81 protein-coding genes and 1 pseudogene (1 of these 82 running past the window's edge) are annotated in these 115,343 nt (G+C 61.1%); 42 read left to right on the top strand and 40 right to left on the bottom strand.

Going from position 1 to position 115,343, the window contains the following annotated elements:
• The 4 genes in view from BFP92_RS14440 to BFP92_RS14425 are tightly spaced (each overlapping or abutting the next) and all read right to left on the bottom strand, a layout consistent with a single transcriptional unit that may run on beyond the window.
• Window positions 1–1,022: the 5' portion of a hybrid sensor histidine kinase/response regulator gene (locus tag BFP92_RS14440; RefSeq protein WP_065930006.1), read on the bottom strand. The gene continues 172 nt to the left of window position 1, outside the view; only the first 1,022 of its 1,194 coding nucleotides appear in the window; the start codon lies at window positions 1,020–1,022; its stop codon lies beyond the left edge, outside the window.
• A complete protein-coding gene (locus BFP92_RS14435) occupies window positions 1,016–1,615 on the bottom strand; it encodes a chemotaxis protein CheB (RefSeq protein WP_065930005.1) in 600 nt (199 codons plus the stop codon). Before BFP92_RS14435 ends, BFP92_RS14440 begins: the two co-directional genes overlap by 7 nt.
• Window positions 1,612–2,442: a CheR family methyltransferase gene (locus BFP92_RS14430; RefSeq protein ID WP_065930004.1), complete on the bottom strand. Its 831-nt coding sequence runs from the start codon at window positions 2,440–2,442 to the stop codon at window positions 1,612–1,614. The genes BFP92_RS14435 and BFP92_RS14430 overlap by 4 nt, the downstream gene beginning before the upstream one ends.
• The gene (locus BFP92_RS14425) at window positions 2,443–5,940 is read right to left on the bottom strand and encodes a response regulator (protein WP_065930003.1); all 3,498 of its coding nucleotides are present in this window, start codon (window positions 5,938–5,940) and stop codon (window positions 2,443–2,445) included.
• Between the two features lie 266 nt (window positions 5,941–6,206).
• On the opposite strand from BFP92_RS14425, the gene BFP92_RS14420 reads away from it, so the two are divergent.
• The 3 genes from BFP92_RS14420 to BFP92_RS14410 all read left to right on the top strand — a co-directional run bounded on the left by BFP92_RS14420 (window position 6,207) and on the right by BFP92_RS14410 (window position 12,082).
• The gene (locus BFP92_RS14420) at window positions 6,207–9,791 is read left to right on the top strand and encodes a hypothetical protein (protein WP_139114067.1); all 3,585 of its coding nucleotides are present in this window, start codon (window positions 6,207–6,209) and stop codon (window positions 9,789–9,791) included.
• 207 nt (window positions 9,792–9,998) lie between these two features.
• A complete protein-coding gene (locus BFP92_RS14415) occupies window positions 9,999–10,364 on the top strand; it encodes a response regulator (RefSeq protein WP_065930001.1) in 366 nt (121 codons plus the stop codon).
• A 317-nt stretch (window positions 10,365–10,681) separates the two neighbouring features.
• Window positions 10,682–12,082, top strand: coding sequence for a DUF1254 domain-containing protein (locus BFP92_RS14410; protein ID WP_065930000.1), 1,401 nt, complete (start codon window positions 10,682–10,684; stop codon window positions 12,080–12,082).
• Window positions 12,083–12,183: 101 nt separating this feature from the next.
• Here the strand turns inward: BFP92_RS14410 and BFP92_RS14405 are convergent, their stop codons facing one another.
• Both BFP92_RS14405 and BFP92_RS14400 read right to left on the bottom strand, forming a co-directional pair.
• Window positions 12,184–12,852: a DUF3313 domain-containing protein gene (locus BFP92_RS14405; RefSeq protein WP_065929999.1), complete on the bottom strand. Its 669-nt coding sequence runs from the start codon at window positions 12,850–12,852 to the stop codon at window positions 12,184–12,186.
• A 75-nt stretch (window positions 12,853–12,927) separates the two neighbouring features.
• Window positions 12,928–13,458: a hypothetical protein gene (locus tag BFP92_RS14400; RefSeq protein ID WP_065929998.1), complete on the bottom strand. Its 531-nt coding sequence runs from the start codon at window positions 13,456–13,458 to the stop codon at window positions 12,928–12,930.
• Window positions 13,459–13,629: 171 nt separating this feature from the next.
• Between BFP92_RS14400 and BFP92_RS14395 the strand changes: the two genes are divergently transcribed.
• Complete coding sequence (locus BFP92_RS14395; RefSeq protein WP_065929997.1) at window positions 13,630–14,322, top strand: aspartate/glutamate racemase family protein; 693 nt, start codon at window positions 13,630–13,632, stop codon at window positions 14,320–14,322.
• Here BFP92_RS14395 and BFP92_RS14390 read toward each other — a convergent pair.
• The 3 genes from BFP92_RS14390 to BFP92_RS14380 form a co-directional block, all read right to left on the bottom strand.
• Complete coding sequence (locus tag BFP92_RS14390) at window positions 14,319–14,831, bottom strand: GNAT family N-acetyltransferase (protein ID WP_065929996.1); 513 nt, start codon at window positions 14,829–14,831, stop codon at window positions 14,319–14,321. The two genes, BFP92_RS14395 and BFP92_RS14390, sit on opposite strands and share 4 nt — an antisense overlap.
• 98 nt (window positions 14,832–14,929) lie before the next feature.
• The gene (locus tag BFP92_RS14385) at window positions 14,930–16,075 is read right to left on the bottom strand and encodes a glycerate kinase (protein WP_065929995.1); all 1,146 of its coding nucleotides are present in this window, start codon (window positions 16,073–16,075) and stop codon (window positions 14,930–14,932) included.
• A gap of 91 nt (window positions 16,076–16,166) precedes the next feature.
• Window positions 16,167–17,273 carry a sugar diacid recognition domain-containing protein gene (locus BFP92_RS14380; RefSeq protein WP_065929994.1) on the bottom strand — a complete coding sequence of 369 codons (1,107 nt, stop codon included), beginning with the start codon at window positions 17,271–17,273 and terminating at the stop codon, window positions 16,167–16,169.
• Window positions 17,274–17,434: 161 nt separating this feature from the next.
• Between BFP92_RS14380 and BFP92_RS14375 the strand changes: the two genes are divergently transcribed.
• Entirely contained in the window at window positions 17,435–18,745 is a 1,311-nt protein-coding gene (locus BFP92_RS14375; protein ID WP_065929993.1) for an MFS transporter, read from the top strand.
• A gap of 125 nt (window positions 18,746–18,870) precedes the next feature.
• Here the strand turns inward: BFP92_RS14375 and BFP92_RS14370 are convergent, their stop codons facing one another.
• Window positions 18,871–19,575: an SDR family oxidoreductase gene (locus BFP92_RS14370; protein WP_065929992.1), complete on the bottom strand. Its 705-nt coding sequence runs from the start codon at window positions 19,573–19,575 to the stop codon at window positions 18,871–18,873.
• A 101-nt stretch (window positions 19,576–19,676) separates the two neighbouring features.
• Between BFP92_RS14370 and BFP92_RS14365 the strand changes: the two genes are divergently transcribed.
• The 3 genes from BFP92_RS14365 to rarD all read left to right on the top strand — a co-directional run bounded on the left by BFP92_RS14365 (window position 19,677) and on the right by rarD (window position 22,747).
• Entirely contained in the window at window positions 19,677–20,579 is a 903-nt protein-coding gene (locus tag BFP92_RS14365) for a LysR family transcriptional regulator (protein WP_056860058.1), read from the top strand.
• 81 nt (window positions 20,580–20,660) lie between these two features.
• Window positions 20,661–21,671: an aldo/keto reductase gene (locus BFP92_RS14360; protein ID WP_065929991.1), complete on the top strand. Its 1,011-nt coding sequence runs from the start codon at window positions 20,661–20,663 to the stop codon at window positions 21,669–21,671.
• A gap of 194 nt (window positions 21,672–21,865) precedes the next feature.
• Complete coding sequence (gene rarD / locus BFP92_RS14355; protein ID WP_065929990.1) at window positions 21,866–22,747, top strand: EamA family transporter RarD; 882 nt, start codon at window positions 21,866–21,868, stop codon at window positions 22,745–22,747.
• 63 nt (window positions 22,748–22,810) lie between these two features.
• On the opposite strand, the gene hppD is transcribed toward rarD, so the two are convergent.
• Both hppD and BFP92_RS14345 read right to left on the bottom strand, forming a co-directional pair.
• Window positions 22,811–23,887 (bottom strand): 4-hydroxyphenylpyruvate dioxygenase, encoded by a 1,077-nt coding sequence (gene hppD, locus BFP92_RS14350; RefSeq protein ID WP_017135508.1) that lies wholly within the window; start codon window positions 23,885–23,887, stop codon window positions 22,811–22,813.
• Window positions 23,888–24,132: 245 nt separating this feature from the next.
• A complete protein-coding gene (locus BFP92_RS14345; RefSeq protein ID WP_065930197.1) occupies window positions 24,133–25,056 on the bottom strand; it encodes a DMT family transporter in 924 nt (307 codons plus the stop codon).
• A gap of 77 nt (window positions 25,057–25,133) precedes the next feature.
• Between BFP92_RS14345 and BFP92_RS14340 the strand changes: the two genes are divergently transcribed.
• Window positions 25,134–26,030 carry a LysR family transcriptional regulator gene (locus BFP92_RS14340; RefSeq protein ID WP_065929989.1) on the top strand — a complete coding sequence of 299 codons (897 nt, stop codon included), beginning with the start codon at window positions 25,134–25,136 and terminating at the stop codon, window positions 26,028–26,030.
• Here BFP92_RS14340 and BFP92_RS14335 read toward each other — a convergent pair.
• From BFP92_RS14335 to BFP92_RS14320, 4 genes are all read right to left on the bottom strand, one after another.
• Complete coding sequence (locus BFP92_RS14335; RefSeq protein WP_065929988.1) at window positions 26,011–27,048, bottom strand: fimbrial protein; 1,038 nt, start codon at window positions 27,046–27,048, stop codon at window positions 26,011–26,013. The genes BFP92_RS14340 and BFP92_RS14335 overlap by 20 nt on opposite strands.
• Entirely contained in the window at window positions 27,048–29,549 is a 2,502-nt protein-coding gene (locus tag BFP92_RS14330) for a fimbria/pilus outer membrane usher protein (protein ID WP_239694266.1), read from the bottom strand. The genes BFP92_RS14335 and BFP92_RS14330 overlap by 1 nt, the downstream gene beginning before the upstream one ends.
• Before the next feature lie 122 nt (window positions 29,550–29,671).
• Window positions 29,672–30,445 carry a fimbrial biogenesis chaperone gene (locus BFP92_RS14325; protein ID WP_065929986.1) on the bottom strand — a complete coding sequence of 258 codons (774 nt, stop codon included), beginning with the start codon at window positions 30,443–30,445 and terminating at the stop codon, window positions 29,672–29,674.
• 59 nt (window positions 30,446–30,504) lie between these two features.
• The gene (locus BFP92_RS14320; protein WP_065929985.1) at window positions 30,505–31,065 is read right to left on the bottom strand and encodes a fimbrial protein; all 561 of its coding nucleotides are present in this window, start codon (window positions 31,063–31,065) and stop codon (window positions 30,505–30,507) included.
• A 297-nt stretch (window positions 31,066–31,362) separates the two neighbouring features.
• Here BFP92_RS14320 and BFP92_RS14315 point away from each other — a divergent pair, with 297 nt between their 5' ends.
• Window positions 31,363–32,904 (top strand): EAL domain-containing protein, encoded by a 1,542-nt coding sequence (locus BFP92_RS14315; protein WP_065929984.1) that lies wholly within the window; start codon window positions 31,363–31,365, stop codon window positions 32,902–32,904.
• Window positions 32,905–33,103: 199 nt separating this feature from the next.
• Complete coding sequence (locus tag BFP92_RS14310; RefSeq protein ID WP_065929983.1) at window positions 33,104–33,466, top strand: histone-like nucleoid-structuring protein, MvaT/MvaU family; 363 nt, start codon at window positions 33,104–33,106, stop codon at window positions 33,464–33,466.
• Window positions 33,467–33,571: 105 nt separating this feature from the next.
• Here BFP92_RS14310 and BFP92_RS14305 read toward each other — a convergent pair whose 3' ends face one another.
• Complete coding sequence (locus BFP92_RS14305) at window positions 33,572–34,108, bottom strand: DUF4946 domain-containing protein (protein WP_065930196.1); 537 nt, start codon at window positions 34,106–34,108, stop codon at window positions 33,572–33,574.
• Window positions 34,109–34,302: 194 nt separating this feature from the next.
• On the opposite strand from BFP92_RS14305, the gene gloA reads away from it, so the two are divergent.
• Complete coding sequence (gene gloA, locus BFP92_RS14300) at window positions 34,303–34,824, top strand: lactoylglutathione lyase (RefSeq protein ID WP_065929982.1); 522 nt, start codon at window positions 34,303–34,305, stop codon at window positions 34,822–34,824.
• A 106-nt stretch (window positions 34,825–34,930) separates the two neighbouring features.
• On the opposite strand, the gene ahpF is transcribed toward gloA, so the two are convergent.
• The 3 genes from ahpF to BFP92_RS14285 form a co-directional block, all read right to left on the bottom strand.
• Window positions 34,931–36,496, bottom strand: coding sequence for an alkyl hydroperoxide reductase subunit F (ahpF, locus tag BFP92_RS14295; RefSeq protein WP_058420342.1), 1,566 nt, complete (start codon window positions 36,494–36,496; stop codon window positions 34,931–34,933).
• 127 nt (window positions 36,497–36,623) lie between these two features.
• Window positions 36,624–37,187, bottom strand: coding sequence for an alkyl hydroperoxide reductase subunit C (gene ahpC, locus BFP92_RS14290; protein WP_003173835.1), 564 nt, complete (start codon window positions 37,185–37,187; stop codon window positions 36,624–36,626).
• Between the two features lie 133 nt (window positions 37,188–37,320).
• Entirely contained in the window at window positions 37,321–38,253 is a 933-nt protein-coding gene (locus tag BFP92_RS14285) for a site-specific integrase (RefSeq protein ID WP_065929981.1), read from the bottom strand.
• Window positions 38,254–38,423: 170 nt separating this feature from the next.
• Between BFP92_RS14285 and BFP92_RS14280 the strand changes: the two genes are divergently transcribed.
• On the top strand, window positions 38,424–39,431 hold the full coding sequence (locus tag BFP92_RS14280; protein ID WP_065929980.1) for a DNA-binding protein: 1,008 nt from the start codon (window positions 38,424–38,426) through the stop codon (window positions 39,429–39,431).
• On the opposite strand, the gene gorA is transcribed toward BFP92_RS14280, so the two are convergent.
• The gene (gorA, locus tag BFP92_RS14275; RefSeq protein ID WP_065929979.1) at window positions 39,432–40,790 is read right to left on the bottom strand and encodes a glutathione-disulfide reductase; all 1,359 of its coding nucleotides are present in this window, start codon (window positions 40,788–40,790) and stop codon (window positions 39,432–39,434) included. It abuts the gene before it with no gap.
• Window positions 40,791–40,886: 96 nt separating this feature from the next.
• On the bottom strand, window positions 40,887–41,726 hold the full coding sequence (gene galU / locus BFP92_RS14270; protein WP_003212579.1) for a UTP--glucose-1-phosphate uridylyltransferase GalU: 840 nt from the start codon (window positions 41,724–41,726) through the stop codon (window positions 40,887–40,889).
• Window positions 41,727–42,034: 308 nt separating this feature from the next.
• Between galU and BFP92_RS14265 the strand changes: the two genes are divergently transcribed.
• Together BFP92_RS14265 and BFP92_RS14260 are read left to right on the top strand one after the other, a co-directional pair.
• Window positions 42,035–42,223, top strand: a complete 189-nt coding sequence (locus tag BFP92_RS14265; RefSeq protein WP_017135493.1) for a hypothetical protein — start codon at window positions 42,035–42,037, stop codon at window positions 42,221–42,223.
• Between the two features lie 144 nt (window positions 42,224–42,367).
• Window positions 42,368–42,652 (top strand): hypothetical protein, encoded by a 285-nt coding sequence (locus BFP92_RS14260; protein WP_017135492.1) that lies wholly within the window; start codon window positions 42,368–42,370, stop codon window positions 42,650–42,652.
• Between the two features lie 9 nt (window positions 42,653–42,661).
• Here BFP92_RS14260 and BFP92_RS14255 read toward each other — a convergent pair whose 3' ends face one another.
• The 3 genes and pseudogenes from BFP92_RS14255 to BFP92_RS14245 all read right to left on the bottom strand — a co-directional run bounded on the left by BFP92_RS14255 (window position 42,662) and on the right by BFP92_RS14245 (window position 43,843).
• Window positions 42,662–42,892, bottom strand: a complete 231-nt coding sequence (locus BFP92_RS14255) for a hypothetical protein (protein WP_065929978.1) — start codon at window positions 42,890–42,892, stop codon at window positions 42,662–42,664.
• 89 nt (window positions 42,893–42,981) lie between these two features.
• Window positions 42,982–43,176: pseudogene (locus BFP92_RS31895) on the bottom strand (cytochrome C); the annotation flags it as partial.
• Window positions 43,177–43,492: 316 nt separating this feature from the next.
• Entirely contained in the window at window positions 43,493–43,843 is a 351-nt protein-coding gene (locus BFP92_RS14245; protein WP_065929976.1) for a hypothetical protein, read from the bottom strand.
• 213 nt (window positions 43,844–44,056) lie between these two features.
• Here BFP92_RS14245 and BFP92_RS14240 point away from each other — a divergent pair, with 213 nt between their 5' ends.
• From BFP92_RS14240 to ada, 4 genes are all read left to right on the top strand, one after another.
• Window positions 44,057–44,359 carry a DUF1883 domain-containing protein gene (locus tag BFP92_RS14240; RefSeq protein ID WP_003173824.1) on the top strand — a complete coding sequence of 101 codons (303 nt, stop codon included), beginning with the start codon at window positions 44,057–44,059 and terminating at the stop codon, window positions 44,357–44,359.
• A 26-nt stretch (window positions 44,360–44,385) separates the two neighbouring features.
• Complete coding sequence (locus tag BFP92_RS31715) at window positions 44,386–44,544, top strand: hypothetical protein (RefSeq protein ID WP_017135489.1); 159 nt, start codon at window positions 44,386–44,388, stop codon at window positions 44,542–44,544.
• 3 nt (window positions 44,545–44,547) lie between these two features.
• Window positions 44,548–45,213, top strand: a complete 666-nt coding sequence (gene alkB, locus BFP92_RS14235; protein ID WP_065929975.1) for a DNA oxidative demethylase AlkB — start codon at window positions 44,548–44,550, stop codon at window positions 45,211–45,213.
• A gap of 75 nt (window positions 45,214–45,288) precedes the next feature.
• Window positions 45,289–46,341, top strand: a complete 1,053-nt coding sequence (gene ada / locus BFP92_RS14230; RefSeq protein WP_065929974.1) for a bifunctional DNA-binding transcriptional regulator/O6-methylguanine-DNA methyltransferase Ada — start codon at window positions 45,289–45,291, stop codon at window positions 46,339–46,341.
• 54 nt (window positions 46,342–46,395) lie between these two features.
• Here ada and BFP92_RS14225 read toward each other — a convergent pair whose 3' ends face one another.
• Window positions 46,396–46,989, bottom strand: coding sequence for a CGNR zinc finger domain-containing protein (locus BFP92_RS14225; RefSeq protein ID WP_065929973.1), 594 nt, complete (start codon window positions 46,987–46,989; stop codon window positions 46,396–46,398).
• 175 nt (window positions 46,990–47,164) lie between these two features.
• Here BFP92_RS14225 and BFP92_RS14220 point away from each other — a divergent pair, with 175 nt between their 5' ends.
• The 8 genes from BFP92_RS14220 (at window position 47,165) to BFP92_RS14185 (ending at window position 55,513) form a co-directional block, all read left to right on the top strand.
• Window positions 47,165–48,043, top strand: coding sequence for an alpha/beta fold hydrolase (locus BFP92_RS14220; protein ID WP_065929972.1), 879 nt, complete (start codon window positions 47,165–47,167; stop codon window positions 48,041–48,043).
• Between the two features lie 109 nt (window positions 48,044–48,152).
• Window positions 48,153–49,217, top strand: a complete 1,065-nt coding sequence (locus BFP92_RS14215; protein WP_065929971.1) for an NAD(P)H-dependent flavin oxidoreductase — start codon at window positions 48,153–48,155, stop codon at window positions 49,215–49,217.
• A gap of 115 nt (window positions 49,218–49,332) precedes the next feature.
• Window positions 49,333–50,088, top strand: coding sequence for a molybdate ABC transporter substrate-binding protein (modA, locus tag BFP92_RS14210; protein ID WP_239694273.1), 756 nt, complete (start codon window positions 49,333–49,335; stop codon window positions 50,086–50,088).
• Window positions 50,085–50,771: a molybdate ABC transporter permease subunit gene (gene modB / locus BFP92_RS14205; protein ID WP_170875842.1), complete on the top strand. Its 687-nt coding sequence runs from the start codon at window positions 50,085–50,087 to the stop codon at window positions 50,769–50,771. The genes modA and modB overlap by 4 nt, the downstream gene beginning before the upstream one ends.
• A gap of 5 nt (window positions 50,772–50,776) precedes the next feature.
• Entirely contained in the window at window positions 50,777–51,856 is a 1,080-nt protein-coding gene (modC, locus tag BFP92_RS14200; RefSeq protein WP_065929968.1) for a molybdenum ABC transporter ATP-binding protein, read from the top strand.
• A gap of 74 nt (window positions 51,857–51,930) precedes the next feature.
• Window positions 51,931–52,980, top strand: a complete 1,050-nt coding sequence (locus tag BFP92_RS14195) for a DNA topoisomerase IB (protein ID WP_065929967.1) — start codon at window positions 51,931–51,933, stop codon at window positions 52,978–52,980.
• A gap of 124 nt (window positions 52,981–53,104) precedes the next feature.
• A complete protein-coding gene (locus tag BFP92_RS14190) occupies window positions 53,105–54,739 on the top strand; it encodes an ABC-F family ATP-binding cassette domain-containing protein (protein WP_065929966.1) in 1,635 nt (544 codons plus the stop codon).
• A gap of 69 nt (window positions 54,740–54,808) precedes the next feature.
• The gene (locus BFP92_RS14185; RefSeq protein ID WP_058420356.1) at window positions 54,809–55,513 is read left to right on the top strand and encodes a YoaK family protein; all 705 of its coding nucleotides are present in this window, start codon (window positions 54,809–54,811) and stop codon (window positions 55,511–55,513) included.
• A 145-nt stretch (window positions 55,514–55,658) separates the two neighbouring features.
• Here the strand turns inward: BFP92_RS14185 and BFP92_RS14180 are convergent, their stop codons facing one another.
• From BFP92_RS14180 to BFP92_RS14165, 4 genes are all read right to left on the bottom strand, one after another.
• Window positions 55,659–56,012: a lipoprotein gene (locus BFP92_RS14180; RefSeq protein ID WP_065929965.1), complete on the bottom strand. Its 354-nt coding sequence runs from the start codon at window positions 56,010–56,012 to the stop codon at window positions 55,659–55,661.
• Between the two features lie 244 nt (window positions 56,013–56,256).
• Window positions 56,257–56,568 carry an AzlD domain-containing protein gene (locus BFP92_RS14175; protein ID WP_065929964.1) on the bottom strand — a complete coding sequence of 104 codons (312 nt, stop codon included), beginning with the start codon at window positions 56,566–56,568 and terminating at the stop codon, window positions 56,257–56,259.
• Complete coding sequence (locus BFP92_RS14170) at window positions 56,565–57,260, bottom strand: AzlC family ABC transporter permease (RefSeq protein WP_058420359.1); 696 nt, start codon at window positions 57,258–57,260, stop codon at window positions 56,565–56,567. The genes BFP92_RS14175 and BFP92_RS14170 overlap by 4 nt, the downstream gene beginning before the upstream one ends.
• Before the next feature lie 75 nt (window positions 57,261–57,335).
• The gene (locus tag BFP92_RS14165; RefSeq protein ID WP_065929963.1) at window positions 57,336–57,551 is read right to left on the bottom strand and encodes a hypothetical protein; all 216 of its coding nucleotides are present in this window, start codon (window positions 57,549–57,551) and stop codon (window positions 57,336–57,338) included.
• 177 nt (window positions 57,552–57,728) lie between these two features.
• On the opposite strand from BFP92_RS14165, the gene BFP92_RS14160 reads away from it, so the two are divergent.
• From BFP92_RS14160 to BFP92_RS14120, 9 genes are all read left to right on the top strand, one after another.
• Window positions 57,729–58,085, top strand: a complete 357-nt coding sequence (locus tag BFP92_RS14160; RefSeq protein ID WP_065929962.1) for a metalloregulator ArsR/SmtB family transcription factor — start codon at window positions 57,729–57,731, stop codon at window positions 58,083–58,085.
• A 19-nt stretch (window positions 58,086–58,104) separates the two neighbouring features.
• Window positions 58,105–59,388 (top strand): arsenic transporter, encoded by a 1,284-nt coding sequence (locus tag BFP92_RS14155; RefSeq protein ID WP_065929961.1) that lies wholly within the window; start codon window positions 58,105–58,107, stop codon window positions 59,386–59,388.
• Window positions 59,389–59,401: 13 nt separating this feature from the next.
• Window positions 59,402–59,872 carry an arsenate reductase ArsC gene (locus tag BFP92_RS14150; protein WP_065929960.1) on the top strand — a complete coding sequence of 157 codons (471 nt, stop codon included), beginning with the start codon at window positions 59,402–59,404 and terminating at the stop codon, window positions 59,870–59,872.
• A 123-nt stretch (window positions 59,873–59,995) separates the two neighbouring features.
• Window positions 59,996–60,790, top strand: coding sequence for an AraC family transcriptional regulator (locus BFP92_RS14145; RefSeq protein WP_065929959.1), 795 nt, complete (start codon window positions 59,996–59,998; stop codon window positions 60,788–60,790).
• A gap of 72 nt (window positions 60,791–60,862) precedes the next feature.
• A complete protein-coding gene (locus BFP92_RS14140; RefSeq protein ID WP_065929958.1) occupies window positions 60,863–61,474 on the top strand; it encodes a LysE family transporter in 612 nt (203 codons plus the stop codon).
• Window positions 61,475–61,792: 318 nt separating this feature from the next.
• Window positions 61,793–62,086, top strand: coding sequence for a hypothetical protein (locus BFP92_RS14135; RefSeq protein WP_065929957.1), 294 nt, complete (start codon window positions 61,793–61,795; stop codon window positions 62,084–62,086).
• A 235-nt stretch (window positions 62,087–62,321) separates the two neighbouring features.
• Window positions 62,322–65,036: a magnesium-translocating P-type ATPase gene (gene mgtA / locus BFP92_RS14130; RefSeq protein ID WP_065929956.1), complete on the top strand. Its 2,715-nt coding sequence runs from the start codon at window positions 62,322–62,324 to the stop codon at window positions 65,034–65,036.
• 65 nt (window positions 65,037–65,101) lie between these two features.
• Complete coding sequence (locus BFP92_RS14125) at window positions 65,102–65,449, top strand: DUF2493 domain-containing protein (protein ID WP_065929955.1); 348 nt, start codon at window positions 65,102–65,104, stop codon at window positions 65,447–65,449.
• An 18-nt stretch (window positions 65,450–65,467) separates the two neighbouring features.
• A complete protein-coding gene (locus BFP92_RS14120) occupies window positions 65,468–66,289 on the top strand; it encodes a hypothetical protein (RefSeq protein WP_065929954.1) in 822 nt (273 codons plus the stop codon).
• Here the strand turns inward: BFP92_RS14120 and BFP92_RS14115 are convergent.
• A complete protein-coding gene (locus BFP92_RS14115; RefSeq protein ID WP_065929953.1) occupies window positions 66,286–66,978 on the bottom strand; it encodes a tellurite resistance TerB family protein in 693 nt (230 codons plus the stop codon). The two genes, BFP92_RS14120 and BFP92_RS14115, sit on opposite strands and share 4 nt — an antisense overlap.
• A gap of 122 nt (window positions 66,979–67,100) precedes the next feature.
• On the opposite strand from BFP92_RS14115, the gene BFP92_RS14110 reads away from it, so the two are divergent.
• Window positions 67,101–67,628 (top strand): DinB family protein, encoded by a 528-nt coding sequence (locus BFP92_RS14110; RefSeq protein ID WP_065929952.1) that lies wholly within the window; start codon window positions 67,101–67,103, stop codon window positions 67,626–67,628.
• A 2-nt stretch (window positions 67,629–67,630) separates the two neighbouring features.
• Here the strand turns inward: BFP92_RS14110 and BFP92_RS14105 are convergent, their stop codons facing one another.
• Entirely contained in the window at window positions 67,631–68,089 is a 459-nt protein-coding gene (locus BFP92_RS14105; RefSeq protein WP_065929951.1) for a GFA family protein, read from the bottom strand.
• Between the two features lie 184 nt (window positions 68,090–68,273).
• Between BFP92_RS14105 and BFP92_RS14100 the strand changes: the two genes are divergently transcribed.
• Window positions 68,274–68,555 (top strand): hypothetical protein, encoded by a 282-nt coding sequence (locus tag BFP92_RS14100; RefSeq protein WP_065929950.1) that lies wholly within the window; start codon window positions 68,274–68,276, stop codon window positions 68,553–68,555.
• Window positions 68,556–68,620: 65 nt separating this feature from the next.
• On the opposite strand, the gene BFP92_RS14095 is transcribed toward BFP92_RS14100, so the two are convergent.
• The 4 genes from BFP92_RS14095 to BFP92_RS14080 form a co-directional block, all read right to left on the bottom strand.
• On the bottom strand, window positions 68,621–69,856 hold the full coding sequence (locus BFP92_RS14095; RefSeq protein ID WP_065929949.1) for a c-type cytochrome: 1,236 nt from the start codon (window positions 69,854–69,856) through the stop codon (window positions 68,621–68,623).
• 2 nt (window positions 69,857–69,858) lie between these two features.
• Window positions 69,859–70,398 carry a (2Fe-2S)-binding protein gene (locus BFP92_RS14090; RefSeq protein WP_065929948.1) on the bottom strand — a complete coding sequence of 180 codons (540 nt, stop codon included), beginning with the start codon at window positions 70,396–70,398 and terminating at the stop codon, window positions 69,859–69,861.
• The gene (locus BFP92_RS14085; RefSeq protein WP_065929947.1) at window positions 70,391–73,222 is read right to left on the bottom strand and encodes a xanthine dehydrogenase family protein molybdopterin-binding subunit; all 2,832 of its coding nucleotides are present in this window, start codon (window positions 73,220–73,222) and stop codon (window positions 70,391–70,393) included. The genes BFP92_RS14090 and BFP92_RS14085 overlap by 8 nt, the downstream gene beginning before the upstream one ends.
• Window positions 73,223–73,742: 520 nt before the next feature.
• Window positions 73,743–74,693, bottom strand: a complete 951-nt coding sequence (locus BFP92_RS14080; protein ID WP_083221741.1) for a LysR substrate-binding domain-containing protein — start codon at window positions 74,691–74,693, stop codon at window positions 73,743–73,745.
• A 189-nt stretch (window positions 74,694–74,882) separates the two neighbouring features.
• Here BFP92_RS14080 and BFP92_RS14075 point away from each other — a divergent pair, with 189 nt between their 5' ends.
• The 4 genes from BFP92_RS14075 to BFP92_RS14060 all read left to right on the top strand — a co-directional run bounded on the left by BFP92_RS14075 (window position 74,883) and on the right by BFP92_RS14060 (window position 79,205).
• The gene (locus tag BFP92_RS14075) at window positions 74,883–75,773 is read left to right on the top strand and encodes a TauD/TfdA family dioxygenase (protein WP_065929946.1); all 891 of its coding nucleotides are present in this window, start codon (window positions 74,883–74,885) and stop codon (window positions 75,771–75,773) included.
• Window positions 75,770–76,375, top strand: coding sequence for a LysE family translocator (locus BFP92_RS14070; protein ID WP_065929945.1), 606 nt, complete (start codon window positions 75,770–75,772; stop codon window positions 76,373–76,375). Before BFP92_RS14075 ends, BFP92_RS14070 begins: the two co-directional genes overlap by 4 nt.
• A gap of 224 nt (window positions 76,376–76,599) precedes the next feature.
• Window positions 76,600–77,436, top strand: coding sequence for a helix-turn-helix transcriptional regulator (locus BFP92_RS14065; protein ID WP_065929944.1), 837 nt, complete (start codon window positions 76,600–76,602; stop codon window positions 77,434–77,436).
• A 428-nt stretch (window positions 77,437–77,864) separates the two neighbouring features.
• A complete protein-coding gene (locus BFP92_RS14060; RefSeq protein WP_065929943.1) occupies window positions 77,865–79,205 on the top strand; it encodes a diaminobutyrate--2-oxoglutarate transaminase family protein in 1,341 nt (446 codons plus the stop codon).
• Window positions 79,206–79,280: 75 nt separating this feature from the next.
• Here BFP92_RS14060 and BFP92_RS14055 read toward each other — a convergent pair whose 3' ends face one another.
• From BFP92_RS14055 to BFP92_RS14040, 4 genes are all read right to left on the bottom strand, one after another.
• Window positions 79,281–81,239: a MacB family efflux pump subunit gene (locus tag BFP92_RS14055; RefSeq protein WP_065929942.1), complete on the bottom strand. Its 1,959-nt coding sequence runs from the start codon at window positions 81,237–81,239 to the stop codon at window positions 79,281–79,283.
• 2 nt (window positions 81,240–81,241) lie between these two features.
• Window positions 81,242–82,393 (bottom strand): macrolide transporter subunit MacA, encoded by a 1,152-nt coding sequence (macA, locus tag BFP92_RS14050; protein ID WP_065929941.1) that lies wholly within the window; start codon window positions 82,391–82,393, stop codon window positions 81,242–81,244.
• 121 nt (window positions 82,394–82,514) lie between these two features.
• Window positions 82,515–103,658: a non-ribosomal peptide synthetase gene (locus tag BFP92_RS32285; protein ID WP_065929940.1), complete on the bottom strand. Its 21,144-nt coding sequence runs from the start codon at window positions 103,656–103,658 to the stop codon at window positions 82,515–82,517.
• A 335-nt stretch (window positions 103,659–103,993) separates the two neighbouring features.
• Window positions 103,994–115,336, bottom strand: coding sequence for a non-ribosomal peptide synthetase (locus tag BFP92_RS14040; protein ID WP_083221747.1), 11,343 nt, complete (start codon window positions 115,334–115,336; stop codon window positions 103,994–103,996).
• Window positions 115,337–115,343: the final 7 nt, after the last annotated feature.

The raw sequence follows: 115,343 nt of genomic DNA, 5'->3' as shown, positions 1-115,343 counted from the left end.
ATACGCTTCTGGTTGTCTGCGCTGATGCCGATGCCACGGTCACGCACCTCGACGCGCGCCTCACCGTGTTCGGTGTACACACGCACATCCACCGGGCTTTTGGCACCGTAACGCAGGGCGTTGGTCAACAGGTTGGTGACCACTTGTTCAATACGGAACTCATCCCAATTGCCCTCCACCGGTTCATCGGCCACCAAGTGCATCGAAGAACCGGCGGATGCCACTTGCGGCTCGAAGTTTTTCACCAGGTTGCGCACCAGTTGCGCCAGGTCGAAGCGCGCCGGACGAATCGACAGTTTGCCGGTGCGGATGCGCGACACGTCGAGCATGTCTTCGATCAGGCGGATAAGGCTCTGGATCTGGCGCTCGTCGCGGTCGACCATGGCGTGCATCTTGTCCAGGGTGAACGCGGCGGCGTTATCCCGCGCCAGGTGCATCTTGCGCAACTGGGTCTCGAGGATCAGCCCGTTAAGCGGCGTGCGCACTTCGTGGGCAACGATCGACATGAAGTCGTCACGCATGCGCACGGCCTGCTCAAGCTCGGCCTGGGTGGCCTGCAGGCGCGTCAGCAGCAGCTCCTGCTCCCGGCGGCTGCGCTCCAGGGCTTCGACTTGCTGTTTCATCGCCTTGCTCTGGCGGTACAGGTCGACGAACACATTGACCTTGCTCTTCACCGCGTGGATGTCCAGCGGCTTGTGCAAAAAATCCACTGCGCCGCTTTCATAGCCTTTGAAGGCATAGTTGAGTTCGCGGCCGGCGGCGCTGACGAACACAATCGGGATGTTCTTGGTCTTTTCGGTGCCGCGCATCAGTTCGGCCAGCTCGAAACCGTTCATGCCGGGCATCTGCACATCGAGAATCGCCATGGCGAACTCATGCTCGAGCAACAGTGACAAGGCCTCGTCAGCGCTCAATGCCTTGAAGACCTGGCGATCTTCGCGCTTGATCAGCGCTTCAAGGGCCAGCAGGTTTTCCGGCAGATCGTCGACGATCAGCAGTTTGGCCTGGACAGTACTTAACATGGGGAAGATTCCAGGGAAGCCAGCAGTGAACCAATCTGGCTCAAGGTGAGAATATGATCAGGTGTGTGCAAGGCCAGCGCCGCCAGGGGCATCACGGCGATACGCGCTTCTGTGGGCTCTTGGACGATGGTGGTGCCACCCGAGTCTTTGACGTGGGCAAGGCCACGCGCGCCATCCTGGTTGGCGCCGGTCAGCAGAATCGCCAGCAGGCTGTTGCCGTAGGTGTCGGCAGCCGAAGCAAACAGGTAATCGATGGCCGGCCGCGAATGATGCACGCGGTCTTCCTGGCTCATCGACAGGCTGCGGTCGCTTTCTACCGACAGGTGATAGCCGGGGCCGGCGAAATACAGGGTGCCTGGCGCGATCGTTTCCTTGTCGCGTGCTTCTTGCACCGGAATGCTCAGGCGCCGCGCAAAAACTTCGGCCAATTGGCTGCGACGCTCATCCGGCAGGTGCAGCACGGCGATGATCGGTAAGCCGAAGGTGTCAGGCAACGTACCAAAAATCGTCAGCAACGCCTCAACACCGCCGGCGGAGGCGCCGACGACGATGGCTTCAATCCCGCGTGGCGGGTTAGTTGCGGCGTCGCTCATGATTTTCGGTAGATCCGTTCCTGTTTGACCAAGGGTTCGAATTGCTTGCTGTAGGCGGAGAAATCCAGGGTTTCCTTACTGCCCAGCACCAGAAAGCCGCGATGGCAGAGCGACTCATGAAACAACCCGAACGCTCGATCCTGCAACTTTTTATTGAAATAAATCAATACGTTGCGACATGAAATTAATTGAGTTTCTGAAAAGACGCTGTCGGTTGCCAGGCTGTGATCGGCAAAAGTCACGTTCTCGCGCAGCGTCTTGTCGAAGATCGCGTAATCGTAAGCCGCTGTGTAGTAGTCGGCAAATGAACGTTGGCCGCCCGCCTGCTGATAGTTGGCGGTGTAGGCACGCACGTTCTCCAGGGAAAAAATCCCTTGCTTGGCTTTGTCCAGGGACGCCGGATTAATGTCGGTGGCATAAATGATGGTGCGGTCGAGCAAGCCCTCTTCGCGCAGCAGGATTGCCATGGAGTACACCTCCTCGCCCGTGCTGCACCCGGCGATCCAGATTTTGATCGAGGGGTAGGTCTTGAGCAGCGGCACTACTTCCCGGCGAATCGCCAAAAAGTGCGACGGGTCGCGAAACATCTCGCTTACCGGAATCGTCAGAAACTGCAGCAACTGCATAAAGGCCGTCGGATCATGCAACACCCGCTCCTGCAGCGCAGAAATGGTCGCGCAATCGAACTGGCGCAGTGCGTGGGCCACGCGGCGCTTGACGGACGCGCCGGAATAATCGCGAAAGTCGTAGCTGTACTTGAGGTAAATCGCCTCAATCAGCAGGCGCAGCTCAATGTCGCTGCTTTTTTCCAAGAAAACGTGCTCCACTTAAATGCGTTCCATCTTCGGCAGCCATACGCGAATCAGCGAGAACAGCCGGTCCAGGTCGATCGGCTTGGCCAGGTAATCGTTGGAGCCTGCCGCCAGGCAGCGTTCCTGATCGTCCTTCATGGCCTTGGCCGTCACCGCAATAATCGGCAGTTTCTTCCAGCGCGGGTCCTGGCGGATCAAGGCAGTTGCCTCGTAACCGTCCATCTCCGGCATCATCACGTCCATCAGCACCAGGTCGATGTCCTCGACTTCATTGAGTTTGTCGATGGCTTCATGGCCATTACGCCCGATCACCACCACCGCGCCTTTGTGCTCCAGGGCACTGGTCAGGGCGAAGATGTTACGCACATCGTCGTCGACCAACAGGATCTTGCGCCCCTCGAAGACCTTGTCGCGGCTGCGGGCGGTCTTGAGCATCTTCTGGCGGTCATGGGACAGCTGGGATTCGACTTTGTGCAGAAACAGCGTCACTTCGTCCAGCAAGCGTTCAGGTGAGCGTGCGCCTTTGATGATGATCGAGCGCGAATACTTGCGCAGCTCGGCTTCTTCGTCACGGGTCAGGTTACGCCCGGTGTACACGATCACCGGCGGGAACGAGCAGATATCTTCGGTGGCCATGCGCTTGAGCAGCTCATTGCCGAGCATGTCCGGCAGCTTCAAGTCGATGATCATACAGTCGTAGATGTTGGTGCGCAGCAGGTCCAGGGCCGCTTGGGCGTAGCCGACGTCGGTGATTTCGATGTCATCGTCGCCGATCAGGCGGGCAATGCTGTCGCGCTGCAGGTCATCGTCCTCCACCAGCAGCACGCGCTTGACCTTCTGGGTCAGCTTGGCTTCCAGGCGCGCAAACACGTCCTTGAGCTCTTCGCGGGTGGTCGGCTTCACCGCATAACCGATGGCGCCCATGTGCATGGCGGCTTCGACGCGGTCTTCGACGGAGATCACGTGCACGGGAATGTGGCGGGTATTGGCGTGTTCCTTGAGGCGTTGCAACACGGTCAGGCCGGAATGGTCAGGCAGGCGCATGTCCAGCAGGATCGCATCCGGGATGTACTCCTCGGCCAGGCTGTAGCCTTCGTCTGCGCCGTGGGCGACCAGGCAGTGGTAGCCCAGTTCGTGGGCCAGGTCGAAAAGGATGCGGGCAAAGTTGGGTTCGTCTTCCACCACCAGGATGCAGCGCGTGGCGAACGGTGCCTTGTCGCGGTCGTCGGCAAAGCGCGGAATCTGTTTGGCATCGGCCACCGGCAGCGGTGAAATCGCCATGGGCTTGGGCGCCGGCGCCGCCACCACCTGGCGTGGCGCCTCGATCGGCGCGGCACCCTCCTCACGCTCTACATAATGTTCCGGCAGTACCAGGGTGAACACGCTGCCCTTGCCCGGCTCGCTGGTCACGCTGATATAGCCGCCGAGCAAACTCGCCAGGTCACGGGAGATCGACAGGCCCAGGCCAGTGCCGCCGTAACGGCGGTTGGTGGTGCCATCGGCCTGGCGGAAGGCTTCGAAGATGCTTTCCTGCTGGTCCAGCGCGATGCCGATGCCCGAGTCGCGCACGGTAAAGGCAACGCCCTCCCCTGGCGCACCGGACACCGACAGGCTGACATCGCCCTGCTCGGTAAACTTGACCGCGTTGGACAGCAGATTTTTGAGGATCTGCTCCAGGCGCTGGCGGTCGGTGAACAGCATCGGCGGCGCGTCCGCTTGAATGTCCACCTGAAAACCCAGCTTGCGATCGGCGGCCAAGGGCTCGAACATCCCGCGCAGGCCATCGACCAGGCGGGCCACGCTGGAGTTTTCCGGGCGCATTTCCAGCTTGCCGGCTTCGACCTTGGAAATATCCAGAATATCGTTGATCAGGTTCAGCAGGTCGTTGCCCGCCGAATAGATCGACTCGGCAAACTTGACCTGCTCGGCGCTGAGGTTTTCCTGCGGGTTCTCGGCCAGCAATTTGGCCAGAATCAACGAGCTGTTGAGCGGCGTGCGCAGCTCATGGGACATGTTGGCAAGGAACTCGGACTTGTACTTGCTGGAGCGCTGCAGCTCGTCGGCACGGTCTTCGAGCTCCAGTTGGGCCTGGTTCAGCTCGACGTTCTTGCGGTCCATGGCATCGCGCTGATCGGACAGGATTTGCGTCTGTTCAGCGAGTTGCTCGTTGGTCTGCTCAAGCTCCGCCTGTTGGGTTTCCAGGTGGGCCTGGGACTCCTTGAGGATGCGCGACTGTTCTTCGAGTTCTTCGTTGGCGGTCTTGAGCTCTTCCTGCTGCACTTGCAGCTCTTCATTGAGCTGCTGGGTCTCGGCCAGCACTTCCTGCAGGCGCTGGCGATAGCGCGCGGCTTCGATGGAGGTGCCGATATTGCCGGCAATCAGTTCCAGCAACTCAACGTCACGTTCATCCAGTGGGCGCAGGAACCCCAGCTCGATCACGCCATTGACGCGGTCATCATCACTGGTGGGCACCACCAATACACTGCGGGTCGAACCTTCGCCCAGGCCGGAGCTGACCTTGAAGTAATCCACCGGCACATCGTCCAGACGGATCAGGCGATCAAGCTGGGCCGCCTGGCCGACAATGCCCTCATCGCTGTAGATCGCCTGTTCTTTTTGCTCTTGCTCGCGGGAAAACCCGTAGGTGGCCACGCGCTTGAGGCCGCCGTGTTCTTCGCGCACGTAGAGTGCTGCAACCGCCGACCCCATGTATTGGGCAAAAAACTGCAGGATATTGCGCCCCAGCATGTTCAGGGTCAGTTGGCCGAGTACCTGTTCGGCCAGTTCGGTCTGGCCGTTACGCAGCCAGGCCTGTTGCTCCAGGCGCCGGGCAATCTTCTGTTGCGACGCGAGGTTTGCGCTGTAACTGTCTGAAAGTGCTACTAAATTTCTTCTTCCGATATAAGCCAGGAACCCGCTCAACCCGAGTACAAAAACCAGGTACAAGGTCACGCTGATAATCGTGGTGCGGGTCACATCGGCATTGCGGCTGACGCGAAATGCCTGCTCCATCGCGACTGCATCCACGTATTCATTGCGGATCGCGTCGGTCAGGCTCTTGCCGCGTCCGGCCTTCACCGCCCCGCGGTAATCGCCGCCGTTGCGCTGCAAGTCGATCATCGACTGGGCGTACTTGTTCCACTCGTATTGCATCGACTCCAGGCGCTTGAGGCGATCGACCTGCTGCGGGTTGTCCGCCACCAGCTCCTGCAGGTTGTGCAGGTCACCAATGATGCGCGGCTTGGCCACTTCGTAAGGGTCGAGGAAATGCTCGTCGCCGGTGATCAGGAAACCGCGCAGGCCGGTTTCCAGGTCCACTGTGAGCTTGGACGACTCATTGAGGTTATTGATAACCCGGTCGGTGTGCTCCACCCACTGGATCACCGACAGCAAATAAGTGATCAGGCAAACGAAAAACACCGCGCTGAGCACGCCGACGCCCAAAGGTAACGCGACATTTCGGCTCAGCAGGGTACGGAAGCTCTTTTCATCGACGGACGACGCGGGAGTCATGGGCATGCCTTGGCCAAGTGCGGAAAAAGGGGGAGTTTGCCCGAATAGCAGTGGCCAAGGCTATGTTTGTGCGTTGTTTTGAAGCGTTTGCCTACAGGTCGCGACTGAATTTCGCGCCAATCCTGTCCGGTTTCGTCAGGCCACATACACACGTGCACACAGATGCGGCGGAACGTAGGTGAAGGGGGGCGGCACTCAGGATAGCGCCTCAGGAACACGGAAGATCTTTTGGAAGGCGTCTTTTTTGACCCACCAAGGTAACTCCAATGAGTATAACCGCCCCTACCCGCACAATTGCAGACAACCCCAGTCCTTTTGTCCTCGAAACTCCCGCACCTGCCCCAGCCCCCATTAACACCTTGCCGGCAAACACCCATCCAACCACTCAAACACGGCCCGCATCAACCCAAGCTCACGCGCCTGCATCCCACCCGCCGTCAGGCGACCTTAAAACGGAACTTGGACGCAAACAGAATTTGCAGTCTTTAGGGCAAAAGCTGCGTGACATCGCCACACGTCTGGGCATCGACGCCACTGTGCCTGCAATCCTGACGGCATTGCGAACCACACCGATGGATATTCATGCCGATTCAGGCTACCCGTCAGAGGCTGGCAGTACCGTTACCCTGGAGACCTACATCCAATCGATGGGTTTGTCTGCGCCAAGCACCCATACTGGCCTGGTCGGCCTTGCCCATGCGGTCCTTAACCGGGCTCAGGAACACCCTTTAGGCAACTTTGGCGGTGGCCTGTCGTGGCCGCAGCCCCTGAGTGGCACTGAGCAACGCGCGCTGCAGAACGCCGCTGTTCAGTACGCCAACCGCCATCCAAACCCACCTCATTTGGGCGCAAGCCAGGGTGTGCTGGAATATTTGAACAGCAACCAGCCGCTCACGGGTCAGGCGTCAGACGATCCCGCCAAAGCCCTGGAAGCCATCGTCAGTTCGCCTCGCGCACAGGCGTTCGGGCTGGCATTGCAGACCCGATTGAACGGAATCGCCACACAGACCAGTGTGAATGACTACACATTGGCCGCGATCAATGCGCTGCTGGACCCGGAATCCGTCACTGCACCGCATCGAAACAAGGTGGCCGGCTTTGATCTGGCGCAGCGAGCGCATTGGGGGCAACCACTCTCGGTTGTAAAAGAGGGGTTGACCCAACACTTGATTGAAAGCGGCAAAACCACCCCCGAGATGGCCAAAGCGGGTGCCTACTTGCTATTGGCAAGAAAGGCACCCGCGCTGCTGGTCAAGGACATCCCCGCCAATGTCACCTACGGCAGCGTGGCATGGGTCAACTTGTCGATCGCAGTGGCGGCTATTGAAGCCCAGACGCCGGGAAAAGTATCGAGCATGACGTTTGCCCAGGTCATGCTCGCAGCTGAAAACGCCACGTTGCAGGATCCTTCCGTCACCGCGCAGGCCCAGCAAGCGGCGTTGCTCGATTGGGGCGTTGTCAATAATGTGATCAGCCTTAAAACAGAGGGTGATTACAGCCATGACGACGTTGAGACGGTCAGAACCGAGTTCAACCGACAATTAACCCAGCGGGTAGCAGGTTCCAACGAGGTAGGCGCCGAATTTCCCAGTCGCGAACAAATGGCCCGAGCCTTGATAAAGGAGCGGTTTGGCGACACGGTGCCTCTTGAAGAAAAGCTCTTGAAGGTCAAGGACTCCAATCAAACGCTCTCGCAGCCGCTTTACGATCCGAATCGAGCGCCAGCGGGTATGTTCTCGCTGTTGGATATCGTGATGAGCGGGCTGCACGCCTATAAATGGGAAACTGAAGACCCGCGCATTCTCCAAGCGACTAAAGGCAAATCCCTCACCTTCGACGTGAATAAGACATTCAACGCACAATTAACCCAGACGATCGACACACGCAAGCAAGGCGTGGATAAGTTGATCAAATCCCTGGTGGCCGACCTTCCGCTCGCTGACAGGCAGAATTTCGAATATGGAAAGCTCGAGTTTTATCAAGATAAAACCTACCAGATACCCATCACGCCAACTAAAAATAAACTGATACACACCAGTAAAACATTGTGGGTAAAAGTCACAGGCGGGACGGACGATAAAGTCTATGAGATCGACCTGAGTAAAGGCGCCATCACCGTGGTGCCCGCTAGCGTATTGACCGAACAGCGTGAGCGCCATGCCAACAACATCTTCAGGAAAGAGCCGTTCACGCCGACCAGGGATCCTAAGCCAGACTTCAGCCAGGACAAGTCCGCCGGCATTCCATTACCCGTTCCTTCGAGTTTCTCAAGCGTTCGGACGCAGGCCCTCGCCGATGCCTTTGTCGAACATCTCGATCTTGATAATCAGGATGTGATCAAGCGGGCCAGAGGTTTCACCAGCTTCGACCAGCAGAGAGAAAACGATTGGAAGGTGACCGACTTTTTCCTGAATTTCATCCCGCTCAGGTCAGCGATCGTTAACGCCAGGAATGGTGACTACCTGGAAGCCGGGTTAGACCTGGCAATGGATGCTTTCGGTTTCGTGACGCTGGGCGCGTCGACGGCAGCGCGCGTGGCTACCACCAGCATCAAGACCGTGACGGCCGTTTCGAAGGGTTTGCGGGCAGCACGCATCATCGGTGCAGCGGCCATCAGTGCGTTCAACCCACTGAGCGGAATGGACGACTTGGTGAGAGGCATAGGCACAGGGGTCAAGTTTCTGGCCTCTAAAAGCGCTCGGGGCATCACTATGCTCAAGGGAGCTGCCGGCAGTTATGACCTGCTCAAGGCGGCCAGCAAACAGCATGGCGTTGTGGCAACAGGCACCTACAAGATCGCCGGGCAGACCATTGAAAGCGGTGCCGCCTTTCAAAACGGAAAATGGTATGCCTTTGATCCGATCAGGCAGCAGCCCTACGGTACAGGACTACTAGACTTCAAACCTGCAACCGTCGCCGCCAACGGTGAAATAAACAACAACTTCATAGATTGGCTGGCCACTTATATCGCTCCCGTACCAAAGGCAACCGGAGAACAGTTCAGGCAAGCCTTACAGGCAGCGCGACAAAGCGATCCAGCCGCTTACGCTCGAGGTCTTTCCGGGGTTATCGACGATATTCCGGGCTATCACTCGAGCATGAGGGTCTCGGAGATAAAAAGCCTGGCCGTCAGCAAGGTCGGGAATCCCGAAGCCATCGGCACATTGGCCAAAGAGATAGAAAGGCGCATGGCCATTCAAAGTCTTGAGAGCTTCAAGACTTTTGAAGCGGAAGTACTGGCCGAAGGTGGCAAGGCCACCATGATGCCGCAGAACTTTTACCTCAGCCAAACAGACCTGGCGTCCAATGGTGAGTGTGCAGCCCTGGTGAATATGATGGCGCTGGCCATTCTGAACAACCAGCGGGACACCTTCATCAATAACTTTTTCAAAGCCGCCAGGAATGCTAACGACACCAAGGTTCAGGCCTTTCGTAAAGAGCTGAACCAAATGCATCAGGTGCTCCGTGAGCAGTTTCACGGTACTCAACGCGTCAGCCAAGTGCCGTATACCGACATTGCTGAGCGGTTAAGCACCGCAACCCCTCCCATGTCCCTGAAGATCAGCACCCAGAATCATGGGCTTATCGCGGGCGTCACGCTCGATAAAAACAACCAGAAGGAATGGTTTTTCTTTAATCCGAACTTCGGTATTGCAACCTTTCCTGATGAAGCGTCAATGCGAAAAGGGTTAGAAGTCTCCTTGAACAGCGGGAAGACGGCGGGCACGCTTGATCCGGTGGCCATTACCAAAGGCGTGCCGGAGTACAACATCAGCGAATTCAGCGAAGGAAACTTTATTATGACGGTGCCCTACAACAAACCGTATGCCCTGTTCAACACCACACTTTGACTTGACGCCCGTGGCGTCAATGGCCCGCTTGTAGCCTGTCATTGACGCTTTGCGCGCTCGGCGCGCCGCCGTGCATGCCACGCGACATTTGCATCCATTCCCTTCACAATGCCCCGCCAATGGAACTTGCCGAGAGGGCCGTGACTCAGTAGAGAACGGCCTTTCACCGCCAGACACCTGCCTTTCCATTTTTCAGGAATTCCCCTTATGTGCGCTGCCCCCTCCACCATCCTTGTAGTCGAAGACGACGCCATCGTGCGCATGCTGATCGTCGATGTACTTGAAGAGTTGGAGTTCTCGGTGGTTGAAGCTGCCGACGCCGAAGAGGCCCTCAAAATTGTTAAAAACACCGACCAGCCCATCGACCTGATGATGACCGATGTGGGCCTGCCGGACATGGACGGCAAGCAACTGGCCACTAACGTGCGCGAGCTTCGCCCCGCCCTGCCGATTCTGTTCGCCAGCGGTTATGCCGATAACATCGATGTGCCCGCAGGCATGCAAGTGATCGCCAAGCCGTTCTCCATTGACCAACTGCGTGACAAGGTCAAATCGATGTTGCCCGCTGCTTGAGCCCGAAACCAGCGGCGCTTTCGCCACGCGCAAAACCGTGAACATCCCCACACCCACAAACTGATGCGTTTGGTCAGCCGGCAAGTCTGAATGCCTGCTACCTTCCCATCGGCGTGGGCGCAGGCAAGGCCTGGAAAGCCGGCAGCACTATCGTCAATGCCTTTGTCGAGCCGCAATGGACGGTGGCACGCAAAGGCGATGGATTAGCTCGGTTCACGTTGTTTGCAGGGATTAACGTGACGTTCGGCCAATAAAACAGGAAACTCGGCGCTTTGATCCCACGCCCTCTATAAAGCACTCAGGAAGGACGCAACAACATGATTGGAAAACCGACGCGCCTGCTGTTGGCGAGCCTCTCGATACTCATGAGCACCGGCGCCTGGGCCGACTTCACGGCGACCCCGACTGAAGCCCGGGCCATTGCCAAGGAAGCCTACCTGTACGGCTACCCGGTAGTGGAGATGTACAAGACGCTCTACACCCAAGCCGTCGACAAAGGCGGTGCCAACTACAAGGCGCCGTTCAACCATATCGGCAATACCGCCCAGGTGTTCACGCCCAGGGACACTGCCTTCGTCACCCCGAACGCGGACACGCCCTACTCTTTCGTATGGATGGACCTGCGCAAAGAGCCGCTGGTACTGACCCTGCCCAAAATCGACGACAACCGTTACTACTCGGTGCAGTTGATCGACCTCTACACGCAGAATATCGCCTACCTGGGCACTCGCAGCACCGGCAACAATGGTGGCCACTACATGATCGCCGGGCCCGACTGGAAAGGTCAGCAGCCTGTCGACGTCGACCGCGTGATCTACAGCGAAAGCAACATCGCCTATGCGCTGTACCGCACGCAGCTGTTTGATGAAAAGGACCTGAACAAGGTCAAGCAGATCCAGAATGGCTACAAAGTGCAGCCGCTGAGTGCCTACGTGAAGCAGCCTGCGCCGGCCAAAGTGGCGAAGATCGAATGGCCCAAACCCATGGCAACCATGACCGAAGGCCCGCAGCTGTTTCGCTACCTGAACTTCATGCTGGCCTTTGCCGCGCCCCAGGACAGTGAAAAAGACCTGATGGCGCGCTTTGCCAAGATTGGTATCGCCCCCGGCGCGCCCTTCAAGGTCAAGGACCTGACCACTGAACAGCGTAAAGCCCTGGAAGACGGGATCGCCGATGGCCGCGCCGAATTTGCTGCGTTCAAGAAAGACAAGGTCGATACCCACCAAGTCACCAGCAGCGACCTGTTCGGCAGCCGTGACCGCCTGAAAAACAACTACCTGTACCGCTACGCCGGCGCCAACCTGGGGATTTTCGGCAACTCCACCGACGAAGCCATCTACATGACCTACTTCGTCGACAGCGAAGGCAAACCGGCCAACGGCGCACGTCACAGCTACACCGTACATTTTGCCAAGGACCAACTGCCACCGGCCGATGCGTTCTGGTCGCTGACCATGTACGACGCCAAGACCAAGCTGTTGGCGCCCAACCTCAAGAAGCGCTACCTGATCAACTCAGCGATGCTGCCCAACCTCAAGCGGGACGCCGACGGCGGCCTGACCCTGGCCCTGCAGCACCACGAGCCGCCAAAAGCCGAACAGAGCAACTGGTTGCCGGCCCCACCCGGTCCGTTTTACGCCGTGCTGCGGATTTACCTGCCCAAGCCTGAGGTGGGCAATGGTCAATGGAAGTTGCCGCCACTGACACCGCTTAAGTGATGCTGCGGCACGCGCCTCAAAATATCAGGCCGACAAGGGAGCATCACGTGCACGACTAAAACCTGTGGCGAGGGAGCTTGCGCCCTTGCCACAGCCAGTAGTCAGGGCTTTTTGAGCTTCACAAAGGACTGATGCAAGTCCGACGCCCAGCCGTCGATCACGCTTTTCACGTCATCGGCCTTCATCACCTGCGAGTCGTTGGACAACGGCTTGCCGGTGCCTTTGCGCACCACTTGGGCAATCACTTTGCCGCTGCCACCGTCGAGGAACTGCGCCTCGGTGCCCAGGGTGGTTTCCTGGTCACGAATGCCGGTGCCGGTGCTCACTGCAGCTGCCACCAGCGCCACGGGCACGTACTCGTAGGGCTTGAGGCTTTCAGTCTTGCTGCTGACGGCGGTAATGGCCGCGCGCACCACGATCACACCTGGGCCCGGCGCGCTGGCCAGCGGCAGCGACTTGGCCAGCTCACGCTTGAGCGCCTGGTTGTAATAGGTGTTGATGCCGTTGAGGGTGCTGTCGGGAATTTTCGCGGTGGCTTGGGGTTTGGGGTAGAACTGCGTCGGTTCAATGAACACTGCCGTGTAGTTACTCAGGTTCAGGTCGGGGTCAACCCAGCGCATCACCGCAGCCCCTGAAGGCGACTTCGCCTCTTTGAGGTGGCTGTAGTCCGAGAGAAAGCCTGAATACTCGTCCGGTTGCGTTACCTTGCCGGCACAGCCGACCATTGCGATTGCAACGCACAGCGTGCTGATTATTAGCCTTGATTCCATCATTGAACTCCCTGGCAGTCATCGTCGAGACACTGAGCTGTAGGTATAGCCAACTCTGGGAAAATCGCTGTTATTTCAAGCGAGCTGTTTGACAGCGTTGCAACCTGCGTCAAAGCCGCGATCGCGCGGGATCAGGCTCTGCAGCTGCGCAGCCAGGAAGTTGGCATCGAAGGCAAAGGTGTCCGGGTCTTTCAAACCGTTGGTTTTCTTCCACAGCCAATCGTTTTTGTCCGCCGGCAGCACCAGTGACACACTGCCGTGTCGCGCGGCTGTCAGGCCCATTACCGACACGGCTATCGAGCCGCCTGCCCCCATCACTTCCGGCACAAATTCCACGGCCTTGCCAGTGATATGCACGGTGAGCTTCTCGGTCTTGAAGGTCGAACTCTCGGCCGGCAGGCCAGGGCCGCTGGCGACATAAGCTTCACGTTGGACTTCAAGCAAACCGACGCTCTTGACCGGCTCCAGCCACTGCTCAATGTGCCCGAACAGCTCACCCAGCTTTTGTGCCCAGCGCGCCGATTGCAGATCAAATTGCTGTTTTTTATGCGCTTCGCTGTCGGCGTAATGACGAAGCATCTCGCCCAGTTGCTGTATATCGTCCATTGCCAATTTCCTTGGGTGAGCCAGGTTGCGAGGCATGATCATGGCAGATGCGGCGGCCGGCCGTATGATTACCGCCCGCGAAACTGCACCGGTGATTTGGCCGGCAACTGCGTATGACTAATGCGTGGCCGATGGGTAAGGTGAAGCAACATTCCTTGTCCGGAGTATCGCATGCGCACTATCGGCCTTATCGGCGGCATGAGCTGGGAGTCCAGCGCCGAGTATTACCGCATCATCAACCAGCGCGTGCGTGACCAACTCGGGCCGCTGCGCTCGGCGCAACTGTTGATGTACAGCGTTGACTTCGGCCCGGTGGAGCAGGCTCAGCATGCCGGGCGTTGGGACGACACCGCGCTGATCCTTGAAGACGCCGCGCGCCGCCTGCAGGCCGGCGGCGCGGACTGTGTGGTGCTGTGTACCAACACCATGCATCTGGTGGCGCCGCGTATCGAAGCGGCGGTGTCGATTCCATTCCTGCATATTGCCGACGCCGCAGGTACGGCGGCGGTCGACGCCGGTACGTTGACCGTGGGTTTGCTCGGCACTGCGTTCACCATGGAACAGGACTTTCTCAAATCCCGCCTGGCCGCGCAGGGCTTGACCGTGCTGGTACCGGAAACACACGAGCGCCAGGCCGTACACCGCATCATCTATGAGGAATTATGTGTCGGGGTGATCAGCGAGGCTTCACGCCGGGTCTACCAACGTGTGATCGAATCACTGGCGGCGCGAGGTGCCCAGGCGATCATCCTGGGCTGTACGGAAATCGGCCTGCTGATCAAGCCGCAGCACAGCCACCTGCCGCTGCTGGACACCACCGAGCTGCATGCGCAGGCTGCGGTGGCGTTTGCACTGCAGGATTAAGCCGACTGGCGCAGGCGCGCCATGCTCACGGTGTCGACAAACCGGCCGTCACGCAGGGCGTAATCGCGCAGCAGGCCTTCAACCTCGAAGCCAAACTTTTTGTACAGGCCTTGCGCGGCTTGGTTGTCGGCATACACCCTGAGTTCCACACGGTGCAGGTTCATCCAGTTGTCGGCCACCTCCAGTGCGGCGCTCAAAAGCCGCGAACCCACGCCTTTGCCCTGCCAGGCCGTCGCCACGCCCATGCCGAATGAGCCGACGTGGCTGCGCCGCACGCGCAGGGTCTGTTCCAGGCCAAGCTGGCCAATCACCTCGCCGCCATGCACCGCCACCAGCTGTAGCCGCCGCTCATTATCGAGAGCCAGCTTGTTGCGCCAGGACTCCACCGACTGATAAGGCATTTGCAGCACCTGACGGCATACGGCCGGGTCGTTATAGAGCGCAGCGACGCCTTCCAGGTGGGCTTCGGTAAAGCGCTGGATCACGATATGGGGTTCAGGTGCGTGCATTGTGTTTCATCCTTTGAAAGACAAGTGGCCGGCCAGTGTAGGGGCCGAGGCGGCATGCTGGCTAGGGGCTGACGGTTGTGGAAGCCAGCTCCCACATGTCAACCACGCTGGCCGAGCGCCGTGCGCCATGCCCGCGCAATGTCCACCGCGCGCTCACGCAGCAAACGCGGCGCCTCGCTGCACGCCTGCTCCAGGCTCATGGGGCCGCACGGCAAGGCGAACGCGGCGTCCACACCATGGGCGTACATGTGTTCATAGCCTTCGCCCAGGGTGCCGGCGATCACGATGACCGGCACCCCATGACGCTGAGCAATCCGTGCCACGCCAAAAGGTGTTTTGCCACGCAGGGTTTGGGCATCAAAGCGGCCCTCGCCGGTGAGCACCAGGTCCGCGCCACGCACGGCCGCGTCCAGGCCCACCAACTCGGCGACCACCTCCACGCCCGCACGGAACTGCGCCCCGAGAAAGGCCTTGGCGGCAAACCCCAGACCGCCGGCCGCACCGCTGCCCGGCTCATCGCGTACGTCTTTGGGCAGAACCTGGGCACAGTGATCGGCAAAGTGCCCGAGCGCCGCGTCAAGTTGTTCGACTTGCTGTGGGTCAGCGCCTTTTTGCGGGCCAAAAATGGCCGACGCGCCGTGCGGCCCGCACAGCGGGTTATTCACGTCGGCGGCGATTTCAAACCGCACCTGGGCCAAACGTGGGTCCAGGTGCTCCAGGCTGATACGCGTCAGCCCGGCCAAGGCCAGGCCGCCCGGTGCAAGGGCCTGATCCTGGGCGTTGAACAACTGCACGCCGAGCGCCTGCATCGCGCCTGCCCCACCGTCGTTGGTGGCGCTGCCGCCGATCGCCAGGATGATGCGTTGCGCACCGGCATCCAGGGCTGCGCGGATCAGCTCGCCGGTGCCGAATGTGCTGCTGATGCACGCATCACGCTGGCCGGTCGGTACGCGTTGCAAGCCGCTGGCTTCGGCCATTTCGATCATTGCGGTGTGGCTGTCTGCAAGCCAGCCCCAGCGTGCTTCGACTGCCTCCCCCAGGGGCCCGCGCACCGTTTCGCGACGCAGTTCGCCGTTGCAGGCGGCGAGTACCGCATCCACCGTGCCCTCACCGCCGTCGGCCATTGGGCACTGGATTAACTGTGCATCCGGCCATACCTGAACGAGCCCGTCGGCAATCGCCTGGGCAACGCCTTCGGCACTCAGGCTGTCCTTGAATGAGTCGGGGGCGATGATGATTTTCATGGGCTTTCTCCGGTTTTTATAACGCCCATGCTGCCAGTTGCCATCGGCAATGACGCCGGTCCGATGCACAAGTGCCGGTGAGGTTTGTTGTTCATTCCGACAAAGCCTGGGGCAATAGCTGTACGCCGAGGTACAGCGCGAGCATGCCGTCGAGGGTCAGCGGGTCGACGCCGCTGAGTTCGGCAATGCGTTCCATGCGGTAACGCAGGCTGTTGCGGTGAATGCCCAAGGCATCGGCACAAGCCTGGCTTTGGCCGTCGTGTTCACACCAACTGCGCAAAGTAGCCAATAACTGGCCGTTGGCGTCCTTGGCCAGGACTTTGCGCAAGGGGTTGAGCAATTCGTCCAGGGCGTCGTCGTTGCGGTGGCGCCAGAGCATCACCGGCAGGCGGTAGCGATTGAGGGTCAACAGCTGCGTTTGCGGCAGGATATCGCGACCATAGGCCAGCAAGTCTGTGACGCGGCGGTAACAGCGGCGCAACCCGGCCAGGCCATCGGCCTGCCCGCCAACCGCCACGCGCAAGACCTTCCAGCCCAGGCCCTGAAGTTTTTCCAGCAGTTTTGGGTTATCCACTGGAGTCGCCGCAGGCCTGCACCACAGCAAGGAAAACTGTGCAGAACTGACGCACCAACTGTCCGGGAATCGGCTGCTCAACCAGGCACTCAAGGCCTCCGCTGATTGGCCTGCACCCAGTTCGAACAGGTAGGGCGTGCGGGCCAGCTGGGGTTTGAGCCCCAACTGCCGGGCTTCATCGACCAGGCGCGGTGAGTCACCGCTGTCGGCCAGCAGCAAGGCCAGCAGATCATCACAGCGTTGGCGACGCCACTGCTGCTCGGCTTGTTGATGCCGATGGCTGACCAGCATTTCGGCAGTCATGCGCACCAGTTGCGCGTAGGTGCGCAACAACTCAGGCTCGCCGGTGATGCCCAGCACGCCGATCAGGCGCTGGTCGTGCATCAACGGCAAATTGATGCCGGGCTGCACACCTTTCAGGTGTTTGGCGGTCTGGCCATCGATTTCCACGACCCTGCCGTTGGCCAACACCAATTGCGCGCCTTCATGCCGGGTGTTGATTCGCTCCGGTTCGCCACTGCCGAGAATCAGGCCCTGACTGTCCATGACATTGACGTTATAGGGCAGGATCGCCATGGTGCGATTGACGATATCCTGCGCCAGGTCATGATCCAGCTCGAACATGGGGCTAAGTTCCTTTAAAGGCGTGGTTGTACAGAAGCACAGCGCAAAGCCCGCTTGACTGTGCGCGGGCACAAAGACAGCACCCAGCAAGGTGGCCGAGACTCTTTGGGCGATCAACGTTACCCTCGCATCGCGAAAAATCATAATAAAGAGAGACTGCCATGTCACAGAGCGCCGCTGCCACACTGGCCACCGATGACGATAAAAACGCCATCTACAAGCGCATTACCCTGCGCCTGATCCCCTTCATTTTTATCTGCTACTTGTTCAACTACCTTGACCGGGTGAACGTTGGCTTTGCCAAGTTGCAGATGCTCGATGCGTTGAAATTCAGCGAAACGGTATACGGCCTCGGTGCCGGGATCTTCTTTATCGGCTACGTGCTGTGCGGCGTGCCGAGCAACCTGGCGCTGACCAAATTCGGCCCACGGCGCTGGATTGCGCTGATGATGATTGTCTGGGGCACACTTTCCACGTGCCTGCTGTTCGTCACCACCCCCAGCCACTTCTACGGCTTGCGCCTGCTGACCGGTGCCGCAGAAGCCGGGTTCTTCCCCGGCGTGGTGCTGTACCTCTCGCAGTGGTTCCCGACCTTTCGCCGTGGGCGGATCATGGCGTTGTTCATGTCGGCAATTCCGGTGTCCGGCCTGCTGGGCAGCCCGTTTTCCGGCTGGATCCTCAACCACTTCGCCGCGGGCCAGGGCGGCCTGGCGGGCTGGCAGTGGATGTTCCTGCTGCAAGGCATTCCCACCGTGATACTCGGCGCCCTCGCCTACTTCCTGCTCAGCGACAGCTTTGCCAACGCCAAGTGGCTCACGCCCCATGAGCGTGCGGTGCTGGAAGCCGATCAGGCGACGGATTTGGCCAACAAGCCGAAAACCACCACCGATTCGCTCGGCGAAGTGTTCAAGAACCCGGCGATCTGGGCGTTCGGGCTGATCTACTTCTGCATCCAGAGCGGCGTGTACGCCATCAACTTCTGGCTGCCATCGATCATCAAGAACCTGGGCTTCAGCGATAACCTGGTGATTGGCTGGCTGAGTGCGATCCCTTACCTGCTGGCCGCCGTGTTCATGCTGCTGGTCGGCCGCTCCGCCGATTTGCGCAAGGAACGTCGCTGGCACTTGGTGGTACCGATGTTGATGGGCGCGATTGGCCTGGTGATTGCAGTGAACTTCGCCACCACCCCGGCCCTTGCGATTCTCGGCCTGACCATCGCCACCATGGGCGCCCTTACCGGCCTGCCGATGTTCTGGCCGGTGCCCACTGCCCTGCTCAGTGCGGGTGCGGCGGCTGGCGGTTTGGCGTTGATCAACTCCATGGGCCAGATGGCGGGGTTCCTGAGCCCGTATATCGTCGGCTTTGTGAAGGATGCCACCGGGTCGACGGACATGGCGTTGTACTTGCTGGCGGCGGTGATTGTGGCCGGCAGTGTGCTGGCGTTGCGCATGACGCGTACCTTGAAGGTATAGCGCGGCCTCTGTGGGAGCTGGCTGGCCTGCGATGCAGACACCTCGGTGTATCAGGTACACCGAGTTGATGCCATCGCAGGCAAGCCAGCTCTCACACAAGCAGGTCCCACATTTCTATTCTGTGTTTACAACAGGCCGCCGCCGTCGATATCCAACACGGCGCCGGTTATAAAGCCATTTTCCATGGCCAGCACATACCCTGACGCGACCTCCTCTGCTTGACCCACTCGCCCCACCGGCAACGCCCCTCCGGCCTTGGCGAACATCGCCAAGCGTTGCTCTTCTGCCAGCCCGGCATACGCTGGCGTGTCGATCACGCCGGGGCTTATCACGTTGACGCGCCGTGGTGCCAGTTCTTTTGCCAACTGCTTGCCCAACGCTTCAGTCGCAGCATTGATACCCGTCTTGATGAACTGCCCTGCCATTAACTTACGGCCCAACTGGCCCGAGGTGAGGCTGATGCTGCCGTGCTCAGCCAAAAATGGCAGTGCCTGCTGAATCGCGCGCAATGCGCCCCAGAGTTTCACGTTGAAATTATCCTGGGCCTCGTCCAGGTCCGTCTCGATCAACGGTTTGGCCCGCACCGACGGGCCGGAGGTAAACACCAGATGATCAAAGCGCCCGACCGTTTCGAACAACCGTTGCAACGAAGCGCTGTCGGTGACGTCGACGGGTTCGCTGCGTACGCCATTGTCGACACCGGAGGTCAAACGGCGCCCGGCCAGCACCACCTGTGCGCCACGGGCGGTGGCGGCCTTGGCCACGGCGGCGCCGATGCCGCTGCTGCCGCCGATCACGATGACGGTTTTACCGCTGAGGGAAGATGTCATGGGGTTGTTACCTGGCTAAGAAAGTGAGCGTTGATCTTCTCAGCTTGGCAATCGGCGAAAAATCCCGGTAAAACGACAAGATCTTTAAAGGATTTTTACAAATGAGCTCGACCCTGGACCTTGAAGTGTTCGTGCGTACCGCCGACACCGGCAGCCTGTCGGCGGCGGCGCGCAGCCTCAACCTCACCCCGGCGGCGGCAAGTATTGCGCTCAAGCGCCTGGAAACCCGGCTGGGCATTCGCTTGCTCGCCCGCTCGACGCGCAGCATGCGCCTGACCGAAGAAGGCCGACGCTACCTGGACAGCGTGCGGGTGGCCCTCGAAGCGCTGGCCGAAGGTGAACAGGCGATCAAGCAACAAGGCCAGAGCTTGAGTGGGTTATTGCAACTGGCGGCACCTTCGGACTTCGGCCGTAACGTACTGCTGGGGTGGCTGGATGAGTTCAAGCTCGAACACCCGACTATCCGCCTGCAGTTGCTGCTCAACGACAGCAACGCGGATTTGTTTCGTGACACCGTCGACATCGCCCTGCGCTTTGGTGTGCCAAGGGATTCCAGCCTGGTGGCGTTGCCTGTGGTGCCTGGCCACCATCGCATCCCCTGCGCCAGCCCCGACTACCTGGCGCGCCATGGCACACCGCGCACGCCGGCTGACCTGGCGCAGCACAGCACGTTGCGCTACATGCGCCGTGGGCAGGCGAATAGCACCTGGTATTTTCGCCAGGGCGCCTTGCTGCAGGAGGTGGAGGTGTCGGGCGACTACCTGAGCGATGACGGTGAAATCGTGCGGCGCTGGGCGCTGGCAGGCCACGGCATCGCTTATAAGGCCAACCTCGATATTGCCGGTGATATCAAGGCCGGGCGGCTGGTGCCGTTGCTGCCCGACTGGCAAGGCGAGCCCACGCCGTTCAACCTGATGTGCCCACACCGCCTGCAAGTGTCGGAACGGGTGAAAGTGCTGCATGGCTTTTTACAGCAGCGTTGCCAGGCCTTGCTCAATCCATGAAGAAACACGCGCAGGGCTTGTTCCAGAGCTGCCGACTCTGGTATTGCATGGGTAACGTTTACCTGCCATGAGGAGCTTTGCATGATTTACCGCACATTGGGCCAGTCCGGGTTGAAGGTCAGCGCACTGACCCTGGGCACCATGATGTTTGGCGAGCAGACCAACACGCAAGACTCGCTGCGCATCATCGACAAGGCCTGGGACCAGGGCATCAATTTTATCGACACGGCCGACGTCTACACCGGCGGGCGCTCCGAGGAAATCGTCGGCGAAGCGATCACCCGCAATCGGGCGGATTGGGTGGTGGCGTCCAAAGTCGGTTTCGGCCCGGCAGACGGTTTGCCCAACCGCAGTGGCTTGGGCCGCAAGCGCATGTTCAATGCGTTGGAAGCGAGCCTGACACGCCTGGAGACCGACTACCTGGATATCTACTACCTGCACCGTGAGGACCACGGCACACCGCTGGAGGTCACCGTGTCGGCGATTGGCGACCTGATCCGCCAAGGCAAAATCCGCCACTGGGGGCTGTCCAACTACCGGGGCTGGCGTATCGCCGAATTGATTCGCCTGGCCGAACGCCTGGGTGTCGACAAACCTGTTATCAGCCAGCCGCTGTACAACATCGTCAACCGTCAGGCTGAAGTCGAGCAGATCACCGCAGCCGCTGCCTATGGCTTGGGCGTGGTGCCTTACAGCCCATTGGCACGCGGGGTACTCAGTGGCAAATACGCGCCCGACGTGACACCCGAAGCCGGCAGCCGTGCGGCGCGCCAGGACAAACGCATCCTGGAAACCGAATGGCGGGTGGAGTCGCTGCGCATCGCCCAGCAGATTCAGCAGTACACCCAAGGGCGCGGCGTGGGGATTGTCGAGTTTGCGATTGCCTGGGTGCTGAATAACGCGGCGGTCAGTTCGGCCATTGTCGGGCCGCGTACCGAGGCGCAGTGGGACGCGTACACCGGGGCGCTGGACGTGAAGATCACGGCAGAAGATGAAGCGTTTATTGACTCGCTGGTGACGCCGGGGCATTCGTCTACGCCGGGGTTTAATGATGTGAGCCATTTTGTCTCGGGCCGCATTGCGCGCGCGTAGCAGATAAAAACCGTTCGCCCTGCCCTTGTGGCGAGCAGGTAAACCTGCTCGCCACTGTTTCAAGCAAAGCCCTGCCCGTGAGTAAATTTCTGCAAAACGCCCCTAAACAGTGCGACCAACCATCACCAAAAGCACCATAATCACCTGCTGAAACTCCCCTTCTTTGTGTATCAGACAGTTTTCGCGAGGACAGTGTGTCTAAAGGTGTTGTTTTATCGGTCTTGGCCTCGGTGTTGTTTGCCGTGATGTACTACTTCACCTCGCTGCTCACGCCCTTGAGCGGCCTGGAAATTTTTGGTTGGCGCATGCTGCTGACCGTGCCGTGCATGACTGTGTTCATGATCGTCAGCGGTGAATGGCGGCGTGTGTGGGAGTTGCTGCAAATGCTGGCGGCGAAGCCGCGATTGATCGGCGGCGTGGTGCTTTCGTCCGCGCTGCTGGGCGTGCAATTGTGGCTATTTATGTGGGCGCCGCTGAACGGGCGCAGCCTGGATGTGTCGGTGGGGTATTTCCTGTTGCCGCTGACCATGGTGTTGACCGGGCGCCTGGTGTACGGCGAACGCTTGTCGCGCTTGCAGCAGATCGCGGTATTTTTTGCCGCACTCGGGGTGCTTAATGAGCTGTACCAGGCCGGTGGTTTTTCCTGGGCCACCCTGGTGGTGATCATCGGTTACCCGGTGTATTTCGTGGTGCGTAAATACCTGCACACCGATCATCTGGGCGGCTTGTGGCTGGACATGGCGCTGATGCTGCCGGTGGCCTGGTGGTTTGTGCAGCATGGCGAACAAGGTTTTGCGGTGCTGGATGTGCATCCCAAGCTCTATGCCTTGATCCCGATACTGGGTTTGATCAGTGCTTCAGCGCTGGTGAGCTACATCATCGCCAGCCGTTTATTGGCCTTTAGCCTGTTCGGGTTGCTCAGCTATGTGGAGCCGGTATTACTGCTCTTTGTGGCCTTGTTGTTGGGCGAAGGCATCAAGGGCGGGCAATGGCTGACGTATATTCCGATCTGGCTGGCCGTGATGGTGCTGGTGTATGAAGGCTTCAAACATTTGGTGCGTCAGCGCAAAGCTTAAAAGGTGCAGGCACTAAAAAGCCCGGCTGAAAACCTTCTCGCCGGGCTTTTTTGTTGCTGACGCTTAGTCGGTGGTCAGTACACCGCGACGTACCTGGTCGCGCTCGATCGACTCGAACAGCGCCTTGAAGTTGCCCTCGCCAAACCCATCGTCGCCTTTGCGCTGGATGAATTCGAAGAACACCGGGCCCATCAGGGTTTCCGAGAAGATCTGCAGCAGCAGGCGCTTGTCGCCCTCGATCGAGGAGCCGTCCAGCAAAATACCGCGCGCCTGCAGTTGGTCCACCGGCTCGCCGTGGTTTGGCAGGCGGCCTTCGAGCATTTCGTAGTAGGTGTCCGGCGGCGCGGTCATGAAGCGCATGCCGATCTTCTTCAACGCATCCCAGGTCTTGACCAGGTCTTCGGTGAGGAACGCCACGTGCTGGATGCCCTCGCCGTTGAACTGCATCAGGAACTCTTCGATCTGGCCGGCGCCCTTGGACGATTCCTCGTTCAGCGGGATGCGGATCATGCCGTCCGGGGCACTCATGGCCTTGGACGTAAGGCCGGTGTATTCGCCCTTGATATCGAAGTAGCGTGCTTCACGGAAGTTGAACAGTTTCTCGTAGAAGTTGGCCCAGTAGACCATGCGGCCGCGGTACACGTTGTGGGTCAAGTGGTCGATGACCTTGAGGCCCGCGCCTACCGGGTTGCGGTCGACACCTTCGAGGTACACGAAGTCGATGTCATATATCGAGCTGCCTTCACCGAAGCGGTCGATCAGGTACAGCGGCGCACCGCCGATGCCCTTGATGGCCGGCAGGTTGAGTTCCATCGGGCCGGTTTCGATATGAATCGGCTGGGCGCCCAGTTCCAACGCGCGGTTGTAAGCCTGCTGCGAGTCTTTGACCCGGAACGCCATGCCGCACACCGACGGGCCGTGTTCGGCGGCGAAGTACGAGGCCAGGCTGTCGGGCTGGTTGTTGAGGATCAGGTTGATCTCGCCCTGGCGGTACAGGTGCACATTCTTGGAGCGGTGGGTCGCGACTTTGGTGAAGCCCATGATCTCGAAGATCGGCTCCAGGGTGCCCGGAGTCGGCGATGCGAATTCAATAAATTCAAAGCCCATCAGGCCCATTGGGTTTTCGTATTGGTCGGCCATTTCGGCACCTCATCATTCTTGTAAGTAGCAAGCAGTCAATTACAGGCAAGGATGAGGTTGCAGGGTGGCGCGCACGAGAGACCCCGCACGCTGCGGGCGAGGAAGTCACCAAAGATCAGGGGGGAGCCGAGTAGCTTCATGATTACATCAGTCTCTGACGGCCGAGGCTTGCGTGAGCGCAAGTCCATATTCTTGTATGCGTAAATCGATTCTACACAGCGTAACAGTATTTGTCCGCACTCTCATCAAATCCCTATTGCGCTGGGCTGCGCAAGGGGTTTGTTGCACAGATAGATGCCCAACAGGATCACCGCGCCGCCGAGCGCCATGGGTAACGTTAGCTGTTCGGCAAGCAGGAGCGCGCCGCAGATCACCGCCGTCAGCGGGTTCAGCGCGATAAACACGCCTGCGCGGGTCGCGCCGATACGCCGGATGCCATCGTAATAGCCGATGTACGCCAGCGCGGAGCCGAGCACGCCCAAATACAACAGGCTCACAACCTGCGGCAGGTGCAGGCTGCCAAGCCCTGCAAGCGTGAAGCGCCCGGCGAGCGCGGTGACAGCCGTCAGCATCAGGGTGCCCAGCAGCACTGACCAGGTGACCGTTTGCAACGGCCCCAGGCTTTGATTCAATGCGCGGGAAAACAACGAGTAAATCCCCCACCCCAGCACACAGCCGAACACCAGCACGTCGCCCTGCCAGGTACTCGATGCACCTTGCAGCAACTGCGGGTTGCGACTGACGATCACCGTCGCAGCGCCGGCCAGGCACAACGCGATACCCAGTACCCTGGCAGTGCCGAGGCGCTCTTTGAACAACCACCAGGAAGCCAGGCCGATCACCGCCGGATTCAACGCCACGATCAACGAAGCGCGCGAGGCGTTGATGTACTGCAGGCCAAAGAAAAAACACAGGTTGTAGAAAAAGATCCCGAAAAACCCCAGCACCGCCAGATGCAGCAGTTGCCGGGGACGTGGCCGCGCCAGCGGGATGCGTGCACACAGCATAAACAGCAGCAGCGCCAGGCTGGCCAGGATAAACCGCAGGCTGGCAGCCAGCAGCGGGTCGACTTGATTGGCCAGGTAACGTCCGGCGACAAAAGTGCCACCCCAAATCATGGTCACAGCGGCCAGCTTCAGGTAGGTGAGGCGATCAGACGGAGGTTGCATTAGCAGTTGCTCGACAGGCGACAGGATGGGCATATTCTTCGACTAATGATCAGTAATCGTAAAATGAGCCTTTACTCATGACATTGACCCAACTGGAAATTTTTTCTCTGGTGGCCGAGCTGCAAGGTTTCACCAGTGCGGCGCACCGCCTGGGCATCAGCCAGTCGGCGGTGTCCCATGCCGTCAAGGCCCTGGAACAGGAGCTGGGCGTGGAATTGTTTCGGCGCCACCAGACGCTGGTGGAGCTGAGCGATATCGGCGCGCAATTACTCGGGCGCGCCCGTGCCATGCTGGGTCTGGCCGCGACCTTGCAGCAGGAAGCCGCCGATGCCCGTGGGATGAAGCGCGGTACCTTGCGCATCGGCTCCTTCGGCCCCACCGCGTCGGTGCGTTTGTTGCCGGCAATTCTCCGCCATTTCCGGCTGGCCTACCCCGGCATTGAAGTGCATGTGGACGAAGGGCCAGACCGGCAAGTTATCCAGTGGCTGGACGAGCGGCGCGTCGACGTGGGTTTTGTGGTGCTCGCCGACACGCCAACAGACAGTGAACGCTTCGACACCGTGGCGTTGTTGGAGGATCAGTTGGTCGCGTTGTTGCCGGCCACCCATGCGCTGGTTGCCAGCGCGTCGGTGCCTTTACAGGCACTGTGTGATGATCCGTTCATCCTCACCGAAGCCGGCTCATCGGAGCTGGTGATGCGCTTGTTCAGCGTCGCCGGTTTGCGGCCCAACGTGCGTTATCGTTGCGCGCAATTGCTCAGCACGCTGGCGGCCGTCAGCCGTGGCGACGGCGTGAGCATCGTGGCGCAGGCATCGCTGCCCGATCACGCCGACGGCCGTTATGTCGAGCGGCCGTTATCGCCGCCCGTGCCGCGCCGCATCGGCCTGGCGGTGCTGGATCGCCGCCAGGCCTCGCCTGCCACACTGGCTTTTCTCGCGCTTGCGCAGAAGTGGGTCACCGATAGACCAGGGTAAATGTCGCCAGGCCATTGGCCGTGCCGGGTTCAATCGTCGCGGCAGTCTGGATGTAGTGCGCCGTCAACGGCAGTTCGAAGGTGCCATTGGCGCCAGCGCGGCCCAGGGGTTGATCGGCAGTACGAGCGCCCGCAGCGGGGCCATAAGTGATCACGCGACCACCAAACAGCACCTGCAAGGCCACGCCCTTGGCGGTAGAACTGGCGGTCAGCGAAAGCCGATCACTGCGGTTGGCCGGTTGCGTCTGGTCGACCAATGTCACCCGCACGTGCTGCTGTGGACTGCCGACGGGGCATTGCAAAGTGATCGTCCCGCTGCCATTGCCGGCGACGCTGTGAATGCCCTTGAAGGCTCGGCTTTCCACGGCCCCCAAGGCAATCGCCACGGTGGAGGTCGACACACTGCAGGTGGGCCGGCTGGGTTCGCCGATTTCGATGCTGCCGAAGTTAAAGGCATGATACGTAGGGTTGGTGTACAGGTTTAGGCCCGAGAATGTTCGAGGTGTGACCGTGCCGCCCTGGATGGGGCCCGTGACCACAAAAAACACCCGCCCACGTACACCCCAAGTCGCCAGGCCGGGGTGGATGGGCCCGCGCAAAAGCGTGTTGCCAGTGGTCACGATTCGCATCGGGCCGCCGTCACGGTCCTGCGCCATAAACGCAAAACCGACGCCCTGCACGCCGGTCTGATACACCGGCATGGCGAGCGACGAGTGGCCCAAATATTGGCCGGTCCAACGAATGTCGCGGGATATATTGATGTACGACCAGTATTTGATGATGACGTCGGTCGTGTAAGTGCACCTGAGTCCATGCGCGGCTTCAATGGGATAGCCATCCGGGCTACCCAGTACCTGGCCGACCACCGGGTTGGCCGGGACGTTGATACGCGGCACCGAAAGTACCGTCGGCGAGCCGGGATCGCAGGCGACGCCGGCCTGGGCGCTTGCGGTGAGCATGATGACTGCGCAGGCCAGCACGGCAAGCATCACCCGCCGCGTGCGGCAAGGAAGCTTCATCAACTGTTTTCCTTGTGTGTAGAGGTGTCGAGGGTGCATCGGCTGACCAATTGGTCCGCACTTTGCTGGCGCCGGTCGGGGTCTCGGGGCGGCAACCGGTAATGGATAAAACAACGATCGCGCGCCGCTTGCGCCCACTGCACGGTCAACCTGCCGTGGTCGGCAACCCCGCGCACAAAGGCCTTGCCCGCCTGGCCGACTACCCCCACTTCGTTGCCCTGTTCATCCAATACCTGGGCGGCGAACGGCAACGGCTTGCCATTCGGATGGGTCGCCTTGATCACCACCGCCCGGCCGCTGACGGTCTCGAACTTGACCAGCGATATTGCGCCCAAGGTCGGTACCACGGAGCGGTTCGACTCCTTTAATTCCACGTCCATGGGCATGCCTTGCGGGTCGATGTCCACGGCGTTGGGCTGGTACGCCCGCAAAGCAGGCATGACCCCATAACCCTGCTTGTTGATAAGCACCCCGGAACCGCCGAGCTGCGCTCCCTGGGCACCCGGCGCATGCACCAGCGCCGACGCTTCACCGAGGTTTTGCGCCAGGGTGACGCCACCGCTGTGGGCGATCAGGCCGCCGTCGACGCTCACGGACACTTGCGCATTGCGCCGGCTCTGACCATACCCGCCGCGCAGGTTGGCGGCGTGACTGCGATAGCCTGCATAGGCGTTGAAACTTGAACCGCCGTGATCGCCGCTGCCACGACTGCCGACCAGGCCGTAATGGGTGTGCGCCTTCTCCCCCAGCAAGCCATTGATGCCGAGTTGTTGCTGACTGCCGCGTGAATCACCCGCGTCCCGCGACAGTGAACTGCTCAGGGTCGGTGCGCGCGTGCCCTCGCCCAATGGCATGGAGAGGCTCAATACCCAGTGATTCTCCACGCGTTCGGTGCGCGTCGAGCGGCCGAAGAAAATGTCCTCGGCGCGTTCATGGTCGCTCGCCCGATATAGTTCGCTGACCCTCGAACGCTGCGCCGAGAGGTTCCAGCTCAGTGACTTCCAGTTGGCCCCATAACTGGCGGTGAACGACGTCTGGCGCCCTTGCTGCCCGGCCCAGTAGTCAGTAGAGCTGCCATACACACTCAGGGTGCCCTCCCCCAACTGCTGGCTGATCGTCAGGTCCAGGCGGCTTTTTTGCCGCGCATAGCTGTCCAGGTTCCCGCCGTGACGGCCCAGATCGCGCACATTCAAGGCGTCCGGCAGGTTCAGGTAGCCGGCGGTCGAGAAGCGATAGGCGCCGAGCGCAAAATGCGTTCCCGAAAACGGCAGGTTCTTGTTATAGGCCAGGCCAAGGCTTTGTCCGCGCGCTACCGCCTGCCCCTGCACCTGTGTGCGCGAGTGGGTGGTGTCCAGGGCGAACGCGCCAACGGCTGTACTTAGCGCCAGGCCCGCCTTGCCTTGGCTATAACCCTGGGAAAGGGTGGTGCCCCCGTAAACGGTGAGGCTATCGATCAGCCCATGTTGCAGCGTGCCTTGAAACACCGAGGCGTTGGCATCGCTGACGCCATGCTGCTGCACCTGTCCCACCGTTGCGCTGTAGTGCGTGGCGCCGTAACGCAATAGCTGCGGGGCCACCGAATAAGGCACGACAAAGGTGCTGCGCCGCCCATCTACCTCGGTGACACTGACGTCAAGGTCGCCTCCGTAGCCCGTGGGGTAGAGATCATCGATCACAAAAGGCCCGGGCGCCACCGTGGTTTCGTAAAGGGTGTAGCCGTTCTGGCGCACCGTCACCGTGGCATTGCTGTCGGCAACGCCGCGCACCTGAGGCGCATAACCTTGTTGCGACGGCGCCAGCATCCGGTTATCAGTGGCCAGCGTAACGCCGCGCACGCGCACGCCGTCGAGGATCTGGCCGCTGCTGAAACTGTCGCCCACGGTCAGTTGCGACTGCCAGGCGGCAACGGCGCGTTGCAGGTAGGTGGCCGTGGCTTGATAAGGCAAGTGGCCGCTTCGTGAAGCCCAGGCTTGCCCGCCCTGGTGGCGCAGCCGCCAGTCACCCAGGTTGACCCCGCCGTCCAGGCCCAGGTAACCGCGATCTTCACCCGCACCCGAGGTCACCGCCGCGGCGCTGAAGGTGTAATTGAGCAGCGCGGCATCAATGCCTGCGTCCCATTGGGCGGGGTCAACGTAGTCGCGAGCAGAGCGATTGATGTAGACCTGCGGGATACTCACGTCCAGGGTCAAGGACTCGACATCGACATGGCTGCTGGCCATGGGAATCCATGCGGCGAAATCGCGACAAGCCTCCTCGACGGCTGCCTCGGTGTTGCGCAGTACCACCCCGAGTTCGGCCAGTTGTTGCGCGCTCACACAGGGGTGCGCAGCGTTCTGTTTGTCCACGTTTACGAAGGTGATCGGGCGACGGCCCAGTGATTGCCCGTTGAGTATCACGTCAACGCGATAAACCCCAGGCGTCAACACATTGCCGGTATTGAAGCGCGAGAGATCCGCCGGGCTGGACACACCGCTGGTAAAAGCCTCCAGATCAAACAACAACGGGGCAGCCTCGGCCGATAGCACAAGCGTGCTCAGCAAGCCGAACAGCAACAGCAGTCTAGGATGAGAAAGCAGCCAGGCAGCGCCTTGGCAGAATGTGAGTGGCAACAAGGCTGGCATAGTCAGAACTTCAGAGGAGCACGCTGCGGCGCGGAAAACGTGCCGTAGTCATTGATGAATTTGAAATGCACTTGCGCATCGGCGGGGATGGTCTGCACGGCCTTGTGCACCCTCAGGGTCAGGTTGCCGCCAGGCGGCACCATGCCCTCTTGCGCCTGCAGCAGCGGCGCGTCTTTTTGCGGGCCCATGGCCAACGCCACCTCGTTGAATGTCACGTGATAGGCCGATGGGTTGTGTACCTCCAGCAGCGCCACCTGGGCACTGCGGCGCAAGGTCCAGCGTAATTGCGTGGGCGCTTCGTTCGGGCTGCCGGGCAGATCGGCCGGGCGAAAAAACACTTTGGTACGGATACGAAAGGCGAACTGCAGGTGGTTGGCCGGGGCATCATCGGCCTCGGTGTTGACCTTGGGCGGGATCTCCAGCGCATTGAGCCAAAACAACGATTCCCGATCCGCCGGCAGTGGCTCTTGGGTGTAAACCAGGCGCACGGCCTGGCTTTTCTGCGGGTTCAGGCGAAACACCGGCGGCGAAAGGCTGAAAGGCACCTCGCTGTTAGAGGGGTCTGACGCCGGGTCTCCCTGGTCCAGCCACACCTGTACCAGGCGCGGAGCGCGTTCGTCGTCGTTGGTCAGGCGCAAGGTGATTTCGCGACGCTGTTGCGGGTAAATGTGCCGCGTACCGTCGATCACTACGCCGGCATGGGCAATGGATGGCCATCCGCTGCACACCGAAATGGCGAGCAGCAAGGCAATTGCGAACAGGAGTCGAGCAAACATGGGGCGGTCCTCCAAGGCGCTGTCCGAAGCCTGGCGAACCGCCAGGCTCCGGGCCCTGATCAGGGGAACGTGACGGAGTACAGCACCTGCGTGCTTACTGGGCCTGGGGTTGCGGCGCCGGTGGCGAAGTACTGGGCCGCAAACGGCAGCGACGCTTCACCGTTTTCAGGGACTTTTGCGCTGCTCGAATTGAGCGCCAGGCGCAAGTCCATAGGCTTATGGGTTGTGCCGTCGACAATCTGCACCTCAACGAGGCTGGCAGGCGCGGGTTTGGCCGGCGCTTGATTCTTCAAGTTGCCGGTAGCCGGGTTGATCGCCGGGCTGCTGCTCTCAAACAACACCGCCACCGTCGTATCCTTGGGGCACGCCCCCACACGCACGACAAACGGGGTGGTGCCGGCTGTCTGGCCTTTTGCCGCCAGCGCGCTGGCCTGAACCTTGTTGAGTACAACGGCAAAGTTCGGGCTGGCACCAGGCGCCGAGCCTGCCCCGCCACTGATACTGCAGGTGGTACCGGTGATTTCACCGGTCAAGCTGATGGTACCGTCTGCGGCAAAAGCAGGCAGCGTGGCGACGCCGGTAGCAGCCAGGAAGGCCGCGGCCAGTCGGAGGTTATTCATTGCAGGTAGTTCCTTATCAAGTCGCGTTAACGGGTTACGAAACGAATTTCAACAATTGAAAGACGAGGGTCGACCGTCCCGCCAGAAGTGGGCTGAAACGGCTGAGAGAGAGGCTGGAAGGGGCGGTGCTTCGAAGTCTCTTACTTTTTGCAACGATGTTTATCTTGCCAAGCAGAGACAATCGCAACAACTGACCGAACGGCTAGGTCAAGGCGTACCAAACAAGTGAGCGACACTGCGCAATGCCAACTATCATCGGCACACACCCGTCTTTTTATTCCGTTATTGGCTGCCTCTATGCCCCTCACTGCCAAAGGCCCCCGAAGCCGAACCGCACGCGCGCTCATCAGCAGTGCCTGCGGCCTGATTCCCGTTTTATTGGGGGTTGTGATTCTTCATTGGCAAGCCGAACGCACCCTTGAGCAAAGCACCGCCCAAACCGCGCTGGAGGCTGTGCGCCAGTTCGATTTAATGCTCGACAACACCGCCCTCGCCGCCCAGACATTACTGCCGCTGGCTGGCCAGCCGTGCGACAACGGCGCGCAACTGGCACTGCGCGAGCAGGTGACGCGGCGCCCTTTTGTGCGGGCAACCACCTTGTCCTGGCAAAAAAACATCTATTGCAGCTCGTTGTTCGGCGACAGCTACCAGTCACCGGTCAACCCGGACGACTACGTAGCGGGCACGCTGTGGTTGATGAACGGCAACCCGGTAACGCCCGATACTGCGTTATTGGTTTACCGCCGGGTCGATGGCGATAAAGCCGCGTTTGCCTCGGTTGACGGCTACCATCTGACCAACGCCTTGCGCCTGATCAGCCGCTACGCGCACCTGATCCTGCAAGTGGGGCCCAACTGGCTGGACGCTGACGGTAAGGTGCACACCACTGCGATGCCGCAGTTTGCGGTGGCCCATCAGCACCTGGCCTCTGAGCGTTACCCGTACAGTGTCGATGCCGGCATGCCCGTCGGTGAGGTGTGGCGGTACATGGAGGCGCGTTACCCGGCGCTGTTCAGTCTGTTGGTGTTCTTTGGGGTACTGGCGGGCGCGCTGGCCCACTGGCTGCAAAAGCGCTCGTCCGCGCCGACCCATGAGTTGCAGCGGGCACTGGGGGCCAATGAATTCATTCCGTATTTCCAGCCAGTGGTGCGTGGCGACACCCGCGAATGGGCCGGTTGTGAAGTGTTGATGCGCTGGCGGCACCCGAAGGAAGGCCTGGTTCGTCCTGACCTGTTTATCCCGCTGGCCGAACATTCGGGCCTGATCGTGCCGATGACCCGCTCGTTGCTACGCCAGACCGCCGCACAACTGGCCCCGCATGCCGGACGCTTCAGCCCGGGCTTCCATATCGGCGTGAACATCACCGCCAGTCACTGCCAGGACCTGGACCTGGTGCAGGACTGTCGGGAATTTCTCGCTGCGTTCGCCCCCGGCCAGGTGACGCTGGTACTGGAGTTGACCGAACGTGAGCTGATTCAGCCGACCGACACCACCGCCCGGCTGTTCGACGCCCTGCATCAACTGGGGGTGATGATCGCGATTGATGACTTCGGCACCGGCCATTCCAGCCTGGGTTACTTGCGCAACTTCAATGTCGACTACTTGAAAATCGATCAAAGCTTTGTCGCCATGATCGGCGCCGATGCACTCTCACGGCATATTCTGGACAGCATCATAGAACTCAGCGGCAAGCTGGACCTGGGTATTGTGGCCGAGGGCGTGGAAACAGCAGAGCAATGCGAATACCTCGCGGCCCAAGGTGTGGACTTCCTGCAGGGCTACCTGTTCGGTCGGCCGTTACCCTGTGAAGCGTTCATTAAGTCGCTGACCAGCCATTGAATAGCCATCTAGTGCGGAGGATGAAATAATCTTATTCAGGTAACGCCGTGATTTACTCGTGCGGCATTAACTACTACAATTTTTCCTGCCTGTGCTGAACTCGCAGAAAGGCCTCTTTCTTTGAGTTACCTTAAAGCTCTCGGCTTACACGCTTTATCTGCAGTTGATATCAGCCAACTACACTATTGGAGTACAGATTTTGTCCAGACTTGCCGAATTTCGCGCAGCAGAAAAAGCCCTTCAAGAGCAGCTGGCTCAGCTGGAATCCTTGAAGAACGACGCCGGCCTGAAAAAAGAAATCGAATTCGAAGAAAAGCTGCAAGGCTTGATGAAGCACTACGGCAAAGGCCTGCGCGACATCATCTCGATCCTTGATCCCAACCCTGGCAAAGCCAGCGCCGCCGCCGCCGCACCAAAACAGCGCCGCGCACGTGTAGTCAAGGTTTACCACAACCCGCACACCGGCGAACTGATCGAAACCAAAGGCGGCAACCACCGCGGCCTGAAAGCCTGGAAAGAACAGTATGGCGCTGCCACTGTAGATTCCTGGTTGCGCGGCTGATCGAAAGACGCGTACAAAAAACCCCGCGGATGCGGGGTTTTTTTTGCTTCGAAAACGAACTTGATTAACCGATCACTTTGTTCAGAAACGAGCGAGATAACCCGTTCAAAGTTTAAGGCTATCTCGCACCGAATTGACTTCGTCCTTACTGGTTTCATAGGCTTCGGCCTGGCCGGCAAAGGAAAAGACATAGGCTTTATCGGTATCAACTGCGCCGACCAATGTTTGTGACAATATGTGCCGGCCGTTCTCGGTAATCACGCAAGTAGTTTCCAGCGCGTCAAGACGGCTCAATGTGCTGGTGTGCATCTTTGTGCACACGCTTTGATAACCGCTGCCGGCAAAATCCTTCTGGATGGATTTGCGCATTTCCAGCAGTACACCTTCAAGATTAACTTTGTGACCTGCCTCAATCGGTGTGCCGGTCAACTCCATGACCATCAAGGTGTTACCGTTTTCATCATTCTTGATGGCGCGCTGACGGGACACCGCCTGAGGTTTTACCGGCGCGTCGTCGTCGGGCACGACTTCCTCGACTTGCCAGCCACTGGGCCAATGAATTTCCGGATCGGCCGCCAACACAAAGGGGCTGCTCAACAACATACAGACAGCGCTCAACAGCGGTTTACGAAATTCAATCATCAAGACAAACACCCAAGGTTCAAGCGTCGAAGTTTGAGCCTGGCACCCTTGACTCGCAAGGCCTGAGTGACCTTTTTCATTTGGCTCGCCCGGCCACGCTTGCGTATCATGACGGTGCGGCACGGATGCCGGCCGCAAGCCAAGGGACCGCTCAAGTCACGAGTCGCGTTTGCCCCATTTTTTCTGGAGGGCCCATGAGCCTGCACGATCTGAACACTTTCCCGGGCGTCACTGCCCAACCTGACGCCGCCACTTCGAACTTCGTGTTCAACCACACCATGCTGCGGGTCAAGGACATCACCAAGTCGCTGGACTTCTACACCCGCGTCCTGGGCTTTTCCCTGGTTGAAAAACGCGACTTCCCTGAAGCCGAATTCAGCCTGTATTTCCTCGCTCTGGTGGACAAGGCCCAGATCCCGGCCGACGCCGCTGCGCGCACGCAGTGGATGAAGTCGATCCCAGGCATCCTGGAACTGACCCACAACCACGGCACCGAACACGACGCCGACTTCGCTTACCACAACGGCAATACCGACCCGCGCGGCTTTGGCCATATCTGCATCTCGGTGCCGGATATCGTCGCGGCCTGCGAGCGTTTTGAAGCGCTGGGCTGCGATTTCCAGAAGCGCCTGAGTGATGGCCGCATGAAAAGCCTGGCGTTCATCAAAGACCCGGATGCTTACTGGGTTGAGATTATTCAGCCAGCACCGCTGTAAGCGTTCTGCGTGACGCGGAGCGTCACCGGATGCATTCCCACGTAGAACGTGGGAACGAGAAAACCCCATGATCACTCATGGGGTTTTTTATTTTCGGTACCTGATTTTATGCCGGTGCTGACGTGCGGATCAGGTGATCAAAAGCACTCAGCGAAGCCTTCGCGCCCTCGCCCACCGCAATCACAATCTGCTTGTACGGCACGGTCGTCACGTCACCGGCAGCAAACACGCCCGGCAGTGAAGTTTCGCCACGCGCATCGACGATGATCTCGCCGCGCGGGGTCAATTCCACCGTGCCTTTGAGCCAGTCGGTGTTGGGCAGCAAGCCGATCTGGACAAAAATGCCTTCCAGTTCGATGGTCTTGAACTCGCCGCTGTCACGATCCTTGTACGCCAGGCCGGTGACTTTCTGGCCATCGCCTTTGACTTCACTGGTGAGCGCACTGGTGATCACGTCCACGTTCGGCAAGCTGTGGAGCTTGCGCTGCAACACCGCATCGGCGCGCAATTTGCTGTCGAACTCGAGCAAGGTCACGTGGCTGACGATACCGGCCAGGTCAATGGCCGCTTCAACGCCGGAGTTACCACCGCCGATCACTGCCACACGCTTGCCCTTGAACAACGGGCCGTCGCAATGCGGGCAGAAGCACACGCCGCGGGCCTTGTATTCCTGCTCGCCCGGCACACCCATTTCGCGCCAGCGGGCGCCGGTGGCCAGAATCACGGTTTTGGACTTGAGGGTCGCACCGCTTTCAAAGCGAATTTCGTGCAAGTCACCGGCGTTTTTGGCCGGCACCAGGCTGCTGGCACGTTGCAGGTTCATGATGTCCACATCGTACTGACGCACATGGGCTTCCAACGCGCTGGCCAGTTTCGGCCCTTCGGTCTCCTGCACGGAGATGAAGTTTTCGATGGACATGGTGTCCAGCACCTGGCCGCCGAAGCGCTCAGCTGCCACGCCGGTGCGGATGCCTTTACGTGCAGCGTAGATCGCAGCAGCAGAACCGGCCGGGCCACCACCTACAACCAGTACATCAAAGGCGTCTTTGGCGCTGATTTTCTCGGCAGCCTTTTCGATACCGCTGGTGTCGAGCTTGGCGAGGATTTCTTCCAGGCCCATACGGCCCTGGCCGAAGTTCACGCCATTGAGGTACACGCTGGGCACCGCCATGACCTGGCGCTCATCGACTTCAGCCTGGAACAGCGCGCCGTCGATGGCGACGTGGCGGATGTTCGGGTTAAGCACGGCCATCAGGTTCAGCGCCTGAACCACGTCAGGGCAGTTCTGGCACGACAGCGAGAAGTAGGTCTCGAAGCTGAACTCGCCTTTCAAGGCACGAATCTGTTCAATCACTTCGACACTGGCCTTCGACGGGTGGCCACCGACTTGCAACAGGGCCAGCACCAGCGAAGTGAATTCATGGCCCATGGGGATGCCGGCAAAACGCAGGCTGATATCGGCACCCGGGCGGTTGATGGAGAACGACGGCTTGCGCGCATCATTGCCATCGGTGTTGAGGGTAATCAGCGTGGTGAGGCTGGTTACGTCCTGCAAAAGGGCCAGCATTTCCTGGGATTTCGCACCGTCGTCGAGGGAGGCGATGATCTCGATCGGCTGGGTGACCCGTTCCAGGTATGACTTCAACTGAGCTTTAAGATTGGCATCCAACATACGGGCGATTTCCTGTTAATTCGGTTTATTGCAGACAAAAAAACGCCCGAGCGAATCTCGCCCGGGCGTTTTGAGGGCGGTGCAGCTTACTTAAGGTGCGGCAATCCGCCCTTGATGTTTCACAGACTTAGATCTTGCCGACCAGGTCCAGGGACGGAGCCAGAGTAGCCTCGCCTTCTTTCCACTTGGCTGGGCACACTTCGCCTGGGTGAGCAGCAACGTACTGAGCAGCCTTGATTTTGCGCAGCAGCTCGGAAGCGTCACGGCCAACACCGCCGTCGTTCAGTTCAACGATTTTGATCTGACCTTCCGGGTTGATCACGAAAGTACCGCGGTCTGCCAGGCCGGCTTCTTCGATCAGTACGTCGAAGTTGCGCGAGATGGTCAGGGTTGGGTCGCCGATCATGGTGTACTGGATTTTGCCGATGGCTGGCGAAGTGTTGTGCCAGGCAGCGTGGGCAAAGTGGGTGTCGGTGGAAACGCTGTAGATCTCGACGCCCAGTTTCTGGAATTCGGCGTAGTTGTCAGCCAGGTCTTCCAGTTCGGTTGGGCAAACGAAGGTGAAGTCGGCTGGGTAGAAGAAAACTACCGACCATTTGCCTTTCAGGTCAGCGTCAGTCACATCTACGAAGTTGCCGTTTTTGTAGGCGGTCGCTTTGAACGGTTTTACTTGGCTGTTGATGATAGGCATCGGTGACTCTCCGTCAGTGGTTGAAAAGTTGATGAGATGAATCCTACTCACTCTTTCCATCGATGGCTCATTGGCAAACCTGATGCTGACGATTGGTTTTCTCTATCAGGTCTGCGTATTAATAGAAGAAATCTCAAAGCAGCGGTTGGGTCGCCAAGGTCATGCCCAAAAAGGGTGTCGCTTCAACATAGCGCATGGCGGATTTCATGTCGCTCCAGCCGACGTAACTCATCAGCGACTTCAAATCCCAGCCGCTGCGGTGGGCCCAGGTGGCAAAGCCACGGCGCAGTGAGTGGCTGGTGTATTGATCGGCAGGGATGCCCGCGCGCTCCAGGGCCTGGCGCAGCAACGGGATCACGCTGTTGGGGTGAAGCCCCTCCCCGCCCAGGTTGCCCCAGCGGTCTACCCCACGGAACACCGGGCCGCGCACCAGGGCCGAAACGCTCAGCCATTCGCTGTAGGCCTGCACGGGGCACAGGCGCAGCAGTGCCGGGGTCTGGTAGGTCTTGCCGAGGTTGTCGCGGTCACTTTTGCTGCGCGGCAGGTACAGGCTGATGCCGGCGCCGGGCACCGCTTGCACGTGTTCGATGTTCAGGCGGCACAACTCGTCGCTGCGAAAGCCGCGCCAGAAGCTCAGCAGGATCAGCGCAGTGTCGCGCTTGGCGCGCAGCAATCGCGGCTGATCCTGCGCCTCGCGCGCTTGCCTGGCTTCAACTTCAAGGGAGGCCACCACCTGCTCAAGGTGCTTGAGCTGCAAAGGCTCGGCCTGCTTCTCCTGCGCCGGGTGCACCGCCCGGATGCCCTTGAGCACCTTGCGCACCACCGGCGCCTTGGTCGGGTCCGGGAAACCCTGGCTGGTGTGCCACTGCGCCAGCGCCGAAAGCCGCAGCTTCAGCGTGTTGACCGCCAGCACCCCGGCATGGGCCACCAGGTAGCGCGCCACGCTGTCGATGGTGGCCGGCAGGAACCCGCCCCAGCTCACTTCAAAATGCTCGATCGCCGCGCGATAGCTGCGCCGCGTGTTATCGCGGGTGGCGGCATTGAGGTAACGGTCCAAGTCGCTCATGAAAGGCCTATTCGTACTGCTGGCGGGTGTCTTAAGGGTTAAAACGCGTATGACACGGGATAATACGCCAATATCCCATCTGTTAATTCATGAATTTTAACGGAATTTTATTCGTGATATAGTATGTATCTACATACCACGTACCACAGTACTAAATCGACGGAGACCCCATGGCGCGCGGCGGCATAAACAAAGCAGTGGTTCAAACGGCACGCCTGGCGATCCTGGCCCGTGGCGAAAACCCCAGCATCGATGCGGTACGCATCGAGATGGGCAATACCGGCTCAAAAACCACGATTCACCGGTACTTGAAGGAGCTGGATGACAGCGAAACCCGGCTGACGATCACCCAGGCGCCCATCGACGACGAGCTGGGCGAGTTGGTAGCGCGGCTGGCCCAACGCCTTAAAGACAAGGCCCAGGAGCCGATTGACTTGGCGCTGGCGCAATTCGAACAGCAAAAAGCCGCCCTGCTCGCTCAGGTGCAAGCGCTTGAAGAAGCCCACGGCCAGCTCAAGCAGCAATTTGATATCCAGGCCGCCGCACTCGCCGAAGAAAGCGCCGCCTTGCAGACCGCCAGCACCAGCCTGCAAACCGAACAAACCCGCAATGCGGGGCTCAGCCAGGCGTGCAGCGATTACGAGTTGCGCATCAATGACAAGGACGAGCAGATTCGCTCACTGGAAGACAAGCACCTGCACGCCCGCGACGCGCTTGAGCACTACCGCAATGCGGTCAAGGAGCAACGCGAGCAGGAACAACGGCGCCATGAAGGCCAGTTGCAGCAGGTGCAGGCCGAGCTGCGCCAGGCGCAACAAAGCGCCATGGTGCGTCAGGACGAGATCACCCAGCTGCATCGCGATAATGAGCGACTGTTGATCGAGCACCGCGTGACCAGCAAGGAATTGACCGCCTTGCAGGAGCAATCACGCAAGGACCAGGCGCAACAGCAAACACTCAGCGAACAGCTTGGCCGGATAGACAGCGAACGCACCCTGCTTCAGGAGCGTTTGCGGGTTGCGGTAGAGGACAGTCAAGCGCGCCAGGCGGCGCTGAGCGAGCAACAGCAGCTCAGCAAAACCCTGGAGCTGGACCTGATCAAGGCCCAGGCCAGTATCGAGGCATTGCGCCTGGCGGCCGTCGTTGCAACGCCGCCAGAGGCAACCGCCGAGGCCTGATCAGCCCGCCACAGGCGTGCGCATGGTGACGAACTCTTCCGCCGCTGTGGGGTGCACGCCGATGGTTTCATCGAAATGCTGCTTGGTCGCGCCCGCCTTGAGCGCGATCGCCAGGCCCTGGACGATCTCACCCGCATCCGGCCCGACCATGTGGCAACCCAGGACCTTGTCGGTGTCGGCGTCGACCACCAGCTTCATCAAGGTTTTTTCCTGGCAATCGGTCAACGTCAGCTTCATCGGCCGGAAGCGGCTTTCGAAGATCTGCACGTTATGGCCGTTTTGCTTCGCATCTTCTTCGCTCAGGCCCACGGTGCCGATATTCGGCAGGCTGAACACCGCGGTCGGGATCATCGCGTAATCCACCGGACGGTATTGCTCAGGCTTGAACAGCCGACGCGCAACCGCCATGCCTTCGGCCAGCGCGACGGGCGTCAATTGCACCCGCCCGATCACATCGCCAATCGCCAGGATCGAGGCTTCGGCGGTCTGGTACAGGTCGTCGACTTCGACAAAGCCACGCTTATCCAATTTGACCCCGGTGTTTTCCAGCCCCAGGTTGTCGAGCATCGGGCGGCGGCCGGTGGCGTAGAACACGCAATCGGCTTCGAGCACGCGGCCGTCTTTGAGGGTGGCCTTGAGGCTGCCGTCGGCCTGCTTGTCGATGCGCTCGATATCGGCATTGAATTGCAGGTCGAGGCCGCGCTTGGTCAGCTCTTCCTTCAGGTGCGTGCGCACCGCGCCGTCAAACCCGCGCAGGAACAGGTCGCCGCGATACAGCAAGGTTGTCTGCGCGCCCAGGCCATGGAAGATGCCCGCAAACTCGACGGCGATGTAGCCACCGCCAACGACCAGCACGCGCTTGGGCAGCTCTTTGAGGAAGAACGCCTCGTTGGACCCGATGGCATGCTCACGCCCGGGAATTTCCGGGATCTGCGGCCAGCCGCCCGTCGCGATCAGGATGTGTTTGGCCGTAAAGCGCTCGCCATTGATCTCTACCTGGTGCGGATCAACCAAACGCGCGTGCCCTTCGTGCAGGGTCACGCCGCTGTTAACCAGCAGGTTGCGGTAGATGCCATTGAGGCGGTTGATTTCGCGGTCTTTGTTGGCGATCAGGGTCGCCCAGTCAAAGTTCGCTTCACCCAGTGACCAGCCGAAACCGCTGGCCTGCTCAAAGTCTTCGGCGAAATGCGCGCCGTACACCAGCAGTTTTTTCGGCACGCAGCCAACGTTCACGCAGGTACCGCCCAGGTAACGGCTTTCAGCTACCGCCACTTTGGCGCCAAAGCCTGCGGCAAAGCGCGCCGCGCGAACACCGCCGGAACCGGCGCCAATTACATACAGATCAAAATCGTAGGCCATTTCACTCTCCTCGGCAGCTCATCAGCATACCGACTTACATGGGGCTGAAAAACGAAAAAGCCACCCGAAGGTGGCTTTTGGGCGAGCTACTGTGAATCAGTAAGCCTTACCGGTCTTGTAGAAGTGCTCGTAGCAGAAGTTGGTGGCCTCAATGTAGCCTTCAGCGCCACCGCAGTCGAAGCGACGGCCTTTGAATTTGTAGGCAATCACGCAGCCATCTTTGGCTTGCTTCAACAGGGCGTCGGTGATTTGAATCTCGCCGCCTTTGCCTGGCTCGGTTTCTTCGATCAGCTTGAAGATGTCCGGCGTCAGGATGTAACGACCGATGATCGCCAGGTTCGAAGGTGCATCTTCCGGCGCCGGCTTTTCAACCATGTCGCGCACACGGATCAGGCCATCACCGATGTCGTCGCCGGCGATCACGCCGTACTTGTTGGTTTCCTGAGGGTCGACCTCTTGAACCGCAACGATGGTGCAACGGTATTTCTGGTACAGCTTGACCATCTGGGTCAGTACGCCGTCGCCTTCCAGGTTGACGCACAGGTCGTCCGCCAGGACCACGGCGAACGGTTCGTCACCGATCAGCGGGCGGCCGGTGAGGATGGCGTGGCCAAGGCCTTTCATCTGGGTTTGACGGGTGTAGGAGAACGAGCACTCGTCGAGCAGTTTACGGATGCCGACCAGGTACTTTTCCTTGTCGGTGCCCTTGATCTGGTTTTCCAGCTCGTAGCTGATGTCGAAGTGGTCTTCCAGCGCGCGCTTACCACGGCCGGTAACGATGGAGATTTCGTTCAGGCCGGCATCCAGTGCCTCTTCGACGCCGTACTGAATCAGTGGCTTGTTCACCACCGGCAGCATCTCTTTGGGCATGGCTTTGGTCGCTGGCAAGAAGCGAGTGCCGTAACCGGCTGCTGGGAACAAGCATTTCTTGATCATATAAGTCCTTACAAAGGGCTGTGCGTACGGAATTCGGCGCAGTCTAATCAGGCCGCAGTCACCTTACAATGGGTCCTGCTGGCGTTGCGATGTCAACATAGAGAAAAAATGTGCGCGTAAGTTCCGCTGATCCTACGAAGAGCATTTATTCGGGAGGCGATATAACCCGTCATCGCCCCTTCGCTTACGAGCGCCTCAATGGTTTTAGCACGCTTTTCGCTGCACGGCACTGGCCTGCAACAACTTGCGCGCCTTGGGGCCAATTGGCGCTATCATTGTTCGCCTGAACCACACCACGAGATTGATAGATGTCAGAACCCAAAGGCGTAAACGGCTACCTGATCACCAAGCGAGCGGACGGCTGGCACCTGATCAACTTCCACGGCGACAGCGTCGCCGGGGTATTCGCGAGCGAAAGCATGGCCGTTGCGGTGGCTGAAGTGTTTGTGGACGAAGCCGGCCACGCATCGAGCAAGCGCCCAAAAGATAAAAAGTGAGCGTCATTGCTTGCGCACAAAGCCCCGGTCGACGGGGCTTTTTTGTGTTTGTCTGTACCTTGATGGCCGTTCGCTATAATCTTGCTGAAAACGCCCCACGACAGTGTCTGCGCCCCACCTACACCCTCAACGACGACCCAACTCATGAACAAGATTCTGGCACTGACTGCGGCCCTGGCGCTGATGACCGGCTGCACCACCACGTCCGACACCTACCTGAAAAACGGCGAGCAAGGCCTGACCATCGACTGCTCGGGCGAGGCCAATTCGTGGGCCAGTTGCTACGAAAAAGCTGACGCTTCGTGTGCAGGCACCGGCTACCGCATCGTCGGCACCGAAGGCACGCCGGCACTCAAGGAAAGCGACAAGACTCTGGGTAAGGACGTGGGCAACTTCAAAAGCCGCAGCGTCGTGGTGGTGTGCAAGTAACCCTGCGCGCTACAGATGAACTTCGGCGAACTTGATCCCCAGGCCACGCAAGGTCTCGATCAGGTCGTCCAGGCGCGGGAATGACTCAACCTCGTCCTGATCGTCAACCAGGAAGTAACTGCGACCGCCGCTCTTCTTGAAAAATACGATCCACTCGCCCAGGTCGGCGGGGTTCTGGATGACATGGGTGGCCGTTATCTGGCCTTCGGCATGTCGGGCTTTAACGTGTTCTCGTTTCATGACGGGCTTTCCAGGAAGGACAAATGCCGCGCAAACCCAGGGTTTGAGCGGCATCTTTGCATTGAATGGCGCATTGAGTGGCCGACAGTTTAACGGATGCCCTGCCCGATCAGCACGCCCTCTACCGTCTGACCGTAAAGATTGACCCCGTCATTGGCGTGAAACTTGACCCGGATGAACGACGCAGCCGTGTTGATTCGATGCATGCCGGCGTCCCAGCTGTGGGAATCCTTGCCCCACAGCGGCCGCATCACATAGCTGTCACCGACCTTCTGCCCCTGCCCTTCGCCGCCGCGGCAAGCTACGCAGGGCATGGCGCCGGGCTGTGAGTCGCCTTCGGCAAAGACCTTTTTTCCCGCCAGCGCGTGGGCATTGCCCACTAGCAACAGCAACGCACTGCCTATCGACAGTCGTTCCAGAAACATCATCACGGCTCCTCCCTTAATAGTTATAGGCTTAGACTACAAACGCATAGGCCTACAAACAGTAGGGCAATGATCCTCAGGCGAGAACACTCCAATAGACGCAAAAAAAAGCCTGACGCTGCAACGGCAGGGTCAGGCTTTTCTATCGGGTTCAGTACGCGGATAAACCAGGGGCTCAGCCGGAGATGCAATCCTCCCCGGCTTTCTTGATGTCGCCTGGGCGAATCGGCACATTTGACATGCTTTCATAGAGCTTGATACTGCTGCCGCTGGAGCGCTCTTCGATCTCGAAGATTGCCGAAGGGTCGGCCGAGAATTTCTGCGGCACAATAACCTGTACACCGTCCTTATGCGGCTCAATCTGCGGCGGCCGGCGCGTCGCTTCCAGTTTTCGGACCACACACGCGGCATATTCAGGCGGTTTTTTGCCTGAAATAACCACTAAGGTTGGCGGGGTCTGCTTGATATCTGCAACCGAAGCACATCCACCTAACGCCAAGGCCAGAACCAACACACTCCACTTCATACTTAAACCTCCGATAAAGACCCTACGACAGCGTAGAGAGGAAATTTCTCCCGCATATGTAGGATTTATCTCTGAAAACCCGGGAAATAACTGTTTTAAATTGTCGAAGTCGTCGACGACGACCCGATAATAATCGCGTCAGGGCTGATAAACTCTATCTTAACCTACGTATCATTCTGATTTTTCAGAAAAAGCCCTTCTGGAGACACCCCCATGAAATTCATCCACCAGCGCGAGCACCTCAACGAGGGCGACATCGTTGTCATCGAATGCTCGCAGACCTGCAACATTCGCCTGATGAGCGATGCCAATTTCCGCAGTTTCAAGAACGGCGGCCGCCACACCTACCATGGCGGCGCGTTTGACAAATTCCCGGCGAAAATCACCGCCCCCAGCACCGGGTTCTGGAACATTACCCTGGATGTGGTCACGCGCCGCGCCATCAGCGTTACCCGCAAACCTGCGTTGTCCCACAAGATTCGCATTGTTCGCCGCACCAGCACCAAACTAAGCTGAGCCGAACCCTCGACAGGAAAACCGCTGTGACTAAATACGTTATGAAGTACAAGCTCAATGGCGAACGTCGCTTTGAATTCGCCCTGCTGCAATCGGGAAGCGTTGAAGAAGCCAAGGAAGCCCTGGCAAAAATCCACGATGCCACCGATGAAATCACCGACATCACCGTGAGCAAGGCGCTGTAAACCATGCCAGGCCCGACGGCTGATCTGTTCGCCGAGGATGCCTTGCAGCAACCGGCGGGGCGCGAGCAGATTGGCGAAGAGTCCTACGTGCTAAAGGGCTTCGCTCTGCCCTGGATCGACCGCCTGCTGCCCGAGTTGCGACGTGTGTTGGCCCAATCGCCGTTCCGGCAAATGGTCACGCCCGGCGGTTTCACCATGTCGGCTGCGCTGAGCAGTTGCGGCGCATTGGGTTGGACCACCGACAGCGCCGGCTACCGCTACAGCCCCATTGACCCACGCAATCAGCAGCCCTGGCCGGCTATGCCCGAGACGTTGCGTGAATTGGCCACGCTTGCCGCAGCCGAAGCTGGCTTCAGCGCGTTTGCCCCGGACGCCTGCCTGATCAACCGCTATGTGCCCGGCGCCAAGATGTCCCTGCATCAGGATAAAAACGAACGCGCCTATAGCGCGCCTGTGGTTTCAGTCTCCTTGGGCCTGCCGGCGATCTTTCTGTTTGGCGGCCATGAGCGCAGCAGCAAAACTCAAAAAATCTCACTGTTCCACGGCGACGTAGTGGTCTGGGGCGGTGTCGATCGCTTGCGTTTTCATGGGGTGATGCCAATCAAGGAAGGCGTGCATGCGGTCATGGGCCCGCAGCGCATCAACCTGACCTTTCGCACCGCCGGCTAATTTGACCGCAAGCTTCAGAGTGTCGGCCATCAGCAACGCGGTTAATCTGGCCGTGATCCGTCAAGAGTGCAGGCCATGACCACCGAACAAGACCCACGCTGGGCCGCTATCGTCGCCCGCGATGCCAAGGCCGACGCCGTGTTTGTCTACGGCGTTAAAACCACCGGCGTGTATGGCCGCCCCAGCAGCGCCTCGCGGTTGCCACGCCGGGAAAACATCGAGTTCTTCGACACCCCGGCACAAGCTGAAGCGGCCGGTTATCGCCCGAGCAAACGCGCGGCCGGCGACCAGACGCAATTGGCGGCCCATCACGCCCAGCTGGTGGCCGAGGCATGCAGGCAGATCGAGCAGGCCGAAACCGCGCCCAGCCTGGAAGCCCTCGCCCATGGCGCCGGGCTAAGCGTGTTCCATTTTCACCGCGTATTCAAAGCGGTGACCGGGCTGACACCCAAGGCCTACGCCAACGCCTTGCGTTCGCGCAAAGTCCGCCACAGCCTCAAGGGCGAGCATTCGGTGACGGATGCGTTGTATGACGCGGGTTTTAATTCCAACAGCCGCTTTTATGAATCCGCCAATCAAGTGCTTGGCATGAAGCCCAGCGACTACAAAGCCGGCGGCACCAACAGCACGATTTTGTTTGCCGTGGGCCAATGTTCGCTGGGGGCGATTCTGGTGGCGCAAAGCCAACGCGGCGTGTGTGCGATTTTATTGGGCGATGACCCGGACGCCCTGCTGCGCGACCTGCAAGACCAGTTCCCCAAAGCCGAACTGGTCGGTGCAGATCATGAATTCGAACAGTTGATCGCCCAGGTCGTGGGTTTTATCGAAGCCCCTGCCCTGGGTTTGAATTTGCCCCTGGATTTGCGCGGCACTGCCTTTCAGGAACGGGTGTGGCAAGCACTGCGCGACATCCCGGTGGGCAGCACCGCCAGCTACGCGCAGATAGCTGCGCAGATCGGCGCGCCCAAGTCGTTTCGTGCGGTGGCCCAGGCGTGTGGCGCCAACAGCCTGGCGGTGGCGATACCCTGCCACCGCGTGGTGCGCAGTGATGGAGAGCTGTCGGGCTACCGCTGGGGCGTAGAGCGCAAACGGCAACTGTTGGAGCGCGAACAGTCGGTGAAACCCTAGGGAATACCGATATAGACACCGGCTGTTATTTGATCGCTTGCAGCGCCCGCGCCGTTAAAGCCCCAGTTTTCGTTTACGGAATTCGGCCACCTTATGCCGATTGCCACACAAGGCCATGCTGCACCAGCGGCGCTTGTGAGCCTTGGTCCGGTCATAAAACCACAGGATGCATTCCGGATGCTCGCAACGGCGAATCAGGTTGAAGTCGCCTGCCACCAATAAATTAGCCGCGGCCTCGGCAAGCGGCGACAACAATTGCTCGGCGGTCTGCACTTTGCGTTGGCGCTCCAATTGCGGCGCGCCGGATGCCGGCCAAAGCAGCTGCGGGTGGCTCACCGCCTTGCGCAAAAAGCCATTGAGGGCCGCCGGGTTGCCCGCCTGGCCCTGCTTGCGTGCGGCGACCAATTCACGAATCACCTCACGCAGCTCCCGCGCGGCGCGCAGCAACGCACCGTCTGCAAATACCGGAATGCCGCCCGCCTCGGCCCACTGCAAACGCACCAGCCAACGCTGCACGTCCGCGTCCGCCTGCCAGAAGTCCCACGGCACGCCGTCGATAGTCGCCAGGGTATTGAGCATGTCCAGCACGGGCTCATCGGCCAGGACATAAGGTTCGAGCGGTGCAACTGAGGGCGTAGAGATGGCCATGGTGAATCCTCTTGATCACGGCGCGATCGTAACCGTTATTTTCATTTTTGTGTAGTTACACCCGGCAATTTTATAACCGGTATAAAACGTTTGACAGGTTACAAATTTGAGCGCAGATTTTTAGAGGATGTAACCACTAAAACAAACCAATCAAGTTACAAAAGGCGTACTGATCATGTCTATCCAAGCCCCTGTCGTTCGCTACCACCACGTTGACGCCGACGGCGTGCGCATGTTCTACCGTGAAGCCGGCGACCCGGCGGCCCCGGTGATGTTGCTGCTGCACGGCTTTCCGAGTTCCTCGCATATGTACCGCGACCTGATCCCGCTGCTGGCCACGCGGTTTCGGGTGATCGCGCCGGACTTGCCAGGTTTCGGCTTTACCGAAGTGCCTGCAGAACGCGACTACCACTACAGCTTCGACAACCTGGCAACCACCGTGGGGCATTTTGTCGATGCACTGAAACTCACGCGCTACGCCCTGTACGTCTTCGATTACGGCGCACCGGTTGGCCTGAGGCTGGCGGTGGCGCACCCACAGCGGGTCAGCGCGCTGGTCTCGCAAAATGGCAACGCTTACCTGGAAGGCCTCGGCGATGCCTGGGCACCGATTCGTGCCTATTGGGCCGAGCCCAGCCAGGCCAACCGCGAGGTGATCCGCAACGCGGTGATCAGCCTGGAAGGCACGCGCTACCAATACCTGCACGGCGTGAGTACACCTGAGTTGATTGCGCCGGAGTCCTACATGCTTGATGTGCTGTTGATGCAGCGCCCCGGCAACGACGAGATCCAGTTGGACCTGTTTCTCGACTACCGCAACAACCTCACCCTGTACCCGCAATTCCAGGCATTTTTCAAAGCCACACAGTTGCCAACGCTAGTGATCTGGGGCGAGCACGACCCGTTCTTCATTCCACCCGGCGCCCACGCCTACAAGGGCGACAATGCCAATGCCGTGGTCGAGTTGCTGGACACCGGCCACTTCGCGCTGGAAACCCACGTCGCGCATATCGCCGAACGCATTCATACGGTATTGGGGCATGCCATCGACTGACGCCAAGGCACGAAACCGCTACCTCGTCCAGTGAATAAAACAGACTGGCCGGGTACCAATGGCCCTGCTAAAACAGCGCAAAGTCTTACTCACGCTGGAGACGCATCCCATGAGCACCTGGCCAGACACCCGCATTCTCGACCTGCTGGGCATCGACGTGCCGATCATCCAGGCGCCGATGGCCGGCGCCACCACCACCGCGATGGTCATTGCCGCCAATCAGGCCGGCGCCTTGGGCTCAATGCCCGCCGCCGCGCTGAGCATCGAGCAACTGCGCGAAGCCTTGAGCACCATTCGCCAAGCCAGCAATGGCCCGATCAACGTCAATTTCTTCTGCCACCAACCGCCACCGGCTGATCAAGCGCGTGACCAGCGCTGGAAGGCGTTGCTGGAACCCTACTACCGCGAACTGGGCGCCGATTTTGATGCACCCACCCCGGTGTCCAACCGCGCGCCGTTCAACGAAGCCGCCTGCAAAGTCGTCGAAGAGTTTCGCCCCGAGGTGGTGAGCTTTCACTTTGGGCTACCCGAGAAAGCCTTGCTCGATCGGGTTAAAGCCACCGGTGCCAAGGTGCTGTCCTCGGCGACCACCGTTGAAGAAGCCATATGGCTCGAACAGCATGGCTGCGATGCAATCATTGCAATGGGCATTGAAGCGGGCGGGCACCGAGGGATTTTCCTCAGTGACGACCTCAACACCCAAATCGGCTTGATGGCGCTGGTGCCGCAAATGGTCGACGCGGTGAAGGTGCCGGTGATCGCCGCAGGCGGCATTGGCGATGCACGCGGCGTCGTCGCGGCATTGGCCCTGGGTGCCTCGGCGGTGCAAATCGGCACCGCGTACCTGTTTACTCCCGAAGCCAATGTCAGCGCGTCCCACCACCATGCACTGCGTCACGCCCAGGCCAGCGAAACCGCGCTGACCAACCTGTTCACCGGCCGCCCGGCGCGCGGCATCGTCAATCGGGTGATGCGTGAACTGGGCGCGATCAACCCAACGGCACCGGCATTCCCCACCTCTGGCGGCGCCCTGATGCCGCTCAAGGCCAGGGATGAAGCCGGCTTCAGCAACCTGTGGGCAGGCCAGGCACTGCGTCTGGGTAGAGATATTTCCACGTATGACCTGACCCGTCAGCTGGCCGAACAGGTGCTGGCCAGGCTCAAGCGCGACTGACACTTGGGGCAACTTTGCACTGTACCGGCAATGGCCAACCGCTATATATTCTCATACATAGCGGTAAAGCCTTTTACCTAGAGCATGCCGTACACCCCCAAGGAGCTGCTTCATGATGATCCGCGCTTCACGCCTGGCCCCCCTTATTGCCGCCTTTGCCTTCGGCACTGCCCACGCCGATGAAGTCCAGGTGGCTGTCGCCGCCAACTTCACCGCGCCGATCCAGGCGATGGCCGCCGATTTCGAAAAAGACACCGGCCACAAACTGGTCGCCGCCTACGGCGCTACCGGCCAGTTCTATACCCAGATCAAGAACGGCGCGCCGTTCGAAGTGTTCCTCAGCGCCGATGACACCACCCCGCAAAAGCTTGAAAGCGAAGGCGACACGGTCAAAGGTTCACGCTTCACCTACGCGGTCGGCACCCTGGCGCTGTGGTCGGCCAAAGAAGGTTATGTGGATGCCAGGGGCGACGTGCTGAAGAAAAACGACTTCAAACACCTGTCCATCGCCAACCCGAAAGCGGCGCCTTATGGCCTGGCGGCCACTCAAGTGCTGGCTAAAGAAGGCTTGACCGAGAAGGTCAGGGACAAACTGGTCGAAGGCCAGAACATCACCCAGGCCTACCAGTTCGTGTCCACCGGCAACGCCGAGCTGGGTTTTGTCGCGCTGTCGCAGATCTACAAGGACGGCAAGGTCACCAGCGGTTCGGCGTGGATCGTTCCGGCGGCCATGCATGACCCGATCAAGCAAGACGCGGTGATCCTCAATAAAGGCAAGGACAGCGCGGCGGCCAAAGCCTTGGTTGAATACCTCAAGGGGCCAAAAGCCGCTGCGGTGATCAAGTCCTACGGTTACGAATTGGCCCACTGAACATGCCGCTGTCGAGTGCCGATTTTTCCGCCATCTGGTTGACCCTCAAACTGGCGTCACTGACCACTGTGATCTTGCTGATCATCGGCACTCCGATTGCCCTGTGGCTGTCGCGCACCCGCTCCTGGTGGCGCGGCCCCATAGGCGCGATTGTCGCGTTGCCGTTGGTGTTGCCACCGACGGTCATCGGTTTTTACCTGCTGTTGACCATGGGCCCCAACGGTTATTTCGGCCAGTTCACCCAATGGCTGGGCCTGGGCACCCTGACGTTCAGTTTCGCCGGGCTGGTGATCGGCTCGGTGATCTATTCCATGCCGTTTGTGGTGCAGCCGCTGCAAAACGCCTTCTCCGCCATTGGCACGCGCCCACTGGAAGTGGCGGCGACGCTGCGCGCCAACCCTTGGGACACATTTTTCACGGTGCTCCTGCCCCTGGCCCGCCCAGGTTTTATCACCGCCTCGATTCTGGGCTTCGCCCACACCGTCGGTGAGTTCGGCGTGGTGCTGATGATCGGCGGCAATATCCCCGACAAGACCCGCGTGGTCTCGGTGCAGATCTACGACCACGTCGAGGCCATGGAATACGCCCAGGCCCACTGGCTGGCCGGCTCCATGGTGGTGTTCGCTTTTCTCGTATTGCTGGCGCTCTATTCCAGCCGTAAAACCAGGATGGGTTGGAGCTGACCGCCATGATTGATGTACGCCTGAACGTGAAGTACCCAGGTTTTGCGCTGGACGTGGACCTGCACCTGCCCGGCCGTGGCGTAACCGCACTGTATGGGCATTCCGGCTCCGGCAAGACCACCTGCCTGCGCTGTATCGCCGGGCTTGAGCGGGCTGCAGACGGGTTGGTCCAAATTAACGGTGAGGTCTGGCAAGACAGCCGCAACGGCATATTTGTGCCGCCGCATAAGCGCGCATTGGGTTATGTGTTCCAGGAGGCGAGCCTGTTTGCGCATTTGTCGGTGCGCGCCAATCTGGAATTCGGCCTCAAGCGTATTGCACGCTCGCTTCGCCGCGTGCACCTGGCCCAGGCGGCCGAACTGCTCGGCATTGGCCACTTGCTTGAACGCCACCCGCAGCACTTGTCCGGCGGCGAACGTCAGCGCGTCGGCATCGCCCGCGCGCTGCTCACCAGCCCGCAGTTGTTGTTGATGGATGAACCCCTGGCGGCCCTGGACAGCAAGCGCAAAAGCGAGATTCTGCCCTACCTCGAACGCCTGCACGATGAGTTGGATATTCCGGTGCTGTACGTCAGCCATGCCCAGGACGAGGTCGCGCGCCTGGCCGATCACATCGTGCTGTTAAGTGACGGCAAGGCCCTGGCCAGCGGCCCCATCGGCGAAACCCTGGCACGCCTGGACTTGCCGATGGCGCTGGGCGATGACGCCGGGGTGGTCATCAATGGCAGCGTGCTTGCCTACGATGAACACTATCAACTGCTCACCCTGCAATTGCCCGACAGCCCGTTGCAAATGCGCGTGGCTCATGCACCGCTGGCGTTGGGCAAACCGTTGCGGGTCAAGGTGCAGGCGCGCGACGTCAGCCTCAGCCTGCACGCCGAGGAAGCCAGCAGCATCCTCAACCGCTTGCCGGTGACGGTCACCCAGGAAATAGCGGCGGACAACAGCGCCCACGTGCTGGTGCGCCTGGATGCCGGCGGTACGCCGCTGCTGGCGAGGATTACCCGCTTCTCCCGCGACCAGCTGCACCTGCATCCGGGCCAGGCGTTGTGGGCGCAAATCAAGGCGGTGGCGGTGTTGGCGTAAGTATTTGGCACCCGCGCAACACCCTGTGGTCAATCAGGTATACCGGCCTGATCTGTTGCCAAGGAACCTGCACCATGCCCGACTCTGCGCTGCCTGCCGACCTGCCCCGCGACCTGCATTATGTGGACGACACCCAACCCGGCATCCGCCGCAAAAAGCTGCGTGGCACGTTTCACTACGTCGACCCCAAAGGCCAGCGCATCACCGATGCCGATGAAATCAAACGCCTGAATGCCCTGGCCGTGCCACCGGCCTACACCGATGTATGGATCTGCGCCGACCCGCGCGGGCATCTGCAAGCCACCGGCCGTGATGCCCGAGGCCGTAAGCAGTACCGCTATCACGCGCGCTGGCGCGAAGTGCGCGACACCGACAAATACTCGCGCCTGCAAGAGTTCGGCAATGCCTTGCCCAAACTGCGCAAGCAATTGGAAGCGCAAATCGCCGCGCCGGGGTTCACCCGTGAAAAAGTCCTGGCCACCGTGGTGATGCTGCTGGACGCCACACTGATCCGCGTCGGCAACACCCAATATGCCCGCGACAACAAATCCTACGGGCTGACCACCCTGCGCAACCGCCATGTGGACATCAAGGGCAGCGAGATCCAGTTCCAGTTTCGCGGCAAGAGTGGCGTCGAGCACCAGGTCAGCGTCAAGGACCGGCGCCTGGCCACGGTGGTCAAGCGCTGCCTGGAGTTGCCGGGGCAGAATCTGTTTCAGTACCTGGACGAAGACGGCGAGCGCCACACTGTCAGTTCCCACGACGTGAATGCCTATTTGCACAGCCTCACCGGCGCCGATTTCACCGCCAAGGATTACCGCACCTGGGCCGGTACCGCCATGGCCCTGGCGGTGTTGCGCGAGTTGGAGTGGCAGCCCGAATCCGATGCCAAGCGCCACGTGGTGGCGATGGTTAAAGATGTCGCCAAGCAGTTGGGCAATACGCCGGCAGTGTGCCGCAAGTGCTACATCCACCCTGCCGTGCTGGAGCATTTCAGCCTGGGCGAACTGTCCAAACTGCCCAAACCACGGGTGCGCAAGGGCCTCAAAGCCGAAGAAGTCGCGCTGGCGATGTTCCTCGAGCAATTGGCCAGCGACTTGCCCAAGGGCGCCAAGCCGGGTTAGCCTTCGGGTCCCTTCTGACTCACGGGATGAGCGCCGACGTGAACCACTAAGCCTTCCAAAATGTACCTGCAACCAGCCGCCTGGCGCGCTTGTTGGCCTGTTCGACATTTTTTTGGAGGTGCTGATGACTGACGTCAAACGCCTGCCCGTATTGGTTTCCCTGCAACACGTGTGCTTCCAGTTCGCCAATGGCGAAACCTTGCTGGACGACCTCACCCTGTCCATTGATTACACACCCACCGGGATTGTCGGCCGTAATGGTCGCGGTAAAAGTATCCTGGCGAAGCTGCTTGCCGGGGTGCTTGCGCCCTCTTCCGGTACGCTGGACGGCAAGGCCCGCGTAGCTTACGTCGCACAGAGCCTGACGCTGCAACCGGGAGCAAGCCTTGCGCAGATCACCGATACCGCCCAAGCCCTGGCCGCGCTTGGGCGCATGGCCCGAGGCGAGGCCCGGGCCGGTGACCTTGAGCTGATTGAAGATCGCTGGGACCTTGCCGAACGCTTGCGTGCCGCACTCGATGGCGCAGGTTTACACGCGCTCGGCTTTGACGCGCCAGCCAATCAGCTGAGTGGCGGCCAGTTGGCCAGGGTTGCCGTCATCGGTGCGCTATTGGCGGCGCCGGATCTGCTGGTGCTGGATGAACCCACCAACCACCTCGACAGCCATGGACGCGAGTGGCTGCTGCGGGTTTTGCGCGAGTGGCGCGGCGGTTTGGTGGTGGTCAGCCATGATCGACAGCTGCTCAATACCCTGGCGCGCATCGTCGAGCTGTCGCCCCTTGGCATGCGTGTGTATGGCGGCAATTACGCTGCCTATCGCCAGCAGCGCGATACCGAGCAGCACGCTGCCGCCATGGCGCTCGAGCATGCTCGCCTGCAACGCAGCCGCGAACGCAAGCGCCTGCAAAAAGATCACGACAACCTGCAACGCAATGCCGCACGCTCACGCAAGCACGCCGAAACCGCCAACGTTGATCGCTTTACCAAAGCTCGCTGGAAAGGCGCCGCCAAGGAAATCGTCAGCACGGTGCGCAGCGCTCACCACGCCTACAAGAATGAGCTGGATGGGCAGGTGCGCCAGGCTTATGCGCGTGTCGCCGATGAAACCCCGACCTTGCTCGCCCTGCCCGGCTCGGCCTTGCCCAACGGCCGACACCTACTCACCCTGGAGCATGCGCAACTGCCGTGGCTCGACCCGCACCAGCCGGCGACTTACCTCTCGCTCAACCTGATCGGCCCGGTACGCGTGGCCGTGCGTGGGCCGAACGGTTGCGGCAAGTCCACGCTGCTCAAGCTGCTGGCAGGCCAATGGCAGGCGGTCAGCGGCGCCTGCACGGTGTCGATACCCGCCGCGTATATCGATCAGCACCTGGCGCTGCTGATGGATGAGCGTTCCATCGTCGAACAACTCAACCTGCTCGACACGCCTCTGGCCGAAGCCGAGCTGCGCACGCGCCTGGCCTTGTTGCAACTGGACGCGGTGCGCGTCACCCAACCCACCGGCCAACTGAGCGGCGGCGAACGCTTGAAAGCCGCAATGGCGATCGCCTTGTGGCGCGATTCCCCGGCGCAACTGCTATTGCTGGACGAGCCCACCAACCCTCTGGACCTGGAATCGGTACTGGCCTTTGAACAGGCGCTGCGCGGGTTTACCGGGGCGATTGTCGCGGTATCCCATGACGAGGCGTTCATCCAGGCGATCCGGCCGACCCACCATTTGATCTGGCAGCCCGGCGGCTGGCGACTGGAAAGTGTCTGAGGTCATTGCACGCGCGGCCGAAGCGTCCTACGGTAGTGGCCGAATAATCTCACCGCGGAGCCCGGTCCTATGTTGCCTTCGTCCCAAAGGCCTTACGCCAATGCAGCACTTGCCCATCGCCAACGCTGGCGCGGGCGGGTCGGCTTGATGCTGGTGGCCAGCCTGTCGGTGCTGGCGGGCATGACCGATGCGATTGGCTTTATGGCCAGCGGGGATTTTGTTTCATTCATGAGCGGCAATACCACGCGCCTGGCGGTGGCGATCAGCGCCGGCGACCTGGGCCTGACCGGGCGCCTGCTGTTGCTGGTGGCGATGTTTGTGCTGGGCAACGCCCTGGGTGTAGTGGTCAGCCGCTTCAGCCGCCGGCATGCGCTGCCTTTGCTGCTGTGCATCGCCGCCTTGTTGTGCGGCGCGGCGCTGTGGCCCTTCGACGATACGTTGCCGGCGCTGCTGGCGGCGATCCTGGCCATGGGCATGCTCAATGCGGCCGTGGAAGAGGTCAATGGTTTGCCGGTGGGCCTGACCTATGTGACCGGCGCGCTCTCACGTTTTGGCCGCGGGCTGGGGCGCTGGATACTGGGGGAGCGGCGTAATGGTTGGCGGGTGCAATTGGTGCCGTGGGTCGGCATGTTCGTGGGCGCCGTGATCGGCGCGGTGCTGGAGCACCAGCTCGGGCTCAAGGCGCTGCTGGTCAGTGGCGCATTGGCCGCCGTGCTGGGGCTGGTATCACTGAAGATTCCCCGGCGCTGGCACTTGGGCTACATGCCGCGCTAGGAAGAAAACGAGGCCCGCTCGACGATAAGGCCTCGACGTCCGTGTACTGGTAAAGAGCCATCACGTCGAGCGAGCGAAACGAATGATAAACCTATGCCCCGCGACTGTCCCGCCGGGCGTTTCCGAAAAATGCTAGGGAGACAGCCTACAGACAGGTTGCCAGTGCGGCCAATCGACGCTTGGCCGGCATCGTGTCCTGGGCGGCATAGTAGTTGACGCTGGAGCCGCCACCGGCTACGCGCACATCGGCGAAGTAGTCACCGCCCGTGGTGTAGACGGTAAAACCACCGGCTTCGAGCGGCTCTTTGAAGCCACCGGCATCAACGCCGAACACCGCCTCGTCCTGCCAGCCGAACTGAATGCATTGGGCTACCACCAATGTGGCCTTGTCCGACGCCAGGGTCTTGTAGGGCTGACCGCTGCGCGCGTCCTTCATCTTCGAGCCCGCACAGCCGGACAGTGCGGCCACTGCCAATGCGCCAATTACCAGCTTTCGCATGCCATTGCTTCCTTTGGAAAAAATGCGACTTTACCACTCTCCGGTGATTGTCTGATGCGTGCATGAACTTTGTTTCACTGTGAAGGATGCGCCTGGCCCCTATAGTCAGCAGGCTCATTTTTAAGAAGTATCCCTTCTGCCCGCTCTCCCGCGGGCTTTTTTTTGCCTGCGATTTCAGGGCGAGATGCGGTCAACCTGTGGGAGCCGGGGTTGCCACAGTAAAAGCAACACCAAGGCGTGCCCCTCAAAACCACCAGCGAAACAAATAAAACAACCCCATGCTCAACAGCACCGTAATCAACACGCTACGCGTCCAGAACATCAACGCCACCGCACAAACACCCGCCAGCAAATAAGGATTCGTCGGGCTCAAATTCAGCTTGTGATCAGCGAGAAAAATAATCGGCCCGCAAATCGCCGTCAGCATCCCAGGCACTGCAAACCCCAGAAACTCCCGCGCCCCACGGTTAAGCCGCACCGGCAAACGCGGCTCGATAAACAGGTAACGGTTAAGGAAAACCACCAGCCCCATGGCCACAATCATGATGTAGATCACTTCTGCCCTACCCCCAGTCGCTTGCAGGCAAACCCTGCACTCATGCCCAACACCCCGGACACCACCACCGCCGACTCCCAGTGCAGAAAGCTCAGCCACACCGAAAACAGCAGCGACACCGCCACGCACACCACCGTTGGCACATCACGCACCACCGGGGTAATCAACGCGATAAAGGTCGCAGCAATCGAAAACTCCAGCCCCAACTGGTCGAGCCCGGGAATGCTTTTGCCAAGCACAATGCCGGCCAGGGTAAAAAGGTTCCAGGCGATGTAAAACGTCAGCCCCACCCCCAACGCATACCAGCGATTGAACGTCTCACGGTCATAGTGGTTGACCAGTGCGAAGAACTCATCAGTGAGCAAAAAGCCCAGGCTCATGCGCCAACGGGCGTTGAGTGACGAGAGTGTCGGGCGCATGTGCATGCCATACAGCAAGTGCTGGGAAGTCAGCAGCAAGGTGGTCAGCACAATCGAAATCAGGCTGGCGCCGCTCTTGACCATGCCGATGGCCACCAACTGCGCGGCACCGGCAAACACGATGGCGGACAAGCCCTGGGCCTGCAGCGGGGTAAATTGCGCGTCAATGGCCATGGAGCCGGCGAGCAGCCCCCACGGCGCACAGGCCAGGGATAACGGAATAACGGCGATGGCGCCGCGGGCGAAGGCGTAATGCGGTAAGGCAGCAGGCATGGAGACGGCTCATCGGCAAACAGTCGACAAGCATGCCAGCGTTTAAAGCAGGTTGTCTTGAACGATCTTGCGCACTCAGGCGAGCTTGACCGACACCTGCTCCACCGATTCACGCGCCTCACGCAGTTCATGGGCGTCCTGATTGAGCCGGTGAATGGTATTGAGCAGGCGTTGGCGCAGCACTTCATCGCCGAGTTTTTCGACGGCGCGCATCAGGTCAAACGCCGCAGTTTCGTTATTGTCCGCGACGGAATCGAGGGTCTTGCGCAGGTTGCGAGTGGCACGGGTCACGCGGGTTCATCCTTCATCAGCAATGGGCAGGCACTTTAGGACATTCGTGTTTCATTTTAATTTCAGTCACTTGTGGCGGATTGAAGGGCGTTTGATCCACATCAATCGAAATCAGGATTTGACCTACATATATGGATATTCGTATATTCGTATAACCACATATGAAAGACCTTGATCATGTCGGATCCCCTCTCCCCGCCCACTCTGTTCAAATGCCTGGCCGACGCCACCCGCGCCCGCCTGACGTTATTGATCCTGCGCGAAGGCGAACTTTGCGTGTGCGAACTGATCCATGCTCTGGACGACAGCCAGCCAAAGATCTCCCGTCACCTGGCGCAACTGCGCAGTGGCGGGTTGCTGCTGGATCGTCGTCAGGGCCAATGGATCTACTACCGCATCAACCCGGCACTGCCCGCATGGGTCACTCAAGTGCTGGACACCACCTTGCAAGCCAACCAGCCCTGGTTGCACCACGACGCGCAGCGTCTTGCTGCCATGGGCGACCGACCACAACGGGCCAGCACCTGCTGCTGAGCCATCGGAGCGTTAATTCATGCTTGTCGCAATTGGCATTTTTATCTTCACCATCGTCCTGGTCATCTGGCAGCCCAAGGGCCTGGGGGTCGGCTGGAGTGCAAGCATGGGCGCCATTCTGGCCCTGGCCTGCGGGGTCATCAGCCTGGCGGATATCCCAGTGGTGTGGCACATCATCTGGAACGCCACCGGCACCTTTGTTGCGCTGATTGTCATCAGCCTGTTGCTCGACGAGGCTGGCTTCTTTGCCTGGACCGCCCTGCATGTGGCGCGTTGGGGCCGTGGCCGTGGCCGGCGGCTGTTTGCCTATATGGTGCTGCTGGGCGCGCTGGTTTCGGCGCTGTTTGCCAACGACGGCGCCGCGTTGATCCTTACGCCCATCGTCATGTCGATGCTGCTGGCCTTGCGCTTTTCTCCGGCAGCGACCCTGGCGTTTGTGATGGGCGCGGGGTTTATCGCGGATACCGCGAGCCTGCCGCTGGTGGTGTCGAACCTGGTGAATATCGTCTCGGCGGATTACTTCAAGATCGGCTTCAACGAATACGCGGCGGTGATGGTGCCGGTGAACTTCGTCAGTGTCGCCGCCACCCTTGCGGTCCTGCTGTGGTTCTTTCGCCGGGATATTCCCCAGGCCTACGACCCGGCCGACCTCGAAGACCCCGCCAGCGCCATCCATGATCGTGCGACCTTTCGTGCCGGCTGGTGGGTGTTGGGCATCTTGCTGGTGGGCTGTTTCGCGTTAGAGCCGCTGGGCATTCCCATCAGTGCGATTTCCGCCGTGTGCGCTGTGTTGCTGCTGGTGATCGCCGCCAAGGGCCACAAGATCTCCACACGCAAAGTGTTGAAAGAAGCGCCGTGGCAGATCGTGGTGTTTTCCCTGGGCATGTACCTGGTGGTCTACGGCCTGCGCAACGCCGGCCTGACCACCTACCTCGCCACCTGGCTCGACACCTTTGCCACCTACGGCGTGTGGGGCGCGGCCATGGGCACCGGCGTGCTGACGGCGCTGTTGTCGTCGGCGATGAACAACCTGCCGACGGTGCTGATCGGCGCGCTGTCGATCGAGTCCAGCCATGCCGTGGGCGTGGTCAAGGACGCGATGATCTACGCCAACGTGATCGGCAGCGACCTGGGCCCTAAAATCACCCCGATCGGCAGCCTGGCCACCTTGTTGTGGCTGCATATCCTGGCGCGCAAAGGCATCACCATCACCTGGGGTTACTACTTCAAGGTCGGCATCGTGCTGACCTTGCCGGTGCTGTTGATCACCCTCGCCGCCCTCGCCTTGCGCCTGAGTTTTTGAAGGAGATACCGCAATGAAAGTCCTCTTCATGTGTACCGCCAACAGCTGCCGCAGCATCTTGTCCGAGGCGATGTTCAACCACCTGGCGCCCCCAGGTTTTGAGGCGATCAGCTCCGGCAGCTTCCCCAAAGGCCAGGTGCTGCCGCGCAGCCTGAGCACGTTGCAGGCCGCGGGCATCAGCACCGAAGGTCTGTACAGCAAGGGCAATGAGGCCTTTGAGGGCAGCCCGCCGGATGTGGTGATTACCGTGTGCGACAAAGCTGCGGGCGAAGCGTGCCCGGTATATTTCGGGCCGGCGGTGAAGGCGCATTGGGGGTTGGAAGACCCGTCCGACATTGACGGTAACGAGGCAAGTATCGACGCGGCCTTCAACACCACATTGGACATCATCGCCAGGCGCTGCAGGGCGTTTTTCGCTCTGCACTTGGCCAGCCTCAGCCCTGCCGAGCTGAAGACCGAACTCGACCACATCGCGCAGTCGTAACTGGAGAAGCGGATGACCAGGTTGCCAAATCCGAGCACAACCCTGACGCAGCGTGTCAGCCAACGGTCGATTTGAGCGGCCCTGTCAGCGTATGCTCATGCTGAACGCCTTTGGAGCTGACGCATGAGCGCCATATATCACGCCTGGCTGGGCAATTACGAAGTCAGCAGCACCGCTTGCACCGGCCTGACCTTTGCCCGCCATAGCCATGATGAATGCGTGATCGGCGTAAACCTGGTCGGTGAGGAAAAGGTCTGGCTCGACCGCCGCGAATTCGAAGCCGGGCCGGGCAGCATCACGCTGTACAACCCCGGTCAGATTCAGGGCGGCGGCGCGGCACAAGGCGCGCCCTGGCAGTTTGTCAGCCTGTATGCCACAGCCAACCAAATGGCGGCTGACCTTGGGTTGGCGCAGTTGGAGTTCGATCGTTCGTTGTGCTTTCAGCCTGATCTGGCGCAGCGCCTGGCAGTGGCGGTGAAAGGCGCCTTGAGTACCGACGCATTGGTCCGCGATCTCAATGAGGAAGCCTTGGTGTTGCTACTGGGTGAGGTGGTCGGCGTCAGTGGTGTGCGTGTACCTGGCAGCACAGCAACGGGCAAAAGCATGATCAGCCGCGCCCAGGAATTGCTGGCTGCGCACTTGCATCAAGTGTTGCCCCTGGACCACCTCGGCGATGAGCTGGGATTGTCCAAATTTCACCTGCTGCGCGCCTTCCAGAAGGAAACCGGGCTCAGCCCGCGACAATGGGCGATGCAACTGCGCACCCGCCGCGCCAAAGGCTTGTTGCGCAATGGCATAGCGGCCAGCGAGGTCGCCCATGACCTGGGCTTTGCTGACCAAAGCCACCTCAACCGGCATTTTCGCGCCGCCTATGGCATCACGCCCGGCCGCTATCAAAGCGTGTTGTTTAAACGCTGAAGCGCAATCTGGTTCAAGACGCCCGGCCCACCTGCCGCCACACTGCCCGCCCTCTCTTGAAGGAACACGGGCATGTTGACGATCTTCTTTTACGCGCTGGTATTCGGTTTTGTGTTTTGTCTGTCTCCCGGCGCCGTGCTGGCAGAGACGCTGCGCCGGGGCCTGCTGCAAGGTTTCACCCCGGCCTTGCTGGTGCAGATCGGCTCGCTGGTAGGCGATGCGGTGTGGGCGGTAATCGGCCTTACCGGCATCGCCTTGCTGATCCAGCATGACGCGGTGCGTGTGCCGTTAACGGTGGTCTGCGCGCTATACCTGGCCTGGCTGGGGATGCGCAGCTTGATCGATGCCTGGCACTTGCCCGAGTCGAGCAGCGCGCCCGCCAGCTCCAGGCAAAATGCGCTGGTGGTAGGCGCGGCGATTTCCCTGGCCAATCCGAAAAACATTGTCTATTGGGGCGCGCTGGGCAGCGCCTTGTCCGGCATCGTCGGCACCACGCCAAGCCCTGGGCAAACGCTGATGTTTTTTGCAGGCTTTATGCTGGCATCGGTGTTGTCGTGCTTTCTGATTGCGGCGCTGGTCAACCTGCTGCGCAAGAACGCCTCACCGTTATGGCAACGCATCAGTTATGCCGCCTGTGGTTTGGTACTGATCTATCTGGCAGTTCTGGCCGCACACGGTATATGAAGTTATATATCGCACAACTTGTTGGTGCGGCTTATCTGAATGAACTCTGAACACCGACGCATTTAACCAACTATGCGTTGACATTTTGTAACCAGCTGAGTAGATTGCCCCTGCCCACAACTGGGGCCTTTTTTAAACCTCACAAAAGAAGCCAATGGACACAGTATCTAGTCGCTGTCCGAGCACCGCTCACGCGGGCATCGGGCGCCAAACCCAGAATATGACAGGACTCGCCTTCCAGGTCCGGTAAGCTGCGCTAGAGCTTGATGCTCCACCGTAACTGCCTCACCGGTCGCCCGTCCGGTCCCGAGGTGTGTTATGACCTTTCAATTGATTGTTTTGCCTGACATTCGCACGCTGGCCGCAGCCCTGCGCGCCAAGCTGTGCCGCGAGCCTGTAGGTTTTTCACCTACGCGCTCAACCTTTGCTGCGCCCTCTCCTCAACTGCGTCCGGCTGCCCCGCTGGCGCATTGGCGTATCTGCCCTGCCAGCGGCCAATTGCTGCAGCACTGGGACCACGCCGACCCTCAAGACCCGCAGAGACCCCAGGTTTCCACCCTGGCTCAAGCCAGCCTGTTGCTCGAGTTTTACCTGAGCACTCGCGCCGCTTAAACCAGCTGGAAACAGCAACTTCCCAATCAATAGTCTGGAGTTCGTTATGAACACATCCAGTAGTAGCCCGCTGCGCGCCAGTTAACTAACGCGCACTAAGCGGGCACTGTAGAAGTTATCTGAACACCCTATTTAAACCGATCGCGAAGTCCGCGGCTCGGCATGCTTTCGCTCGCCTGTATTCAGGTAAGTACCGGGTATGTTTTGTCGAGAATTGGCGACAGGAGTACAGACAATGAGCGCCGTAAAAAACACGCCTCTGCACAAGAAAAATGGCACTGCAACCGACACCAAGCTGTCGATGCGTGCCGCCCGTGAAGCCCAGAACGGCCTGTCGGCCACCCTCGCCAATGTGCGTGCCACCCAGGACGGCCTGACCGAACTGGACGCCTCGGCACGCCTGCAACGCGAAGGCTACAACGAAGTGGCCCACGACAAGCCGCCTCATGCCATCGTCCAGTTCCTGCAGGCACTGAATAACCCGTTCATCTATGTACTGCTGACCCTGGCCGGGATCAGCTTTGTCACTGACTACTGGTTGCCATTGCAGGCCGGTGAAGAAGTGGATTTGACCAAGGTCATCATCATCATGACCATGGTCCTGCTCAGCAGCCTGCTGCGTTTCTGGCAGGAGCACCGCTCGGCCAAATCCGCCGAAGCCCTCAAAGCCATGGTGCGCACCACCGCAACGGTCCTGCGCCGCGAGCAAGTCGGCAGCCAGCCGATCCTGCGCGAAGTGCCGATGCGCGACCTGGTGGCCGGTGACATCGTGCAGCTGTCTGCCGGCGACATGATCCCGGCCGACATCCGCTTGATCGAGTCCCGCGACCTGTTTATCAGCCAGGCGGTGCTGACCGGCGAAGCCTTGCCGGTGGAGAAGTACGACACCCTCGGCGATGTCACGCAAAAATCCGCCTCTACGCTGGCGGCCGACCAAGGCAACCTGCTGGACCTGCCGAACATCTGCTTTATGGGCACCAACGTGGTCAGCGGCCGCGCCAAGGCCGTGGTGGTCGCCACCGGGCCGCGCACTTACTTTGGCTCCCTGGCCAAGGCGATTGTCGGCTCCCGTGTGCAAACCGCCTTCGACCGTGGCGTGAACAGCGTCAGCTGGCTGTTGATCCGCTTCATGCTGGTGATGGTGCCGATCGTGTTTTTCCTCAACGGCTTCTCCAAAGGCGACTGGGGCGATGCGTTCCTGTTCGCCCTGGCGGTTGCCGTGGGCCTGACCCCGGAAATGCTGCCGATGATCGTCAGCGCCAACCTGGCCAAAGGCGCAACGGCCATGGCCAAGCGCAAAGTGGTGGTCAAACGCCTCAATGCGATCCAGAACTTCGGCTCGATGGACGTACTGTGCACCGACAAAACCGGCACCCTGACCCAAGACAAAATCATCCTTGAGCATCACGTCAACGCCTTCGGCCAACGGGATGACGCGGTGCTGTCCCTGGCCTGGCTCAACAGCTTCCACCAGAGCGGCATGAAAAACCTGATGGACCAGGCCGTGGTGCAGTTCTCGGAGCAGAACCCCAAGTTCCAGTTGCCGCTGGCCTACAGCAAGGTCGATGAACTGCCATTTGATTTCGTGCGCCGTCGCCTGTCGATTGTGGTGCGCGACACGGCCGGCGACCAATTGCTGGTGTGCAAGGGCGCCGTGGAAGAGATGTTGAGCATCTCCACGCACATGCTCGAAGGTGGCACCGCCGTGCCGCTGGATGATCAACGCCGCGAAGAACTGTTGGCATTGGCCAACGACTACAACGAGGACGGTTTCCGCGTCCTGGTGGTCGCGACGCGCAATATCCCTAAATCCATGGCGCGCCAGCAGTACACCACCGCCGATGAGCGCAACCTGGTGATCCAGGGCTTCCTGACCTTCCTTGACCCACCGAAGGAAACCGCAGGCCCGGCGATTGCCGCGCTGCAACAAATCGGCGTGGCCGTGAAGGTGTTGACCGGCGATAACGCCGTGGTCACCAGCAAGATCTGCCGCCAGGTCGGCCTGGAACCCGGCCAGCCGCTGCTGGGCGTGGAAATCGAAGCGATGGACGATGCCACCCTGCTGCGCCGCGTGGAAGAACGTACGGTGTTTGCCAAGCTCACGCCACTGCAGAAGTCCCGCGTACTTAAAGCCCTGCAAGCCAACGGCCACACCGTGGGCTTCCTCGGCGACGGCATCAACGATGCGCCGGCGCTGCGTGATGCCGATGTGGGTATCTCGGTGGACAGTGGCACCGATATCGCCAAGGAATCGGCCGACATCATCCTGCTGGAAAAGAGCCTGATGGTGCTGGAAGAAGGCGTGCTCAAGGGCCGCGAAACCTTCGGCAACATCATGAAGTACCTGAACATGACCGCCAGCTCCAACTTCGGCAACGTGTTCTCGGTGCTGGTGGCCAGTGCGTTCATCCCGTTCATGCCGATGCTGGCCATTCACCTGCTGCTGCAAAACCTGATGTACGACATCTCCCAGCTGGCCCTGCCGTGGGACAAGATGGACAAGGAATACCTGGCCAAACCGCGCAAGTGGGATGCCAAAAACATCGGCCGCTTCATGATCTGGATCGGGCCGACCTCGTCGATCTTCGACATCACCACCTTTGCGCTGATGTGGTACGTGTTCAGCGCCAATAGCGTGGAAATGCAGACGCTGTTCCAGTCCGGCTGGTTTATCGAAGGCCTGCTCTCGCAAACCCTGGTGGTGCACATGTTGCGCACTCGCAAGATCCCGTTCTTCCAGAGCACGGCCGCCTGGCCGGTGTTGATGATGACCGCCATCGTCATCGGGCTGGGGATCTATGTGCCGTTCTCGCCGCTGGGCACCCTGGTGGGCCTGGAGCCGCTGCCGCTGGCGTACTTCCCATGGCTGGTCGGCACCCTGCTCGCCTACTGCTGCGTGGCACAACTGATGAAAACGATCTACATCCGCCGCTTCAAGCAGTGGTACTGATCACCCCCGCCGTTTAAACGGTGGCGGTCGCCCGGCCGCCACCGTGCATCACAAGGACCCTGACTATGCGCGTGCTTATCTGTGCAGGTCGTCATTACGCTGACACCAAAAAGTCCCGCCAAGTGCTGGACGCCTACCACCGCCTGCGCCCCGTGCAGGTGTTGATTCACGGCGGCAACCAGTTCCTCGGCAGCGACATCGAGGAATGGGCGCGGGAAATGCGCATCGACGTGGTGCGCTACCCGCCCAATTGGCAACGCCACGGCAAGCAGGCGGAACGCCAGCGCAACCATTTCATGCTCGCCGACAGCCGCCCCGACGTGATCATCGCCCTGCCGGGTGGTGACGACACCTTGGAGCTGGTGTGCCAGGCCAAAGCCAGCGGCATTTCGGTGCTGACCGTAGAAAGCTGAATTCAAGCGAGGTGCATCATGCACAAAAAACACAGCCCACAGCGCCCGGACGGGTTCGCCAAATACCGCGAACGTCACTACCGGGGCGCTCGCCATACCCTGTTGCTGCTGCCACCGGCCAAGCGCCGCGCGCTGCAACGTAACCTGATTTTTGTCGGTACCACACTCGGCCTTATCTTACTGATCGCGCTGTTTTCCAAAGCCCAGGCGGCCGGCGGTTCCTATGTGGTCGACGACGGCGGGATCAACGATCCGGGTGAGTGCAGCGTCGACGCCTGGTACACCGCCAACCGCCATCAAGGCAACATTCATAACCAGACGCTTAACCCGGCGTGCACCTTCAGCGCACTGCCTGCCGTGGAGTGGAGCGCGGCACTGTCGCGCGCCAGCAATGCCGGCGAAGCCGAGACGCAAATCAGTCCGCAGGTGAAGGCCCAACTGTGGTCGCAGGAGGCGTTGGGGCTGCAAATCGCGGTGTCTGCCACCAGCCACTTTGCCCTGGACCGCCAGCATGCGTTCGACGGCGCGGACTTTAATGTGCCATTGACCTGGCAGCCGGTGCAGGCATTGCGCCTGAGCCTCAATGGCGGCTGGACCCATGCCTACAACGGCGGCGAGCAAAACCACCGCCTCACCTGGGGCACCGGTTTTGAGTACCAGTTGGCAGACGCGCTGACGCTGATCGGTGAACGCTATGGCCAGGAAGGTGGTGACCAGGCGTGGCAGGCCGGGCCACGCTTCCATGTGGGCAAGCGGGTGGATGTGGATGTCGTGGTTGGCCAGAGCCTTACCGGTGATCACAACCAATGGTTGACCACTGGCGCAACCGTACGGTTTTAAGCTTTGGCCTGTTGCTCCAGGTGCAGTTGCAGGTTCGCGTCGATCTGCAGCTGCGCGGCCAGTTCGTCCAGGTAGCTGCGCTCTGCATCCTGCTGATCGTCGACCAGCATCACGCTGGCCAGGTAGATCTCGGACGCCAAGCCTGGATCAGCGGCATATTCGGCAAAATCTGCGGCATTCAGCGGCTTGGCGACTTCGTCGTTGAGCCACTGCTTCAACTGCGGCTCATCGGTATGGCGGCCTATCTCGGTTGAGATCATTTGCTTCTCGTTGTCATCAATCCTGCCATCGGCTTTGGCTGCCGCAATCAAAGCACGTAACACCGCATGGCTATGGGCTTCAGCTGCCTGCCCGTCAAGCTGGTCAACCGTCTGAATCGCTTGCTGCGGTGCGCTGGCCTGCTGGCGTTGCCAGGCCTGATACGCCTGGAATGCGGCCATCCCCAAAGAGGCCAATGCCGCATAGTTCATGCCGCCGGAACGCGTTTGGGGAGTGCCACCGGCCGGCGCACCGCCCAACAATCCGCCCAGGCCACCTAATAAACCGCCCAGCCCACCACTTGCCGAAGCGTTGCCGCTGCCGGAACGGTTCAGCAAGCCGCCCAGCAAACCACCCAGGCCACCGCCCGAGGCCCCGCCGCCTTGCTGGCTGGCACGCAGCAGCTGTTCAAGTAAATTGCCGGTATTCATGGTGTCACTCTCCCGCAGCACAGTATTGGCGTTTATCAACCATAGCTTGCCGCCGCAGGAACACCAAGACCGCCGGGCGGGCACGCTTTATGATGGCCTCACCACGTTGAAGGAGAAACCACGTGAACCGTCTTGAGCACATTCTATTGATGGCTGACTACAACCAGTGGATGAACCGCAAGGTGTATGCCGCCGCCAGCCAGCTTACCGACGCAGAACTGACCACGGACCGGCAGGCGTTCTTCGGCTCGATCCTCGGCACACTCAATCACCTGACGCTGGGGGACACGGTGTGGCTCAAGCGATTTGCCGAGCATCCGGCAGGCTTTGCCCAACTGGCGCCATTAACGTCGATTGCCACGCCTTCTGACTTGAAGCAACTGGCCTTCGCCAACCTGCGCGAGCTGGCGGCCCGCCGCGCCTGGCTGGACCAACTGATCATCGACTGGGCCAACAGCCTGCGCGAGCCCGATCTGGACCAGCGTCTGCAGTACCACAACATGCGCGGCGTAGCGAACCACAAGCCGTTCTTTGCACTGCTGATGCATTTTTTCAACCACCAGACCCACCACCGGGGCCAGGCAACCACATTGCTGACCCAGGCGGGCGTGGACGTCGGTGATACCGACTTGCTGGCCCTGATTGATTGAACTCAGCCGGCACTGAACGCGGCGTAAGCCTGCATCAGGCGCGGGAAGTCCTGCGGCTCGGGCAGTTGCGCAAAGCTTTCGACCGCCGGCGTCGCGGCCCACGGCAGTTTTTCGCTGGTCCAGGTTTCCATGAACGGCACGTAGTCGCGGGCATTATCCAGCAAGGTGGCGCGCACATTGACGAACTCATCGATGCCATGGGGGCGCGTAAACAGCCAGCTCATGCAGTGCGGGCAGCAATAATGGCGGTCCACGCCGTGCAAGCCGCCGATCACCGGGCAACCCTGGATCACGGTGAAACCCGCGGCCGGAATCAACGCGCTAAGGGAAAACGCGCTGGCGGTCATTTTCTGGCAGCCGCTGCAATGGCACGCCATAGTGATTACCGGCGGCAAACTCACGCTGAAACGCACCCGGTTACAACGGCAACTGCCTTCCAGCGGCAAGGTTTCGACGCTCATCACTCACTCCTTTTTATGATTGTTGGCGCCACAGGGTAGCGTGAACCGCCCCTGGAATAAAACCGAACGCCGCGCCGCCGACGGGGTCACAACCCTGAGGGCTCGGGGTTGTTTGCCCCCGCCCTGCCCACGCGCCGCCGCTGCTGAATGGCCGCGCGTACCCCCATAAGAAGGAGACGCTTACATGGTCACTCACTTCAAGGTCGCCGGGCATCTGGCTTGCGGCCATCACGGCACCAACCTCACGTCCAGCACCGAGCTGAACCGGGTCAAATGCCGCACCTGCCGCAATACCGACGCCTACAAAGAAGCGCGCCGCACCCAGCGCAACGCTGCCCGCCGCTCCGCGCGCAAGACCAAAACCCATACTGTCGTTGACTGGCGCAGTGCCTGGACGCAACGCCTCACCGATTTGCCTGGGCTGCAACGCCTGCCACGAGGTTTCAGCGGGCAGCCATTTGTCTGAGCTGTTCAAGTTCTGAAAAGAGATTCCCCTGGTTCCCGTCGGGATCCTGCAGCAGATGCTGGATGTCAGTGCGCCGTGTGCTCGGTTGGCGGTGCATCCGCCTGCAGCTTCTGCACGTCGCTGACCGCCAGCTCACCCGACTGGCCGCCCCAACCCTGGCGCAGGTAGTTGAGCAGGTCGGTCAGCTGTTGGTGATTGAGCTTGTCGGCAAAGCCCGGCATCGGTTGCATGCGCTCGAACCCGGTGAATTGCTGCTCGCCGATGCCGCCCTCGATCACCCGCAGCAGGTTGCGCGGATCTTCCAGGCGCAACGTGGTGTTGCCACGCATGGCCACCGCGATGTGCGGCTTGCCCTCGCCGTTCGGCGCGTGGCAACCGGCGCACACGTTCAGGTAATCCTGGCGGCCGCGTTGGGCGCTTGGGCTCAGGGCGTCCAGCGACGTCTCGCTCAGCACCTTGGCCTGCGGCGGTTGATCGCCCAGCAGGAAGGTCGCCATGGCGGCCAGGTCCGGATCGTTCAGGCCCTGAGTGCTGTTGTGGAACACCGGGAACATCTCGTTGAACATCGTGCCCTGGGCACTCATGCCGTGCTTGAGGAACGTGCTCAGGTCCTGATGATTCCAGCCGCGAGCGGCCAGGTCAGTGGCCAACAGGCTGGGTGCCAGGTAGCCGTTGAGCACGCCGCCGGTCAGGCGTTTATCCTGCTGCATCGCGCCGGGCAAGCCCCGTGGTGTATGGCATTCGCCGCAGTGGCCGAGCACTTCGACCATGTATTGGCCACGCTGGAACGCTGCGCTTTTGCCTTCGGTCGGCGCAAGTTTCACGTCCTTGCCGTAGAGCATGTTCCAGCCCATCAGGCCCAGACGCACGTTGAACGGAAAGCTCAGGCGGGTAACCGGCGCCGCACGCTCGATGGGCTCAATGGTTTTCAGGTACGCATGGATTGCGTCCGAATCAGCACGGGGCATCAGGTGATACGAGGTGTACGGCATCGCCGGATACAGATTCGCGCCATCCCGGCGTTTGCCTTCGGTGAGCGCAGCGAAGAATTCGTCATCGGTGTACAGGCCAATGCCGTGCTCTTTGCTCGGGGTGATATTGGTGCCATAGATCGTGCCGAACGGCGAAACGATCGGCAGACCGCCCGCAAACGGCGCGCCACCCGGTGCGGTGTGGCAGGCCATGCAGTCAGCGGCGCGGGCAAGGTATTCGCCGCGCTTCACCTGATCGTCCGCGTGCGCCAACAACAACGGCGCGGCCAGGCCAACCGCCAGCGCAAAGCGGGAAAGTAGTTGCTTCATGCTTAACCCTCCTTGACCAGACCGAGATCGTTCAGCACGTTGCGGGTCGCGTTGTAGTAACGCACGTAGCCGGTGCAGCGGCAGATGTGGTGACCGAGGCTGTCCTCAATGACTTTCTCCAGCTGGCTTTTGACGATCGGCTGACGCTGCAGCTTCTCCACCAGCACGGTTGCGGCATTGACGAAACCCGGTGCGCAGTAGCTGCACTGGAAGGCGAATTCATCGACGAAGCGCTGCTGGATCGGGTTCAGCTCAGTGACGTTGCCCTGCTCGTCGCGGGTTGCGTGACCTTCGATGGTGCGGACTTTTTTGCCTTCGAAATAGTGTGCCCCCGTGATGCAGGTGCGCACTTCTTCGCTGGTGCCGTCCGGGTTGTCGACGATCACCACGCAGGCGTGGCAAATGCCCTGGCCGCAGCCGAGCCGCGAGCCGGTGAGGTTTTTGTATTCGTGCAGGTAGTCAATCATCGGCAGGTCATCAGGGATGTCCACCGGGCCGACGGATTGACCGTTGAGGGTCAGTTGAAACGGACGGTTAGCCATTGAGGGCCTCCTTGATGCGCGCAGAAGTGATTGGCAGGTCGCGGATACGTTTGCCGATGGCGTGGGCCACGGCGTTACCGATGGCGCCGACGATCGGGATCATCACCACTTCGGCGATGCCCTTGGACGGGTCGCTCGGCGACAGCGGCGGCAGGATTTCGGCCGTTTGGTTCCACACCGCAACGTGTCGAGCCATCGGTAGACGGTAACGGTTGAAATTCCAGTCACCCTCCCCCGGCCCGCCTTCGTACAGCGGCATCTCTTCCATCAACGCGTGGCCAATGCCCATGGCGATCCCGCCTTCGAGCTGCCCCTTGACCAGTTCCTCCACCAGCACCCGACCGCACTCGACCCACGAGTGATGGTTGAGCACTTGCACTTCAGCGGAGCCCTTGTTCACTCTCAACTCCACCAGCGTCGCGACCGGGCTGTAGTAAGTCACCGCCGCGTTGTTCAACTGGGTGTCCGGGTAGTGGACGTTCTGGCGATCCAGCAGGTGGAAGCCGTTGCTGGTCATCTGGGCTTTCTTCGCGTTTGGCGCACCGTCGCCGTACTTCACGGCCAGACCGTCGAGCGGCAGGCGTTCACGCACACCATCGATGCTGTAATCGGCCTCGGCCCAGCTCCAACGGTTGAAGCCGTGCACGGTGGCGCCGGTCACCAGGCCTTTTTCGTGGGCGTGTTTGGCCAATTGCTCAAAGCTCAGCGGCTGCATGCCGTTGGCGGTGAGTTTGCCGTCGACCCAATGCGCGTCTTCGCGGCGCACCACGTACGGGTTGGCCTGGCCGCCGTAAGGGCCTTGGCCCCAGATCTGCAACGCCGCCGGCCACAGGCCGTGGTTGAACAGCACCCGGGAGGCTTCACGGGTGGCGTGGCTGAAGTAATACGCCGAGTTGGTCGCCGACGAGGCCGACGCCAGTTTGCCGACCCAACGCGGGTTACGCAGAAAACCATCCTGCTCGGCCTGGCTCATGATGTAAGGGTTGCCGCCCGTGATCAGTTGCAACTCTTGCCATTCGGTTTCGCCGGTCTTCACTTGCGTGGCCGGGATGCCGATGAAATCCGCCACCACCAGGGCCTGCGAGGTGGACATGCCGGTGCCGATTTCAATGCCGATATGGCGCAACGTCACGTGGCCTTCGGCGGTGAATTCGATGCTGGCCATGGGTGCCTCGGAACCGGTGCCGAAGTCTTTTTGGCAGATGGCAAAACCCACGCCATACCAGTTATCCGGGTCAGCGGCCTCGCGGGTCTTTTTGATCTGGTCGCGGTTTTTCCAGACGTCGTGGGCAGCCGCTTTGTCGAGAATCTCGTGTAAGCGCAACGCCCCCGCCGGCACCGCGCCCTGGGTGTTTTTCATGCCCGACAGCAAGGCGTTTTTCTTGCGCAGGTCGATGGCGTCGATGCCCAGACGCCCGGCGATTTCGTCGACCATCATCTCGGTCGAGGCCATACTTTGCAGGGTGCCGTAACCGCGCATCGAACCCGCCTCAACCGCGCGGGAATGGTAGGCCGTGACCTGCAAATCGTTCTGCGGCATGTAGTAGATCGACTGCGCTGCCGTGGCGCCAACCGCTGCCACCGAAGGGCTGTAGTTGATCCGCCCGCCGCCGTCGACGTTCATCTCGGCGCGAAAAATCTGGAAACTGTGATCGTGTTTATCCACCGCCAATTGGTAGCGGATGTCGAACGGATGACGCTTGATGCCGCTCTGGAACTGCTCATAGCGGTCGTTGGCCAGGCGCACCGGCACACCGGCACCGTACAACGCGGCCAGGGCTGCGTAGTAGACAAATATGTTGTGGTCCTTGGAACCGTAACCGACGGTGTAACCCGGGTGCATGTTCAGATTCGCCAGGCCGAAGCGCGATGGCGCGATCATCTTCGCGGTTTCGGTGGCGGCTTCCAGCGGGCACTGGGTCGCGACCACAAAGTGCAACGTCTTGGTGGCCGGATCGTACCAGCCGTTACCGTTGTCCGGCTCCATCGCCGCCGGTTCAATCGACGGGGTTTTGTAGCGCTCGTCGAACACCAGCCAGTTGTCTGGCGGCGCGTCGATTTGCTGCTGCATCCGGTCGGCGTAAAACAGCCCGCGCTCGGTCAGGTTGCCGTGCAGGTCCGGCTGGGAATTCCACACCGGGCGACGGTTTTTCAGCATCGGGAACAGGATCGAATCCTTGAGGCTGGCGAATTCATCTTCGTCCGCCGAGGTCGCACCGCCGACGCGCACGTAGCGGAAGCTGCCGTACGGATCACGTTCGTAGTACGGCACCTGGGCGCCGTAACGGATGGCTTTATCATTGAATTTGAGTTTGGCCTTGGCCTGACGGAAACGCTCGAAGTCGTTCCAGATCAGGATCGCCACAGGGTGACCGATGAACATCGGCACCTTGCCTTCCGGCAGCAGCGGATCTGGCGCGTGCTCTTCCGGGAAGACGATGCCGTCTTTGTCCAGGTCGGCGGCGGTGACAATGCGGTCAGGTTGCAACTCGGCGCCGAGCCACGACAGGTCGTAGCCGGCGTAGATGCGATCGGCCTTGGTTGTCTTCAGCAACATGGCGTGGCCCTGCTGCTGCGGCCAGCCCGGCATGTCCTTGGCGCGGATGTCGCGGGCAAACACCTTGCTCCCGCAGACCTTGGACAAGGCGTCGTTACGCGAGCGTGCCTTGCCGTTGTTGCCGAGCCATTGCTCGGACGGCACGGTCACGCTGTTTTCCATCAAGGCCGCCAGCGCCTGGGTGCTGAGCGGTGTAAGCGTCACGCTCACACCCGCCACCAGCCCGCCCTGAAGGAACGAGCGCCGGGAGATATCACGGTTGGACATGGATCATCCTCTGGGCGGTTATGGGTCCGCCCTTTTAGTTATGTACTGGGGAATCGATCCTTGCAGGAGCGCTTTCGCTGGAAGCAAAAGGCTGGAGCTGACAGTGCAAAGCTGACCGAAAGGTTAACTTTATAGGTTTCTGCGCCTGCCGCAAACAATCTGTTACAAAAATCGAACAAAAAGGGCTCGCGTGAAAAATCATGCAAGCCGTTGATATTTATGGTGCCGAACCCGGAATCGAACGATGGATTTTCTTATTGAAAATTAAGGATATTTCTCGGGCAGATATTATCTCTACCTCTAAAGGTACCCTGAGCTCATAAACATCCTCGGTATCGTCAGCGTTTATTCACGACTTGATTCGTTGCGAGCAGCAGCGGGCGGCGAGGTAGACGCGATCGTTGCGGCGTTGGTTGAGGGCGAGGCCAGCGACAAACCTCACGCGTTTAACCCTGAAGCAGTCTGACAACGAATGCTGAGCGCCCATGGCTGAGTTGGGACGATACTGTTTGCGCTGCGCTCAACTTAGGAACTCCAACCCTCGTTCGTCAATAACAGGCAAAGTGTCAAGTAAATAACGTTTGAAGTTCTCTAATGCAGGGTTGCCATTACTGCGTGCGGGCCAGACTAGGTAATAGCTGTCGCCCGTACTGACAGCCTTGTTATAGGGTAATACCAGAGACCCTTTGGCCAGTTCGTCACCTACCAGCGCCAAGTCACCGATAGACACTCCGCGCCCCTGAATAGCTGCGGAGATACCCAATTCCAAGGTGTCGAAAATCTTGCCGGTATGCCAGGAAACCTTGGACGTCAAGCCCACGCGCTCCAGCCAGCGATGCCAATCACGACGGTCCCGGGACGGATGGATCAACTCGGCGGCAAACACGTCTTCACCGCTTAAATTGCGCTGCTCCAGCAAAGCCGGCGAGCAGACCGGTATCAGCCACTCGTCAAAAAGCTTTATAAATCCAAGCTCGTTGGAGAAACAGCCATTGCCCAACAGTACCGCACAATCGAACGGCTCTACATCGAAGTTGACGTAGTCAACATCCATCCACTCACTGGACAATTGCGCCTGCTCTGTAACGTCCACCGTATTGAACTCGTCAAGCACATGCAGCAACCAGCGCATTGTCAAGGTGGAAGGCGCCTTGACCCTCAAGGATTTTTCCTTACGGGTGATTGTGGTGCAGGCGTGTTCGATCAGACGAAAGCCGATTCTCAGTTCTTGAGCCAACAAACGACCCGCCTGAGTGAGGGTTATTTTTGGTCCTTTGCGCTCGAATAACGCGCAGCCAAAATGCTCCTCCAGGGCCTTGACATGCCGGCTCACGGCACTTTGGGTGATGAAAAGGTTGTCGGCCGCCTGAGTGAAAGAGCTGAAGCGAGCGGCCAGCTCGAAGGCACGCAATGCGTAGAGCGGTGGCAGTCGGCGCACCGTTTGATCAAGAGCATCATGACTCATACTCATCCTTACCTGTCCTTTTTTTCTGCTTTTAAATACAGGGCGTTTGCAAAATAATACCCGTACAAATAAGCGACATAACCTATAAAAAAATCGAGCGCACCTAGACCGGATTAACGTGTTTTATCTGCCTATGGCATATCACTAGCCTCTGCAGCCTCAACGTCATTGAAAAAACACAGCAGACAACTTACCATGCCCGAATTCAATCAACTCCTGCTCTCCAGCATCCAACTAGCAAGTCTTGACCAAGCCATTGAATCAGAGATATTAAATTTTCGTTTATTTGGCAACAAAAACGGATTTCTGCATTTAAAAAACTTGCCGACCGGTACCATCCCTTCGACACCCGTTGATCGCGCCAGTCTAAACAAAGTCTGCACGATCAGTGAACAAGTTATCTTGAAAGCGACAGCCATACTGGGTGATCCGATTGGTTATATCCAAGAATCCAACGGCGATATAATCAATAATTTTTTCCCCCATAAAATCCATTCTATGAGTGCCAGCTCGGACAGTTACGATTGTGAGCTGGAGTTGCATACCGAAAATGCGTTTCACGCTGTCTCGCCGGATTATCTGGTGTTGTTTTGCCTGCGCCAAGCGCCCGACGCCGACGCCGCGACCTTCATCAGCTCCATCGATAACATCCGCGACATCGTCACACCGGCAGACCTTAACTATTTTCATGGGGAAAACTACAACTTCCTCTCGGACTACTGTACGACAGAAAAAAACTGCCGTATCGATATAAACCAAAAACAAACCGTTCTATACGGCGACCCTGAATCGCCCTTTTTTCGTTTCGACCCTCAGTTCATGGTCGCAAGCAGCAAGCACGCGCAACTCAAACTTGAGGGTTTACGCAAGGCCGCCTGGGAAGTCGCCCGCCCGGTGCACCTCAATGCCGGCGACCTGTTGATCATCGACAACCGCAAAACCGCCCACGCCCGCAGCGCGTTCTCAGCCCGTCTGGATGGCAACGATCGTTGGATTCAACGCACCTTCGCGGTGGCCGGCTATCGCTACTACGCGCAACGTCTGGGCAAAAGCAACCGCATATTGGACCTGGTCACCTCTCTATGAGCATATTGCACCTAACCTTTGCCGTAGCGGTATTTTTCCTTATCGCCTCTCCTGGTCCCGTGGTGGCTCTGGTCATTTCCGACGCCAGGCAGGCCTGGCCCACCGCCACGATCACTGGCGGTGTGCTGTCCGCCCAACTTCTGCTGCTGATCACCCTGACGCTTATCTACACCGCAATGGACGTCAGCCCGTTGCTGCTCAATTGGGGCCAACTTGTCGGCGGACTGTATTTGGCCTGGCTTGGGGTTTCCAGCCTCCGTGCCAGCGCCGATGGAATCGCCCCGGTGCAAAACAGCCGCCGTCACTTTTTCTGGCGCGCCCTGAAAGTGGGCCTGTCCAACCCCAAAGACATACTATTTTTCCTTGCCTTCCTGCCAGGTTTCATTGAACACGATGGCGACTTCATTAAACAGGGGCTGCTGCTTGCACTGATCTGGGGTGTGATCGACGTCTCTATTTTGCTGATCTATGGCGCTATTTCACGGCGATTGCTGTCCTTCGCGGCCGCCCAGAAAGTCATGACCAAGGCCCCCAGTGTATTTCTGCTGGGTATAGGCCTGCTGTCCGGAATCCTAGGCGCACAACGGCTTATGGAGGGATGAAAATACGCGCAAGAGGACGGAAATCGGCCAAATAATATCAGAAGGCCATTATTCGTAATCATGCTAGGGCAGCATTTAAAAACATGCAATAACACTTTGAATTTTCTTACCCTGCCGATCCGCAAAGCCTGCTCTCTAACGCTCAATGTTGCGGTGCCTGACGTCGACCTCCCTGATCCAACCGCTGCGACAATCCTCAACGTGAAACATGACAGTGAAATGAAATGATTAACTCCCAAACCCTGTTCCCTCTTATCGGTAAGGTCATCACCAGTGCGGGCAGCCGAAAATTTACGCGGCTTTTGCACGATCTGGTACTCACCAAGTTGCACGTGGATGCTACGTACATTACGCAATTACGCGTAAAAGACGCCGACGCGTCACGTGCAGAGCCCAATACGATCAGCCACGAGATACAAGGCCCCGCATGTATGGCCTCACCCATTGGATCCAATAAACAAACTACGGAGGTCTTGACGAGTGAGCTGCTGATGAGTGAATGCTCCCCTGTTCACCACATGACCGACTGTTCATCGGTGGTTAATGTCGGGATTGAACAGGCCTTAACAACTATTCCCTTTAGCTCCCAGCTGCATCTGAAATCACTCAAAAACGAATATTGTTATATAATTTCGTTATATCGCATGCACGCCGATAGCTTCTCAACGCAAGAACAAATAACGCTCAAGGATTTCTCATCATTGCTGCTACCCCTGGTAGAGAAACACATCAACGCGATTAATTCACAAGCGGTTCTCGACAAAAATATCGCCGCTGAAAATTTTGTCCCCAACAACGCAAACATTGACTCCCTGCGCCAGCGTTTTGAAAATCGTCTAATGCAATCGGGCCTGAAGCTGTCCAATCGTGAGAAGGAAATTTGCATCGGCCTTTTAGCGGGACACACCGCTCCTGAGTTGGCTGACGCGCTGGTACTGAAAGTCAACACAGTGGAAAGCTACCTCAAACGTGCTGTTATCAAAATGGGTATTCGTGGGCGGCATTCGCTGATTCGTTGGATGCATGCCAATCCAGGCGCTGCTAAGGTTGCAAGTTGGTAAAGGCAGTGCCATTACTGCCTGATAGCAACGCCTTTTTACTCATTTGCCGACGCAGGCGGCGATATAAACGTCGTTCTTCTGCGCGACCTTGCATGCACAACTTTCTCGTGTAGACCTTGTACCCAGTTCGCTGCCACCCATGCCATGTCCATGACATGGATTTCAGGGGCATCCTGCGCCTAAGCCGATAGCGATCACTGTCTGCTTCCTTCAAACTGGCTACGGCCATCAATTACCTTGGTAGCGCTCATTTCAGAAGCATCACGGCTAACTTTCGGCTGATTTTATTTTCGCTGCCGACAGTAATACGGTCATATAACCGCCCCCGTTTGCTTTCTTGAAGAGTTTGTCGTTATTCACGACCCGCCGTTTCTTGTTTCATCAACTATCCAGCGCTGCGCACTGACGCAGCCGATGAGTGCATGATTATGGAAGAGCTAAGTTATCTGAAGAAAGTTGAATCGAATGCTCGCACCTACGCCGCCACTTTCCAACGCCTGTTTGTCAGCGGAAATGGCGTGTGGGTCAAGGATGCACAAGGCAGGGAATACCTCGACTGCCTGGCTAACGCCGGCACCCTGGCCCTGGGCCACAACCCACCTGCCGTCAAGGAAGCTGTACTGGACTTTCTGAGCACCGACCAACTGCAACAAGCCCTGGACCTCGCCACACCCGCCAAGCATGCGTTTGTGCAAGAGCTGTTTTCTCAGTTGCCGGCCGCGATGCGCGCCTCCAGCAAGATTCTGTTTTGCGGCCCCAGCGGCTCGGACGCGGTGGAAGCCGCCATCAAGCTAGCGCGTCATTACACCAAACGCTCAGCGCTGATGGCCTTTCACGGTGGCTACCACGGCATGACCGCGGGTGCGCTGTCGGCCATGGGAAATCTGAACCCCAAAGGCATTCCCAGTGTCACCGCGCAAAACACCCACTTCCTCCCCTACCCTTACCGCTTTCGCTGCCCGTTCGGCACCGACGGTGAGCAGACGGACCAACTGTCGATCGAGTACATCCGCACCGTGCTCTCGGACCCGGAAGGCGGCGTCACCCTTCCCGCCGCTGTGCTCGTTGAAGTGGTGCAGGGTGAAGGCGGTTGCATCCCCGCCTCGGCCGAATGGCTGCGTGGATTGCGTGAGATCACCCAGCAATTGGGCATCGTGCTGATCATCGACGAAGTGCAGACTGGCCTGGGCCGTACCGGCAGCACCTTTGCCATCGAACATGCCGGTATCGTCCCCGACATCCTGGTCCTGTCCAAAGCGATCGGCGGCGGCTACCCGCTGTCGGTGATAGTTTACGCCGAGCACCTCGACACCTGGGGTCCGGGCATGCATGCCGGCACGTTCCGCGGTAATCAGATCGCGATGGTCGCCGGGCGCGCGACCATGCGCCATATCCACCAGGCCGGCTTGGTGGAGCACGCGGCTGCACGGGGTGCGCAACTGCTCGCAGGCCTGAAAGAAATCGCCCAGCGGCATGACCCGATCGCCGATGTACGTGGCCGTGGACTGATGATTGGCGTTGAAGTCACCAAGCCGGGCGTGCACAAGCGTGCGGGCCTCGGTGACGGCACACTGGCACGGGCGATCAAACTCAATTGCTTCGACAATGGCCTGATCATCGAAACCGGTGGGCGCCACGGTTCGGTCCTGCGTTTTCTACCGGCCCTGACCATTACCGAAGCCCAGGTGGGCAGCGTGCTCGACCGTTTTGAGGACGCGATCAAAAACGCCAGCGCACATCGTTTGCATGTCGTCGGCCAGTCGAACTGACATAGGCGTCCAGCCCTGAAACAGGCACCAAAAAAGCCCGCCACCGGTCAAGGTGAGCGGGCTTTTTTACCAGCCTCAATCCCGTGCGAGGGCTTCGATCGGATCCAACCGCGCCGCATTACGGGCTGGTACAAATCCGAAGATGATGCCAATCAGGCTTGAACACACGAATGCGGTGACAATCGATTCCAGGGAAAACACCATCTGCCATTCCTTGATGACCAGGGAAAAGACAAAGCCGATGCCAAACGATAACGAGATACCAATCACCCCACCGATCAGACACACCATGACCGCTTCCACCAGGAACTGCTGGCGGATGTCCGACTGACGCGCGCCCACGGCCATTCGAATGCCGATTTCCCGTGTGCGCTCGGTTACCGACACCAGCATGATATTCATCACGCCAATGCCCCCCACCACCAAGGAAATCAACGCAATCAATGACAGCAGCAAGGCCAGCGACTGGCTGGTCTTTTGTACCGTTTGCATGATGCTGTCGAGGTTGTAGGTAAAGAAATCCTTGGTGCCGTGGCGCTGCTCCATCAGCTTGGTCACGTTTTCTTCCACCACCTTGCTCGGCTGGCCGTCCTTGATCCGCACCGTGATGCTGTCCAGGTAACGCTGGCCCAACAGGCGGCCAGCGGCGGTCTCGTACGGCACCCAGACATTCAGTGCCTTGCTGGTGTTGAAGATGTTTTTATTGTCCGCCGCCACGCCAATCACCGTGCACGGCAGGTTTCCCACCAAGATGATTTGGCCAAGTGCCTCGACATTCGGCCCAAACAGCCGGTTGCGGGTGTTGTGGTCGATCACCACCACCTGAGCCTGGCGCGTATCGTCGTCCTGACTGAAGGTGATGCCTTCGGCGATCTTGATCCCACGGACCTGGAACGAGCTGGCACTCACGCCGTTGACCGTGGCATCCACGTCGATATTGCCAAAGCGCAGCAACAGATTGCGCCCGGCATTTGGCGTGGCGCTGTCGATGTAATGCAACTGGCTGAGGGCCGTGACATCGGATAACACCAGGGTCTCGATGGCTGAGGCATGGCTGTCGCCAAAGTCGGTGCCTGGGTAGATATCGATGGTATTGCTGCCGATCGCCTGGATGTCACTCAGTACATAGCGCTTGGCGCCTTCACCGATGGCCACGATCGACACCACCGAGGTGATGCCGATCACGATGCCGAGCATGGTCAGCAGCGTGCGCATGCGGTGAGAAATCAGCGCCACCCAGGCCATCACAAACGCTTCCTTGAACAACCCAAGGCTCGCCACCAGACGCCGCCCCGGCTTGGCCCGAACCTTGGTATTGGCCGATTCGGCCAGTTCGACCCCGGGCCGTTCATTGAGCCGGTCACTGACAATCTCACCGTCGCGCATCTCGATAATGCGCTCGGCGTGCGCAGCGACCTTGGCGTCGTGGGTCACGATGATCACCGTGTGCCCTGCCGCGTGCAGTTCCAAAAGGATGTTCATCACCTCCTTGCCGCTGGCGGTGTCGAGTGCGCCGGTCGGTTCATCGGCCAGAATGACCTCGCCGCCATTCATCAGGGCCCGCGCGATACTCACCCGTTGCTGTTGCCCGCCGGACAACTGGCTGGGGCGGTTGACCAGGTGGCCGGCCAGGCCGAGTCGCGCCAGCAGTTCCTTGGCACGGCTGTGGCGCTGCCCTTCCGGTACGCCGGAATAAATCGCCGGCATCTCGACGTTATGCATCGCGCTCAAGTGCGGTAGCAAATGGTAGCGCTGAAAGATAAACCCGAAGTGATCACGGCGCAGCTCGGCCAGTTCCTGGTCCGCCAGGTCGCGGGTTTCGCGACCGCTGATGGTGTAGCTACCATCGGTGGCGTAATCCAGGCAGCCAAGGATATTCATCAGCGTCGATTTGCCTGAGCCTGAGGCCCCCGTGATCGCCACCATTTCCCCGGCGTTGATGGTCAGGTTGACATCCTTGAGGGCCATGAACGCCTTCTCACCCGCCACGAAGCTGCGGCTGATGCCTTTGAGCTCCAACAATGCTTGGGTCATTGTCAGATCCCCGCCACGGCTGGGGTCGGATCACCGATAACGACTTTGTCACCTTCCACCAGGCCATCCTTGATCTGAGCCTTGACGTTATTGTTGATTCCCACCTGCACGTTGCGCTCCTGGGCGTGGCCAGTCTCATCCACCACGCGCACGACGTACGAGCCGTCTGCATTGCGCTTGCCCAGCGCAGCCACTGGCATCATCAGCACATCCTTGGCGGTGTCCCGCACGATGCGCACCTGCGCGGTCATCGAGATCCGCAGGCGATGTTCCGGATTAGGCACGTCGAACAGGGCATTGTAGAACACCGCTGTGTTCTGCTTGGTGGTGCCGGCGGCCTGGGTGTCCAGGTAGTTCTGCGGCGCCGGCTCGGTGCCGCGCAGTTTGCCGTAATAACGCTTGTTGGCTTCGCCCAGGATCGTGAAGTACACCTCCTGGCCCGGTTGGATATGGATCACATCCGCCTCCGATACCTGAGCCTTGATCGTCATGGTGTCCAGGTCTGCCAGTTTCAGCAGCACCGGTGCCAGTTGTTCGGCGATCACGGTCTGGCCTTCCTGAGTGACAATGCCGACCACATCACCGTCAATCGGCGCGACGATACGGGTGTAGCCCAGGTTGACCTTGGCGGTGTCGATCTGGATCCGCGCATTTTTCAGCTGTGCGTCCAGGGCCACCAGGTTGGCGCTCTGCACCAGGTAGTTGGATTCGGCGGTCTCGAAATCCTGCTTGGAGATCGCGGCATCCGATTGCAGGCTGCGGTAACGCTCCCATACCGATTTGGTCTGGGCGACCTGGGCCGCCGTGGCCCTGCGTTGCGCGTCGAGGTTTTCCTCGTTGACCTGGGCCTGGCGCAGCGCGTTCTGCAGCACCAACGGGTCGATCTCGGCCAACCACTGGCCCTTCTTGACCTTGTCGCCAAGCTTGACCTTAAGAGACTTCAACTGGCCGGAGACCTGCGCACCGACATCCACCTGCTTGACCCCCTGCAGAATCCCGGTGGCCAGCACCGAATTCTCGATCTCGCCCCGTTCGACCTTGGCAGTCAGATACTGCGGCGGCTCGGCCGGCGACTGCACCGAATAGACCACCAGGCCGGCAACAACGGCCAGACCCACGCCCCAGACAATCTTGCGAAACTTCGACTTTTCCATAGATGACCACTAATACGTTGAAAGGTAGGCCCGACCAGTTGCCGGGCTCGCGCTGAGTTGCGTGATTGCTTGCTTCAGGTAAGGGCGCAAGCGCCCGTGCCGGCTCCCCCTCTGCCACAGGTCATGAGGTCACCTTGCCGACCGGCACGACCAGCCCGTCGTGCCACCAGGACGCCAAGCTGTAAACATACGGCGCCTTGAGCAACGTGAAATGGTTGCCTGGGCCATACCAGGTCTCCAGGTGATCGGTATGCCGGCTCCACCCCTCGATCATGCCGGCCTGTTCGCGCTGATTGCCCTGGGCGTCCAGAGTCGGATCCTCGGCCAGCACCAGGCGTATAGGGCCGTTGAAGCGCGAGCGTGGCTGGTACACCGTGCGCAGCGCGGCACCGAAGGTACGCGCCGGGCCGTACATCACATCCGGGGTCGAGCGTGCCGAGAGCATGCCGACCCGCACCATGGCGCCGTGCAACGCCGCCAGTTGCGCCGTTTCGTCAAGGCTGGCAAACACGTGCGGATCAATCCCGAAGGGTTTTCCGGCCGCCAGTTGCATGGTTTCGATCAGCCGCAGCAATACACCGGTGGCCGTGTACGGCTTGCCGGCCACGCCGGTGCCGCCAGGAGCCTCACTGTCGACCAGGGTCAGGGACAGCACTTCACGTCCCAGCGCCTGCAGGCGCAGCGCGACTTCGAACGCCACCCAACCGCCAAACGAATGCCCCAGCAGATGCACGGGCCCGACCGGGCATTGCTGTTCCAGCGCCACCAGATACGCCTGCGCCGCCGATTCCACACGGCTATGGGGCACCGATTTGGCGTCCAGCCCACGGGGTTGCAGGCCATGGATCGGCCAATCCGGCCCAAACGCATCGGTCAGCCCGATAAAGCCGGTAACGCTGTCGCCGGCCCCAGGGATGCAGAAGATCGGTGCACGCCCGGCCTGCCCACTCTGGATCGTCAGCAGCGGCTGATGCAGCGCCTGGTTCGTGGCCGCCGGCAAGGCACTCAGGGCTGTGCCGAGGGCCTGGCCCAGGGCCGCGATGTGCGGCGCCTGCATCATGCTCTGGTGATCGCCCGGTACATTAATGCGGTGCAGCAACGCGGCCGGCACGATCTGATCCCAGCCCAGCGTCTCGCTGCTGCGTGAAGCGTCATCAGTACGCTGTTCAGCAGTGAACAAATGCACCGCAATATTCAGCGCGAACAGGTTGTAATGCGCCTGCGCATGGCCGTGGGCGACTTCACGATCCAGGTAAGCCCACAACCCATCACGTGACAGTGCCGCCAACTGCGGTTGCAACAAGCCGGCGTCGCGACAGCGTTGCAACAGGCTGTTGAAGTCCAGTTGCTCGGCTTCGCGCTCCAGCTGTGCCAGGGTCGCCAGCGCGTGGCTGTCCACCGGCACCTGGGCCTGGCAAAAAGCCCGGCACTGTTCAAGCAGATGCAAGTGATGGGCATGGGCCACCGACCAGCGCGCCTTGCCCTGGTCCACCAGGCGCGGCACGTGGGTATCGAGCAAGCCGAGGAAGCTCACCTCCTCGTCCATGCCGATCAACTGCGCCGCGATTTCGTACGCCAGTACCCCGCCGAACGACCAACCGGCCAGGCGGTAAGGGCCGTGGGGTTGAACCGTGCGCATCAGGTCGATATGCCGGGAGGCCAGGCATTGCATGGTCTGCAACTGCGGCGCCCCCCAGGCCACGCCTTCGAGCCCGTACACCGGAATATCAGCGTCCAGATGCTGGCCCAGCGCCGGGAAATACACATTCAAGCCGCTGAACTCGTGCACCAGGAACAGCGGAGCCTGCGTGCCCCCGGCACGCACGGTGACCAGGCCCTGTTCCAGCGCCGGCGCATCGGTGCGCAAGCGCAACAGCGCCGCCATCGACGCGACGCTGGCGTGCTGGAACAACTCTGCCAACGTCACCTGCACCTGTGCTTGAGCCAACAGGCTGACCAGGCGAATCGCCAACAGCGAGTGCCCGCCCGATTCAAAGAAGCTGTCGTGACGCCCCACTCGTGGCAGTTTCAGCACCTGGGCCCACTGGCTCGCCAACCGAGCTTCCAGCGCATCCGCCGGGGCTTCGTAGTCGCGGCTGAGCATCACCTGCTCCGGAGCCGGCAGCGCCTTGCGGTCCAGCTTGCCATTGGGCGTTACCGGCAAGCTGTCCAACTGCACATAGGCACTGGGCATCATGTACTGCGGTAAGTGAGTCAGCAGCTCCTCGCGCAGTTGCTCGATCGAAACCGGCGTCCCGCACAGGTAGGCCACCAACTGCTTGCCGCTGACCTGCCCCGCGCTGTCATCCCGGGCCATGACCACCGCCGCGCGCACACCTTCGCAAGCCAGCAGCGCACTTTCGACTTCGCCCAGTTCTATGCGGAAGCCTCGGATTTTCACTTGGTCATCATTGCGCCCCAGGTACTCCAGCGTGCCGTCCGGCAGCCAGCGGCCAAGGTCACCGGTTTTATACATTCGGCCTGGTGCATCGCTGAACGGGTCGGCCAGAAAGCGCTCGCGGCTCAGTTGCGGTTGGTTGAGATAGCCTCGTGCGAGGCCGGCACCGGCAATATGAATCTCACCGGCCACTCCCAGACCAGTCGGATGGCCATGGGCATCCAACACATACACACGGGTATTGGCAATTGGACGGCCAATGGCGCGTGGGTGCGGGTTGGCTGCGAACACCTCATTGGCGGTGGCGATAATCGTGGCCTCGGTCGGGCCATAGGTATTGAGCAAGCGTGGCGTATGCCCGCTGCGCAGGAACCAGTGCTGCACCGCTTCCGGGCTCAGTTCTTCACCACCCACCACGACTACCCGCACGGAGCTCGGAATGGCGGTCACAGGGTCGTCCGCCAGGCCCTGCCAGAACCGCGTAGGCAGACTGATCACTGACAGACGCGCCTGCGCCGCCAGCGCCCAGAATTGAGCGGCATCATTCAACCAGGCAGCGCTGCGCAGCACCAGGGTGGCGCCGCAGGTCAGCGCACCGAAGATCTCCTCGATGGAGGCATCAAAGTTGATGGTCGCAAATTGCAGTGCACGATCCCCCGCCGTCAGGCCGGTCAAGCCGCGAATGGCACGGATCTCGTTGCACAGACCGGCATGCTCGATCATCACGCCTTTGGGCGTACCGGTGGAGCCGGAGGTGTACAGCACGTAGGCCAGGTGCCCGCTGTCGAGCCCCCGTTCAGCCGCGAGCGGGTTGTGCTCACTCAGCTCACGCCAGGGTTGCAGCGCACTGTTCAAGGTCACCACGTGCAACGCCTGTGGCAGCGCACCGAGCAACGGCAGTACCGCATACTCACTGAGCAACACTCGCGGCGCACTGTCGGCCAGCATGAAGGCCAGGCGTTGTGGCGGGTAGGCCGGGTCGAGCGGCACGTAGGCGGCGCCAGCCTTCAGGCTGGCGAGCAAGGCCACCACCATCTGTGTTCCGCGTTCCAGGGCGATGGCTACACGGTCATCGGGCTGCACGCCGAGGGCGATCAAATGATGGGCTAACTGGTTGGCCTGGGCATTCAACTCGCCATAGGTGAGCGACTGGCCGTCAAACTCCAGCGCGATGGCATCGGCATTGCGCTGTACCTGTTGCTCGAACAACCCATGGATCAGTTGGTCCTGGGCGTCGTCGGTGCGGGTCTGGTTGAAGTCCAGCAACACTTGGCGACGCTCGACCAGCGGCAGAATCTCCAGGCTGCTCAGTGAAGCGTTCGGGGTGCGATCCAATGCGTCCACCAGGCTGTCCAACGCGCCGTGCATATAGGCACATACGCGCTGCGCGCCGATGTCCGGGCTGACCTGCACGGTCAGGGCAAAGGCCTGGCCAAAGTCATCGACGTCCAGTGACAGCGGATAGTTACTGCGCTCTTCACCGCCCAGGGCCTGGATACCGGCCCATACGGCAATGTCCTCACTGGAGGCTGCGCCGACACTGTGACGGTAGTTGAGCAAGGCGCTGAACAGCGGTGCCGGCGCGGCCACGCCGCTGCAACGCTGCGCCAAAGCCAGGGAAGCGTGTTCATGGCTCAACAGCGTGCTCAGGCGGGCATGGGTAGCCTTGACCCCCGCCTGCGCGCTTTCGGCACCCAGGCTCACGCGCAGCGGCAAGGTGTTGATAAACAGCCCCAGGGCGCGTTCGCCGCCCTGCATGCCGCCCATCAGCACCGTACCGAACACCACGTCATCCTGGCCGCAGACATGCGCCAACACTTGGGCCCATGCCACATGAATCAGGCTGGCGGCACTCACGCCCAGTTGCCGCGCAGCACTGCGCAGGCGCTGACCGAGGCTGTCTTCCACGGGCAGTTGCGCCAGTTCCAGGGCCCCCCCGGCTTGCACATCGTGCAGGCCGAACGGCAGGGTCGGTTCGTCGATGTCCGCCAGCATCGCGCTGAAGAACGCTTCATGCTCCTGTTCGGTCATGCCCAGGCGTGCCTGGGCCACGTAGTTGCGGTACGGCACCGGTGCATTCAGGCGGGCTTCCTGGCCCGAAAGGAACGCCTGCAACTCGTATTGCAGGATGTCCATGGCGACGTGATCGAACAGCATGTGATGGAACATAAACAGCGCGGACCAGTGCTGTTGCGGGCCGTCATAGGCACACACCAGACGCATCAGCGGGGCGTCGTGCAGGTCCATGCGGAAATGGCGCGGGTCGAAGCGCTCACGCAGTTGCGCGGCGGCGTCGCCCTCGCCTTCCAGGCTGATCTCTTCGAGTGCGAATGGCACATGGCGCAGCACCACCTGCACCGGCTCGCTCAAGCCTTCCCAGCGCATGGTCGAGCGCAGGATATCGTTGCGCTCGACCACGCCTTGCAACGCCTGGGCAAAGGCGTCGAGGCGCTCGCGGCTGTCAAAGTTGAACGTCGCCTGCTCCAGGTAAACGTCGCCTTCATCGGCAAGCAAATGGTGGTAGAGAATGCCTTCCTGCAACGGCGTCATGCCGTAGATGTCCTGCACGTTGGCCAGTTGGCCCGGCACGCTGGCGACCAGGCTATCGATTTCGTCCTGGCCGAGGCTGGCCAGCGGCAACATCTGCGGGGTAATCCGTTGGCACGCGGCGGTGATGCCATTGGCCGGAATGGCCAGTGCACGGCGGCTGCCCACGACCTTGGCCAACCCCGCCAGGGTCGGGTGGGTAAACAAGGCGCCGACGTCGACCCGAAGGTCTTCCTGGCGCATGCGCTCCACCAGTTTGACCGCCAGCAGCGAATGGCCCCCCAGCTCGAAGAAGTTGTCATGCCGACCGACCTGCTCCAGCTGCAAAACCTGCGCCCAGATCAGCGCAAGACTGCGTTCGATACGCCCCTCGGGCGCCTGGTAATCACGGCTGGCCACCGCCAGCTGATCCGGGGCCGGCAAGGCCTTGCGGTCGAGCTTGCGATTAGGCGTCAGCGGCAAAGCCTCGAGGGTCACGAACGCAGACGGAATCATGTATTCGGCCAGTAACGGCGCCAGGTAACTGCGCAGGCCGGCCGCCGTGAGGCTGACCCCGGCGTGCGGTACCACGTAGGCCACCAGGCGCTTCTCGCCGGGCAGGTCTTCGCGGGCAATCACAGCCGCTTCCTTGACCCCGGCGCAGTTGCCGAGGCGCGCTTCGATCTCGCCCAATTCGATACGGAAGCCGCGCACCTTGACCTGGAAGTCATTGCGGCCCAGGTACTCGATCGAACCATCGGCCAGGTAGCGCGCCAAGTCACCGGTCTTGTACATCCGCGCAGCCGGCGCGGTGCTGAACGGATCAGCGATAAAGCGCTCGGCGCTGATGACGTCGAGGTTCAGATAACCGCGTGCAACCCCCTCACCGCCGATGAAGATCTCCCCCGCCACACCGAGCGGCACCGGCTGCTGCTGGCTGTCCAGCAGGTAGATACGGGTGTTGGCCATCGGTTTGCCGATGGTCGTGTTGCCGTTGGTGTCCGCGCTATGGGTCACGTAGGCCGCGGTGCAGGACACCGTCGCTTCCGTCGGGCCATAGGTGTTGATCAGGCGGGTATGGGCCGGACGCACTTCGTCCCACAGCTCCAACTTCTGCGCCGACAGCGCATCACCGGTGACGTTGATCAAGCGCACATGCTGCAAATGCGCCTGGGCCTGGTGCGGCGTGTGGTGCCATTCGGCGGCCAGGGTGTGCCAGTGCGCCGCCGTCAGGTGCAGGACGGTGGGCGTGATCGCCGGGTCCTTCGCGGCTTCGCTGCCAAAGACATGGCGGCTCGGCGCCAAGGTTGCGCCCGCCAGCAGGGCCGGGAAGATCTCCTCCACCGACAGGTCGAAGTTCAGGGTGTTTTGTTGCAGCACCGTGTCCTGCGCGGTCAAGCCGAACAAGCGCGCGGCGTCCAGGCTGTAGTTGACCAGCCCACGGTGCTCGATCATCACGCCCTTGGGATTGCCGGTCGAACCCGAGGTGTAGATCACATACGCCAGGTGACGAGCTGTCAGGCCCGGTACCTGTGGGTTGTGTTCGGCACCCGTATGCGGCGCATCGAGCAGCACGTGCGCAATCGTCAGCGCCGGCAGGCGCTCCAGCAGCCTGCGCTGGCTCAGCACCACCGACGGCGCACTGTCGGCGATCATGTAGGCCAGGCGCTCCGGCGGGTAGTTGGGGTCCAGCGGCACATAGGCGGCGCCGGCCTTCAGCACCCCGAGCAGGCCCACCAGCACCTCATCGCCCCGCTCGGCGCAGATTGCCACGCGGTCATCCGGGCCGACCCCAAGGCCGATCAACTGGTGCGCAAGGCGGTTGGCTCGGCGGTTCAACTCGGCATAACTGAGGAGTTGCTGTTCGAACGCCACGGCGATGGCGTGCGGATGCGCCTCGACCTGGGCCTCGAACAACTGGTGAATGGTGCTGTCGTGCGGATAGGCCACCTGGTTGGCGTTAAGGTCGTGCAGCAGGTAGTTGCGCTCCTCTTCATCCAGCAACCGGATGTGTGCCAACCGGGCCTGGTCATCGGCGACCATCGCCTGCAGCAGGCGTTCGAAATAGCCCAGATAACGTTGCATCGTGGTCTCGTCGAACAGCGCGGTGGCGTACTCCAGTGCGCCGGTGATGTGGCCCTGCACTTCGCTGAGGTCCAATGACAGGTCGAACTTGGAAAAACTGCTGGCCTGACCAACCCCTTCGAACTGCAAGTCGCCCATCACCAGGCTTGGGCCGTCGCTGTTCTGCCAGGTCAACAAGGTCTGGAATACCGGGCTATGGGCCAGGCTGCGCGCCGGCTTGAGCACCTCCACCACTTGCTCGAACGGCAAGTCTTGATGGGCTTGCGCCGCCAGCGTGCGGTCCTTGGCATGGGCCAGCAAGGCTGCCACGCTCCAGTCTTCGCCGGCGCCGATACGCACCGCCAGGGTGTTGACGAACAGGCCGATCAGCCCTTCGACTTCGGCGCGCATGCGGTTGGCGGTCGGCGAGCCGATCACCACTTCATCCTGGCCGGACAACCGGCAGAGCAACGCGGCCCACGCCGCCATCATGGTCATGTACAACGTGGTGCCGTGGCGCTGGCTAAGGGCCTTGAGGCCGGCGGTCAGGTTGACGTCGAGCAGCAGGCTCAAGGTGGCGCCGCTGTAGTCCTGGCGAGCCGGCCGTGGGCGATCGGTGGGCAGCATCAGCAGTGCAGGCGCATCGGCGAGCACTTGCTGCCAGTACTGGCTTTGCTGCTGCAGGACTTCGCCACTCAACCAACGCCGTTGCCATACGGCAAAGTCGCTGTATTGCAGGGTCAACGGCGGCAGCGGATCGGCGTGGCCAAGACGGAACGCCTCGTACAGCGCCATCAGTTCACGGGTCAGCACCCCCATCGACCAACCATCGGAGACGATGTGGTGCATGGTCAGCAGCAACACATGGTGATCGTCGGCACGCTGCAACAGGCAGGCCCGAATCAACGGTCCTCGCTCCAGGTCGAAGGGTTCCAGCGCGTCGGCACTGATATGCGCCTGCAACGCGACATCATTGTCGACTGACAGGCGCAGCAGCGCGAACCCCTGCTCCGGCGGGTCAATACACACCAGGGGTTCATCGTTGTGTTGCACAAACCGGCTGCGCAGGGCTTCGTGACGCGCCACGATGGAGGCCAGCGCGCTTTCCAGCGCCTGGGCATCCAGGTGGCCCCGCAGCCCGAGGGCAATCGGCATGTTGTAGGCAGTACTGGCGCCTTCCATCTGCGCCAGGAACCACAAACGTTGCTGGGCGAACGACAGCGGTAAGTCCTGGTCTCTAGGCACCGGCAGGATGGCCGGCAAGGTGCTGCGCGCCGCCTGGGCCAGCACCTGAGCCAACGCGGCCAGTTGCGGCTGGGCAAACAACTCGGCCAGGCTCAACTCCACGCCCAGCCGCTGGCGCACCTGGGAGATCAAGCGCATCGCCAGCAGCGAATGCCCGCCCAATTCAAAGAAGTGCCCCTGGCGCCCGACCTGCTCCAACCCCAGTAAATCCTGCCAGATCTGCGCCAGCGTGGTTTCAAGCTCGCCCTCGGGGGATTCATACACGCCACTGACTACCGCATCGAGGCCCGGCGCCGGCAGCGCCTTGCGATCCAGCTTGCCGTTGGGGCTCAGCGGCCATACCGCGAGCTGCACATAGGCCGACGGCACCATGTACTCCGGCAATGCGCCTTGCAGGTAGGTACGCAGGTCTTCGACCTTTGGCGCCTGCCCTGTGAAGTACGCCACCAGGCGTTCATCACGCACCAGTACTGCCGCTTCGATGACCTCGGGACAGGCCGCGAGCAAGGCTTCGATTTCACCGAGCTCGATGCGCAGGCCGCGAATTTTGACCTGGTCGTCATTGCGCCCCAGGTAGTCGAGCGTGCCGTCTGTACGATAGCGCGCCAGGTCGCCGGTGCGGTACATGCGCCCGCCGGTGGTGTGCGGGTCGTCGAGGAAACGCTCGGCCGTCAGTTCTTCACGGTTGAGGTAACCGCGCGCCACACCGGCGCCGCCGATGTACAGCTCACCGACGCTGCCGGTCGGCATCGGTTGCCCGTAGGCATCCAGCACGTAGAGCGTCAGGTTGCGCAATGGCCGGCCCAGGGGAATATCGCTCGCCCCATAGCTCGAAAGGTCGGCGTCGACCGCGTGCCACGCAACCACGTCGCTGCACTCTGTCGGGCCATAGCTGTTGATGAAGAGCGGGCGTGGGGCCTGTAGTTTTTCCAACTGCGACAGTTTGATCGGCTCACCGCCCAGGACCACCCTGCGCAGGCCGCTCAACACCTGTTGTTGGTCGGCATCGATCAGCGCATAGAACGCACTCGGTGCCAGGTTGATGTGGGTGATCGCCTGCTCGCCGATCTGGCGCACGATACTCGCCGGATCAAACGGGCTGTCCGCCAGGTGCAAGGTGGCACCCACCGCAAGGCTGGCGAAGATGTTTTTCTGAGTCAGGTCGAAGCTGTGGGAGGTCAGCAGCAGCACCGCATCGCTGGCGTCCAGCCCGACGTCTTCGAGGTACCAGCCAAGCATGTTGACCACGCCCTGGTGCTCGACCATCACGCCTTTGGGCTGACCGGTGGAGCCCGAGGTGTAGATCACGTAGGTCAAGTGCGTCGGGCTCAGCCCGGCCACCTGCGGGTTATGCAGGGCGTGCTCGCGCCAATCGCCACCGTCAAGGTCGACCACCGGCAGCCCCGGCGCGCAGGCCAGCTGTGCGGTCACGCCGTGCACCAGCAACGCCGCCGGAGCGCTGTCTTGCAGCATGTAGTGAATACGTTCCAGCGGGTAATTCGCGTCGATCGGTACGTAGGCGCCGCCGGCCTTAAGAATCGCCAGCAGACCGACGATCAACGCAGGGCTGCGCTCGACACAAATCGCTACACGTGCATCCGGTTGTACGCCGAGCTGGCGCAGATGATGGGCCAGTTGGTTGGCGCGCTCGTTGAGTTCGCGGTAGGTCAGCGAGTGATCACCCGCCTGCACGGCCAGTGCTTGCGGGGTGCGCACGGCCTGTGCTTCAAACAGGCTGTGCACGGTGCCGGGGTTGAGCGGTGTGCGCAGGCCACTGAGCGCGACCCGTTGTTGTTGGCGCTCCGGTTCATCGAGCAGCGGCACGCGCGCCAGCACACCCTGATCATCGCTGACCATGGCCTGCAACAGGCGCTCGAAATAACCCAGGTGACGCACGAGTGTCGCCTCATCGAACAGCGCCGTGGCGTAGCTCAGGGAACCGATGATATGGCCTTGGGCTTCGCTCAATTCGAGGGACAGGTCGAACTTGGCCGCCGTGTTGATCTGGCCGCCGCCCTCCACTATAAGGTCGCCGAATGCCGGGGCCGCGCCCTCGCTGCCCTGCCAGGTGAGCATGGTCTGGAACAGCGGGCTGTAGGCCATGCTGCGCACCGGCTTGACGATATCCACCACTTGCTCGAACGGCAGGTCCTGATGCGCCTGCGCGCCCAGCGCCTGGGTCTTGACCCGCGCCAGCAAAGTTTGCACCGTCGGTTCGCCCGAGGCATTGATGCGCACCGCCAGGGTGTTGACGAACAGGCCGATCAGGCTCTCCACTTCGACCCGATTGCGGTTGGCTACCGGCGAGCCGATGACCACTTCATCCTGCCCGGACAAGCGGCTCAGCAATACAGCCCACGCCGCCAGCAGGGTCATGTACAACGTGGTGCCATGCCGCTGGCTGAGTGCCTTGAGGCCCTCGCTCAACGGCGCATCCAGCTGCAATGGCAGCACCGCGCCGCTGAAGTCCTGCTGCGCCGGACGCGGGCGGTCGGTGGGCAGGGTCAACACGGCCGGCGCGCCGGCCAGGGTCTGCTGCCAATACAGGTTCTGCTTGTGCAGCACCTCGCCACTCAACCAGCGGCGCTGCCACACAGCAAAGTCGGCGTATTGCAACGCCAACGGCGGCAACGGGTCGGCCAGGCCCTGGCTGTAGGCGCCATACAACGCCACCATTTCGCGGGTCAGCACGCCCATCGACCAGCCATCGGCAGCAATATGGTGCACGGTCAGCAGCAACACATGGTGTTCATCGCCCAGGCGTACCAGGCGCGCCCGCAGCAGCGGGCCGTTGACCAGGTCGAACGGCGCCAGTGCTTCATGCTCGGTCAGTGCCTGCAATTGCTGCGGGGCGTCGGCCTGCTCGCGCAGATCATCCTGCTCCAGTACGAACGAACCTTCGACCGGAGTAAACACCAGTTGCGGTTCATCATTGTCCACCACGAAGGCGCTGCGCAGCACTTCATGGCGACTGACGATCTGCGCCAGTGCGCGCTCCAGCGCCAGGGCGTCCAGTGTGCCACGCAGGCCCAGACCGATCGGCATGTTATAGGCCGCTGCGGCATTGTCCATCTGTGCCAGGAACCACAGGCGTTGCTGAGCAAACGACAGCGGCAACGATTCTTCGCGGGACACCGGCACAATCGCCGGCAAGTGGCTGCGCCCCGCCTTGGCCACTACCTGCGCGAGTGCCGAGAGCTGCGGGTGCGCAAACAGCGCCGCCAGGTCCAGCTCCACGCCCAAGTGCAGGCGTACCTGGGAGATCAAGCGCATGGCCAGCAACGAGTGGCCGCCCAGTTCAAAGAAGTGATCCTCGCGCCCGACCTGCTCGACCTTGAGCACCTGGCTCCAGATCTGCGCCAGGGCGATTTCCACCTCACCCTCGGGCGCTGCGTAGCCGCGCGTGAGTAATGCCTCCTGATCGGGAACCGGCAGGGCCTTGCGGTCCAGCTTGCCATTGGCGGTCAGCGGCAGGCTGTCCAGGCGCACATACACCGCTGGCACCATGTATTCCGGCAACTGCGTCTGCAACGCACTGCGCAGGGCTTGACGGTCGACCGGCTGGTGTTCGGTGAAGTACGCCACCAGGCGTCCTTCACGCGCCAGCACCACGGTTTCGCTGACGTCCGGGTACTCGCTCAAGCGACTTTCGATTTCGCCGAGTTCGATGCGCACGCCACGGATTTTCACCTGGTCGTCGTTACGGCCCAGGTAGTCCAGGGCGCCCTCCTCCAGCCAGCGTGCCAGGTCGCCGGTACGATACAGACGCGCCGACGGATCCTGGCTGAACGGGTCACGCAGGAACCGTTCGGCGCTCAGTTCCGGGCGGTTGAGGTAACCACGCGCCACACCGGCACCACCGACGTACAGCTCACCGACCACGCCTTTTGGCACAGGCTTGAGGTGCTCGTCGAGCAGGTAGACCTGGGTGTTGGCGATGGGTTTGCCGATGTGCAGGTGCTGGCCGGGGTTGATCAGGCCGGAAGTGGCAACCACCGTAGCCTCGGTCGGACCATAGTTGTTGACCACCTGAAAACGCTGCGGCGTGCTGAACTGACGCAGGCGGTCGCCGCCGATCAGCAAGGTTTTAAGGGTCGGGTGTTGCAGGTCCTGGCTGAACGCGTATTCCGCCACTGGAGTCGGCAGGAAACTCACGTCCAGCGGCTGTGCCAGCCACCAATGCAACAGCGCATCGATGTCTTCGCTGCCCTCTTTGGCCGGCGGCAGGTGCAGGGTCGCCCCCACGCAAAGGGCTGGCCAGACTTCCCAGGCCATGGCGTCAAAGCCAAACCCGGCGACGCTGGAGGTTTGGCTACCGGCGTGCAGGTTGAAGGCGTGGCAATGCCAATGCACCAGGTTTTCCAGGGTACGGTGTTCCACCATCACCCCTTTGGGCAAGCCGGTGGAGCCGGAGGTGTAGATCACATAGGCCAGGTTCGCCGACGTCAGGCCCTGCACGTTCGGGTCAAGTGTCGGACGGCGATGCCATTGATCACTGTCCAGCTCGATCACCGGCAATGGCGTGTCGCTGAGCAATGAGCGGGTATTGGATTGCGCCAGCACCAGCACCGGCGCGCAGTCTTGCAACAGGTAGGCGATGCGTTCCTGCGGGTGCGCCGGGTCGATCGGCACGTACGCCGCGCCGGCCTTGAGGATCGCCACCAGGCCGACCAGGGTTTCAAGGCTGCGCCGCGCGCAAATGGCCACGCGGTCATCCGGGCGCACCCCCTCTTCGAGCAGGCGGTGGGCCAACTGATTGGCGCGCTGGTTGAGCTGGCGATACGTGATGTGCTGGTCACCCTGGCACACCGCCGTGGCATCCGGTTGCCGCTCGACCTGCGCCTCGAACAGCCGGTGGATGGTCTGCGGCTCGGGGTAGTGCACGGCGGTGACGTTGACATCAACCAGCACCGCCTCACGCTCGGCGGCAGACAGCACCGACAATTGACTCAAGGCCAGCTGGGGCGTTTCTTCCAATGCGTTGACCAATTGCGCCAGGGCCGTCTGCATAAAGCCGCAAACCCGTTGCGCACCGATTTTTTCCAGCGCCTGGGCATTGAGTTGGAAGCCTGCGCCAAAATCATCGATGTTCAACACCAGCGGGTAGTTGGTGCGCTCTTCCATGCTCAGGGCCTGGATGCCATCCCAGGCAGCGATGTCCGCACTTGTAGCCTCGACCGGCGCACTGTGCCGATAGTTGAGCAAGGTATTGAACAGCGCTTGCGCCGCCGGCAGGCCGCTGCACTGCTGAGCCAGGGACAAAGACGCGTGTTCATGGGCAAGCAATTGTGACAGGCGTTCGTGGGTGACACGCACCGCCTCGCGGGCACCGTGCTCACCGACACTGACCCGCAGGGGCAAGGTGTTGATGAACAGCCCCAAGGCACGGCCGGCGCCTTCACCGCCTTGCAGGCGGCCGAGCAACACCGTGCCGAACACCACTTCGTCACGCCCGGCAACCTGCGCCAACACCTGCCCCCAGGCCAGGTGCATCAGGCTCGCAGCGCTGACCCCGAGCAGACGCGCTTGCTCACGCAGGCGCGCGCTCAATTGACTGTCGAGCATCAGGTGGGCTTCTTCGACACCGCTGCCATCGCCCTGCACATCGCGCAGGCCGAACGCCAGGGTCGGCTCGTCAATATCACCGAGCAGGTCAGTGAAGAAGCGTTCATGGGCCTGTCGATCGGCACCGAGGCGCGACTGTGCCACATGGTTGCGATACGGAATCGACGGCGCCAAGTGTTCGGTATGGCCCTTGAGGCTGGCCTGGACTTCCTCGATCAGCACCTCAAGCGCGGTGTGGTCGAGCATCATGTGGTGGAACAACAGAATGCCCACCCAGCGCTGGTTGGCACTGTCCTGGGTATAGGCCAGGTGCATCAGTGGCGCACGCTGCATATCCAGGCGGTAATGGCGCGGGTCGAACTGACTGTGCAATTGCGCCAGTACGTCACCGTCGCCCGCGTCGATCACCACTTCTTCCAGGCCCAGGGTTGCCTGGCGCCAAACCACCTGCACCGGCTCTTCAAGCCCGTCCCAGACAATACTGCTGCGCAGGATGTCGTGGCGGTCGATGACGCTCTGCAGTGCCTTGGCAAACTGGTTCACCGGTTCCGGTCCGGTGAAGGCAAACAACATATGCAGCAAGTAGGCATCGCCTTGCGGCGCAGCCAAGTGATGGTAGAGCATGCCGTCCTGCAACGGCGCCAGCGCGTAGATGTCCTGCACGTTGCGCGTACCGCCCGACACACTGGCGACGACACGGTCGATGGCCGCCTGGTCCAGGTCGACCAGCGGCAGCAAGTCCGGCGTGATACGGGAGCAGTCCAGACCGATCAGGTTGGCCGGTACCACCAACGCTTGATGGCCACCGACGGCCGCCGCCAACGCCGCCAGGGTCGGTTGGCCGAACAACACGCGCACGTCCGCGCTCAAGTCGATCTGCCGCATGCGCTCGATCAATTTGACCGCCAGCAGCGAATGACCGCCCAGCTCAAAGAAGTTGTCATGGCGGCCCACGCGAGGCACGTCAAGCAACTCTTGCCACAGCGCCGCGAGGGTCTGCTCGACCTCGCCTTCAGGGCGCTCGTATTCACGTCGGGCCAGGGCGTCGCCGTCGGGTGCCGGCAGAGCCTTGCGATCAAGCTTGCCGTTGGTGGTCAGTGGCAAGCGCGCCAGCATGACGAACGCGCTGGGCACCATATAGTCGGCCAGCGACCCCAACAATTCAGTGCGCAACGCCGTAGCCGATGGCTCTGCGCCCTCGGCCGCGATGACATAAGCCACCAGGCGCTTGTTGCCGGGCGCGTCTTCGCGGGCAATCACTACGGCTTCACGCACGCCTTCACAGGCGGCCAGGCGCGCTTCGATCTCACCCAACTCAATGCGGAATCCACGGATCTTCACCTGGTCGTCATTGCGCCCCAGGTAGTCAATGCTGCCGTCCGCCAGCCAACGCCCCAAGTCCCCGGTCTTGTACAGGCGGGCATCAGCACGGCCGCTGAACGGGTCGGCGATAAATCGTTCGGCGTTCAATTCAGGTCGGTTCAGGTAGCCACGGGCAACCCCGGCACCACCGACATAGAGTTCACCGACGACACCCACCGGCACGGGTTCGCGCTGGTCGTCAAGGACATACAGCTGCAGGTCGGGAATGCGCCCGCCGATGGGGCTAACGCCCACCAACTGGGCATCCGCCGCTTCAAGGGCACGATAGGTCACGTGCACGGTGGTTTCGGTGATGCCGTACATGTTCACCAGTTGCGTGCCGGCGTTGGTCGTGCGCGCATACCAGGGCTTGAGAAGCCCCGGCTCCAGGGCTTCGCCACCGAAGATCACCTGCCGCAGGGAGTGCTTCAAGGCGCTCTGGCCCTGGGCGGCAATCAACGAACGAAAGGCACTCGGCGTCTGGTTGAGGACGGTGACGCCCGCGCTGCACAGCAGCGCATAACATTCGTCCGGCGAACGGCTGGTAAGCTGCGGCACCACCAGCAACTGGCCGCCATGGATCAGCGCGCCCCAGATTTCCCACACGGAGAAGTCGAAGGCAAACGAGTGGAACAGCGCCCACACGTCCTGCTGGTTGAAGTTGAACCAGCCTTCGGTGGCGCTGAACAACCGCGCTACGTTGCGGTGTTCGATCATCACGCCTTTGGGTAGCCCGGTAGAGCCGGAGGTGTAGATCACATAGGCCAGGTTCGCCGAAGTGAGGTCGGGCACCTGTGGGTTCAGCGCTGACTCGACTTGCAAGCCCGCCGAATCCAGGTCGATCACCGGCACCGACAACTCGGCCACCAGGGCGTGAGTCGCCTGCTGCACCAGCACCGCCACCGGTGCGCTGTCTTGCAGGGTGTAGCTGATGCGTTCCTGCGGATAGGCCGGGTCAATCGGCACATAGCCGGCACCCGCCTTGAGGATGCCCAACAGGCCGACGATCATCTCCAGGCCACGTTCGACGCAGATCGCTACGCGATCGTCCACGCGCACACCCAGGCTCAACAGGCGATGCGCAACCTGGTTGGCGCGCCGGTTCAGTTCGCCGTAGCTCAAGCGCTCATCGTCAAACAGCACGGCGGTCGCGTCAGGGCGCTCAGCGGCTTGCTGCTCAACCTGATGGTGGATCAAGGCCGCGTCGGCAAACAGGCTGTCGGTGGCGTTCCAGTGCTGCAGCAGGTGCTCGCGCTCAAGCGCCGGCAGCATCCCCAGGCCTCGCAACGAGGCCTGCGGGGTCTGCTCCAGGGCTTGCACAAGGTTGTCGAGGACGCACTGCATGTAACCGCAGACCCGCGCGGCGCCAATCGCCGCATCGGCCATCACCGAGAGGCTGAATGCCTCACCCATGTCGTTGACCGACAGGGTCAGCGGGTAGTTGGTGCGCTCCTTGCTGTCGAGCACCGCAATGCCTTCCCAGGCCGCTACCGCTTCTGCCGAGACGTCTGCACCGCCGAGCTGGCGATAGTTGAGCAGCGAACTGAACAGGGGGGTGGATGCCGCGATTTTGCTGCAGCGCTGCGCCAGCACCAGCGAGGCATGCTCATGGCCGAGCAAACCGGTCAAGCGTGTATGGGTGCTCTTGACCATGGCGCGCACACCGGCCTCACCCAGACTGACCCGCAACGGCAAGGTATTGATAAACATGCCGAGGGCACGGTCGGAACCTTCACCGCCCTGCAAACGTCCCAGCAATACGGTGCCGAACACCACATCGTTGCGCCCCGAAAGGCCACCCAGCACCCGGGCCCATGCCAAGTGATACAGGCTGGCCGGCGTCACACCCAGTTGGCGTGACTGCGCGCGCAAACGCTGGCTGAGGCGATCATCCAGCTCCAGGACCACCTCCTCGACGCCATGACCGTCGCCCTGCACGTCTTGCAGGCCAAACGGCAAGGTGGGCTCGTCAATGTCCCCCAACATCTCGGTGAAGAACGCTTCGTGCTCTTCGCGGCTCACGCCCTGGCGTGCCTGCGCCACATAATTACGGTACGGCACGGACGGCGCCAGCAACCCTTCTTCGCCACGGGTGTGGGCTTCGATCTCCGACGTCAGCATCCGCAGCGAGGTGGCGTCATCCACCAGATGATGCAGCAGCAACACCGCGACCCAGCGTTGGTTCGGCGCATCTTCGCTGTAACCGATGCGCATCATCGGCGCCTGGCGAATATCCAGGCGGTGATGACGCGGGTTGAGGCATTCGGTCAACTGCGTGGCGATATCGCCGCCGGCCGGGTCCAGGTGAATCTCGTCGACGCCCAGCTCCGCTTCGCGCCAGACCACTTGCACCGGCTCATCAAGACGCTCCCACACCACCGCGGTACGCAGGATGTCATGCCGGGAAATCACGCCTTGCAGCGCAGCGGCAAACCGTTGCAGGCGCTCGCGGCTGTCGAAGCTGAAGGTTACGTATTGCAGGTAGGGATCGCCTTGGGCAGCGGCAAGATGGTGATACAAGATCCCTTCTTGCAGCGGCGCCAGGCTGTAGATTTCCTGGACGTTGGCCGCACCGCCCGGCACCGTCGCAACAATGCGGTCGATGGCGGTCTGGTCCAATTCAGCCAGGGGCAGCATGTCCGGGGTGATGTGTGCGCAACCCTCGGGCACCCGACGGGCGGGCACCACCACATCCTTGCTCGCACCGGCCACGGCGGCCGCGAGTGCGGCCAGGGTCGGTTGGCCAAACAACACGCGCACATCGGCGCCCAGGCCGACCTGACGCATGCGCTCGATCAGCTTGACGGCCAACAGTGAGTGACCGCCCAGTTCAAAAAAGTGATCCTCACGGCCCACGCGCTCGACCCCGAGCAAGTCTTGCCAGATCGCGGCAATCGTGGCTTCTACCTCACCTTCGGGGGCCGCGTATTGCCGGCGCGCCAACGCGTCGGCATCCGGCGTCGGCAGGGCTTTGCGGTCGAGCTTGCCATTGGTGGTCAACGGGAACTGCGCCACCCGCACAAAGGCGGCCGGTACCATGTATTCAGCCAGGGACAGCAGCAACTGCTGGCGTAATTCGGCGGCCGATGGTTCGGCGCCGTCGCGGGCGATGACGTAGGCCACCAGGCGTTTGTCGCCGGGCTCATCTTCACGGGCAATCACCACGGCCTCGCGCACACCGTCACAGGCAGCCAGGCGCGCTTCGATCTCGCCCAACTCAATGCGGAAACCACGGATTTTAACCTGATCGTCATTGCGCCCCAGGTAGTCGATGCTGCCATCGGCCAGGCGACGCCCGAGGTCACCGCTGCGATACAAGCGCGCCGCGGCGCGGGTGCTGAAAGGGTCGGCAATAAACCGTTCGGCATTCAGTTCCGGCCGGTTCAGATAGCCACGGGCAACCCCGGCGCCGCCGACATACAACTCGCCCACCACGCCGACCGGTACGGGTTCGCGCTGCTCGTCCAGTACATACAGCTGCAGGTCGGGAATGCGCCCGCCGATGGGGCTAACGCCCACCAATTGGGCATCCGCCGCTTCAAGGGCACGATAGGTCACGTGCACGGTGGTTTCGGTGATGCCGTACATGTTCACCAGTTGCGTGCCGGCGTTGCTGCTGCGCGCATACCAGGGTTTGAGAAGCCCCGGTTCCAGAGCTTCGCCGCCAAAGATCACCTGACGCAGGGCGTGCTTGAGTTCGCTCTGGCCCTGGGCGGCGATCAACGAACGAAAGGCGCTCGGCGTCTGGTTGAGGACGGTGACGCCGGCGCTGCACAGCAGCGCATAACAGGCGTCCGGCGAGCGACTGGTGAGCTGCGGCACGATCAGCAACTGCCCGCCGTGCATCAGCGCACCCCAGATTTCCCATACGGAGAAGTCAAAGGCAAACGAATGGAACAGGGCCCACACGTCCTGATCATTGAAATTGAACCAGGCCTCAGTGGCGCTGAACAGGCGCGCCACGTTGCGGTGTTCGATCATCACGCCTTTGGGTAGGCCAGTAGAGCCGGAGGTGTAGATCACATAGGCCAGGTTCGCTGCGGTCAGGCCCGGCACCTCAGGGTTATCGGTCGATTCAGCGCGGCAATCGCCAGCGTCCAGGTCGATCACCGGCACCGACAACTCAGCCACCAAGGCGTGAGTCGCCTGCTGCACCAGCACCGCCACGGGTGCGCTGTCTTGCAGGGTGTAGCTGATGCGCTCCTGCGGATAGGCCGGGTCAATCGGTACATAGCCGGCACCCGCCTTGAGGATGCCCAACAAGCCGACGATCATCTCCAGGCCACGTTCGACGCAGATCGCCACGCGATCATCCACGTGCACGCCCAGGCTCAACAGGCGATGCGCAACCTGGTTGGCGCGGCGGTTCAGTTCACCGTAGCTCAAGTGCCGGCCTTCATAGACCAACGCACAGGCGTCGGGGTGTGCCGCCGCCTGCGCCTGGAACTGGCCATGAATCAACGCACTGTCGGCAAACACTGTGTCGCTGCTGTTCCAGTGTTGCAGCAGGTGTTGACGTTCGTTCGCCGGCAGGATACCCAGGCTTTGCAGGGGGGCTTCTGGTGCGTGTTCCAGGGCCGCTACCTGACTTTCCAGTGCCGCATGCAGGTAATGGGCGACGCGCGACGCACCGATTTCGGCGTCGGCCAGTACGGTGATGTGAAAGTCTTCACCCAAGTCGTCGAGGTTGATGGTCAGCGGGTAGTTGGTGCGTTCTTCAGCGCCCAGGGCTTGCATGCCGGCCCAGGCCGCCTGGGCCTCGGCACTGCTGCCTGAAGCACTGTGGCGGTAGTTGAGCATGGCGCTGAACAGCGGCGTGGGCGGCGCAACGGCACTGCAGCGCTGGGCCAGGGCCAACGAGGCGTGTTCATGCTGGAGCAAGGCGGTGAGACGCTGATGGGTCAGCCTCAGGCCGCTGCGTACGCTTTGCTCACCCACGCTCACGCGCAGCGGCAACGTGTTAATGAACATCCCCAGGGCGCGATCCGAACCTTCGCCCGCGTGCATGCGACCCAACAGCACAGTGCCGAACACCACTTCCTGGCGCCCGGAAACCTTGCCCAGCACTTGGGCCAGTGCCAGGTGCATGACGCTGGCCGCGCTGACGCCCAATTGCCGCGCCTGCACGCGCAGACGCTTGCTCAAGCCGTTGTCGAGCATCAAGTGGCTTTCTTCAATGCCGTGGCCATCGCCCTGCACATCCTGCAAACCGAATGGCAGCGTCGGCTCATCAATGTCGCCAAGCATCTCGCGAAAGAATGTTTCGTGTTGTTGCTCACTGACCCCCAAGAGCGCCTGGGCCACATAGTTGCGGTACGGCACCGGCTCACCCAGGTGTTCGGTCTGCCCGAGCAGGAAGGCTTGCATCTCGTGCTGCACCACTTCCATCGCGGTATGGTCCAGGGCCATATGGTGAAACAGCAGCACCGCCACCCAGCGCTGGTTCGGCGAATCCAGGGCAAACGCCACGCGCATCATCGGCGCCTCGCGAATGTCCAGGCGATAGTGGCGGGCATCGAAGCGGGCGCGCAACTGGCCGAGCACATCGCCGTCGCGCGGATCCAGGTGCAGTTCTTCATGGTTCAACGTGGCCTTGCGCAGCACTACCTGCACCGGTTCATCCAGGCTTTCCCAAACCACCGTGGTCCGCAGGATGTCATGACGCTTGATCACGTATTGCAGGGCCTGAATGAAGTGCTCCAGGCGCGCGCGGCTGTCGAAGGCGTACTGCGACTGCAGCAAATAGGGGTCGCCCTGCTCAGCGCTCAAGTGGTGGTACAGCATGCCTTCCTGCAACGGCGCCAGCGGGTAGATATCCTTCACATTGGCCAGCCCGCCCGGCACGGCGTCGACGATCTGGTCGATGGTCGCCTGCTCCAGCGTGGTCAACGGCAGCATCTGCGGGGTAATGCGGTAAGCCGGGCTCAACCAGTCCCCCCCGTTGCGGGTTATCAACTCAAGCAATTGCGCCTTGTGGGTGCGTACGTTGTCGATCAACCCATCATCAAGCGCCTCATCGTCGCCGAGGATGATCAAATCATCCTCCTCACGTTGCAGATGGATCGCGTGGGTCGAAAGAACTGCCATCAATTCGCTGAAGTGCATGTTGTGACCTGCTTAAGATTCGAAAACAGTGACGAGAAAGTCCGGTTTCAATTGCAACCTGTGCATCGCGCATTGAGCAGCAGCGCCAAGCCCGTCATGGGCAGGACACCGTTATCGTCAGGTTTAAAAAAGAGATGGATCGAATACGTGCCCCAGGGCTTTCCACAGGGCTGGAAAACTAAAACATCCACGAGAAGGTGTATGTCATGGGAAGCCGGGACAATGCGGGGGTGACATGCCGATAATTCACGCAGGGAGTCGGGGCTGCGTCACCGCGAGGCCAATGTGGGAGCGCGCAAGCTCGCTCCCACGTGGACCTCAGATCAGACGCCGACTCAAATGCGGCGCTTGCGCTCAAGCGTCGGCACGCTTGATTGCGGCACCACCACGTGCTCCACCTGCCCTACGGCCGCGGCCATTGCAGCCAGCGTCGGTTGCGCGAGCAGCACCCGCAGATCGGCGTCCATGCCTTGCTTGCGCATCTGCTCAACCAGGCTGACCGCCAGCAGTGAATGCCCACCCAGCTCGAAGAAGTGGTCATGCCGCCCCACTTTCTCAACCTTGAGCACGCTCTCCCACAGCCGTGCCAGGGCGACCTCCACTGCCCCCTCCGGGGCCTCGTAGACACGACTGAGCAAGGCGTCCTGGTCCGGCGCCGGCAAGGCCTTGCGGTCAACCTTGCCGTTGCTGGTCAGCGGCAGGCTGTCCAGGCGCACATAGGCGCTCGGCACCATATACTCCGGCAGTTGCCCTTGCAGGCGCGTGCGCAGTACCTCGATGTCCAACGCTTGACGCTCAGTGAAGTAGGCCACCAGACGCTTGTGCCCTGGTTCATCCTCACGGGCCAGCACAATTGCGTCCCTGACACCGGGGCAACTGGCCAGGCGGGTTTCGATCTCGCCCAGCTCGATACGGAAACCACGGATTTTCACCTGCTGGTCGTTACGCCCCAGGTACTGCAAGGTACCGTCGGCACGCCAGGCCACCAGGTCGCCGGTGCGGTACATCAGGCCGGCGTCGCGGAACGGGTCGGCGAGGAATTTCTCCGCCGTCAGGTCCGCACGGTTCAGGTAGCCGAGGGCAACGCCCTGACCGCCGATGTAGAGTTCACCGGTCACGCCGACCGGCACCGGTTGCTGATGGGCATCCAGCACATAGGCACGGCTGTTGCCGACCGGCCGGCCAATCGGGATGCTGCCTTCCTCGGCCGAGGTGATTTCAAAGGTGGTCGAGAAGGTGGTGGCTTCGGTCGGGCCATAGCCATTGAGCAGGTGCTGCGGTGCGCCGTCCTTGAGCACCCGGGCGATGACACTTGGGTCGAGCACATCGCCGCCGACGATCAGGTAGCGTAACTGCTTGAACACCGGCAGCAACCCTTCGGCGTACTGGTGGAACAAGCCCGCGGTCATCCACAACACGCTGACCGCTTGCTGCTGCAACAGCGCCGCAAAATCGGCCCGAGACAACAGCGTGTCCTGGTCGACCACCACCACCGCGCCGCCGTTGAGCAAGGGCGCCCACACGTCGAGGGTACTGGCATCAAACGCCGGGTTGGAGGCAAAGGCCACACGGTCGTGCTGATTGAAATCGGCATAGCCGTTGTTGATCACCAAGCGTGTAATTGCCCGGTGCGGCACCAATACGCCTTTCGGCGTACCGGTGGAGCCGGAGGTGTACATGATGTACGCCGCTGTCTCGGCCGATGGCTCCAGTGCCGGGTTGTGCGCGGGCTGGTCGCCAAGCTTCAGCAGGTCCAGGTCGATGCGCGGCACATCGAACACCCTCGCCTGCCCTGTGTTGCTCAACAGCCATGCGGCGTGGCTGTCCTCCAGCATGAACGCCTGGCGTTCGACGGGCGCATTAACATCCAGTGGCACATACACCGCCGCGCACTTGCTGATGGCCAGTTGACACACCAGCAGGTCGATCGAGCGCTCCAGCAGCACCGCCACGCTGTCGCCCGCTTGCAGCCCCAGGCTGACCAGATGATGGGCCAGGCGGTTGGCACGTGTGTTCAACTCGGTATAGCTGACCTGCTGTTGGCCATGCACTGCCGCAACGGCTTGCGGTTGTGCCTGTGCCCAGGCTTCGAACACTTGATGGACCGATTGCTGATGCGGGTAGTCCCGCGGGGTGCCATTGAAGGTCTGCAGCAGCAGCCGGCGTTCATCCTCGGCCAGCAACGACGTGCGGTTGGCGGGTGCATGCGGTGCGTGTTCCAACGTATCGACCAACCCGACCAACGCCGTGCACACATAGCCCAGTACCCGTTGCGCGCCCACCGAACGTGGGGCCAAGGCACTGACGCGGAAGTCTTCGCCCACATCGTCCACCGAGAGGATCAGCGGATAGCTGTTGACCCCTTCGTTGGCGAGCATCTGGATACCTTCCCAGGCCACACGACTGGCTTCGCTGACCGTGCTCGACGCATGACGGTAGTTGAGCAAGGCACTGAACAATGGCGCCGGGGCCGCTACGCCACTGCAGCGTTGGGCCAACGTCAGCGATGCATGCTCATGGGCCACCAACTGGCTCAAGGCGACATGGGTATGCTTGACCGCCGCACTCAGGCTGTCATCGCTCAGGCGCACGCGCAGCGGCAAGGTGTTGATGAACATCCCCATGGAGCGGTCAGCACCGTCACCGGCCTGCAAGCGGCCGAGCAGAACCGTGCCGAACACCACATCATCGCGGCCCGACAGCGCACCGATGACCCGGGCCCAGACCCAGTGATACAGCGCAGCGGCACTGACCCCCAGGTGCCGCGCCTGCCGACGCAAGCGCTGGCTAAGCACCGGGCCCAGCCAATGATCAACCTCTTCGGTGGCATCGCGCTCGCTGTCGATACGTTGCACACCAAACGGCAAGGTCGGTTCATCGACATCACCGAGCATAGTGCCGAAGAACGCCGCGTGAGCCGCCTGGTCATTGCCCTGGCGGGCCTGGGCCACATAGTTGCGGTACGGCACCGAGGCCCCCAGTTGCTGCGCACGCCCGCTCATGTGTGCTTCGATTTCTCCCACCAGCACGCCCATGGACGTTGCGTCGTTGACCATATGGTGGAAGGACAGCATGCCGATCCAGCGCTGGTGCTGCGGGTCATGGGCGAACCCCAGGTGCATCATCGGCGCTTGGCGGATGTCCATGCGGTGTTGACCCAGGCTGAAGTGTTCACGCAACTGCGCCAGCACATCACCGGCCCGCGGGATCAGTTCGTCGAGCCCCAGCGGGGCCTCGCGCCAGACCACTTGCACCGGTGCCTCAAGCTGCTCCCAGAACAGCCCGGTACGCAGGATGTCATGGCGGTCGATCACGTGTTGCAAGGCTTGGACGAATCCGTCCAGGCGCTGGCGACTGTCAAACGCGAACAGTGCATGTTGCTGGTACGGGTCGCCCTGCTCCGCGCTGATATGGTGATACAACAGACCTTCCTGCAATGGCGCCAGGGCATAGATATCCTGCACGTTGGCGACGCCACCGGGGACATGGGCGACGATGCGGTCGATGCTGGCCTGATCCAGCGTGGCCAGCGGCAGCAGGTCCGGGGTGATGCGCGTACAGCCCGCGTCAATACGGTTGACGGGCACCGCCACTTCGTTACCGGCCCCCACCGCCGCAGCGAGTGCCGCCAGGGTGGGTTGGCTGAACAGCACACGTACATCCGCCTGCAAACCTGCCTGGCGCATGCGCTCAACCAGGCCCACAGCCAGCAAGGAATGGCCGCCCAGCTCAAAGAAGTTATCGTGGCGGCCTACCTGCGCAAGCTTCAGCACATCGGCCCAGATCTGCGCGAGTGTAGTTTCCACCTCGCCCTCGGGGGCTTCATAGCCACGGCTGATCAGCGCCTCCAGCCCCGGTTCGGGCAATGCCTTGCGGTCGAGCTTGCCGTTGGCGGTCAGCGGCAGATGGTCCAGGCGTACATAAGCGGCCGGCACCATGTACTCCGGCAGGCACGCTTGCAGGCTGTTGCGCAACGTCTCAACTTCCAGTGGCTGCGTCTCAGTGAAGTAGGCCACCAGGCGCCCTTCGCGGGCCAGTACCACGGCTTCACGCACGTGGGGTTGTTCAGCGAGGCGGGTTTCGATTTCGCCCAATTCGATGCGTACGCCGCGGATTTTCACCTGGTCATCGTTACGCCCCAGGTAATCGAGGGTGCCGTCTTCCAGCCAGCGCGCAAGGTCGCCCGTGCGGTACATGCGGGCCTGCGGGTCGCGACTGAACGGGTCTTTGAGGAAGCGTTCGGCGCTCATCTGCGGGCGGTTCAGGTAACCCCGTGCCACACCGGCACCGGCTACATACAGCTCACCGGCAACCCCCAGGGGCACCGGCTGCTGACGCTCATCCAACAGGTAGACCTGGGTATTGGCCACCGGCTTGCCGATATGCAACACCTGGCCGGCTTCTATACGCCCGGAGGTCGCCACCACAGTGGCTTCGGTCGGGCCATAGTTGTTGACCAGATGGAACCGCTGCGGCGTATTGAACTGACGCAGACGGTCGCCGCCGATCAGCAGGGTCTTGAGGGTCGGATGTTGCAGCGCCTGGCTGAAGGCGTACTCGGCCACCGGCGTCGGCAGGAAGCTGACATCCAGCGGCTGGGCCAGCCACCATCGCAGCAGCGCGTCGATGTCTTCACTGCCGTCATGGGCGGGCGGCAGATGCAGGGTCGCACCGACGCAGAGCGCCGGCCAGACCTCCCAGGCCATGGCATCAAAGCCAAAACCAGCGACGCTCGACGTATGGCTGCCGTGCTCCAGTTCAAACGCATCACAATGCCAGCTCACCAGGTTTTCCAGGGTGCGGTGTTCGACCATTACGCCCTTGGGCAAGCCGGTGGAGCCCGAGGTGTAGATCACGTACGCCAGGTGCGCCGGAGTCAACCCGGCGATGTGCGGGTTGCCTTTGGACGGGCCTTGCCACAGGCGCCGGTCCAGTTCCATCACCGGCACGGTCAAGGTCGGCAAACGTTGCGCCAGCGCGGGCTGAATCAGCACAGCCACCGGTGCGCTGTCGTCGAGCAGGTAACGCAGGCGCTCGGCCGGGTGCGCCGCATCGATGGGCACGTAGCACGCGCCCGCCTTGAGAATCGCCACCAGCCCCACCAGCATTTCCGGGCTGCGCTGGGCGCAGATCGCCACGCGATCGTCGGGTTGCACGCCGAGTTCGATCAACTGGTGCGCCAGTTGGTTGGCTTGGCGGTTCAGCTCGCTGTAGGTCAGGCTCTGCCCCTGATACACAGCGGCCAGCGTATGCGGGTACAGCTCGACCTGGCGTTCGAAACGCTGGTGAATGGTCTGGCCGTGGGCATAGTCGACACGCGTATCGTTGAATCCGCCGAGCACCTGTTGACGGGCCTCGGCCGGCAAGATCGACAGGCTGTTGAGTGCGGTCTGCGGCGCCTGCTCCAGGGCCTCGACCAGTTGCTCGACGACGCGGTTCACGTAGGCACAGATGCGTTGCGCGCCCATGGACGCCAGTGCCAACGCGCTGAGGCTGAAGGCCTCGCCCAAATCGTTGACGCTCAAGGTCAACGGGTAGTTGGAGCGCTCCCGTGCCTGTAACAGCTCCATGCCTTGCCAGGCACGCAGCGACGCTTCGCTGACTTCAACGGCGTTGGCCGGGGTGTGGCGGTAGTTGAACAATGCACTGAACAACGGCAACGATTGCGGCACGCCGCTGCAACGTTGCACCTGGGCCAGCGAAGCCAACTCATGGGCGAGCAAGCCAGACAGACGTGCATGGGTGGCCTTGACCGCCTCCTGCACGCCCTGATCGGTGATATCGACCCGCAGCGGCAAGGTATTGATAAACATGCCCAGGGCCCGGTCGGCACCCTCGCCGCCTTGCAGGCGGCCCATCATCACAGTGCCGAACACCACGCGTTCGGTACTGGAAACCACTCCCAGCACCCGCGCCCAAGCCAAATGAAACAGGCTGGCGGGGCTGACCCCGTTTTTGCGCGTTACGCTGCGCAGACGCCGGCTCAGGCCCGCATCCAGGGTCAGGTCGACCTCATCGATGTCGTAACCGTCGTCACGTACGTCCTGCTGGGCGAACGGCAGAGTCGGCTCGTCGACATCGCCGAGCATGTCGCGAAAGAACGTCTCGTGTTCCTGCTCGCGGCTGGCCAGGCGGGTCTGTACCACGTAGTTGCGGTAAGGCACCGAGGCGACCAACTCTTCCCCTTTGCCGAGCAGGAACGCCTCCATTTCGCGCCACACCACGTCCATAGCCATGTGGTCCATGATGGTGTGGTGGAACAGCAGCGTAGCAACGATGCGCCGGCCAGCCTCATCATCGGCGTACACCAGTTGCATCAGCGGCGCCTGGGTCACATTCAAGCGATGCCGGCGCGGGTCAACGTGCGCGGCCAGTTGCGCGGCGATGTCGCCGCCACGCGGGTCGAACTGCACCGCCCGGGTGATCATCTGCGCCTGGCGCCAGACCACTTGCACCGGCTGTTCCAGACCTTCCCAGACGAAGCTGGTGCGCAGCACATCGTGGCGGTCGATGACCTGTTGCAACGCCTGGGCAAATTGCTGCAGACGTGCCGGGTCGGCAAACGCGAACTGGCCCTGTTGCACATACAAGTCGCCCTGTTCGGCGCTGATGTGGTGGTAAAGGATGCCTTCCTGCAGCGGTGCCAACGGGTAGATATCCTGCACATTGGCGGCACCGCCAGCGACGGTGGCGACAATGCGATCGATGCTGGCCTGATCAAGCGTCACCAGCGGCAGCAGCTGCGGGGTAATGTGCGTGCAACCGTCCGGGATAACGTTGGCCGGCACCTGGATCTCACGCCCGCTGCCCACGGCAGCGGCCAGCGCCGCCAGGGTTGGCTGGTTGAACAACACACGCACGTCGGCGTTCAGGCCGGCCTGGCGCATGCGGCCAATCAGGCCGACGGCCAGCAGCGAATGCCCGCCCAGTTCGAAGAAGTGATCATGACGACCCACCTTCTCGACCTTGAGCACATCGGCCCAGATCTGCGCCAGCAGGGTTTCGACCGCACCCACCGGTGCTTCATAACCCCGTGCGATCACCGACTCCATCCCCGGTTCCGGCAGGGCTTTGCGGTCAAGCTTGCCATTGGGGCTCAACGGCAAGGTCTCCAGCACCACGTACGCCTGCGGCACCATGTACGCCGGTAAATACTGCTGCACCTGCTCGCGCAAGGCTTCGATATCCAGGGCAGACGCCGCCTCATGCAGCGTGAGATACGCCACCAGGCGCTCGTCACGCACCACTACCACGGCTTCGCACACGTCGGCGTGCGCCAACAGGCAGGTTTGGATTTCCCCCAGTTCGATGCGCAAGCCGCGCAGCTTGACTTGATCGTCATTGCGTCCCAGATATTGGAGGCTGCCGTCGGACAGGTAACGCACCAGGTCACCGGTTTTGTACACGCGTCCAGTGCCGGTGAACGGGTCTGCCAGGAAGCGCTCGGCCGTCAGGTCATCGCGCCCCAGGTAGCCGCGGGCGACACCGGCGCCGCCGATATACAACTCGCCCGCGACCCCCAACGCCACCGGTTTCAGGCCTGCATCGAGCACATAGGCCCGCGCGTTGGCGATCGGTTTGCCGATCGGCACCGACTCGACCGGCAAGTGGCCGTCGCAGGTCCACGAGGTACTGTCGATGGTGGCCTCGGTGGGCCCATACAGGTTGACGATACCGTGAGTGGTCAGTGCCCGAGCTTGCATCGCCAGCTGGGGCTCCAGTGCTTCGCCGCCGCTGAACAGGTAGCGACATTGCACGCCGCTGGCCGGCAGTTGCACCAGCAGACGCAGCAGGCTCGGCACGAACTGGGCGACGCTGACCTGTTGTTCCACCATAGTCTGCGCCATCTGCTCAACGTCCCGCGAGGCGTGTGCCGGCAACAGCACCAGCCGCGCACCGATGGCCAGTGGCGTCCAGATTTCCCAGACCGAAGCGTCGAAAGCCACCGAGGTGCGTTGCAGGATCCGTTCATCGGCATCGAAGCCAAAGGTACGGGTCTGCCAGGTGATGTGGTTGACCAGCGAACCATGCTCGACCATCACGCCTTTAGGGCGCCCGGTAGAGCCCGAGGTGAAGATCACGTAGGCCAGGTGAGTGGGCCCGGCCACGGTGGCCGGGTTGTGCAGCGGTTGCGCACGTAAGAGCGCGTCGTCCAGGTCCAGCAGCGCGATATCGCTGTCTGCCAGTACTGCGCGGGTTTGAGCCTGCACCAGCACGGCCAGCGGCTGGCTGTCTTGCAGGGTCAGTGCCAGGCGTTGCGACGGATATTGCGGGTCAAGTGGCACATAGGCGGCGCCCGATTTGAGAATGCCCAGCAGCCCGACGATCATCGCTGGGCTGCGCTCCATGCAGATCGCCACCCGGGCATCGGCCTGCGCGCCGAGGCTGCGCAGGTGATGCGCCACCTGGTTGGCCTGCTCGTTGAGTTGGCGGTAGCTCAGCGTTTGGTCACCCAGCACCACCGCTACGGCGTGCGGCGTGTGCAAGGCGTGTGCCTCGATCATCTGCACCACGGTCAGGTCCCGTGGGTACTCGGCGTCAGTGGCGTTGAAGTCCACGGTCAACTGGCGAGTTTGCTTCGGCGAGAGCATCGACAGATGCTCGAGCGCCATCTGTGGCGTTTGCTCCAGGGCCTCGACCAACTGTTCGAGCAGGGTCGCGAGGTAACCGCAGATCAACTGCGGGTCCACCGACGCGACCGTCAACGCATCCAGGCTGAAGTCTTCACCCAGGTCATTGACGCTCAGGCTGACCGGGTAGTTGGTACGTTCTTCGGACGCCAGGAAGCGCATACCGCGCCAGGCCTGCTCCATCTCGGCCGTCAGCGTAGTGTGCGCCGCCGGCGTGTGACGGTAGTTGAGCAATGCACTGAACAGCGGTGTCGATTGCGCCACCCCGCTGCAACGCTGCACCAGGGCCAGCGACGCATGCTCATGCCCCAGCAGCCCGGTCAGGCGCGCATGGGTCGCCTTGACCGCAGCCTGCACGCCCATGCCCGTGATATCGACCCGCAGCGGCAAGGTATTGATAAACATACCCAGTGCACGGTCGGCGCCGTCGCCACCTTGCATACGGCCCATCAATACGGTGCCAAACACCACGCTGCGGGTGTCGGACACACTGCCCAACACCTTGGCCCACGCCAGATGAAACACGCTGGCGGCGCTGACACCCAGAAGCCGTGCCCGTGTGCGCAGGCGCCGGCTCAATGCGGCGTCCAGGGTCAACGAGGCTTCACGGATGGCGTGCCCCTCGCCCTGTACATCCTGCAAACCGAACGGCAACGTCGGCTCGTCGATATCACCGAGCATGTCACGGAAGAACGTCTCGTGTTCTTGTTCACTGAGACCCAGGCGCGCCTGGGCCACATAGTTGCGGTACGGAATCGCAGGCGCCAGGGGTTCGACCTGCCCCAGCAGGCTGGCCTGCATTTCCTGGCTGACCACCTCCAGGGCGGTATGGTCCAGGGCCAGGTGATGGAACAACAGGATGGCGACCACGCGTTGATGGGCGCGGTCCTCGGCATACACCAGGCGAATCAGCGGAGCCTGGCTGACCTCGAGGCGGTAATGCCGGGCGTCAAAGCGCCCATGCAGTTGCGCCAGAATGTCACCGTCGGCTGGGTCCAGGTCAATCCCTTGCACCGGCAATTCGGCATTACGCCACACCACTTGCGCCGGGCTGGCCATGTCTTCCCACACAACGGCCGTACGCAGGATGTCATGACGGTCGACCACCTGCTGCAGCGCCTGGGCAAATGCCTGCAGCCGCTCGACGTCGTCGAACTCCAATTGCGATTGCAGCAGGTACGGGTCGCCCTGCTCGGCGGTGATGTGGTGATAGAGAATACCTTCCTGCAACGGCGCCAGGGCGTAAATGTCCTGCACATTGCTCACGCCGCCCGGCACGCTGGCAACAATGCGATCGATCGCCGCTGGGTCCAGTTGGGCCAGGGGCAGCAGGTCCGGGGTGATATGCGTGCACTCGGGGGTAATCAGGTTGGCCGGCACGGCCACCTCGCGCCCTGAGCCGACGGCGGCGGCCAGTGCCGCCAAGGTCGGTTGGCTGAACAATACGCGCACGTCGGCGCTGAGCTCGGCGCGGCGCATGCGTTCAATCAGGTTCACGGCCAGCAGTGAATGACCGCCCAGTTCGAAGAAGTTGTCATGCCGCCCGACCTGCTCAACCTTGAGCACATCGGCCCAGATCTGCGCGAGCACTTTCTCCACCTCGCCTTGCGGCGCTTCGTAGCCACGGCTGAGCAACGCGTCCTGGTCGGGTGCGGGCAAGGCTTTGCGGTCGACCTTGCCGTTGTTGGTCAGCGGCAAATGCTCCAGGCGAACGTAGGCGGCAGGCACCATGTAGTCCGGCAATTGCGCGTGCAGATGGTCACGCAGTGCCTGAAGGTCGACACTGTCGCGCTCAGTGAAGTAGGCCACCAAGCGCTTGTGCCCTGGTTCGTCCTCACGGGCCAGTACCACAGCGTCCTTGACCTGCGGGTGCTCGTTCAGGCGTGCCTCGATCTCGCCCAGTTCGATGCGGAAACCACGGATTTTCACCTGCTGGTCGTTACGGCCCTGGTACTGCAAGGTACCGTCCGCGCGCCAGGCCACCAGGTCGCCGGTGCGGTACATCAAGCCCGTGTCGCTGAACGGGTCGGCGAGGAATGTTTGCGCCGTCAGGTCGGCACGGTTCAGGTAGCCGAGGGCAACGCCCTGACCGCCGATGTAGAGTTCACCGGTCACGCCGACCGGCACCGGTTGCTGATGGGCATCCAGCACATAGGCACGGCTGTTGCCGACCGGCCGGCCAATCGGGATGCTGCCCTCCTCGGCCGAGGTGATTTCAAAGGTGGTCGAGAAGGTGGTGGCTTCGGTCGGGCCGTAGCCGTTGAGCAGGTGCTGCGGTGCGCCGTCCTTGAGTACTCGGGCGATGACACTTGGGTCGAGCACATCGCCGCCGACGATCAGGTAACGCAGTTGCGTGAACAGCGGCAGCAGCCCATCGGCGTATTGGTGGAACAGGCCGGCGGTCATCCACAACACGCTGACCGCTTGCTGCTGCAACAGCGCGGCGAAATCTGCCTGGGACAACAGCGTGTCCTGGTCGACCACCACCACCGCGCCGCCGTTGAGCAAGGGCGCCCACACGTCGAGGGTGCTGGCATCGAACGCCGGGTTGGAGGCAAAGGCCACACGGTCGTGCTGATTGAAATCGGCGTAACCGTTGTTGATCACCAAGCGCGTAATTGCCCGGTGCGGCACCAATACGCCCTTTGGCATGCCGGTGGAGCCGGAGGTGTACATGATGTACGCCGCCGTCTCGGCCGATTGCTCCAGCGCCGGGTTGCAGTCGGGGGTGTCAGTGAAATCGAGGCGGTCCAGGTCCAGACGACGAGCGCCCTCGGGCACCTCGATCGACGCCAACGTGAGCAGCCACTGTGAACCGCTGTCCGCAACCATAAAGCCCTGACGGTCCAGCGGCGCGTTGATGTCCAGCGGCACATACACCGCCGCGCACTTGCTGATGGCCAACTGGCTCACCAGCAGGTCCAGCGAGCGCTCCAGCAGGATCGCCACGCGCTCGCCGGGTGCCACACCCAGGCCGAGCAAATGGTGGGCCAGTTGGTTGGCACGCCGGTTCAACTGCGCATAGTTCAATGACTGCTCGCCCTGCACCGCTGCC

This window comes from Pseudomonas sp. 58 R 3 (assembly GCF_900006605.1).
Taxonomy (GTDB): Bacteria; Pseudomonadota; Gammaproteobacteria; order Pseudomonadales; family Pseudomonadaceae; genus Aquipseudomonas; species Aquipseudomonas salomonii.
Note: the sequence above shows the minus strand (reverse complement) of the source record. Positions and strands in the feature narration are given on the sequence as shown.

Coding starts and splice junctions, on each gene's coding strand:
- BFP92_RS14070 (WP_065929945.1), top strand. CDS start 75,770: ATGAGCATATTGCACCTAACCTTTGCCGTAGCGGTATTTTTCCTTATC.
- BFP92_RS14405 (WP_065929999.1), bottom strand. CDS start 12,852: ATGGAATCAAGGCTAATAATCAGCACGCTGTGCGTTGCAATCGCAATG.
- BFP92_RS14285 (WP_065929981.1), bottom strand. CDS start 38,253: ATGAGCGACTTGGACCGTTACCTCAATGCCGCCACCCGCGATAACACG.
- mgtA (WP_065929956.1), top strand. CDS start 62,322: ATGAGCGCCGTAAAAAACACGCCTCTGCACAAGAAAAATGGCACTGCA.
- BFP92_RS14415 (WP_065930001.1), top strand. CDS start 9,999: ATGTGCGCTGCCCCCTCCACCATCCTTGTAGTCGAAGACGACGCCATC.
- BFP92_RS14120 (WP_065929954.1), top strand. CDS start 65,468: ATGCACAAAAAACACAGCCCACAGCGCCCGGACGGGTTCGCCAAATAC.
- BFP92_RS14150 (WP_065929960.1), top strand. CDS start 59,402: ATGAAAGTCCTCTTCATGTGTACCGCCAACAGCTGCCGCAGCATCTTG.
- BFP92_RS14360 (WP_065929991.1), top strand. CDS start 20,661: ATGATTTACCGCACATTGGGCCAGTCCGGGTTGAAGGTCAGCGCACTG.
- BFP92_RS14435 (WP_065930005.1), bottom strand. CDS start 1,615: ATGAGCGACGCCGCAACTAACCCGCCACGCGGGATTGAAGCCATCGTC.
- BFP92_RS14240 (WP_003173824.1), top strand. CDS start 44,057: ATGAAATTCATCCACCAGCGCGAGCACCTCAACGAGGGCGACATCGTT.
- BFP92_RS14345 (WP_065930197.1), bottom strand. CDS start 25,056: ATGCAACCTCCGTCTGATCGCCTCACCTACCTGAAGCTGGCCGCTGTG.
- BFP92_RS14320 (WP_065929985.1), bottom strand. CDS start 31,065: ATGAATAACCTCCGACTGGCCGCGGCCTTCCTGGCTGCTACCGGCGTC.
- BFP92_RS14215 (WP_065929971.1), top strand. CDS start 48,153: ATGAGCACCTGGCCAGACACCCGCATTCTCGACCTGCTGGGCATCGAC.
- ahpC (WP_003173835.1), bottom strand. CDS start 37,187: ATGCCTATCATCAACAGCCAAGTAAAACCGTTCAAAGCGACCGCCTAC.
- alkB (WP_065929975.1), top strand. CDS start 44,548: ATGCCAGGCCCGACGGCTGATCTGTTCGCCGAGGATGCCTTGCAGCAA.
- galU (WP_003212579.1), bottom strand. CDS start 41,726: ATGATCAAGAAATGCTTGTTCCCAGCAGCCGGTTACGGCACTCGCTTC.
- BFP92_RS14280 (WP_065929980.1), top strand. CDS start 38,424: ATGGCGCGCGGCGGCATAAACAAAGCAGTGGTTCAAACGGCACGCCTG.
- BFP92_RS14145 (WP_065929959.1), top strand. CDS start 59,996: ATGAGCGCCATATATCACGCCTGGCTGGGCAATTACGAAGTCAGCAGC.
- BFP92_RS14325 (WP_065929986.1), bottom strand. CDS start 30,445: ATGTTTGCTCGACTCCTGTTCGCAATTGCCTTGCTGCTCGCCATTTCG.
- BFP92_RS14180 (WP_065929965.1), bottom strand. CDS start 56,012: ATGCGAAAGCTGGTAATTGGCGCATTGGCAGTGGCCGCACTGTCCGGC.
- BFP92_RS14370 (WP_065929992.1), bottom strand. CDS start 19,575: ATGACATCTTCCCTCAGCGGTAAAACCGTCATCGTGATCGGCGGCAGC.
- BFP92_RS14400 (WP_065929998.1), bottom strand. CDS start 13,458: ATGGACGATATACAGCAACTGGGCGAGATGCTTCGTCATTACGCCGAC.
- BFP92_RS14245 (WP_065929976.1), bottom strand. CDS start 43,843: ATGAAGTGGAGTGTGTTGGTTCTGGCCTTGGCGTTAGGTGGATGTGCT.
- BFP92_RS14055 (WP_065929942.1), bottom strand. CDS start 81,239: ATGACCCAAGCATTGTTGGAGCTCAAAGGCATCAGCCGCAGCTTCGTG.
- BFP92_RS14190 (WP_065929966.1), top strand. CDS start 53,105: ATGACTGACGTCAAACGCCTGCCCGTATTGGTTTCCCTGCAACACGTG.
- BFP92_RS14105 (WP_065929951.1), bottom strand. CDS start 68,089: ATGAGCGTCGAAACCTTGCCGCTGGAAGGCAGTTGCCGTTGTAACCGG.
- BFP92_RS14365 (WP_056860058.1), top strand. CDS start 19,677: ATGAGCTCGACCCTGGACCTTGAAGTGTTCGTGCGTACCGCCGACACC.
- BFP92_RS32285 (WP_065929940.1), bottom strand. CDS start 103,658: ATGCACTTCAGCGAATTGATGGCAGTTCTTTCGACCCACGCGATCCAT.
- BFP92_RS14420 (WP_139114067.1), top strand. CDS start 6,207: ATGAGTATAACCGCCCCTACCCGCACAATTGCAGACAACCCCAGTCCT.
- BFP92_RS14080 (WP_083221741.1), bottom strand. CDS start 74,693: ATGAGTATGAGTCATGATGCTCTTGATCAAACGGTGCGCCGACTGCCA.
- BFP92_RS14085 (WP_065929947.1), bottom strand. CDS start 73,222: ATGTCCAACCGTGATATCTCCCGGCGCTCGTTCCTTCAGGGCGGGCTG.
- BFP92_RS14065 (WP_065929944.1), top strand. CDS start 76,600: ATGATTAACTCCCAAACCCTGTTCCCTCTTATCGGTAAGGTCATCACC.
- BFP92_RS14195 (WP_065929967.1), top strand. CDS start 51,931: ATGCCCGACTCTGCGCTGCCTGCCGACCTGCCCCGCGACCTGCATTAT.
- BFP92_RS14340 (WP_065929989.1), top strand. CDS start 25,134: ATGACATTGACCCAACTGGAAATTTTTTCTCTGGTGGCCGAGCTGCAA.
- ahpF (WP_058420342.1), bottom strand. CDS start 36,496: ATGTTGGATGCCAATCTTAAAGCTCAGTTGAAGTCATACCTGGAACGG.
- BFP92_RS14095 (WP_065929949.1), bottom strand. CDS start 69,856: ATGAAGCAACTACTTTCCCGCTTTGCGCTGGCGGTTGGCCTGGCCGCG.
- BFP92_RS14185 (WP_058420356.1), top strand. CDS start 54,809: ATGTTGCCTTCGTCCCAAAGGCCTTACGCCAATGCAGCACTTGCCCAT.
- BFP92_RS14315 (WP_065929984.1), top strand. CDS start 31,363: ATGCCCCTCACTGCCAAAGGCCCCCGAAGCCGAACCGCACGCGCGCTC.
- BFP92_RS14335 (WP_065929988.1), bottom strand. CDS start 27,048: ATGAAGCTTCCTTGCCGCACGCGGCGGGTGATGCTTGCCGTGCTGGCC.
- BFP92_RS14160 (WP_065929962.1), top strand. CDS start 57,729: ATGTCGGATCCCCTCTCCCCGCCCACTCTGTTCAAATGCCTGGCCGAC.
- BFP92_RS14115 (WP_065929953.1), bottom strand. CDS start 66,978: ATGAATACCGGCAATTTACTTGAACAGCTGCTGCGTGCCAGCCAGCAA.
- gorA (WP_065929979.1), bottom strand. CDS start 40,790: ATGGCCTACGATTTTGATCTGTATGTAATTGGCGCCGGTTCCGGCGGT.
- BFP92_RS14390 (WP_065929996.1), bottom strand. CDS start 14,831: ATGCACGCACCTGAACCCCATATCGTGATCCAGCGCTTTACCGAAGCC.
- BFP92_RS14265 (WP_017135493.1), top strand. CDS start 42,035: ATGTCAGAACCCAAAGGCGTAAACGGCTACCTGATCACCAAGCGAGCG.
- ada (WP_065929974.1), top strand. CDS start 45,289: ATGACCACCGAACAAGACCCACGCTGGGCCGCTATCGTCGCCCGCGAT.
- BFP92_RS14090 (WP_065929948.1), bottom strand. CDS start 70,398: ATGGCTAACCGTCCGTTTCAACTGACCCTCAACGGTCAATCCGTCGGC.
- BFP92_RS14155 (WP_065929961.1), top strand. CDS start 58,105: ATGCTTGTCGCAATTGGCATTTTTATCTTCACCATCGTCCTGGTCATC.
- BFP92_RS14220 (WP_065929972.1), top strand. CDS start 47,165: ATGTCTATCCAAGCCCCTGTCGTTCGCTACCACCACGTTGACGCCGAC.
- BFP92_RS14125 (WP_065929955.1), top strand. CDS start 65,102: ATGCGCGTGCTTATCTGTGCAGGTCGTCATTACGCTGACACCAAAAAG.
- gloA (WP_065929982.1), top strand. CDS start 34,303: ATGAGCCTGCACGATCTGAACACTTTCCCGGGCGTCACTGCCCAACCT.
- BFP92_RS14255 (WP_065929978.1), bottom strand. CDS start 42,892: ATGAAACGAGAACACGTTAAAGCCCGACATGCCGAAGGCCAGATAACG.
- BFP92_RS14075 (WP_065929946.1), top strand. CDS start 74,883: ATGCCCGAATTCAATCAACTCCTGCTCTCCAGCATCCAACTAGCAAGT.
- BFP92_RS14385 (WP_065929995.1), bottom strand. CDS start 16,075: ATGAAAATCATCATCGCCCCCGACTCATTCAAGGACAGCCTGAGTGCC.
- BFP92_RS14060 (WP_065929943.1), top strand. CDS start 77,865: ATGGAAGAGCTAAGTTATCTGAAGAAAGTTGAATCGAATGCTCGCACC.
- BFP92_RS14305 (WP_065930196.1), bottom strand. CDS start 34,108: ATGATTGAATTTCGTAAACCGCTGTTGAGCGCTGTCTGTATGTTGTTG.
- modC (WP_065929968.1), top strand. CDS start 50,777: ATGATTGATGTACGCCTGAACGTGAAGTACCCAGGTTTTGCGCTGGAC.
- BFP92_RS14260 (WP_017135492.1), top strand. CDS start 42,368: ATGAACAAGATTCTGGCACTGACTGCGGCCCTGGCGCTGATGACCGGC.
- BFP92_RS14375 (WP_065929993.1), top strand. CDS start 17,435: ATGTCACAGAGCGCCGCTGCCACACTGGCCACCGATGACGATAAAAAC.
- hppD (WP_017135508.1), bottom strand. CDS start 23,887: ATGGCCGACCAATACGAAAACCCAATGGGCCTGATGGGCTTTGAATTT.
- BFP92_RS14135 (WP_065929957.1), top strand. CDS start 61,793: ATGACCTTTCAATTGATTGTTTTGCCTGACATTCGCACGCTGGCCGCA.
- BFP92_RS14395 (WP_065929997.1), top strand. CDS start 13,630: ATGCGCACTATCGGCCTTATCGGCGGCATGAGCTGGGAGTCCAGCGCC.
- BFP92_RS14410 (WP_065930000.1), top strand. CDS start 10,682: ATGATTGGAAAACCGACGCGCCTGCTGTTGGCGAGCCTCTCGATACTC.
- BFP92_RS14100 (WP_065929950.1), top strand. CDS start 68,274: ATGGTCACTCACTTCAAGGTCGCCGGGCATCTGGCTTGCGGCCATCAC.
- BFP92_RS14170 (WP_058420359.1), bottom strand. CDS start 57,260: ATGCCTGCTGCCTTACCGCATTACGCCTTCGCCCGCGGCGCCATCGCC.
- BFP92_RS14225 (WP_065929973.1), bottom strand. CDS start 46,989: ATGGCCATCTCTACGCCCTCAGTTGCACCGCTCGAACCTTATGTCCTG.
- modA (WP_239694273.1), top strand. CDS start 49,333: ATGATCCGCGCTTCACGCCTGGCCCCCCTTATTGCCGCCTTTGCCTTC.
- macA (WP_065929941.1), bottom strand. CDS start 82,393: ATGGAAAAGTCGAAGTTTCGCAAGATTGTCTGGGGCGTGGGTCTGGCC.
- BFP92_RS14425 (WP_065930003.1), bottom strand. CDS start 5,940: ATGACTCCCGCGTCGTCCGTCGATGAAAAGAGCTTCCGTACCCTGCTG.
- BFP92_RS14380 (WP_065929994.1), bottom strand. CDS start 17,273: ATGTTCGAGCTGGATCATGACCTGGCGCAGGATATCGTCAATCGCACC.
- BFP92_RS14140 (WP_065929958.1), top strand. CDS start 60,863: ATGTTGACGATCTTCTTTTACGCGCTGGTATTCGGTTTTGTGTTTTGT.